Below are 110,580 nucleotides of genomic sequence, written 5' to 3' on the forward strand. Positions count from 1 at the left end.
CCCGCTGGCGCAGTACGCCGAGAAGCCGCCGAGCTCGGCCTCGCGGATCTGGCGCTCCGAGCACCAGTGGGGCGACGACGCCTGGATCGAGAAGCGTCGGACGAGCCAGCCGGTCGACGAGGCGATGTCGACCTACGAGGTGCACCTCGCGTCCTGGCGCAAGCACTACTCGGGCGAGCTCTACTCGTGGGACGAGATCGCCGACGCGCTGGTGCCGTACATCTCCGACCTCGGCTTCACGCACGTCGAGTTCATGCCCGTGATGCAGCACCCGTTCGGCGGCTCGTGGGGCTACCACGTGACGTCGTACTTCGCCCCCGACTCCCGCTTCGGCGACCCCGACGGCCTCAAGCGGCTGATCGACCGGCTGCACCAGGCCGGCGTCGGCGTCATCCTCGACTGGGTCCCCGGCCACTTCGCGACCGACGAGTGGGCACTGGCCAACTTCGACGGCACACCGCTCTACGAGGACCCCAACCCGCAGCGTGGGTGGCACAAGGAGTGGGGCTCCCACATCTTCAACTTCGGGCGCAACGAGGTGCGCAACTTCCTCTACGCCAACGCGGTCTACTGGCTCGAGGAGTACCACGCCGACGGCCTGCGGGTCGACGGGGTCGCGTCGATGCTCTACCTCGACTACGCCCGCGAGCACGGTGAGTGGTCGCCCAACAAGCACGGCGGCCGCGAGAACCTCGAGGCCGTGCAGTTCCTCCAGGAGATGAACGCCACCGTCTACAAGCGCGTCCCCGGCATCGTCACCATCGCCGAGGAGTCGACCGCGTGGCCGGGCGTCACCGGCCCCACCAGCGACGGCGGGCTCGGCTTCGGCTTCAAGTGGAACATGGGCTGGATGCACGACTCGCTCAACTACGTGGCCAAGGACCCGCTCTACCGCAGCCACCACCACGGGCAGATGACGTTCTCGCTCGTCTACGCCTTCGCGGAGAACTACGTCCTGCCGATCAGTCACGACGAGGTCGTCCACGGCAAGGGGTCGCTGCTGCGCAAGATGCCGGGCGACCGCTGGAAGCAGCTTGCCAACCTCCGCGCCTACCTGGCCTACATGTGGGCCCACCCCGGCAAGCAGCTGCTCTTCATGGGCTGCGAGTTCGGACAGGAGTCCGAGTGGGCCGAGAGTCGCGAGCTCGACTGGTGGCTGCTCGAGCACCCGGAGCACTCCGGGGTGCACGCGATGGTCCGCGACATGAACGCGACCTACAAGGAGTCGGGGGCCCTGTGGGGCCGGGACAACGACCCGTCCGGCTTCCAGTGGATCGACGCCAACGATGCCGGCCGCAACACGTTCTCGTTCATCCGCCGGGCGCCCGGCGAGCCTGACGTGGTGTGCGTGTCGAACTTCGCCGGGAACCCGCACGAGGGCTACCGGCTCGGCCTCCCGTCCGAGGGGACCTGGACCGAGGTGCTCAACACCGACGCCGGGTCCTACCACGGCTCCGGCGTCGGCAACCTCGGCAGCATCACGGCCACCAGGGGCGACCACCACGGGCAGCCGGCCTACGCCGACATCGTGGTGCCGCCCCTGGCGACGGTGTGGTTCCGCAAGGAGTCGTGACAGGAGTCCCGACCTGGGCCTGCGGCGTCAGGTCAGGTGGATCATCTCCAGCATGCCCATGAACGCGTGCGGCATGCCGCCCATGGTCGGGTCGGGGAAGAAGCACATGACCACGTACTGCCCGGGCGGCAGGTCGTAGTTCACGGTGACGCTCTTGCCGGGGCTGATCGACCCCGTCTCCAGGCCGGCGGGCAGGCCCCACGAGGGCTGGCCCTGGTCGCCGCTCTGGAAGTACTCGAGCACCTGGTCGGTCGTGGTGCCCTCCTGGACCTGCTGCATGGCGATGAAGTGCGGGACGCCCGTGTTGCCCCTGTTCTTGAACAGCAGGCGACCCTTCGCCGGCAGCGTCGACGAGCCGCCCCACGAGAGTCCGGCCTTGGCGATGATCCGGCCGTCGGTGCTGGGCGTCGCCGACTTCCGCTTCGCGCCCTTGACCATGATCGGGTCGCCGAGCACGACGCCCTTGTCGCCGAGGGAGAACGGCGTGTAGGACCCGGCCTTCGGCAGGACGAGCGTGCCCGAGCCCCCGCCCTCGAACCCGCCGAGGATGGTGGTGTTGGCGAGGGCGTGCTTGAGCGCCTTGACGTCGTTCTTCGCGCCGAACTTGTTGACGTCGGCGGCGAAGTCCGCGGCGTCGTACCCGCTCCTGAACATCGCGAGCTCGACGACGCCCTTGCCGGACACGCTCATCCGGACGCGACCGGGGCGCAGCTTGCTCGGGCCGCTGACCTTGATGGTCTTGCCCGTGAGGGTGGCGGTGAGCATCGGCGTCGCAGCACGCGACGACACCGAGACGGGCTTGGCGTTGGCCGTGCCCGGTGCGAGCAGGAGCGGCGAGCACACGAGTGCTGCCGCACCCACGAACGCCACCCCCCTGCGCAGTCTGTTGACCATCTGCATGGTGGACCGAACCTTTCTGGACTCGTGCCCGAAGCCCCGGGCAGCAGCCCATTGAAAGCACCATCCGTGGCTGTCGTCATCCGTAGATCTCCCGATGTCCAGACCACCGCGAAAAGGGTGTGGACGGTGGACGGAGGAGGGGCACACTCGTGCGGATGCGGGGAGAGATGCGCGCGCCGGCGCGCGCCAGGGGGCCGGCGCGGATCTGGGTCGGAGCCGCAGCCGTGGTGCTCGCGACGTCGGCGTTCGTGGCGTACGACGTCGGTGGCGCGCCCGATGCGCCGCGGAGCGCGGCCTTCGCCGAACCGGTGCGCAACGCCACCGTGGTGATCGAGCAGGGCGGCGCCCGCAAGGGCTTCGCGACCAAGGCCGTCACCGTCTCCGGCGGCGGCACCGTCACGGTGGTCAACCTCGACTCGATGGACCACACCTTCACCTCGGTCGCCAAGGGGGCCGACGGCCTGCCGCTGTTCGACGTCCGCGTCACCGCCGGCACGACCGCCACGGTGCCCGGCATCGAGGCGCTCGCGGCCGGCGACTTCGCGTTCTACTGCAAGTTCCACCCGGGCATGCGCGGCGTGCTCACCGTTGCCGGAGCCGGCGGCGGCGTCGAGCCCGAGCGCCCGACCTTCGACCAGCCGCTCGTGGTGCCGCCGACGGAGCGAGGCGCCGACGTACGGCTCGAGATGAGGCGGGCGCTCGTGCGCACCATGCCGGACGGCCCACGGACGTCGATGTGGACCTTCGACGGCACCTACCCCGGCCCCACCATCCGGCGCCGCGGCGGCCAGGGCACCCACGTCACCGTCGTCAACCACCTGCCCAAGGGCGCGGGCGCGACGTCCACGCACCTGCACGGCGACCACCACGCGGCGAAGGACGACGGGCAGCCCACCACGCAGCTCGTCCACCGGGGCCAGAGTCGGACCTACGACTACCCGCTGACCGTCGACGGCAAGGCGACCCCGGGCTCGTTCTTCTGGTACCACGACCACCGGATGGACCGCACCGCGCGCAACAACTGGCGCGGCCTGCAGGGCATGTTCATCGTGACCGACCCGCCGATGAAGGGCGTGCGGCTGCCGAGCGGCGCGCGCGACGTCCCGCTGATGATCTCCGAGCGCTCGTTCACCGCCGGCAACCAGCTCACGAACCCCTTCGCCGACGGACCGGAGATGGTGCACGGCTCGGGGCACGACGAGATGTCGTGGACCGGCGACCTCGCCCCGCCCAACGACGCCACCGTGGGGGACACGGTGCTCGTCAACGGTCGCGCGGCGCCTTACCTCGACGTGTCCGCCACCCGCTACCGGCTCCGCCTGCTGAACTCCTCGCCGTTCTCGAGCTACAACCTCACGCTCTCCGACGGCCGACCGATCCTGCAGATCGGGACGGGGAGCGGCCTGCTCCCCCGCGCGGTCGTCCGCTCCTCGGTGCTCCTCGGCCCGGCCCAGCGCGCCGACGTGATCGTCGACTTCAGCGGCGCGACCGGCAAGGACATCGTCCTCGAGTCGGTTCCTGCCGCGATCGGCAGCACGGGCGACGACGCCCGCGCGGCCTCCGTGATGGAGTTCCGGGTCGGTGAACGCGCGAGCGACCCCTCACGCCTCCCCTCACGCCTCCCCTCCCCCGCGCTGGTCTCGCCGGTCCCGAAGAAGGTCGCCAAGACCTGGACGTTCGGCCTGCACCAAGGGCACCACGGCAGCGCCTGGACCATCAACGGCGAGTCGTTCGACCCGACCCGCGTCGACCACCGCGCGAAGCTCGGCACCGTCGAGCGCTGGCGCTTCCGCAACACCAGCGACGTCACCCACTACGTCCACGTCCACGCCGAGCAGTGGCGCACCGTCCTGCGCGACGGCAAGGCGCCCCCGCCCTGGGAGCAGGGACTCGAGGACACCTGGCGCCTCGAGCCCGGCGAAGTCGTCGAGGTGGCCGCCCGCTTCACCGACTACACCGGCGCCTTCATGATCCACTGCCACATGCTCGACCACGAGGACCACGGGATGATGTCCCGCTTCGACGTCGTCCGCTGACGACATCTGTAGCTCCTTCACCATGGGATGTAGGCGAATGTGCACTTCCCTTCGTCAACTGACATGGGGAAGTGGACGGCGGCCAACATCCCATGGTGAGTGATCGCGAGCGATCCGGCCGGGTTCAGCCACGAGACGTCCACAGCGAGCAACCGGACGCGGTCGTCCACAGGGGCGCCGTACGACGGGTGCGTTGGCGCCTCGGTCGTCCGACGATCGCCGGATGGACGATCCGCTACGCGCCATCGCACTGGAGCTCGGTTTCTTCACCCGCGCCCACGCGCGGAACGCCGGCTATGACGACCGCGCCATCACCCGGGCAGCGCGTGCACGCGCGTGGCACCGGATCCGACGCGGTTACTACACGTTCCCCGACATCTGGTCGGGAGCGACCGACGAGGAACGGCACCTCATGACATGTCGAGCCGTGCTCGACTCGCTTGGTGACGCTGTCGCCCTGAGCCACACGTCGGGCTGCGTCGCCCAGCGGGTCGACGTCTGGGGCCTGCCACTGGACGTCGTACATGTCACGCGGCTCGACGGCGGTGCCGGCCGCATCGAGGCCGGCGTGGTCCATCACGAGGGCCTGGTCCTTGATCACGAGGTGAGCGAGGTCGACGGCATGCGCGTCCTCGCACCACAGCGTTGCACGCTCGAGGCGGGCTCTCTCGGCTCTCCGGAGGCCGCCCTCGTCCTGCTGAACTCGTGCCTCCATCGTCAGCTCTGCACGTCGGACGAGGTGTGCACCCAGTTCGACGTGATGGCTCACTGGCCGCACGTCCGACACCTTCACGTCCCGGTGCGGATGTGCACGGCGAAGGCGGAGTCGGTCGGCGAGAGTCGCGGGCTGTGGCTGTTCTGGACCCAGCACCTGCCGGCGCCGACGCTCCAGCACGAGGTGCACGACAGCGCCGGCCGCCTGGTCGGTCGCACTGACTACGCCTGGCTCAAGCACCGCGGGCTCGGCGAGTTCGACGGCAAGGTCAAGTACGGCCGACTCCTCAAGCCCGGTCAGCATCCGGGTGAGGTCGTCTTCGAGGAGAAGCGACGCGAGGACCTCCTGCGCGAGGCGACGGGATCGTGGATGGTGCGGCTCGTGTGGTCGGATCTCGACCACCCCGCCGAGACCGCGGCTCGCATCCGTCGGTTCCTCGTCCGCGCGAGCTGAGCCCATCGCCGTGTGCCCACGACCACGCGGTGGCCGTCCAGCATGGGATGGAGGCGAACATGCACTTCCCGGCGTCAACTGACATGGGTAGGTGTCCATTGACCGACATCCCATGGTGAACGATCACAGACGCGACCACCTCCGACGCCTCGCTAGGGTGGGAGAGTGCCGAGCCCCATCACCCTGACCTCCGCTGACGGGGTCGCTCGGCTGGAGTGGACGGGCGAGGTCAGCACCGACGAGCTGCGGCGGGTGGTCGCGGAGGCACTCACCGGGCACACCCGGGTCGAGACCCACGTCGCGAGCGACGACCCCGCCGGGCAGCGGGCGGCGACGTGGGCCGGCCTGCACCGCGAGGGCGTACGGCGTGGGGTGGGGGCGGACGGTGAGCCGCAGGACCGCATCGTCTACGCGCGCCTGGTGACGGACGCGCCGGTCAACGAGCCGGGCGGCTTCCGCGCGCTGCTCAACTCCTTCCTCCCCCGCAAGCGGGCGATCTCGCAGATGCTCATCCGCGACGCGGACGGCCGGGTCCTGCTGTGCCAGCTGACCTACAAGCGCGACTGGGACCTGCCCGGCGGCATCGTCGAGGTCGGCGAGTCACCGCGCACCGCCGTCCAGCGCGAGGTCGAGGAGGAGCTCGGGCTCGAGGTCGAGCCCGGCGGGCTGCTCCTCACCGACTGGCTGCCCCCGTGGGGTGGTTGGGACGACGCCGTCTGCCTCGTCTTCGACGGCGGCACCCTTGCTCCCGGGACCCTCGACGAGGTGGTCAAGCAGGAGCGGGAGATCCGTGACGTGCGCTTCTGCACCCTCGAAGAGGTGGACGAGCTGGCAGCCGACTTCACCGCCCGCCGCGTGCGGGCCGCAGTGGGCGGCGCGCAGCCGTATACGGAGTCCGGTCGCTGAGGCAGGATGCCTGCATGGCGTGGGTCTACGAATTCTCCGAAGGCAACAAGGACCAGAAGGACCTCCTCGGCGGCAAGGGTGCGAACCTCGCCGAGATGACGACGCTGGGCCTCCCCGTGCCGCCGGGGTTCACCATCTCGACCGAGACCTGCCGGGCCTACCTGGCGCTGAAGGAGTCCGGCGAGGGCGGTGAGCCGGAGGGGCTCGCCGAGGAGGTCACCGACCACCTCGGCCGGCTCGAGGCGGCGATGGACAAGCGGCTCGGTGACGCCGACGACCCGCTGCTGGTCTCGGTGCGCTCCGGCGCCAAGTTCTCGATGCCCGGGATGATGGAGACGGTCCTCAACGTCGGGCTCAACGACACCTCGGTCGGCGGCCTCGCGGCCCGCAGCGAGGACGAGCGCTTCGCGCAGGACTCCTACCGCCGGCTGCTCCAGATGTTCGGCGGCACCGTGCTGCACGTCGACTCCGAGCTGTTCTCCGACGCGCTCGACGAGGCGAAGAAGGCCAAGGGCACCGAGTCCGACCTCGACCTCGACGCCGACGACCTGCGCGGCCTGGTCGAGACCTTCAAGCAGATCATCAAGTCCGAGACCGGCCGCGACTTCCCCCAGGACCCGCGCGAGCAGATGGACCTCGCCATCCGTGCCGTCTTCGACTCGTGGAACACCGACCGTGCGCGGCTCTACCGCCGCCAGGAGCGCATCCCGGAGGACCTCGGCACGGCCGTCAACGTGCAGGCGATGGTCTTCGGCAACTTCGGCATGGACTCCGGCTCGGGCGTCGCGTTCACCCGCGACCCCGCCAGCGGCGCCCAGGGCGAGTACGGCGACTACCTGCAGAACGCGCAGGGCGAGGACGTCGTCGCCGGCATCCGCAACACCGTCTCGCTGGCCGACATGGCCGAGATCGACCGCCGGTCCCACGACGACCTGATGACGATCATGTCGCGGCTCGAGCGGCACTACCGCGACATGTGCGACATCGAGTTCACCGTCGAGCGTGGCAAGCTCTGGATGCTTCAGACCCGCGTCGGCAAGCGCACGCCCGAGGCGGCGTTTCGGATCGCGGTCCACATGGTCGACGAGGGCCTGATCCAGATGGACGAGGCGGTGCTGCGGGTCACCGGCGACCAGCTCGCGCAGCTGATGTTCCCCCGCTTCGACGAGAAGGCCGAGCGCACGCTGCTCGCGAAGGGCATGAACGCCTCACCCGGCGCGGCCGTCGGCAAGGCCGTCTTCGACTCCGACACCGCCGTCGAGTGGGCCGAGCGCGGCGAGGACGTGATCCTGGTGCGCAAGGAGACCAACCCCGACGACCTGCGCGGCATGGTCGCCGCCCGCGGCATCCTCACCAGCCGCGGCGGCAAGACCTCCCACGCGGCCGTGGTGGCCCGCGGCATGGGCCGGACCTGCGTCTGCGGCGCCGAGTCGCTCGACGTGGACACCAAGGCCAAGCAGTTCCGCGTGCGCGACGGAGAGACGATCGCCGAGGGGGACGTGATCTCGATCGACGGCACCACCGGCGAGGTCTTCCAGGGTGCCGTGCCGGTCGCGGACTCCGTCGTCGTACGCCACTTCGAGGGCGAGAAGCTCGACGACGACCTCGCCCACGCCGTCGCGCGGATCATGGCGCACGCCGACGGTGCGCGCCGGCTCCGCGTGCGGACCAATGCGGACACCCCCGAGGACGCCGCGCGCGCCCGCCGCTTCGGCGCGCAGGGCATCGGCCTGTGCCGCACGGAGCACATGTTCCTCGGCGAGCGGCGCGAGCTGGTCGAGAAGCTGATCGTCGCCGAGGACGAGTCCGGCGTCGAGGCGGCCCTCGCCGAGCTGCTCCCGCTCCAGCGCCAGGACTTCACCGAGATCCTCGAGGCGATGGACGGCCTGCCGGTCACCATCCGCCTGCTCGACCCGCCGCTCCACGAGTTCCTCCCCGACCTCACCGAGCTCAGCGTCGAGGTCGCGCTCGCCGAGGAGCGCGGCCAGGTCGACGAGCGCGCGGCGTCGCTGCTGACCCACGTACGACGTCTGCACGAGCAGAACCCGATGCTCGGCCTGCGCGGCGTGCGCCTCGGCATCCAGATCCCCGGCCTGTTCACCATGCAGGCGCGGGCGATCGCGGAGGCGGCCGCGGACCGGATGGAGGCCCACGGGACGCCGCTCCCGGAGATCATGGTCCCGCTGGTCGCGAGCGTGCGCGAGCTGGAGATCGTCCGGCACGTGCTCGAGGAGCAGGTCGCCGAGGTCGAGGAGCAGCGCGGCGTCAAGCTCGACATCGCGATCGGCACCATGATCGAGCTCCCGCGCGCAGCGTTCCTCGCCGACCGCATCGCCAAGGAGGCCGACTTCTTCTCCTTCGGCACCAACGACCTGACCCAGATGGGCTGGGGCTTCTCGCGCGACGACGTCGAGTCGTCGTTCTTCAGCCGCTACTTCGAGCACGGCATCTTCGACGTGTCGCCGTTCGAGTCGCTCGACCAGCTCGGCGTCGGCGGCATGGTCGAGATGGGCACCAAGAAGGGTCGCAAGACCAAGCCCGAGCTCAAGGTCGGCGTGTGCGGGGAGCACGGCGGCGACCCGAGGTCGGTCCACTTCTTCGACGACATCGGCCTGAACTACGTGTCGTGCTCGCCCTTCCGCGTGCCGGTCGCCCGCCTCGAGGCCGGACGCTCCGTCCTCGACAAGCGCTGACCGGGACGCGTCAGAACAGCGCGGACGCCAGGTTGCGACGACCCGCCAGCACGCGCGGGTCGTCGTTGCCGACGGCGGCGAACAGGCCGAGCAGGTGGTCGCGCGCCTTCGTGCGGTCGGCGTCAGACGTCCGGGCGACGAGGTTGACCAGGCGGGTGAACGCGTCCTCGACGTGACCGCCTAGCATGTCGAGGTCGGCGACCAGCGTCTGCGCGTCGACGTCGTCGGGACGCTCGGCCGCCGCGGCCCGCGCCTCGTTGAGGTCGACGCCCTGCGTGCGCTGCATGACCTTGGCCATCGCCAGGCCGCCGGCGGCCTCGACGTCGGCCGGGTTGGCGTCGAGGAGCTTCTGGTACTCCCGCACCGCCCCGTCGATGTCACCGGCGACGAGCGCGTCCTGGGCGGGGGCGTAGCGCGGGTCGATCGGCTGCTCCTCGCCCTCGGCGGGCGCGCCGGCGCTCGAGCGCGGCTGGTGACGCCCGGCGATCCCCTGGGCCGTGAGCTGCTGGCCGACCTGGTGGAGCGCGGTGCGCAGCTCGTCGATCGGCAGGGCGTCCTGCATGAGCGGCATCGGGCGACCGTCGACGACGGCGACGACCAGCGGGATCGACGGGATCTGCATGGCCTGCGCGATCTGCGGCACCGCGTCGATGTCGACGAGGCCGAGCAGGTAGCGGCCCTCGTGCTCGTCCACGACCGTCACGAGGTCGTCGGCGAGCTGGCCGCTCTCGGGCATGCGGGTGCGCGAGTAGAACGCCAGCAGCACCGGGGCCGTCATCGACTGCTCGAGGAGACCCTGGAAGTTGGCCTCGTCCACCCGGACGGCGTACGACGACCCCGTGCCGGCCGGCGTGCCGCCCGAGCCTCCGACGGGAGGACCGGCCGGCGCCCCCGCCTGCGGTGCGGGTCGGCCCAGCCCGGAGAGGTCGATGGCACCGGGGCGGCTGAAGGGCTGCTGCGTCATGGGGACAATCCTAGGGAGAGCGCCCACGCGCGGGCGTCGGGGTGGGTAGCCTCACTGCATGGCATCGCGGGGCAGCGCCCTCTTCGTGCGCCACCGGCGGAACCTCGGCCTGCTGGCGCGCTTCGGCGTGGTGGGAGGATCCGGCGTCATCGTCAACCTCGTGACGCTGGTCGTGCTGCGGCGCCTCGGCCCGCACTTCGAGGACGCGGTCGTCGGCCTCGGGAGCTCGGGGTTCAACCTCCGCTGGTACCACGTCTTCTCCACCATCGCCTTCCTCGTGGCGAACCTCTGGAACTTCCAGCTCAACCGCAGCTGGACCTTCCACAGCAGCAGGGCCGCCGGCTGGTGGCGCGAGTACTGGCCCTTCCTGGTGGTCGGGTTCGGCGGCCAGGTGGTGGGCCTCGCGCTGCTCACGCTCCTCATGCACCCGCACTCCCCCGTGAGCCTGCCCACGAGCGTCTTCGACGACTCCAGCGGGCTCCGCAACCGCCTCTACTGGTCCCAGCTGATCGTCATCGCGCTCGTGATGCCGGTGTCCTTCGTGTTCAACAAGCTGTGGACCTTCGCGGCGGTCCGGACGGGTCGACCCGACCTCGCCGACCCCCTCTTCGAGGAGGAAGTGCTCGAAGTGGGACCTCACCCCTAGGCGTGGTAGAACACCGGATCGAAGGGCGACGTCGACGGGAGGCGCACCCATGACTTCGGGGTCATACGACTTCGCCGGCTACCAGGTGCTGGTGGTGGGCGGCACGCGGGGCGAGGGCCACACCATCGCCACCTCCTTCGCGGAGGCCGGGGCCTCGGTGGCGGTCACCGGCACGATGACGCTGCGGGCCCTGTACGACACCGACCTGACGCCGTTCGACTACGAGTCGGTCAACCTGGCCCGGCAGGACTCGATCGACCACCTCGTGGGCATGGTCGACCACCTCGACGTGCTCGTCCTCGCGGCTTCGGCGAACCTCCCCCACGGCCTCCCGCCCGACGAGCAGGCGTTCATCGCCCAGGCGGTGCGCTCCGGGCTCCTCGGGCCGACGTTCCTCACCACCCGGCTGCGCCTCAAGCTCAGCCAGAGTCCCGCCCTCGGCGGCGGCTGCGTCGTCAACACCGGCGCCGTACGCACGTGGCTGGAGCTCTCCTCGAGCGCCGACGAGGCGCAGGCACAGGTCATCGAGTCGACCGCGCGGGCCGGCGAGAACTGGGCCGGGCTGGGTGTCCGGGTCAACTCCGTGCTGCACGAGACGCGCCCGGTGCTCCCCCGCCAGTACGTCCCCCGCGCCGGCAGCAGGGTCGCCGGCACCACCCTGGTTCGCGGTCAGGGGCAGGGCACCCGCGCCGGCGAGGCGGTGGCCGACTCGGTGCTGTTCCTCGCGAGCAGCGCCGCCTCCCGCATCACCGGGCAGACCCTCCGCCTCGGCTGAGGGAGACGGGCTAGTACGACCGGGTGGTTCTGCTGCCGCCGCGTCCGTGTTGCCGGTGAACGGATCGCGCGACGGCTACGGTTCGTCCACAAAGGCAACGAAGCTGACACATCGCGAGGGCGTGGGGCCCCGGTCGGTTGCCGTGACGCAGGGGAAGGACGTTCCGATGGTGGCACCGCGTGGAGGGGCAGTCCGCTGGCAGGGCCGGGCCTCGGACTTCAGGCGTGACCAGGTCCGCGCACGGGGGCAGTGGCCGGCCGAGGTCGACGTCCGCCGCGACCCGGGGAGCACGGCCCGGACCCGGGAGCCGGCCTCGGAGGAGATGGTGTCGATGGAGGCGCTGTGGAGGTCGTTCGTCGACGTCCTGGACGCCGTCGAGGCGCCCACGTACGCCCTGCTGTCCACCGAGTCGGGCTTCCCGCTCCGGGCGCACGGGTACGGCGCGCGCGACCTCGTGGCGGCGGTGCGCGCGGCCGGCAGCACCTTCGACAGGCGGCGGGCCGACGCCACCGTGGAGGGCGACGTCGCCACGCTCGAGGTCGTGTCGGGCGTGACCCAGACCGTCATCGCCACGATCAGCTCGCCGCGCGGCCGGCACCTGCTCGCGGTCACCGCCGACGAGGTGAGCATGCCCGTGCTCCGCGCCTGGACCCACCACACGGCCACGCGGTTCGCCTCGATCCTCGCCCGCGCGGACGCACCGAGGTAAAAACCTTCCCGTCCGTCGCCACCCGCGGCGGATGCCGGATACAATCTCCACAACGCGGTAACAAAACACCCACAGCGGGTGGTGCCGCCCGAATGATGACGCTGGTTCCCCCACCCGCCATCGCCCACGAGCCGAAACCCCACAGCATCAGGCGGCTCGTGGGCGGGGCGGGGCCTCCGCCGGGGACCTCGCGACGACGGGGCACCCGCGTCAGGTCCGCGCGACGACCTCGTCCGCGGCTGCGTAGGGGTCGACCTCACCGCCGGCCACGCGCGCGGCCAGGTCGTCGAGGTCGGCGCTGCCGGAGCGCTCCCACCGCTGGCGCACCGCGGCGAGGGCGATCGCCTCGACCTCGCTCCGCGCCCGCGCCGTACGACGACGGGCGAGCTCACCGGAGTCGTCGAGCCACGCCGCATGGCGGTCGACCTCGGCCAGCAGCCCGTCGATCCCCAGCCCCGTGCTGGCCACGGTCTGCACCACCGGGGGCCGCCAGGCACCCTCTGGCCGCTCGGCCATCGACAGCATCGTGCGCAGCTCGCGGCGGGTGCGGTCGGCGCCCTCCCGATCCGCCTTGTTGACGGCGTACACGTCACCGATCTCGAGGATCCCGGCCTTGGCCGCCTGGATGCCGTCGCCCATCCCGGGCGCGAGGAGCACGAGGGTGGTGTCGGCGAGGCCGGCCACCTCCACCTCGCTCTGGCCGACGCCCACCGTCTCCACGACCACCACGTCGCAGCCGGCGGCGTCGAGGACCCGCACCGCCTGCGGGGTGGCGCGGGCCAGGCCGCCGAGGTGCCCGCGGGCACCCATGGAGCGGATGAAGACGTCGGGGTCGAGCGCGTGGTCGCCCATCCGGACGCGGTCACCGAGCAGGGCGCCACCGGAGAACGGCGAGGACGGGTCGATGGCCAGCACGCCCACGCGGCGGCCGTCGGCCCGCAGGGCACCGACGAGCGCACTGGTCGAGGTGGACTTCCCGACGCCAGGCGCCCCGGTGATGCCCAGGACGTGGGCTTTCCCGGTGTGCGCCCGGAGCTCAGCCATCACCTCGCGCAGGACCGGGGAGTCGGTCTCGACAAGCGTGATCAGGCGGGCTACCGCGGCCGGCTCGCCCCCGCGCGCCCGGGCGACGAGGTCGGGGACCGACGGGGTGCCCCGTGGCGGCACGGCAGCCTCAGGAGGCGGGCACGCGGAGGATCAGGGCGTCGCCCTGGCCGCCGCCGCCGCAGAGCGCGGCCGCACCGGTCCCGCCGCCGCGACGCTGGAGCTCGAGGGCCAGGTGGAGCACGATGCGGGCCCCGGACATGCCGACCGGGTGGCCGAGCGCGATCGCGCCGCCGTTGACGTTGACCTTGTCCTGGTCGACGCCGAGCTGGCGGGCGGACTCGATGCCGACCGCGGCGAAGGCCTCGTTGAGCTCGAACAGGTCGATGTCGGACACCGCGATGCCCTCCTTCTCAGCGGCCTTCGCGATCGCGTTGGCCGGCTGGAGCTGGAGGGAGGAGTCGGGGCCGGCCACCTGGCCGGACGCGCCGATCTCGGCGAGCCAGGTCAGGCCGAGCTCCTCGGCCTTCGCCTTGCTCATCACGACGACGGCGCAGGCGCCGTCGGAGATCTGGGAGGCGGATCCGGCCGTGATCGTGCCGTCCTTGGCGACGGGGCGCAGCCCGGCGAGGGACTCCACGGTCGTGTCGCCGCGGATGCCCTCGTCCTCGCTGACGGTGATGTCGCCCTTGCGGCTCGGGATCGTGACCGGGACGACCTCGTCGTCGAAGACGCCGTTCTTCCACGCGAGCGCCGCGCGCTGGTGCGACTGGGCCGAGAAGGCGTCCTGCTCCTCGCGGGTCAGGTTGGCGCCGGCGGCGTTGCAGCCGTCGGTCAGGCTGATCATCGCCTGGTGGGTGAACTGGTCGTAGAGCGCGTCGTAGGCCATCGAGTCGACCAGCGCGGTGTCGCCGTACTTGAAGCCCTCGCGGCTCTTGGGGAGCAGGTGCGGCGCCTGGGTCATCGACTCCATGCCGCCGGCCACGACGATCTCTTGCTCGCCGGCGCGGATCAGCTGGTCGGCCATCGCGATCGCGTTGAGGCCGGACAGGCAGACCTTGTTGATGGTGATCGAGGGGACGTTCATCGGGATGCCTCCCTTGACCGCCGCCTGGCGGGCGGTGATCTGGCCGGCACCGGCCTGGATGACCTGGCCCATGATCACGTAGTCGACCTGCTCGCCGGTGACGCCGGCCTTCTCGAGCGCGCCCTTGATGGCGACGCCACCGAGGTCGGCGGCCGACTGGTCCTTGAGGCCACCCAGCAGGCGGCCGATGGGGGTACGCGCTCCAGCGACGATCACAGAACTGGTCATGCGCCCGACGATACCCACCGTCGTGGGCGCCGCGGCAGTGGCTGTGAGGCACCCGGCGTGAGGCACACGTCACACCCCCTCGCGCCCCTGCTCACCTGCGTGCACGATGTGGCCCATGACCGACCAGGCAGCCGCGAACCAGCTCCCCGACGACGTCCAGCACCTCTTCACCGCCATCGACCACGTGGGGATCGCCGTGGCGGACCTCGACGAGGCGATGGCCTTCTACCGCGACACCTACGGCATGCGGGTCCTCCACGAGGAGGTCAACGAGGAGCAGGGCGTGCGCGAGGCGATGGTCGGCGTCGGCCCCGGCTCGTCCAACCCGTCGGGCTCGTGCATCCAGCTGCTCGCGCCGCTGACGCCGGAGTCCACCATCGCGAAGTTCCTCGACCGCAACGGACCGGGCATCCAGCAGCTCGCGTTCCGTGTCGACGACGTCGAGCACGTCGCCGGCGTGCTGCGCGAGCGCGGCCTCCGGCTGCTGTACGACGCCCCGCGCCGTGGCACCTCCGACAGCCGCGTCAACTTCATCCACCCCAAGGACGCCGGCGGGGTGCTCGTCGAGCTGGTGGAGCCCGCCCGCGCCCCGCACTGAGCGACGTACCTCACACACTGCCCCACTCGAGGTTACTCGCCGGTACCTTGACCCGATCCCACCGATCCCTCACCGCCCCTGACGCAGGAGACAGCCGTGCAGAAGATCCTCGACGCCATCCAGTCCGACAGCGCCACCCCGGACGACTTCGCCTCCCTGGAGCTCCCCGAGTCCTACCGCGCCGCCTTCGTGAAGAAGGACGAGGTCGACATGTTCGAGGGCCTCACCGCCAAGGAGAAGGACCCGCGCGAGTCCCTCCACGTCGAGGACGTCCCGCTGCCCGAGCTCGGACCCGGCGAGGCCTTCGTCGCGGTGATGGCGAGCGCGATCAACTACAACACCGTGTGGACCTCGATCTTCGAGCCGGTCTCCACCTTCGGCTTCCTCGAGCGCTACGGCCGCAGCTCCGAGCTCACCAAGCGCCACGACCTGCCCTACCACGTCGTCGGCTCCGACCTCGCCGGCGTCGTGCTCAAGACCGGCCCCGGCGTCACCCGTTGGAAGCCGGGCGACCGCGTCGTCGCCCACTGCCTGTCGGTCGAGCTCGAGGGCCCCGACGGCCACAACGACACGATGCTCGACACCGAGCAGCGGATCTGGGGCTTCGAGACCAACTTCGGCGGCCTCGCCGACGTCGCGATGGTCAAGGCCAACCAGCTGATGCCGAAGCCCGAGCACCTCACGTGGGAGGAGGCGGCCTCCCCCGGCCTCGTGAACTGCACGGCGTACCGCCAGCTCGTCTCCACCAACGGCGGCAACATGAAGCAGGGCGACAACGTCCTCATCTGGGGCGCCTCCGGAGGCCTCGGCGGCTTCGCGACGCAGTACGCCCTCAACGGCGGCGCGACGCCGGTGTGCGTGGTCTCCAACGAGGAGAAGGCGAAGATCGCGCGGAGCATGGGCGCCGAGCTGATCATCAACCGCTCGGAGGAGGGCTACAAGTTCTGGAACGACGAGGGGACCGAGCAGGACCCGCGCGAGTGGAAGCGCTTCGGCGCCCGCATCCGTGAGCTCACCGGCGGCGAGGACATCGACATCGTCTTCGAGCACCCCGGCCGCGAGACCTTCGGCGCGTCCGTCTACGTCACCCGCAAGGGCGGCACGATCACCACGTGCGCGTCGACGTCGGGCTACATGCACGAGTACGACAACCGCTACCTCTGGATGAACCTCAAGCGGATCATCTCCAGCCACTTCGCCAACTACCGCGAGTCGTGGGAGGCCAACCGCCTCATCGCCAAGGGCAAGATCCACCCGACGCTCTCGAAGACCTACACCCTCGACGAGGTCGGCCAGGCCTCGCTCGACGTCCACCAGAACGCCCACCAGGGCAAGGTCGGTGTCCTCTGCCTGGCGCCCGAGGAGGGTCTCGGCGTGCGCGACCACGAGATGCGCGCGCAGCACGAGACGGCCATCAACCGCTTCCGCGGCGTCTGACCCTGCGAGATCAGAGCGTGATCGGAGGGTGACCTCACCCCTCCGGAGGCACGTCTGAGATTCGTCACACCCCGGCTCACCCCCCTCGGGCGAGCCGGGGTGTCCTCATGTCCGGGCATCGGCAAGACTGAGGGCGACAGTGAACGTGCAGTCCGTACGACGTGAGAGTGGGTGTCGCAGCATGAGCTCCGACCAGGGCCTGTCCATCTTCGACGACGAGCCGGAGACCGGTGACGACGCGGGTGAGGAGACCCAGGTCATGCCGGTGACGAAGCCCGCCACCAGCACGGAGCAACCGGCCGAGGCGACCACGAGGACTTCGGTCGTCAAGCCCGGGCCGGCAGCGCCGGCCGTCGACGAGGCGCCCACCGTCCGGGCGCCGGTCATCCCGCCCCGCGCGGCTCCCGCCCAGCCTCCGGCCCAGTCCCCGGCGGCCGCCCGACCTCCCGTGGTTCCGCCGGCGGCCGCCCCACTGCCCGTCGTACGGCGTGGTGGCTACGACCGCACCGCGGTCGACCAGCGGGTCGGACAGCTCCAGAGCGAGAAGTCCGGGCTCGCCACCAGCCTGGCCAGCAGCGAGCAGCGCGTCATCGAGCTCGAGGCCGAGCTGGAGCGGGTCCGCACGGAGCTCGAGGAGAACTCGAACCCGACCTACGCCGGCCTCGGGGGCCGGGCCACCTCCATGCTCAAGCTTGCTGAGGAGGAGGCCGCCGACGTCCGCACCGCCGCTCGTCGCGACGCCGACGAGATCCGCGCGCAGGCCGAGCGCGACGCCCACAGCATCCGCGCTGACGCCGCTCGTGAGGCCGACGACATGCGGCTGGTCCAGCTCAAGGAGCTCGACGAGATGCGCGCGCGGATCACCGCCGACGCCGAGACCGAGCGCAACCTGGCCAAGGCCGAGGCCGAGGACGTCCTGGCCGCCGCCCGCCGCGAGTCCGACCAGCTGCGGCTCGCTGCCCAGCAGGAGACCAACGAGCTCCGGGTGACCGCAACCCGGGAGGCCGAGCAGGCGCGCGCGGCTGCGGACCGGGAGGTCCAGGAGGCCCGCCGCACCCTGGCGGTGGAGAAGGAGCGGCTCGCCCGCGAGGCCGCCGAGCACCACTCCAACGCCACCGCCGAGACCCAGCGGCTCGTGGCCGAGGCCGAGGAGCGGGCGTCCGCCGCCGAGCAGCGCGCCCGCGAGGCGACGGCCCAGGCCAACGCGCACCGTCAGCAGGCACAGAGCGAGGCCGAGGGCCTGCTCGCCCGCGCCCGCCGCGAGGCGGAGCAGGTGGTGGCCTCCGCGCGCACCCAGGCCGACTCGATCGGCGCGACCCGCGCCGCGGAGGCCGAGCGCGAGCTCGCCAACATCCAGGCGGAGGTCGAGCGGATCACCAAGCGCCGCGACGCGATCACGGCCCAGCTCGGTGCCCTGCGCGACGTGGTCGCGGGCTTCGCCGAGGACAAGTCCTGAGCTGGCGCGACCGGCTCCGCGAGGCCACGACCTCGCGCGACGCCGACCCCAGCGACGACCCCAGCGACGACGGCACGGACGCCGAGCTGCCGCCGGAGCTCGAGGAGGTCGTCGAGCAGGTCAGTGAGGACGCCGACCGTGCGGAGGCCGCGGCCGACGCTGCCGAGGAGTCGGCGAAGTCGGCGGCAGCGATCGCCGAGCAGATCGACGACTCCGTCGACCTCGTCGTCGACGACGAGCACCCGCTCCCCTACGTGCCCGCCCCGGCCGAGCCGGCCCCGACGCCGCTGCTGCTGCGCCACTCCCCGTTCAAGATCGGGTTCTTCGGCGCCCTGGGCGCAGTCGTCGCCGTCTTCCTGACCAACCAGCTGCTCAGCATCTCCTCGGTGCTGATCCTGCTCGTGATGTCGATGTTCCTGGCCGTCGGGCTCAACCCGGTCGTCGAGTTCTTCATGCGTCGCGGCGTGCGCCGCGGCCTGTCCGTGCTGCTGGTGCTCGTCGTCGTGATCGGTGTGCTGGCGATGTTCGTCGTCGCCGTCGCACCCGTCATCAGCGACCAGATCGCGCAGATCACCCGCAACGCTCCGGGCTGGCTCGACGACCTCCAGGCCAACAGCCAGGTGCAGAAGCTGGACGACCAGTTCGACATCATCGCCAAGGTCCAGGAGTACATCCAGAACGGCGAGTTCGGCCAGAAGGTGTTCGGGGGTGCGCTCGGCGTCGGCCTCCGCGTGCTCTCCGCGCTCACCAACAGCCTGATCGTGATCGTGCTGATGATCTACTTCCTGGCCTCGCTGCCCAGCATCAAGCACGCCGGCTACTCGCTGGCGCCGGCGTCGAGGCGTCCCCGGGTCAGCGAGCTCGGTGACCGGATCATCCGCTCGACCGGTGCCTACGTGGCCGGGGCGTTCCTCGTCTCGGTCTGCGCCGGCATCAGCACGCTGATCTTCTCGTTCGTGGTGGGCCTCGGCGACTACGCCTTCGCGCTGGCCTTCGTGGTCGGGCTCTTCTCGCTGATCCCGGTGGTGGGCGCCGTCGTCTCCGGCGTGGTCATGACGCTGCTCGGCCTGACGGTCTCACCCACGATCGCACTGGTGGCGCTCGTCTACTACCTCGCCTACCAGCAGTTCGAGTCCTACGTGATCTACCCGCGGATCATGAAGAAGTCGGTCGACCTGCCGGGCTCGGTCACGGTCGTGGCCGCGCTCGTCGGTGGCTCACTGATGGGCGTCGTGGGCGCGCTGCTCGCCGTACCCGTCGCCGCGGCTCTCCTGCTCCTGCACCGCGAGGTGTTCCTCAAGCGGCAGGACGCTCGCTGACCTCGAGCTCGTCGTCGGGCAGCGGCTCGGCGACCAGCGGCGTCCGGCCCTCCCCCAGCTTGACCACGACGACACCGACCAGCACCAGCACACCGCCGGCGAGCTGGACGCCGCGCGGCAGCTCGTCGAGCAGCAGCCACGCCCAGATCACCGCGGCCAGGACCTCGCCGAGCGCCACGAACGACGCCAGGCGGCTGCCGAGGCGGCGGCCGGCCGCGATGCCGGTGACGTAGGAGAACGCCGCGGTCACCAGGCCCAGCGCCACGACCGGGATCCACCACGCCACGGCGCGGCCGTCGTACACCGCGTCCGCCGTGGAGGCACGGAAGGGCAGCAGGCCCGAGAGGCCGGCCGCGAGGAGGACGACCCCGCCGACCAGGAGGCCGCCGGCGGCCAGCGTGATGCCGGGCAGGCCGTTGTCCTCGTCGGCGGAGATGATGAAGTACGTCGCCGCGCCGACCATCGCGCCGAGTGCCCACAGCACGCCCACGGCGCTCAGCTCCGCCCCGGAGACGACGTCGAGCACCAGCACGAGACCCGCCGCGGCGATCCCCGCGCCGAGCAGCGTGACGGCCGACGGCCGGTGCCCGTGGCGCAGCCACAGCCAGACGACGACGGCAACTGGAGCGGTGTACTCCAGCAGCAGCGCGACGCTGACCTGCATGTAGGAGACGGCGTAGAAGTAGCACAGCTGTGCCCCGGCGACGGCGGCGACGCCGTAGACACCGATCACGCCGGCGTTGGTGCGGACCAGGTGCCACCGACCCCGCAGGGCGAGCACGCCCGGGACCACGAGCACCGCGGCGGCGATGGCGATGCGCAGGGCGACCGTCGCCCCGGCGCTCCACCCCGTGTCGAGCAGCCCGCGGGCCAGCACGCCGGACAGGCCGAACGAGGCCGCGGACGCGACCGCCAGCGCGAGGCCGGTGGTCGTCCGGGAGGTGTCATGCGTCAAAGCCGTCACGGTCATGACACTATGGCGGCGTCCTGTAATGTGTCAACGTGCTGTTCACGGATGACACCGACGCGTCCCTGCGGGCCGCGGTCGCGCTGGCCAACTCCACCGACGAGCCCGGCGAGCCCCTCGGCTCGGTCGAGGACCTGTCCGCCTTCCTGGCCTCCTGGCCCTACACCGGCCGGCTCGACGCGACGGAGGCCGAGCTCGACGCCGTACGCCGTCTCCGGCCGGCGCTCCGGGCCCTCCTGCTCGCCGAGCGCGACGAGGCGGTCGAGATCGTCAACGGCATGCTCGCCGAGGCGAAGGCGGTCCCCCAGCTCCAACGCCACGACCACTGGGACTGGCACATCCACGCGGTCGACCCCGACCGTCCGCTCGAGGAGCGCGTGATAGTCGAGACCGCGATGGCGATGGTGGACGTGATCCGCGCGGACGAGATGTCGCGGCTCGACCGCTGCGCCGCCGACGACTGCGACGACGTCGTGCTCGACCTCTCCCGCAACCGCTCGCGCCGCTACTGCTCTACCACGTGCGGCAACCGCGAAGCCGTCGCCGCCTACCGGGCCCGCCAGAGGTCCTAGTCGGTCGGGTCCGCCGACGGGAGGAAGCGCCGGAGCACCTCGAGGAAGACCGCGGGCTGCTCCGAGTGGACCCAGTGACCCGCACCCTTCACGAGGACCCGCCGGTTGCGCGGGAACCGACGGTCCATCTCCGGAGCGTGCGCGTCGTCGATGTAGTCGGAGTCGGCGCCACCGACCCACAGCACCGGGCCGTCGTACGACGCCTCCCCCAGCCGGTCGGCCGGCCACCCGGTCAGGCCGTCCATCGACGCGCCGAGCAGGTCGAGGTTGACCTGCCAGTGCCAGCCGGCCCCGTCCTGGCCCTCGGTGCGGCGGAGGTTCTGCAGCAGGAAGCTCCGCACGACCGGGTTGGGAACGGGCTCGCGCAGCGCCTCGTCGGCCTGGCCGCGGCTCTCGAGCGTCGACAGGTCGAGCCCGCGCATGGTCTCGATGTAGCCGACGAACTCCCGGCCGCTCGGGTAGGCGACCGGAGCCACGTCGACGACGACCAGCCGCTCGACCAGCTCCGGGTGCCGGAGCGCCAGGCACATGGCGATCTTGCCGCCCATCGAGTGCCCGACCAGGGCAACGGGCTCCTCGCCCGACCACTGGCCGAGGTCGGCCGCGACGAGGTCCGCCAGGTCGACGTAGTCGAAGCGCTCCGTCCAGGGCGACCGGCCGTGGTTGGGCATGTCGAGCAGCAGCACCCGGTGGTCGGTGCTCAGGGCCTTGGCGGCCTGCGTCCAGTTCTTGCCCTGCCCGAAGAGGCCGTGGCAGAAGACGACGCGTGACCCGGACGTGCCGAGCTCGGTGCGGTGCAGGCTCACCGGAGCATCCTCCCGCACGGGCGGGAGCCTCCGTGCGTCAGGTCGCGACGACCTTGCCGTCGTCGGTGGTGTGGACCAGGCCGTCGCTGGCGGCTAGCGCGAGCGCGCGGTCGAACCGGTTCTCCTCCCACCAGCGCCCGCCGACGATCTCGCGGAGCTGGTCGGGCTCGGTGGGGCCGTGTGCCTCCAGCGCACGGACGATCTGGCCCATCTCGTGGAAGACCTGCCGGTCGCGAGGCCCCTCGGTGGACGGCTTGGGTGGCGGCATCGGGCTCATGCGTTGCTCCTCTCGCGCTGCTCTCCCCCGGACGACGGTTGGTCCTCGGCGGTGAGCGGCTGGGCGATGTCCTCGAGCGACTGCCCCTCGGCCTTGACGCCGAGGAAGATCTCGACGATGCCACCGGCGATCATCAGGGCCGCGCCGAGGTAGTAGCCCGGGGCGATGCCGGTGATGGCGTCCGCCCCGTCGATGAGCTTGCCGAAGAGCAGCGGGCCGGTGATGCCGCCCGCCGCGGTGCCGATGGCGTAGAAGAACGCGATGCACAGCGCCCGGGTCTCCATCGGGAAGATCTCCGAGGCGGTGAGGTAGGCCGCGCTCGCGCCGGCCGAGGCGAAGAAGAAGATGATGACGCCGAAGAGCGTCAGCGTGACCGCGCTCAGGCTGCTCAGCATCGTGCCCGCGACGGCGAGCAGCACGCCGGACAGGATGTAGGTGCCGGCGATCATCTTCACGCGCCCGAGGCTGTCGAACAGCGGGCTCAGCAGCAGCGCCCCGAGGAAGTTGCTGACCGCGAAGATGGCGAGGTACCACCCGGTCTGCTTGACGTCGAGGAACGTGGTGAGGGTGTCGCCGTAGGTGAAGAAGAACGCGTTGTAGAGGAACGCCTGGCCGACGAAGAGCGAGAAGCACAGGATCGTGCGACGCGGGTAGAGCGTGAAGACGGTCTTGGCGATGAGCGGCAGGCTGATCGTCTTGCGCTGGCGGATCGTGATCGTCTGGTCGACGCCGTGCAGGCTCTTGCCCGTCTCCTCCTCGACCGTGTGCTCGATGTCCTTGACGATGCGCTCGGCCTCGTCCTCACGCTCGTGGATGAAGAGCCAGCGCGGGCTCTCCGGCACGTGGCGTCGTACGACGAGGATGCCGACCGCGAGCACGGCACCGAGCCCGAACGCGGCGCGCCAGCCCCAGGCGGGGTCGACGATGTTGGGGTCGAGCAGCGGGATGGTCAGCAGCGAGCCGAGGGCTGCGCCGACCCAGAAGGAGCCGTTGATCGCGACGTCCACCCGGCCGCGGTACTTGGCCGGGATCAGCTCGTCGATCGCGGAGTTGATGGCGGCGTACTCACCGCCGATGCCCATTCCGGTGAGGAACCGGCAGCCGAAGTACCACATCGGGTTCATCGAGAACGCCGTCAGCACGGTGGCGACGGTGTAGACGCCGAGCGTCAGGATGAAGAGCTTCTTCCGGCCGAACCGGTCCGTCAGCTGTCCGAACAGGAGCGCGCCGATGCACGCCCCGGCGACGTACATCGCACCGGCGAGGCCGACGTCGGAGCTGGAGAGGCCGAGCCCGGTGTCGTCGGGCTTGAGCGCCTCCGACATGGAGCCGACGATGGTGACCTCGAGGCCGTCCAGGATCCAGACGGTGCCGAGGCCGATGACCACGAGCCAGTGCCACCTGGCCCACGGCAGTCGGTCCATCCGGGCGGGGATGTCAGTGGTGATCGTGCCTGTCTCGACTCCGGCCATGTCTCGCGACGCTAGACCTGCGGAATCAGGAGTGCGCACACCCTTGCGGGGGAGGGACCTCCCTGGGGGTGAACGCAGAGTTGAGGGGACGGTGAGCGGCCTCAGAAGTCGAAGCCGTCGAACCCGTCGAACATCCCGCCGATGCCGTCACCGATGCCGCCGAACATGTCGCCGAGACCCTCGCCGATCGCGCCGATCCCGTCGCCGATCCCGTCGAAACCACCGCCGAAGAGCATCCCCATGAACATCCAGTCCATCGGGCCGAAGGTGCCGAAGTAGCCCTGCGCGTAGGGCTGGTAGGCGCGGCCGCCCTGCCAGTAGGGCACGCGGCGCGAGCCGACCATGACCTTGCGGATGTCGGGCTCCGCGCCCGCCCGCACGCGCTCGACGTCGAGGGCGCAGGCGGGCACGTCGCGCTGGGCACCGCCCGGTGGCGTCCACGGCACGTCGGCCACCGACAGGCCGTGGCGCGGGTCGAAGAAGCACGGTGGGCGTCGCTGCGGCAGGGGCTCGCCGGCCACACGGGCGCGGACGCACGCCATGGCGTAGCGACCGTCCTCGAGGATCTCGGTCACGTGCCGTACGTCCTCGGCCCGGGTGAGCGCGGCGGCCGCGGTCTTCGCGGACTCGTACGCGTCGAGCGCACGCTGGTAGTCGGCGTTGGCGCCCGGGTCAAGCTCCTGGCCGGCCAGGTCGATGTCGAGGTCCTGGAGCTCGACGCCGAGGGCCGTGACGTCCTCCTCGGCGAGCCGCTTCACGGGTGCGATCTCGGCCTCCGCGCGCTCGAGCTCGCGCCGCTTGTTCGTCCTCCCCGCGGCCACGGCGACCGCCGTCAGCCCGCCGAGGACGACCAGCACGAGCACGAGTTCCATGGCGCCAGCCTACGCAGCGGGCCAACACGGACAGGCCGCGCATCGACCCCCGACGATGCCCGGCCTGCCCGGAGAAACGGCCGGCGGTCGCGAGACCCTCCCCTGTGCGGTCCCGCCACCCCTCGGCGCGGGTCAACCCTCCCCCGAACGGGTGGGCGCGGGCATCCGTAGTCCTACGTAACTCATTCCCGGGCACACCGTCCGATCGGCGATAGATTCGTCCCGTGCTCTCTCCGTGCCTGGGTCGCGACGACGTCCGGCGTGCGTTGGGCCAGGCGCTCGAGGAGTCCCGCTGGGTGACGGTGGTGGGCCCTCCCGGCAGCGGCAAGACCTTGATCGTGCGTCACGTCGCGGCCGAGCGACAGACGTCGTGGGTCGACGCACGGAGCCTGCGGACGATCGACGAGCTGCTCGCCGCGGCGTTGGAGAGCCTCGACTCGGAGACCGCTCCCGGCGACTCGCTCGCCGGTGCGCTCGGGCGGGCCGTCGACGGCCGCGACTGCCTGCTGGTGCTCGACGGGCTCGACCTCGACGCGACGGGGGCGGGCCCCGTCCTCCAGACGATCGTCGACGGCACGACCGACGCCCGGGTCGTCGTGACCGCGCTCGCCACGGCCGACCAGCCCCACGAGTCCGTCGTACGGGTGGGGCCGCTGCCGGTCCCCTCGACCCGCGCGCCCCTGGAGGGTCCCGCGGTCGAGCTCTTCCTGCGCCGCATCCGGGCAGCTGGCGGACCGTCGGTCGACCTCGAGCAGCAGGAGCGGGAGGTACGCCGACTGCTGCGCGCCACTGGTGGGCTGCCGCTCCTCATCGAGCAGGTCGCCGTCCAGTCCGCGCTGGTCGGGCTGAGCAACGCGATGTCGACGGTCAGCCTCGAGGACGCCGTCGACTCCGCGCACGACCTCCTCGACGACGACAGCGCCACCGCGCTGCGCCGGATCGGGCTCCTGGACTTCCCGGTCGGGCTCGGGGTGCTGGCCCGCGTCCTCGACCGGTCCCCGCAGCGCTCCGCCGAGCTGGCCGGCAACCTCGTGCGACGCAGCCTCGTCGAGGTCGTGCACGGCAAGTTCGACATGCTCTCCCCCATCCGCGGCCGCGCCCGCGCGCTCGCCCGGCCCGAGGACGTCGCGGCGGTCGAGTCGGGCCTGCTGGCCTGGGCCGACGACAACGCCCCCGCCGACGACAACTACGGCGCGGCCGACGCCGACTGGCTCCACGACCTGCCCGCGATGCGCCACGCCGTGCTCACCGCGTGCGCGAAGCCGGAGACCCGCGCCCACGGATACTCGGTGGCCAACCGGATCTTCTCGTCCCTCTACACCTCGATGCGCGCGCGTGACGCCGTCGAGATCCTCGAGGCCGCCGTCGCGAGCGGCGACGGTCCACCGGCCATCGGCGCGCAGATCGCCCGGCGTGCCGGGATCGCGGCCTCCGAGGTGCGCGGGACCTACGAGGGGCTGTGGCTGCTCGACCGCGCCGACGAGCACGCCTGGGCCGCCGAGCGACCGGAGGAGCAGCTCGCCAAGACCGCGTCGATCCGGGCCGAGATGCACCTCGACGCCGGTGAGATGGAGCTCGCCGAGCGCGAGGCGCGCCGCGCGCTCGAGCTCGACCCGGAGGGCTCGATCCGACGGCAGGCGACCCGCACGCTGGCCGACGTGTTCACCTCGCAGGGTCGCTTCGCCGAGGCCGCGCAGGCGGCCGGCGACGCGCTGCCGGCGCGGATGAGTCGTGACGAGCGGTGGATCAGCCTCTCCGCGCGCACCCTGCTGGCGCGCATCGCGCTCGAGCAGGGCCGCATCGCGGAGGCGGTCGCCGGCACCCGTGCCGTGGTCATCGAGGCACGCGAGCTCGCCGAGGACCGGGTCGGGCTGCTGGCCGAGACCCTCCTGCGCGGGCTCGACCCCACGTGGGAGGCCACGGACGTCGACCGGCAGAGCCTGCCGTGGGCCGTACGGCTCCCCGTGCTCGCCCAGGACGGGCGCGACCTGCTCAACCGCGGGGAGCTCCGCAAGGCCGCCGGGCTCGCGGCCGACGTGGTCGCGCTCGCCGACTCCGCCCGGCTCGGGCGCGACAGCGTCGAGGCCCGGCTCCTGCTGGGTCGGGCCCTGGTCGGCCTCGGGGACGTCGAGCAGGCCACGACCACCTACCTCACCGCCCTCGAGCACTGCCGCACGATGCGGCTGCCGCTGCGTGCCGCCGACGTCCTCGACGGCCTGGCCGGCGTCGCCCGCGAGCGCGACCTCCCCGAGGCCCGCGGGCTGGCGGCCGCCGCGTTCGCGCTGCGCACCCCCCGGATGGCGGTCCGCTGGGGCTACTCCGCCGACTACGACGTCGTGCCCGCCGGCAGGCCTCCGGCCGGGCTGGTCGACGGCGAGGACCTGTCGGACGACGCCGTCACGCTCGTCACCGCGGTCTTCAACCGACCCGCGTCCTCCGCGCCGTCGGTGCTCGACCAGCTGACCGCCGCGGAGCGCCAGGTGGCCGAGCGGGTCGCCCACGGACTGACCAGCCGGGCGATCGCGGAGGAGCTGTTCGTGTCACCCCGCACGGTCGACGCGCACCTGACCCACATCTACCGCAAGCTCGACATCAACACCCGCGCGCGCCTTGCCGGGATCGTCACCGAGCACTCGCGCAGCCACGCCTGACCCGTCACGACGCTCGCGGCGCGGGTGTCGGTGGGCCGCGGCAGGATGTCGTGCATGAGCCGGACGATCCAGGTGACCTTCGACGCCCACGACCCCGAGACGCTGTCCCGCTTCTGGGCGGCCGCGCTGGGCTACGTCAACCCGCCCCCGCCCGGCCGCGAGGTCGCGCCCGGCCAGGACGTCTTCGCGGCGTGGCACGAGTTCCTCCGCGACGTCGGCGTGCCGGAGTCCCAGTGGAACTCCTCCTCCGCCGCGCAGGACCCCGACGGCGACGGGCCGCGGCTGTTCTTCCAGCAGGTGCCCGAGGGCAAGACCGCGAAGAACCGGGTCCACCTCGACGTGCGCGCCGCACCCGGACTCGAGGGCGAGGAGCGGATGGCCGCGCTGGAGGCGGAGTGCGAGCGTCTCGTCGCCCTCGGCGCCACCCGCGTCGAGCGGCACGAGCCCGCGCTGCCGCTCACGGCCGGTCACATCGTGATGACCGACCCCGAGGGCAACGAGTTCTGCCTGGACTGAGCCCTGGACTGAGCCTTGGACTGAGCCCCGGACTGAGCCCTGGCCGACTCAGCGGGCGCTGTAGTCGCGGAAGCCGCGCCCGGCCTTGCGACCGAGGTAGCCGGCCGTGACCAGGTGCTCCAGCAGCGGCGCCGGCGCGAAGCCCGGCTCGCGGAACTCGAGGTAGAGCTCGCGCTGGATCGCCAGGGACACGTCGTTGCCGACGACGTCGAGCAGCTCGAACGGTCCCATCGGCAGCGCACACCCGAGCTTCATGGCCGTGTCGATGTCGTCGGCGGTCGCGTAGTGCGCCTCGAGCATCTTCACCGCGTCGTTGAGGTAGGGGAACAGCAGCGCGTTGACGATGAAGCCCGAGCGGTCGCCGCAGCGCACCGCGACCTTGCCGACCCTCTCGCACAGGGCCAGGACGGTCTCGGTCACCGACTCGTCGGTCGCGACCGTCGAGACGACCTCGACGAGCTTCATGATCGCGGCCGGGTTGAAGAAGTGCATGCCGATGACGTCCTGCGGACGCTTGGTCACCTTGGCCATCGCGATGATCGGCAGCGAGGACGTGGTCGTCGCGAGGATCGCGCCGGGCTTGCAGATCTCGTCGAGGTTCTCGAAGAGCGTGGTCTTGATCGCCAGGTCCTCCGCGATCGCCTCGACGACGAGGTCGACGTCGCGCAGGTCGTCGAGCGCCGTGGTGCCCCGCACCCGGCCGAGCACCTCCGCCTTCTGCTCCTCGGTCGCGCGGCCGCGCTGGATCTGCTTGTCGAAGTTCCTGGTGATGGTCGCGACGACGCCGTCGACCTTGTCCTGGCCACGGCCGGTGAAGAGCACGTCGTAGCCGGCCTTGGCGAAGACCTCGACGATGCCGGCGGCCATCGTGCCGGTGCCGACGACGCCGACCTGCCGGATGTCGTGGTGCAGCGTCGGCTTGTCGTCCTCGCTCGGCGTCTGGGCGTCGGCGACGACGACCGGGCTGTCGGGTGCCTCGTAGGTGTAGAAGCCGCGGCCCGACTTGCGACCCAGCAGCCCCGCGGTGACGTACTGCTTGAGGATCGGAGCGGGTGCGTGCAGGCGGTCACGCCCCTGCTTGTACATCGTGTCGAGGATCTCGTAGGCGGTGTCGAGGCCGATCAGGTCGAGCAGGGCGAGCGGACCCATCGGGTAGCCGCAGCCGAACCGCATCGCTGCGTCGATGTCCTCGCGCGAGGCGTACTTGCCCTCGTACATCGACACGGCGTGGTTGAGGTAGCCGAAGAGCAGGGTGTTGGCGATGAAGCCGGCCTTGTCCCCGCAGACGACGGGGTCCTTGCCGAGGTCGCGGAGCAGGCGCTGGACGTCGTCGAGGACGCTGGGCTCGGTGACCACGGTCTTGATGATCTCGACCAGGTTCTGCACCGGCGCGGGGTTGAAGAAGTGCACGCCGATCACGCGGCCCGGCTTGGAGTTGGCCGTCGAGATCTCGGTGACGCTGAGCGAGGAGGTGTTGGTGGCCAGGACCGCGTCGTCGCGCACGATGCCGTCGAGCGTGGCGAAGATCGACTTCTTGATCGCGAGCGACTCGACCACGGCCTCGACGACGAGGTCCGCTGCGGACAGCGCAGCCATGTCGGTCGTCAGGGTGATCCGGCCGAGCAGCTCGTCCTGCTGCTCCACGGTCATCTTCTCGCGCTTCACCGCGCGCCCGGTGGAGTGCTCGAGATGCTGGCGACCGCGCTCCACGGCGCCGTCGTTGACCTCGACCCCGATGACCTCGTAGCCGTTGCGGGCGAACACCTCCGCGATGCCGGCCCCCATGGTGCCGAGGCCGATCACGCCGACGGTGGAGAACTCGCGAGCAGCAGTGTCAGTCATGCCACGCATGCTCCCACGCCTGTTGCGGGCAGCGGGTGTGGGAACCGTCACTCCGGAGCAGGCACGGGAGGCCGTACGACGACCACCTCGTCGCCCGGCCGTACCGGTCCGGGGCGCACCACCTTCGCGCACAGCCCGCGCAGCCGACGCGGCTTGCCCTCGGGACTGTTGACGAAGGCCATCGCGTCCTTGCCGAACCGCGCGATGAACTTCCCGCACCCGTTGTGCGGCGTCTCGGTGACGACGATGACCGCGCCGTCCGGTCCACCGATGTGCAGCTCGCTCCACGCCGGGAGGTTGTCGTGGGACAGGTCGAGGTCGACGTACATCTGGTCGCCGGCGAGGACCTCCCGCTCGGGATCCTGGGCGAGGAACTGCACGAGCCCGTGGTGCATGAGGTTCAGCTGCATCTCCGGGTCCGGTGCGCCATCGGGCGCGTGCCGGTTGTGGCGCGTCGCCCAGCTGTCGCCGACGAGCCCCTCGACGAGGTCGAGCTGCCCCACCTCGAGCACCTCGCGCTGCCCGATCGCCGGCCGGCGGATCAGGGTCTTCAACGTGCCGATGTCACGAGGCGCGTCGAGCGTCGCCAGCCACGCGTCGAGCTCGGCGCCGGTCCGGTGGGCGCGCAGCACCCGGCGGACCAGCACCCGACCCGGCTGGTCCGCGACGCCCAGCAGCGGTCCCGGGAGCGGCTCGTCCGCCGGGACGGCCGTGAATCCGAGGTCGGCGTACGACGCCGCCTCGGCCCCGGCGTACGGCGACGCGGTGAGCTGGCCGTAGCCCTTGGCCGAGAGCCGCTCGCAGACCGCCTCGACCAGCGCCCGGGTGTTTCCCCCGCCGATGTCGGCGCCGACGACGATCGAGTCGAGGTGCGCGTGCCCGTCGAGGAGGTCGACGCGGATGTGCCCGACGGGCGGGTCGCCGATGACCATCACCATGCCGGGGCGGGTGGCCTCGTGGACCAGGTCGAGCTGGGCGAGGTCGCGGCGGAGCGCGGGGCGCACCTCGTGGTCGGTCACGGGACCACTGTAGATTCGCCCGTCGTGAGGATCGTCGTGGCGCGCTGCCAGGTGGACTATGCCGGGCGGTTGACCGCCCACCTCCCCCTCGCGACGCGCGTGCTGATGCTCAAGTCCGACGGCTCGGTGCTGATCCACTCCGACGGCGGCTCCTACAAGCCGCTCAACTGGATGTCGCCGCCCTGCACCGTCAAGGAGGGTGTCGCCGAGGACGGCCGGCCCGAGTGGGTCGTGACCGCCGGCAAGACCGACGACACCTTGCGGATCCTCATCGACGAGGTGCTCCACGACAGCTCGCACGACCTCGGCGTCGACCCGGGCCTGCAGAAGGACGGTGTGGAGAAGCACCTCCAGGAGCTGCTCGCCGAGCACCCAGCCACCCTGGCCGACGGGCTCACGCTGGTGCGCCGCGAGTACATGACCGCCATCGGCCCCGTCGACCTGATGTGCCGCGACGCCGACGGCCTCTCGGTCGCTGTGGAGATCAAGCGCCGCGGCGAGATCGACGGCGTCGAGCAGCTCACCCGCTACCTCGAGCTCCTCAACCGCGACCCGATCCTCAGCGCCAAGGGGCCGGTCCGCGGCATCTTCGCCGCCCAGGAGATCAAGCCCCAGGCCCGCGTCCTCGCCACCGATCGGGGCATCGCCTGCGCCCTCGTCGACTACGACGCCCTCCGCGGCATGGACGACGGCGCCGAGCACCGGCTGTTCTAGCCGCGATCGCGCGCCCGCCGCATCACCTCGACGAGCAGGTTCGCGTAGCCGCGGGCGTCGTCGATGGCGCGGTGGGTGTGGGGGACGTCGCCGAACCAGGCCTTCGGCAGGTCGTGGACCGAGAAGGTCGCCCAGTCACCGCCGGTGACACCGCAGGCGAGGCTCTTGAGGCAGAGCCCCGGGCCGTGGAACAGCGGGTCGTCGTCGTGGAGCGCCGGGCACACGGAGGTCGACGTGAACCGGCGCAGGTAGTAGTCGACGTACGGTCCGTCGAAGCCGAGCGGCGAGGCGACGAGCTCACGGTCGGGACCCAGGCTCCGCACCCACGCCACGAAGTCGGCCATCACCTGCGGTGCCGGCCGTGGGTCGGTCGTCGCGGCGGCGAGCACCTCGGGCGGCTGCGACTGCCACCAGGCCCACGTCTCGGGGTGCGGCTGCGCGCCGGGCAGCGGCTCCAGCACCGCCTCGAACTCCCCGACCTGGTCTCCGGACGCGGTGACGGCGACCGAGCCGAAGGACAACATGGAGTTCGGGCCCGGGGTGAAGCCGTCGACCTCGATGTCGGTGACGACGTAGACGCGCTCGGCGCTGGATGGGTGAGGCATGTCGCTACCCTCACACGGTGACCGACCGGGTGCCCGACCGCATCTTCCACGTCGCCACCGCGGCCGACTGGCGCCGGACCCTCGAGACCGGGACCTACACCACCTCGACGGTCGGCCGCACGCTCGCCGAGGAGGGCTACATCCACGCGAGCCGGCGCGACCAGGTGCAAGGCGTCTTCGACCGCTACTACGCCGGTCTCGGCGAGGACCTCGTGCTCCTGAGCATCGACCCGGCGCGGCTGACAGAGGCCGAGGTGCGTGTCGAGCCGGTGGGCGACGACACCTACCCCCACGTGTACGGCCCGATCAACCGCCTGGCGGTCGTCGACGTCACGCCGTTGAACCGTCGCGGCGGCCGCGAGACGCTGATGTCGCTGTGGCTCAAGGGGATGGCCCTGCGGATGGGCATCGCGATCGCCGTGATGCTGGTGATCGCGCTGGCGGTCCTCCTCGTGCGGCGGCCCTGACTCAGCCGACCGGGACGCCCGCCCAGCTCCGGCACACCCAGCCGTCACCGTCGGCCTCGAGCGCCACGACGCCGCAGTTGGGCATCGGCCGCTGGTGACCGTGGGTGCCGGGCAGGTTCCGCGCCAGCACGGAGAGGGCCATGCTCATCACTCCTCCGTGGCTGACCACCAGCACCGACTCTCCCCGGTGCTCGTCGGCGATCTCGTCGAGCACCGTGGTCAGCCGCTCCAGGACCTCCGCGCCGCTCTCCCCGCCGGGGATGCGCGCGAGGTGGTCGCCCTCCACCCACGCGGCGAACGTCTCGGCGAACGGGTCGGGGTCGCCGGTGGTCCCGGCGGCGTCCCCGACACCGAACTCGCGCAGACCCTTCCGCACGACCACGTCCACGTCGAGGACGCCCGCGACGATCTCGGCGGTCTGCACGGCACGCGCCATGTCGCTCGCCCAGACACGGCTGATCCGCTCCGGCGCCAGCGTCGCCGCGAGGTCCTTGGCCTGCTGCCGGCCCAGCGGGCTCAGCCAGCCCCCGGCATCGCTCAGCAGCTCGCTCTCGTAGAGCGCCTCGCCGTGCCGGGCGACGAAGACCCGGGCCGCGCACTGGAGGTCAGTCATCGGCCAGCCCCACCACGTCGTCGGCGCAGCCCCACGAGAGGGTGACCCCCGCACCGCCGTGGCCGTAGCAGTGGATGACCTCGCCGACCCGCTCGAGGCGCACCTCGGGCCGCGCCGGTCGCAGCCCCACCTTGTGCCGTACGACACGCGCACCCTCGAGCTCGGGCACGAGCGCGCGGGCACGGTGCAGCACCTGCTCGGCGACCTCGGGATCGGGAGTGCGGCTCCACTCGCCCTCGACGTCGGTCCCCCCGAGCACGATCTCGGCGGTCCGCGGGACGACGTAGGTCAGCCCGGCGCCGTCGAGCGTCCACCGGTCCAGCCCCACCTGCTCGACGACCACGACCTGGCCGCGCACGGGGGTCACCGACGGGTCCGCGCCGAAGTGGCGCGCACCGAGGCCGGTCGCGTTGACGACGAGGCTGCCGTCGTCGGGAAGCGCCGAGAGGTTCATCCGCGTGAGCGTGCCGCCGAGCTCCTCGACCCGCGCGACCAGCCAGCGCAGGTGCACCGGCATGTCGATGACGGGGGCGACGAAGGTCCAGCCGTCGGCGTAGCCGGGCGGCAAGGACGTCTCGCGGTCGAGCGACGGGATCGCCGTGCGCCACCAGGGGTCGGGCTGCGGCGAGCGGAGCACCTCGGTGCCGGTGAGCATCCGCACGCCGCTCCGCTCGTCTGCCGCGAGCCCCGCCAGGACGCCGTACGTCGTGGCGGACCAGGCGGTCACGCGGTCCTGCGGCAGCGCGCGGTACGGGTACCAGAGCGCCGCTGCCACCGCGGAGGTCGTCTCCAGCGGGAGGTCGCGAGCGACGACGTCCACCCGGTGCCCGGCCTCGAGCAGCCGCACGGCGCAGGTCAGCCCCACCACACCGGCCCCGACCACGATCACCCGTCGCATGACGGGGAGTCTGCCAGTCAGGGTCGACGCGCCGGCTCAGTCGAGGTCGTTGGCCTTGCGGATCACGTCGACGAACCCGCCCATGATCTCGGTGAGTCCGAAGTCCTTGGGCGTGTACACCGCGGCGACACCCCGCTCGACGAGTGCCCTGGCGTCCGAGGACGGGATGATCCCGCCGACGATCACCGGGACGTCCCCGAGCCCGGCCGCCTCGAGGCCGTCGAGGACGTCGGGCACGAGCTCCATGTGGGAGCCGGAGAGGATCGAGAGACCGACGAGGTGCACGTCCTCGGCGACGGCGGCCGCGACGATCTGGTCGGGCGTGAGCCGGATGCCCTGGTAGATCACCTCGAAGCCCGCGTCGCGGGCACGGACGGCGACCTGCTCGGCACCGTTGGAGTGTCCGTCGAGACCGGGCTTGCCGACGAGGACGCGCAGCCGCCCGCCGAGCTCCTCACCGGTGGCCCTGACGCGCTCCCGTACGGCGCTCAGCTCGGCGCCGGCCTCGGCCACACCGACGGCGCCCGTGACGCCCGTGGGAGCGCGGAACTCGCCGAACACCTCACGCAGCGCACCGGCCCACTCCCCCGTGGTCGCGCCGGCGCGTGCCGCGACGAGGGTCGGCCCGACCAGGTTGGCGTCGGTCTTGGCGGCCTCCTGCAGCGCGGCGAGGGCCTCCGCGACCTCGGCCTCGTCGCGCTGGGCCTTCCAGGCCGCGAGCGAGTCGAGCGCGGACTGCTCGGCAGCCGGGTCGGCGGCCATGATCGCGGAGTCGAGGTCCGCGGTCAGCGGCGACGGCTCGGTGGTCTCGTACCGGTTGACCCCGACGATGACCTCCTCGCCCGACTCGATCCGCGCGCGACGGGCGGCGTGGGCGGAGACCAGCGCCTCCTTCATGTAGCCGGACTCGACGGCGGCGATCGCGCCGCCCATGGCCTGCACGCGGTCGATCTCGGCCTTCGCACCGGCGACCAGCTCGGCGACCTTGGCCTCGATCACGTGGCTGCCGGCGAAGATGTCGTCGTACTCCAGCAGGTCCGACTCGAACGCCAGCACCTGCTGCAGGCGCAGCGACCACTGCTGGTCCCACGGCCGCGGCAGGCCGAGCGCCTCGTTCCAGGCGGGCAGCTGCACCGCGCGCGCCCGGGCGTCCTTCGACAGCGTCACGCCGAGCATCTCGAGCACGATCCGCTGGACGTTGTTCTCCGGCTGGGCCTCGGTGAGGCCGAGCGAGTTGACCTGGACGCCGTAGCGGAAGCGCCGCATCTTCTCGTCCTGCACGCCGTAGCGCTCGCGGGTGATCTCGTCCCACAGCTGCACGAAGGCCCGCATCTTGCAGGTCTCCTCGATGAAGCGGACGCCCGCGTTGACGAAGAACGAGATCCGGCCGACGACCTTCTCGAAGTCTTCCTCGGACACCTGGCCGCTGTTCCTCACCTCGTCGAGGACTGCGATGGCGGTGCACAGCGCGTAGGCGAGCTCCTGCACCGGCGTCGCGCCGGCCTCCTGCAGGTGGTAGCTGCAGATGTTGATCGGGTTCCACTTCGGGATCTCGTGGACCGTGTAGGCGATCATGTCGCTGATCAGGCGGAGCGAGTGCTGCGGGCCGAAGACGTAGGTCCCCCGCGACAGGTACTCCTTGATGATGTCGTTCTGCGTGGTCCCGGCGAGCAGGTGCGCGACCTCGCTCGGCTCGAGGTCGGGGTTCTGCTCCTCGGCGACGACCTGGTACATCGCGAGCAGCCACATCGCGGTCGCGTTGATCGTCATCGAGGTGTTCATCTCGGTGAGCGGGATGTCGGCGAAGAGCTTGCGCATCTCGCCGAGGTGCGGGACGGGTACGCCGACCTTGCCCACCTCGCCGCGGCTGAGCGGGCTGTCGGGGTCGTAGCCGGTCTGCGTGGGTAGGTCGAAGGCGACGCTGAGGCCGGTCTGCCCCTTGGCCAGGTTGGTCCGGTAGAGCGCGTTGGACGCCTCGGCCGTGGAGTGCCCGGCGTAGGTGCGCATCACCCAGGGACGGTCCTTCGCGGGCCGCTCGGTGCTCGTGGCGCCGTCAGAGTCGCTCATGGCGACAGGGTAGGGCGGTGGTTACCCGCCAGTCAGCGGCGTGTGACAAGTGCCTCAGAGCGCTGGTCAGGCGGTCGCGGCGGCCCGCTCGACCTCGATGGCGTGGGCGAGCCGGGCGAGGTGGGCCATCCGGCGCACGGCGGGGCCGGGGTTGCGGATCGTCAGGTGGTGCCCGTGCAGCCACGCATGACGGGTGGCGACCGCCAGCAGGCGTAGCGCGGTGACGTCGATCGTGGTCACGTGGGTCATGTCGACGACGACCTCGTCGTCGGGCCCGTCGAGGACCGCGTAGATCGCCGTACGTACTTCCCACGTGCTGCGGACGTCGAAGGCGCCGTGCAGGACCAGCGTGGGTCCGTCCGAGATGATGTCCATCGGGTGCTCCTCCCGACGTCCCCCGACGTCGCTTCGTGACCTGTGTCACTCCTACGACGCTGTTGTACCCGCCCGGGTTGCATCCATGCCGGAACTCGTCGGCGAGTTGCGGGGATTCGTCACACCAGCCCCACCCGTCACGCCGCGCGCGGACTAGGCTCCGCTCCATGGTCAACCTGACGCGCATCTACACCCGCACCGGCGACGCCGGGCGCACCCGGCTCGGCGACATGAGCGAGACCTCGAAGACCGATCTGCGCCTCGAGGCCTACGCGACCGTCGACGAGGCCAACGCTCACCTCGGAGTCGCCCTCGCGCAGGGCGACCTGGCCGACGACGTGGTCTCGGTGCTGACCCGCGTGCAGAACGACCTCTTCGACGTCGGTGCCGACTTCTGCACCCCGGTGGTGCCGGACCCGGAGTACCCGCCGCTCCGCATCGAGCAGGCCTACGTCGACCGCCTCGAGGCGTGGTGCGACCAGTACAACGAGGAGCTGCCGGCGCTGCGGTCGTTCATCCTCAACGGCGGTACCCCGGGCGCCGCCCACCTCCACGTCGCCCGCACCGTCGTACGACGTGCGGAGCGGGCCGGCTGGGCCGCCTGGGCCGAGCACGAGGAGTCGATGAACCTCCTCGCGATCACCTACCTGAACCGCCTCTCCGACCTCCTCTTCATCCTGGCCCGCCACGCGAACCGCGAGAACGGCGACGTGCTCTGGGTGCCGGGCGGCGAGCGCTAGCAGCTGCGTCGCCGCACCTGTGGACGAGCGCCCCGCGATGTCGGGGCCGGGTGCCACGATGGGCGGCGACATGGACGGCATCCGGGACGCCCTCACCGACGACTACCTCGCCGAGTTCTTCGACGACGGTGCGCTCGTCCGCGGCCGGGCGTGCGTGGACTCCGTCCACGCGCTCGAGGTGGTCCACGAGACCGACAGCAGTCTCACCGCCACGGCACTGGTGGAAGGGACGGCGCAGCAGCCCTACCGGGTGCAGCTCCACGCCGAGGTCGAGGATAGCGGCGACTGGGTGTTCAGCGCCTGCACCTGCCCGGTCGCGCGGATGTGCAAGCACGGCGCAGCCGTCGCGCTGAGCCTGCGGGCCCCGGCAGTCCCGTCCGCACCCCGTCCGGAGGACGTCGCCGCCTGGCGGCACCAGCTCGGCCGGCTCGTCGGTGACGTCGAGGCGCGGGCCCGCTCCACCCTCGCCGGTCAGCAGCTCGGCCTGGAGGTCTCGCGCAAGGCCGCGTCGCGGTGGTCGCGCAGCACGGCCGGCGACCTGTCGATGCGACCCGTGCGCCCCGGGGCGCGGCGCGGCTGGGCCCGCAGCGGCGCCGACTGGAGCGACCTCGTCGGACCCGTCGCGCGATCCCGGTTCGTCCCGGCCCAGGTCGAGGCACTGCAGGCGTTGCACCGCGGCCTCGTCTCGCGGCACACCTACTTCGTGGCCGGGGCCGCCTCCCAGCTGGAGGACTACGGCGACCGGCTCGTCCCCGCAGTCCGCGCGGCCGTCGCCGCGGGCGTCACCCTCGTCCCGGGCGCGGGCGTCGCGTCCGTCGCGGTGGCCGACGATCCCGCCGAGGTCGTCGCCGACCTGGCCGAGGTGGAGGGACGGCCGACACTCACGGTCGAGGTCCGGGCCGCGGGACGCGCCTGGCGCGGAGGCGAGGTGGTCCCGGTGGGGCGGCCCGCGACGTCGGTCGCCCTGGTCGACGGCGAGGACGTGCTCCTCGCCGAGCTCGACCGACCGTGCCCCGACCCCGTGGTCGACCTGCTCCTGGCGCCGCCGGTGACGGCGCCGTCCGAGGACCGCGAGGCCTTCCTCGACGCGCTCGCCCGCGCTGGCCGCCAGCTCCGGATCGAGTCGTCCGACGAGTCGCTGGCACTTCCCCCGCCCGCCCGTCCTCGGCTCGTCCTCGACGTCACCTGGCAGTCCTCCACCCGGGCCGACCTCGACTGGCAGTGGGCCTACGGCGACCACCGCGTCCAGGTGGGCGGGGGCGACCCGCTCGGCGGCCTCCGCGACCCCGAGGTCGAGGGCTCCATCCTCGCGACGGTGCCGAACGGGCTGCTCGGCGACACGACGCTCACCGACGGCGACGCCCTCGCGCTCGCCCTCCACGACCTGCCCCACCTGCGCACGTTGGCCGACGTCGACGTGGTGGAGCACGCTCCGCCCGACTTCCGGGAGTCCGTGGGAGATCCCGAGGTGTCGTTCGTGCTGGCCGACGCCCCGCCCGGCCAGACCGACTGGCTCGACCTCGAGGTGCTGGTGACCATCGACGGCGAGCAGGTCCCGCTACCCGTCGTGCTGGCGGCGCTCACGCGTGAGGAGGAGTTCCTCGTGCTGCCGAGCGGCACCTACGTCTCCCTCGCCCGGCCCGAGCTGGACCGGCTGCGAGAGGTCGTGGCGCTGGCCGCCGACCTGCGCGAGTCCCGTGACGGCCGGCTGCGTGTCGGCACCGGCGACCTGGGCGTCTGGGCCGAGCTCGCGGACATCGGGGTCGTCGACTCCCGGGCATCGGAGTGGGTGGAGCGCGCCGTCGCGCTGCGCGACCTCGACGAGCTGCCGCGCCCGCCCGTCCCGGACGGGGTGCTGACGACCCTGCGGCCCTACCAGCTCGAGGGGTACTGGTGGTTGGCGTTCCTCCAGCAGCACGGCCTCGGCGGGGTGCTCGCCGACGACATGGGCCTCGGCAAGACCCTGCAGGTGCTGTCCCTCGTCCAGCGCGCCGTCGACACCGGTGGCACGGACCCGTTCCTCGTCGTGGCGCCCACTAGCGTCGTGACCGCGTGGCGCCAGCAGGCGGTCACCCACACGCCGGGCCTACGTGTGGGCGTCGTACGGCGTCGCACCGACGACGTGGCGGCGATCGCCGCGACCCACGACGTCGTGGTCACCACCTACGCGATGTTGCGGCTCGAGAGCGCCCAGTTCTCCTCGCGGCACTGGGGCGGACTCGTCCTCGACGAGGCGCAGCAGGTCAAGAACCACCAGGGCAAGACCTACGCCGCTGCTCGTGCGATCGACGCCGACTTCCGGCTGGCCGTCACCGGCACGCCGTTCGAGAACCGGCTGATGGAGCTGTGGGCGCTGCTCTCCCTGGTCGCGCCCGGCCTCTACCCGACGCCGCGCCGCTTCCGCGAGCTCGTCGTCGGACCGGTCGAGAAGGAGGGTGACGAGGCGGCGCTGCGCCGCTTCACCGCTCGCGTCCGGCCGTTCATGCTGCGGCGCACCAAGGAGCTGGTGGCCGCCGAGCTGCCGCCCAAGCAGGAGCAGGTGCTCGACGTCGAGCTCGACCCGCGGCACCGGCGGATCTACGACACCCACCTTGCCCGCGAGCGGCAGAAGATCCTCGGCCTGGTCGAGGACTTCGACCGCAACCGCGTCGCGATCTTCTCCGCCCTCACGCGGCTGCGGCAGCTCGCGCTCGACCCGGCACTGGTCGACGAGGAGCACGACCGCGTGGCCTCGGCCAAGACCGAGGTGCTCGCCGAGCACCTCGCAGAGATCACGGCCGAGGGTCACCGCTCCCTCGTGTTCAGCACCTTCACGTCGTTCCTCCGCCGGGTCCGCGACCGCCTCACGGACGACGGCATCGCGACGGTCTACCTCGACGGGACGACCCGGGACCGCGAGACCGTGATCGAGGCGTTCCGCGGCGGTGCCGCCCCGGTGTTCCTCATCAGCCTGAAGGCCGGCGGGACCGGCCTGACCCTCACCGAGGCCGACTACGTCTTCCTCCTCGACCCCTGGTGGAACCCCGCGGCCGAGGCCCAGGCCGTCGACCGCGCGCACCGCATCGGACAGGACAAGCGCGTGCACGTCTACCGGCTCGTCGCGACCGACACCATCGAGGAGAAGGTGATGGCGCTCAAGGCCCGCAAGGCGGAGCTGTTCGCCAAGGTCGTCGACGGCGGCGGCACCACGGCGACCGGGATCACGGCGGACGACATCCGCGGTCTCTTCGACTGACCTGACGACCGGCGTTCAGCGCGACGCGACGGGCTCTCGCTGCTCACGCGCCGACGGCACGACAAGCGCGGCCGGCATCAGCAGCACGGCGACCACGAGGAGCGCCTTGAGGGTGCCGACCTGGTCGCCGACGAAGCCGAGGAACGGCGGACCGGCGAGGAAGGCGGCGTAGCCGATCGTCGACACGACGCTCACGCGTGACGCCGCGCGCAGCGGGTCGTCGGCCGCCGCGCTCATCCCGACCGGGAAGCCCAGCGAGGCTCCGACGCCCCAGAGCACGATGCCCAGCACGACCAGCGCGGGGGCCTCGGCGAAGACGATCAGCAGCACCCCGAGCCCGGCGAGGGCCATGGTCCCCCACAGCACGACCACCCGACCGAAGCGGTCGATGAGTCCCGTCCCGGCGATCCGACCCGCGGTCATGGAGGCGACGAAGACCGCGAAGCCGGCGACTCCCGTCGCGTGCGACACGTCGTGGCCGTCGACGAGCGCGACGGCGAGCCAGTCGTTGGCCGTGCCCTCGGTCATCGCCAGCGCGAGCACCATGACCCCGATGAGCAGCGTGCGCGGCTCCAGCCACGCCCGCGCGGCCGACGTGCGCTCCTCGTCCTCGTGGCGCTCGGGCACCGGGAGGAACGACGGCGACGAGCGGTGGACGAGCACGATCGACAGCACGACGATGCCGACGAGGTGCGCCAGCGCCGGCACGCCGAGCTCGATCAGGACCACCCCGAGCAGCGCTCCGACGACCGTCCCGAGGCTGAAGCCGGCGTGGAAGCGCGGCATGATCGTCCGGTTCAGGCCCCGCTCCACCTCGGCGGCCTCGACGTTCATCGCGACGTCCCACACCCCGATGCCGAGGCCGTAGAGGAAGAGCCCGGCCACCGTGACCGCGAGGACGTGACCGAGCCCGAGCGCGGCGGCGAGCATGCCCACCGTCGCCACGGCGGCACCGAGGCGCACGATCCGCACCGTGCCCAGGGCGTCGATCGCCGCACCGCTGGTCGGCAGCGCCAGCACGGAGCCCACCGCGATCGCGAGCAGGACGAGGCCGAGCTGGCCGTTGGAGAGGTCGAAGCTCGAGCGCACCTCGGGGATCCGCGAGACCCAGCTGGAGAAGACCAGGCCGTTGAGGAAGAACGTCAGGCCGACGGCGTTGCGAGCGGCGGTGAGGGTGGGCACGGCACTCCTGTGACGGGCTTCGCCACCAGGTGGCGAAACGTTTCGATCGAATCGTTTCGATGGTAGCCTCTCCTCCGTGCCCGGTCCAGTCGAGACGTCCCCCGCCCCGTCGGACCGAGCCCCGACGATGGCCGACGTCGCCGCCCGGGCGGGGGTCTCCCTCTCGACGGCCTCGCTCGCCTTCTCCGGCAACAAGCCCGTCTCCCCCGCGACCCGCGAGCGCGTGCTCGCCGCGGCGGCCTCGCTGGGCTACGCCGGCCCCAACCCGCTCGCCAGCAACCTGCGCCGCGGGCGCAGCGGGGTGGTCGGCATCGCCGTGGGCCGGCTGAGCACCGCCTTCCGCGACCCGGCAGCACTGCCGATGGTCGACGCGGTGTCCGACGTCCTCGACGCGGCCGGCTTCGGGCTGCTGCTGATGGGCGACGACGCCGAGCACGCCCGCCTCCCCCTCGACGCCGTCATCTACGACATCTGCGGACGCGAGACCTGGACGTCGTACGACGACCTGGTGGCCCGCGACGTGCCGATGGTCGTCGTCGAGGGTCCCGCGTGGCCCGGCACGACCCTCATCGACATCGACCACCGCGGCGGGGCGCGGGCGCTCGCCCGGCACCTCCACGACCTGGGACATCGCCGCGTCGCGACCCTGATGCTCGAGCCGTCGCACCCGCAGCGCGAACGGGAGGCCGGCCTGCGCGAGGTCTTCCCGGACGCGGAGGTCGTGGGCTCGTGCGCGAGCGACCACGACGCGGCCCAGGCCATCGTCTCCGACTACCTGGCGGCCGAGCCGGACGTGACCGCGATCGTGTGCCAGAGCGACGTGCAGGCCGCGGCTGTCGTCGTGGAGGCGCGCCGCCGGGGGCTCGACGTGCCGGGCGACCTCAGCGTCGGCGGCTTCGACGGCATCACCACGCCGTGGCTCGACCTCGAGCTCACCACGGTCGAGCAGCCGCTGGCCGACAAGGGCCGCGCCACCGCGGAGGCGGTGCTGGCCCGGATCGCGGGAGAGCCGGCCCACGACGTCGTGCTCCCCGTGGTCCTCCGCGTGGGCGGCTCGACCGGACCGGCGTGATCGGGGTCTAGCGCCGGTTCCAGTCGGTGCCGGGCGGACCCGACTCCAGCCACGACTGGAAACCCGTGAGCGAGGCCTCGCTCATCGCGAGCTCCAACGGCTCTCCGTCGTAGTGGCACGACGCCACCACGTGGCCGTCGTACAGCGACATCTCCTCGGTCCCAGCCGGCGCGCGTCGACCCGAGTACTCGAGCAGCTCACGCGCCCACACCCGCTTGGGCCGCGGCGACAGCGAGAAGATCCGGAACCACTCGAGGGACTGGCCCGAGTAGCGCCCGACACCGAGCAGCCAGCCGCGACCGGGGTGCGCGGCCCGCACGCGGTAGCTCAGCTCGAAGGTGCCGCCGTGGCGGGCCAGCACGCGTCGACGGACGATGAGGGAGATGCCGTAGAGCAGCGCGAGCAGGAGCAAGAGCCCGACGATGTCGAGCGCCCATTCCCAGGCCGGCATCCATTCTCCTCACGAGGCCCCACGAAACAGATGAGCGCACGAACCCGGAGGTTCGTGCGCTCACCCTAGCGGTCGTGCGGACGGCGTCCTCAGGAAGCCCGCTCCGCGGCCCGGACCCGGGCCTCGGCGCGGCGGACCTTCTCCTGTGCCTCGTCGTCGTTCTCGCCGGCCTGCTTGCACCGCTCGAGCTCGGCCCGGGCCTGCTCGAGGTCGATCTCGTGCGACATCTCGGCCCGCTCGGACAGGATCGAGACGCGGTTGTCGGCCACCGACAGGAAGCCGGCGTCGACGGCCGCGATCCAGGTCTCGCCCTCCACCGTCTGGACGTCCACGACGCCCTCGATGATCGAGGACAGCAGCGGAGCGTGGTTCGGCAGGATGCCGACGTCGCCCTCGGTCGTGCGGGCGATGACCATGGTGGCCTGGCCCGACCAGACGAGCCGGTCGGCGGCGACCAGCTCGACCTGGAGGACCGCGTCGGTGGTCTCGGCCATCAGAGGCTCTTCTGGATCTCGGCCCACTTCTGCTCGACGTCGTCCAGACCGCCGCACATGAAGAAGGCCTGCTCGGCCACGTGGTCGTACTCGCCGTCGGCGATCTTGTTGAACGCCTCGATGGTGTCGGCCACCGGGACGGTCGAACCCTCGATGCCGGTGAACTGCTTGGCGACGTAGGTGTTCTGCGACAGGAAGCGCTGGATGCGGCGCGCCCGCGAGACGATGATGCGGTCCTCCTCGGACAGCTCGTCGACACCGAGGATCGCGATGATGTCCTGGAGCTCCTTGTTGCGCTGGAGGATCTGCTTGACCCGCACTGCGCAGCGGTAGTGCTCGTCCCCGATGTACTGCGGGTCGAGGATGCGGGAGGTCGACGTCAGCGGGTCCACGGCCGGGTAGATGCCGAGCGAGGCGATCTCGCGGGACAGCTCGGTCGTGGCGTCCAGGTGGGCGAACGTCGTGGCCGGGGCCGGGTCGGTGTAGTCGTCGGCGGGCACGTAGATCGCCTGGAGCGACGTGATCGAGTGACCACGCGTCGAGGTGATGCGCTCCTGCAGCTGACCCATCTCGTCGGCCAGGTTGGGCTGGTAGCCCACCGCGGACGGCATGCGGCCGAGCAGCGTGGAGACCTCCGAGCCGGCCTGGGTGAAGCGGAAGATGTTGTCGATGAAGAGCAGCACGTCCTGCTTCTGCACGTCGCGGAAGTACTCCGCCATCGTCAGGGCCGACAGGGCGACGCGCAGGCGCGTGCCCGGCGGCTCGTCCATCTGGCCGAAGACGAGGGCGGTCTGCCCGAGGACGCCGGCCTCCTCCATCTCGACGATGAGGTCGTTGCCCTCGCGGGTGCGCTCGCCGACACCGGCGAACACCGACACGCCGCCGTGGTCCTTGGCGACTCGCGCGATCATCTCCTGGATCAGCACGGTCTTGCCGACGCCGGCACCACCGAACAGGCCGATCTTGCCGCCCTGCACGTAGGGGGTGAGCAGGTCGATGACCTTGATGCCGGTCTCGAACATCTGGGTCTTGGACTCCAGCTGGTCGAAGGCCGGCGCCTTGCGGTGGATGCCCCAGCGCTCGGCGGGCTCGAAGGTCTCGCCCTCCTGGAGGTTGAGCACGTCGCCGGTGGTGTTGAACACCTTGCCGAGCGTCGCGTCGCCGACCGGCACGGTGATGGACTCACCGGTGTCGGTCACCTGGCCGCCGCGGACCAGGCCGTCGGTCGGCTTCATCGAGATCGCACGGACCATGCCGTCACCGATGTGCTGGGCGACCTCGAGGATGATGGTGCGGCTCTCACCGCTGAGCGTGAACTCGGCGGTCAGCGCGTTGTAGATCGGCGGCATCGCGTCGGTCGGGAACTCGATGTCCACGACCGGGCCGATGACGCGGGCGATGCGGCCCACGCCGCCGGACGAGGTGGTCTCGGCGGTCTCGTTGATGGTGGCAGTCATGTCTCATTCACTCCCGGCTTGTGCGTCGGCCAGCGCGTTGACGCCACCGACGATCTCGCTGATTTCCTGTGTGATGCCAGCCTGGCGAGCCTGGTTGGCGATGCGCTTGTACTTCTTGATGAGCTCGTCCGCGTTGTCGGTCGCCGACTTCATGGCCTTCTGTCGGGCGGCCAGCTCGGAGGCCGCCGCCTGCAGGAGCGCGAAGAAGATCCGGCTCTGGACGTAGCGCGGCAGCAGGGAGTCGAGGACGTCGCTCGGCGACGGCTCGAACTCGTAGAGCGGCAGCAGGTCGCCCTCCGCGGGCGCCTCGGTGCCCTCGACGACCTCCAGCGGGAGGAGGCGTACGGCGGTGGGCTCCTGGCTGAGCATCGAGCGGAAACGCGTGTAGACCACGTGCACCTCGTCCGCGCCCTCCTCGTCGAGGAAGGTCCGGATCAGCGTGGCGCCGATCTCGGCCGCGACATCGTAGGTCGGCTGGTCGGAGAAGCCCGTCCATGCCTCCACCACGGCGCGCTGGCGGAACTTGAAGTAGGCCTCGCCCTTGCGCCCGGAGACGTAGAGGTCGACCTCCTTGCCCTCGCCCTTGAGCTTCTCGATGAGCCGCTCGGCCTCCTTGAGCACGCTCGAGGAGTAGGCGCCGGCCAGACCGCGGTCGGAGGTGACGATCAGGACCGCCGCCCTCTTCGGGTCCTCCGGCTCCAGCGTCAGCGCGTGGTCGACGTTGGAGAACGTCGCCACGGCCGACACCGCGCGGGTGAGCTCACGGGCGTACGGCGCTGCGGCCTGCGCCCGCTGCTGCGCCTTGATGATGCGGGACGCGGCGATGAGCTCCATCGCGCGCGTGATCTTCTTCATCGACTCCGTCGACCTGATCCGCGCGCGGTACTCGCGTACCGAGACGGCCATGGCTCAACCCCGCTTCTGCTTGACGATCTGCTCCTGCTCGACGTCCTCGTCCTCCAGAGCGACGTGCTCCTCCTTGCCGGCCTTGATGCTCTGGCCGTCGGAGGTCTCGAACTGGTCGAGGAAGGAGTCGTAGGCGGCAGCGAGCTCCTCCTCCGTCGAGTCCTCGAACTTCAAGGTCTCGCGGATGCCGGCGAGGATGCCCTCGTGGCTGCGGCGCAGGTAGTCGAGGAACTCGTTCTCGAAGCGCAGGACGTCCTCGGTCGGGACCTTGTCGAGACGGCCCGACGTGCCGGTCCACAGGGAGACGGTCATCTCCTCGACCGGGTACGGCGAGTACTGCGGCTGCTTGAGCAGGGCCATCAGGCGCTGGCCGCGGTCGAGCTGCTGGCGCGAGGCGGCATCGAGGTCCGAGGCGAACATCGCGAAGGCCTCCATGGCGCGGAACTGCGCCAGGTCGACCTTGAGCGAGCCGGTGACGGCCTTCATGGCCTTCGTCATCGCCGAGCCACCCACGCGCGACACCGAGACACCCACGTCGATGGCGGGGCGCTGGTTGGCCGCGAACAGGTCAGACTGCAGGAAGATCTGGCCGTCGGTGATCGAGATGACGTTGGTCGGGATGAAGGCCGAGACGTCGTTGGCCTTGGTCTCGATGATCGGAAGGCCGGTCATCGAGCCCTTGCCCATCTCGTCGGACAGCTTCGCGCAGCGCTCGAGGAGCCGGCTGTGCAGGTAGAAGACGTCACCCGGGTAGGCCTCGCGACCCGGCGGGCGACGCAGCAGCAGCGACACGGCGCGGTAGGCCTCGGCCTGCTTGGTGAGGTCGTCGAACACGATGAGGACGTGCTTGCCGGCGTACATCCAGTGCTGGCCGATGGCCGAGCCGGTGTAGGGCGCGAGGTACTTGAAGCCCGCGGAGTCGGACGCCGGCGACGCGACGATCGTCGTGTACTCCAGCGCGCCGGCCTCCTCGAGGGCGCCGCGCACCGAGGCGATGGTCGAGCCCTTCTGGCCGATCGCGACGTAGATGCAGCGCACCTGCTTGTCCGGGTCCCCGGACTCCCAGTTCTGCTTCTGGTTGATGATCGTGTCGATGGCGATGGTGCTCTTGCCAGTGGCACGGTCACCGATGATCAGCTGGCGCTGACCGCGCCCGACGGGCGTCAGGGCGTCGATCGCCTTGATTCCGGTGGCGAGCGGCTCGTGCACCGACTTGCGTGCCATCACGCCGGGGGCCTGGAGCTCGAGCGCGCGACGCTCCTCGGACTCGATCTCGCCGAGGCCGTCGATCGGCTGGCCCAGCGGGTCGACCACGCGGCCGAGGTAGCCCTCGCCGACGGGCACCGAGAGGATCTCGCCCGTGCGACGCACGGTCTGGCCCTCCTCGATCTTGTCGAAGTCACCGAGGACCACGACACCGACCTCGCGGGTGTCGAGGTTGAGCGCGAGGCCGAGCGTGCCGTCCTCGAACTCGAGCAGCTCGTTGGCCATGACCGAGGGCAGGCCGGTGACGCGCGCGATGCCGTCGGCGGCCTCGGCGACCGTGCCGACCTCCTCCTTCGTCGCGGAGTCGGGCTTGTAGTCCGACACGAAGCGCTGAAGCGCGTCCCGGATCTCGTCCGGACGGATGGACAGCTCCGTCATTTCATCTCACCTGTTCTCTGGTCTGGCTCTGAGGAGTTCTTGGATGTGTCTCGGGCCGTCAGCCGGCCAGCTTGCGCCCGGCGTCGTCGAGGCGGCTCGCGACCGTCCCGTCGATGACGTCGTCACCGATCTCGACGCGGATGCCACCGATGACGTCCGGGTCGACGATGACGTTGAGGTGCACGGTGCGGCCGTAGGAGCGCGAGAGCGCCGCTGCGAGCCGGTCGCGGTCGGTGTCGGCCAGCGGGCGGGCGACGCGAACGGTCGCAACTCCCTCTCCGCGGACCTCGGCCGCGATCTTCTGGTACGACGCCAGCGCGACGGCCACCGTGCGGTGGCTCCCGGACAGCGACTGGCGCACGAGCGCCACCGTGGCCGGCAGCGTCCTGCCGCCGAGCAGCCCCTCGACCAGCGCCGACTTGTCGGCGCGGCTGCGAGCGGGGTCGGACAGCGCGTCACGCAGCCCGGGGTTGGCCTGGACGAGCTGGCCCACCGCGAACACCTCGTCCTCGAGGCGTCCGGCGTCGTCACCGGTGGAGCGGACCATCGCGACCACGCCGAGCTGCTCGAGGGCGTCGGCCAGGTCGCGCCCGGCCGTCCAGCGCTGCGCGACAGCGGTGGCGACGACCTCGAGGGCCTCCGGGGAGACCTTCTGGTCGAGCACGCTGCGGAGCAGGTCGGCCTTGGCCTCGCCGGGGACGGACACGTCGGTCGCGACGCGGCGCAGGCCGGGCTCGGCGCGGAGCAGGTCCGCGGTCCCGAAAAGGTCCTGGCCCACCCGGCCCAGGCCGCCGGAGCCCGGGAGGACAGCGGCGGCCGCGGCGTAGGCCTCTGCGGACGCACCTCGCATCATCAGTTGACGCTCCCCGACGAGTTGGTCGTGGCGGAGTCCGCCTCGATCTCGGCGAGGAACCGCTCGACCACGCGGCTCTGGCGAGCCTCGTCCTCGAGGCTCTCGCCCACGATGCGGCCGGCCAGGCCGGTCGCGAGCGTGCCCACCTCGGCACGGAGCGAGGTGACGGCCTGCTGACGCTCGGCCTCGATCTGCGCCTTGCCGTGCTCGACGATGCGGGCGGACTCGGCCTGGGCCGTCTCCCGCATCTCGGCGACGATCGCAGCACCCTGCTCACGCGCCTCCTCGCGGATGCGCGCCGCTTCGTGCCGGGCGTCGGCGAGCTGCTTCTCCAGCTCGGCGAGCCTGGCGTCGGCCTCGGCCTGCTTGGACTCGGCCGCGGCGATGCCACCCTCGATCGCCTGGGTGCGCTCGGCGAAGGTCTGCTCGAAGCGCGGAGCGACGAACTTCCAGATGAGGAAGAGGAGCAGGCCGAAGACGACGAGCGACAGGGCGGCCTCGACGGGCACGAAGCCCAGCGGGTTCTCCGGGGCGTGGCCGCCCTCGGCGGGCTCCCCGTCCGCGAGGAAGATCAGATTCTGCATGGCAGTCCTTCGTCAGTCGTGCAAGCGGGTCGTGTCAGAGGACGAACGCGAGCGCGATACCGATGATGGCGAGCGCCTCGGCGAGGGCGAAGCCCAGGATGGCGATCGACTGGAGGCGGCTCTGGGCCTCGGGCTGACGGGCGACGCCGGAGATGTAGGCGGCGAAGATCAGGCCGATACCGACGCCGGGGCCGATCGCAGCGAGACCGTAACCGACCATGTTGAGGGAGCCTTCCACGGCTTTGTCCTTTCGGTTGTTACTACTGGGTTGAACACTTGGGGGGTGAAACAGAGGGGGTCGAGCTTCTCGGGGCTCAGTGCTCGTCTGCGAGCGCGCCCGAGATGTACATGGCGTTGAGCAGGGTGAAGACGTAGGCCTGGAGGAACTGCACCAGGAGCTCGAGGAACGAGATCGCGATGGCGAGCACCCAGGCGAGCGGGCCGGCGACGTAGCCGATGCCGCCGTACTCCAGCAGGAAGAGACCGCCGGTGGAGAACAGGATCAGCAGCAGGTGGCCCGCGAACATGTTGGCGAACAGACGCAGTGCCAGCGTGACCGGGCGGACCAGGATGTTGGAGAAGAACTCCAGCGGCACCAGCAGCGGGTACATCGCCGGGCTGACGCCGGACGGGACGCTCTGCAGCTTGAGGTAGCCGAGGAAGCCGTGCTTCTTGATGCCGACCGCGTTGTAGATGATCCAGCTGAGCGCGGCGAGCGCGTAGGCCATCGAGGCGCGCGAGAAGGTCGGGAACTGGATGAACGGGATGGTGGCGAACGCGTTGTTGATGAGGATGAAGAAGAAGACCGTCACCAGGTAGGGCACGAACTTGATGAAGTCGTGGCTGCCGATGATGTCGCGCCCGATCGAGTTGCGGACCATGCCGTAGGCGCTCTCGCCGGCGAACTGGATGCGGCTCGGGACCAGCGTCGCGCGGCGGGCCGCGGCGTAGAAGAAGACGAACACGATCACCGCGCCCAGCAGCAGCTGCACCATCGGCTTGGTGACCGCGAGGCCGCCGATGTGGAACAGCGGGACCTCGGAGAAGTCGAAGCTGTTGGGACCGGGGGCGACGAACTCGCCGCCGGACTCAGCCATGGTGATGCCGAACATCTGCGTCAGTCTCCTCGGTGCTTGTCAGAGCTGGGCGTGTCTGCGTGAGCACTCGCCTTGTTGAACCGTGCGTACGTCATGTAGATCCCGAAGCCGGCACCGATGAGGATGCCGATCGCCACGAGGAAGGTCGTGCCGAGCCATCGATCGAGGGCCCAGCCGGCCAACCCGTAGACAGCAACACCCGAGACGATGTAGCCGAAGGCGTGCCAGGGGTCGCCCTTGGGGGAATCGTCGGATGGGGCCGTCGGGGGAAGCTGTCGAGCCATCGCGCCCCGCACACTAGCAGCGGATTCGCTCATCGCTCACCCCCGGGGTGACGGGCCGGCTCGGCTGCGACCGGCGCGTCCGAGGGCCGGTCGGCCGCGGTCTCGTAGAGCGGGATCCGCTGGCGCGTGGCGGCGACGAGCTGCCCGACGAGCCAGGTCAGGGTGACGACGATGACGGCCGTCGCGAACCACCCGCGGGACAGCGTCTCCGCGCCGGCGTCGGCGCGGTCGATGGCGGTCACCACGACAGCCAGGACCAGCAGCTGGAGCGCGTAGGTCATCAGCGCGACCAGCATCGACGCGCCCGGCAGCACGCGGGCGACGAGGCCGACGGCGGCCAGGCCGAGGGCGAACACGACGAGCGTCACCACTCCCCCGACGGCGGCGCCCACCACACCCGGGCGGCCGTCGGCGAGCCCGCCGACGAGGACCAGCACGACGACCGCGACGGTCCCGGCAGCCAGTGCACCGAGGACCGGCGACAACCCCCGTCGGGGGCCTGTCTTCGACTCGGTCGTCATGGCGGCGGCCTGTCTCTCAGAGGTGCTGGGTGACTGCTCGTGAAAACTATCACAAAGTCCGCCCGAGCCTCCAACCGGGGTCCGGGCTAGTCGTCCATCGGCTCCAGGGCGGGGTCGACCGGATCCTCGAGGCGGCCCTCGACCTCGGCGTTCTCGGGCAGCCCGGTGTCCCCCAGCCCGGTCTTGCGCGGGCGCTGCACCCGCGGCAGCACGAAGGTCATCGCGATCGTCAGCGCCAGCATCGAGCCCAGGCTCCACCACACCCACGGACTGTCGTAGAGGCTCACGATCACCGCACCGGCGGCGAGCGTGAAGGCCCACATCCACATGATCAGGACCGCGCGCCGCTGGGAGTGGCCGATCTCGAGCAGGCGGTGGTGCAGGTGCTGCTTGTCGGCGCTCATCGGCGAGCGCCCCGCGCGCGTACGACGCACGATGGCGAGCACCATGTCGACGATCGGGACGAGCAGGAGCGAGATCGGCAGCAGCACCGGCAGCACGGTGACGAAGAGGCTGTTGCCCGCCGAGGTGGGCATCCCGAAGAACTGGCCGGTGAGGGTGAGCGCGCTCGCCGAGAGGACCAGGCCGATCAGCATCGAGCCGGAGTCGCCCATGAACAGGCGTGCCGGGTGGAAGTTGTGCGGCAGGAACCCCGCGCAGGCACCGGCGAGGGCGGCGCTGAGCAGGGCGCCCGTGGTGGCCAGCGTCAGGTTGTTGGTGTCGGAGAGCTGGTAGCAGTAGAGGAAGAACGCCGCGGCACCGATGCCCACCACCCCGGCCGCCAGGCCGTCGAGGCCGTCGACGAAGTTGACCGCGTTCATCGTGCCGATGACCACGACGAGCGTGATGATCGCGCCCTGGGCGTCGCCGAGGGCGATCTGGGTGCCGTCGGGGCTGGGGAAGTAGTAGAACCGCACCCCGAAGGCGACCAGGAGGGCCGCGGCCAGCACCTGTCCCCCGAGCTTGGTCAACGCGTCGAGGTCGAAGATGTCGTCGAGCACCCCGACCGCGCAGACGAGGGCACCGGCCACCAGCACGACGCCGGCGTCGCGGAAGACGAAGTTGTCGCTGGTGGAGAGGAACGGCAGCTCGCGGGCGACGCCGTACGCCGCCACGAGACCACCGAGCATCGCCAGGCCGCCGAGGTAGGGGATCGGGACGGCGTGCACGTCGCGGTCGCGCACCGCGGCGACGGCACCGGTGCGCAGCGCGATCTCGCGCGCGATGACCGTGAGGAGGTAGGTCACCGACAGGGAGACCAGGAAGACGAGGAGGTACTCCCGCACCCCTCAGCCCTCGTCCGCCAGCACGATCCCGTGGTCCTCGATCGCAGCGTTGAGCTGGTCGAGCGAGAGCGCGCCGAGGCGCAGGACCCGGCCTTCAGGGACCGTGACGTCGACGATCGTGGAGGCCTCGCCGCCCGGCGAGGTACCGCCGTCGACGATCACCGCGACGGCGTCGCCGAGCATCTCCTCCGCCGCGTCGGCGTCGGTGGCGGCGGGGCGACCGGTGAGGTTGGCCGAGGAGACCGCGAGCGGGCCGGTGCGCTCGAGGACCGCCAGGGCGACCTCGTCGTCGGGCATCCGCACCGCGACGGTCCCCCGGGTCTCCCCGAGGTCCCAGACCAGCGAGGACTGCTGGCGGCACACGATCGTGAGCGGGCCCGGCCAGAACGCCTCGACCAGCGCGCGGGCCCACGGGGGGACGCCCTCGGCCAGCGCGTCGAGCGTGGTCGGAGCCGACACCAGCACCGGGGGCGGCATGTCGCGGCCACGACCCTTGGCGTCGAGCAGGCGCTGGACGGCGTGCCGGGAGAAGGCGTCGGCGGCGATCCCGTAGACGGTGTCGGTGGGGATGACGACCAGGTCGCCGCTGCGTACGGCGCCGGCAGCGGCGGTCACCGCCGCCTCGCGCTCCTCGTCGGTCGACGTGCTGAACCTGTCCACGCTGCTCATCGTGCCAGTCGTGCGGTCAGGTAGCGCGGGCGACCCGCGAGGTCCCGGTGGTCGGACACGTCGCTCCAGCGGCCGCTGGCAGCGAAGACCGCGGGCGCGGACTCCCCCTGCACGTCCGCGTGCTCGGCCCCGACCACTCCCCCGGGCCGCAGCAGCCCGGCGGCGCGGCGCTCCAGCACGCGGATCGCGTCGAGGCCGTCCTGGCCCGAGAACAGCGCGACGTGCGGGTCGTGGTCGCGCGCCTCGGCGGCGACCGACTCCCACGCCTCGAGCGGGATGTAGGGCGGGTTGCAGACCACGACGTCGACGGTCCCGAGCAGGTCGTCGAAGGCCGTGGCGAGGTCGCCCTGGCGCAGGTCGACGCCGGTGCCGGCGAGGTTGCGCTCGGCCCACGCCAGGGCGCCCTCGTCGAGCTCGACGGCGTGCACCTCGGCTCCCGGCACCTCGTCCGCGACCGCCTTGGCGATGGCGCCGGACCCCGTGCAGAGGTCGACGACCACGGGCGGTCGACCCACGAGCAGAGCCTGGTCGATCGCCCAGCCGGCCAGCAGCTCGGTCTCCGGGCGGGGCACGAAGACGCCCGGGCCGACGGCGAGCTCGACGTGGCGGAAGGCGGCGCTGCCGGTCAGGTGCTGCAGCGGCTCGCGGGCCACCCGGCGCGCCACGAGGGCGTCGTACTCCTCGCGCTGCCCGGTGCTGAGGCCGTCGACGAGCGGCAGGCGACCGAGCGCGACGTCGAGGACGTGCGCCAGCAGCAGGTCGGCGTCGCGCTCGGGTGAGGCGACTCCGGCGTCGCGCAGACGGGCCGCCGCGTCACGCCGGGCCGTGCTGGCCCGCACTCAGGACTCCAGCTCGGCGAGCCGGGCGGCCATGTCGGCCTCGACGCACGAGTCGAGCACCGGCTGGAGGTCACCGTCCAGCACCTGGTCGAGGTTGTAGGCCTTGTAGCCGGTGCGGTGGTCGGAGATCCGGTTCTCCGGGTAGTTGTAGGTCCGGATCCGCTCGGAGCGGTCGACCGTGCGGACCTGCGAGCGACGCGCCTCGCTGGCCTCGGCGTCGGCAGCCTCCTGGGCGACCTGGAGCAGCCGCGCGCGCAGGATGCGCATCGCGGACTCCTTGTTCTGCAGCTGGCTCTTCTCGTTCTGGCAGCTCGCGACGATGCCGGTCGGCAGGTGGGTGATCCGCACCGCGGAGTCGGTCGTGTTGACGCTCTGGCCACCGGGACCGCTGGAGCGGTAGACGTCGATGCGGAGGTCGTTGTCGTTGATCTCGACGTCGACCTGCTCGGCCTCGGGCATCACCAGGACGCCGGCGGCGGAGGTGTGCACGCGGCCCTGCGACTCCGTGACGGGCACCCGCTGCACGCGGTGCACACCGCCCTCGAACTTGAGCAGGGCGTACGGCGCCTGGCCGGGCTCGACCGTCCCCCTGGCCTTCACCGCGGCGGTGACGGACTTGAAGCCGCCGAGGTCGGACTCGGTGGCGTCGAGCAGCTCCACGCTCCAGCCGCGTGCCTCGGCGTAGCGGGAGTACATCCGCAGCAGGTCGCCGGCGAACAGGGCCGACTCCTCGCCGCCCTCGCCGGACTTGATCTCGAGCAGCGCGTCCTTGCCGTCCGAGGGGTCGCGGGGCACGAGGAGGCGGCGCAGCCGCTCCTCGGCCGCGACGCGGCGGGCGGCCAGCACGTCGGCCTCCGCCGCGAAGGCAGGGTCGTCGGAGGCCAGCTCGCGCGCGGCCTCGACGTCGTCACCGAGCTGGAGCCAGTCCTGCCACGTGGTCACCACGGCGGTGAGCTCGGCATACCTCTGGTTGAGCTGCTTGGCGAGGCGCTGGTCGGCGTGCGTCTCGGGCAGCGCGAGGCGTCCCTCGAGCTCGGCGTGCTCCTGGCGCATGCCTTCGACGGCCTCGAACACGGCTCTTCTCCTGCGGCTGGACGGATGGCGGGGTGGCTGGGCAGACGACAAGGCGCCGGCCACCCGCAATGAGCGGGCGACCGGCGCCTGACGTGGGCTACTTGCTCTCGGCCTTCTCGGAGGCAGCAGCCTTCTTGCCGTAGCGGGACTCGAACCGGGCGACGCGGCCGCCGGTGTCGAGGATCTTCTGCTTGCCGGTGTAGAACGGGTGGCACTGCGAGCAGACATCGGCGTGGATCGTGCCGGAGGTCGCGGTGCTGCGGGTGGTGAACGACGCGCCGCAGGTGCAGGTGACCTTGGTCTCGACGTAGTCGGGGTGGGTGTCCTTCTTCATGGTGTCCTCTCAGTTGCTCCGGGTCGTCCGCGTGGATCGCTGCGACGTGAACCGGAACCGACGCACAAGTGTGCCACCGCTCTCAACAGCGGCGCCAATCCGGTCATTCCCGCTCGGTGGGCCCGCCTCAGCGGTGCCCGATGACCTTCGCGACCGCCGCCTGGGTCTCGGCGGCAGCGAGCTGCTTGCGCAGGTCGCCGACGACGGCGCCCTCGGCCGGCGCGAGGAGCTTCTCCTCGTGCCGGGTGCCCGACGCGGCGACGTCCACGGCCGGGACGATGCCCTTGGCCGCGCGGTCCGCGCTGAGCACCAGCTCGAGGTTGGCGGTGCCGGCGAGCTCCTCGAGGAAGAACTCGTCGGTGGCCGAACCGGTGCCGACGCTGACCGAGGCGAGGATCGTCAGCGAGCCACCGTCCTCGATCTTGCGGGCGGCACCGAAGAACTCCTTGGTCGGGTGGACCGCGGAGGCGTCGACCAGGCCACCGAGCACGCGACCGTTGGCCGGCGCCGCGAGGTTGTAGGCCCGGCCCAGGCGCGTGAGCGAGTCGAGCAGCACGACGACGTCGTGGCCCAGCTCGACGAGCCGCTTGGCCCGCTCGATCGCCAGCTCGGCGACGAGGGTGTGGTCGGCAGGCTGCCGGTCGAAGGTCGACGCGACGACCTCGCCCTTGACGGCGCGCTGGTAGTCGGTGACCTCCTCCGGGCGCGTGTCGACGAGCACCACCATCACGTGGCACTCGGGGTTGTTGGTCGTCACCGACTGCGCGATCGAGCGCAGCAGGGTCGTGGTGCCCGTACGCGGCGGGGTGAGCACGAGCCCACGCTGGCCCTTGCCGATGGGCGCGGCGATGTCGACGACCTTGCCGATCACGTTGGCGTCGTCGGTGGCCAGGCGCAGCCGCTGGTGCGGGTGCACCGGGACCGAGTCGGCGAACTCGGGACGCTCCTTGGCGCCCTCGGCCTCGGTGCCGTTGATGCTGTCGATGCGGACCATCGGGTTGAACTTCTCGCGACGCTCGCCCTCGCGCGGCTGCCGTACCTGGCCGACGACGGCGTCGCCGCGCCGCAGGTGGTACTTCCGCACCATCGACAGCGACAGGTAGACGTCCTCCGGACCGGGGAGGTAGCCGGAGGTGCGCACGAACGCGCAGTTGTCGAGAACGTCGAGGATGCCGGCGGCCGGCACCAGCACGTCGTCCTCGAGGATCGTGGTGTCGGGCTCGTTGCGCCCGCCCTGGCGCGCCGCGGTGCGGTCGCGGCCGCGGCGGCGACGGTTGCGGCGGCTCCCGCCCTCGCCGTCCTCGTCGTCGTCGTCCTGGTGCTGCTGGTTCTGGCCCTGCTGGCCCTGCTGGCCCTGCTGGCCCTGTGGGTTCTGGCCCGGCTGGTTCTGCTGCTGCTTGGGCTGGTTCTGCTGCTGCTTGTCGTTCTGCTGCTTGTCGTCCTGCTTCTGGTCCTGCTTCTGGTCCTGCTTCTGCTTCTGCTTGCCGCCCTGCTCCTGCTGACGGTCCTGACGGTCCTGCTGGGCGGGTCGGTCCTGCTGGGCGGATCGGTCCTGCTGGGCGGGTCGGTCCTGCTGCGCGGCGGCCGCCTCGGGCTGGTCGGCACCCTTCTCCGCCTGCCGGTCTGCCTGGCGCTGCTTGCGGGTGCGGGTGCGCACGGTCGTCTGCGCGGCGGGCTCAGCAGCGTCCGTCGACGGTTCGGCCGCCGGTGCCGGTTCCGCGGGCTGCTCGGCCTTCGCCCGGCCGGCGCCGGACTGCGCGGCCTTGATCGCGTCGACCAGCTGGGCCTTCTTCATCGAGCCGGCACCGGCGACGCCGAGGCCGGACGCCATCGACTTCAGGTCGGCGAGCAGCATCGAGCTGAGGCCGCCACCCTTCTTCGCCGGCTTCTTCGCGGCAGGGGTCTCGGCGGTCTCGACAGAGGGAGTCTCGGTCACGTGGATCCTTCGCACGTCGCGTCGCCGCTGCCGGAACCGATCGAGCGGTGCCGTGCTGCGGCGGATGGTGGTCGCCCGTGCACGCGGTCAGAGGGACCGGGTGGGGCGGGTACGCCGAACGGCGCGCGCTCAGGCTAGCAGCACGGCCCCGTCGGCGGAGACGGTCAGGGCGTGACACTCCCAGCCGTCCGGGCAGCTCGCCACCAGCGCGGACGTGTCGGCGGACCCGAAGGCCAGCACGGTGGGGCCGGCGCCGGACACCACGGCCGGTACGCCGTCCGCGCGGAGGCGGTGCACCAGCGCCAGGGTCTCGGGCATGGCCGGCTCGCGCTGCTCCTGGTGCAGCCAGTCGCGGGTGGCGGCGAGCAGGTGCTCCGGCTGGCCGCCGAGCGCGGCGACGAGGAGGGCGGCGCGACCCGAGTTGGCGGCCGCGTCGGCGTGCGGGACGGTCCCCGGCAGCAGCCCGCGGGCGACCCTGGTCTCGACGCCGGTCGGCGGCACGAACGCGACCGCGGTGATCCGCGGGTCGACGCCGGCGCGGACGGCGTACCACCGGTCGTCCTCGCGCCCGGAGATGACGAAACCGCCGTGGAACGCGGGTGCCACGTTGTCGGGGTGGCCCTCCAGGTCGGCGGCGAGGTCGAGGAGCGCCTCGTCGGACGCGAGCAGCTGACCGCCCGCGACGAGTGCCCGGGCGAGCACGACGCCCGCGACGATCGCCGCCGACGACGACCCGAGGCCACGCGCGTGCGGGATGACGTTGCGGCACGACAGCCGCAGGCCGGGAGGCTGCTCCCCCATCAGGTCGAAGGCCGCCCGCATCGCGCGGACGACCAGGTGGGACTCGTCGCGGGGTACGCCGTCCGCGCCCGCGCCGTCGACCCGGACGACCAGCCCCTCCGGCAGCACCTCCGCCTCGAGCTCGTCGCGCAGGGAGAGCGCAAGGCCGAGGGAGTCGAAGCCGGGGCCGAGGTTGGCCGAGGTCGCCGGGACGGTGACCCGCACCGGCCCGTCGACGAACGTCGCCATCAGGTGAGCCCGGCCGCGGCCGCCGCGGTGTGCACGTCGGCGTCGACGACCGTGTCGACGATGTCGCCGCACGACTCGAGCGCGGTCGCGGTGTCCTTGAGCCCGTGGCCGGTGACGGTGACCGCGACGGTGGCGCCGGCGAAGGACTGGCCCGCGGCGAGGGCGGCGAGGATGCCGGCGACCCCCGCGGCGGAGGCGGGCTCGACGAAGACGCCGTCGTGGCGGGCGAGCTCGAGCTGCGCGGCGAGGATCTGCTCGTCCGAGACCGCGGCGAACCCGCCCTCGGACTCCTTGGCGGCCTGCTCGGCGAGGTGCCACGACGCGGGGTTGCCGATGCGGATCGCGGTGGCCTTGGTCTCCGGGTCGGGGAACGGTTCGCCGGTCACGAGCGGCGCCGCACCCTCGGCCTGGAAGCCGAGCATCCGAGGCCGCCTGCTCGCCCGGCCCAGCTCGGCGTACTGGCTGTAGCCGAGCCAGTAGGCCGAGATGTTGCCGGCGTTGCCGACCGGGAGCACGTGGACGTCCGGGGCGTCACCGAGGAAGTCGACGATCTCGAACGCCGCGGTCTTCTGGCCCTGGAGCCGCACCGGGTTGACCGAGTTCACCAGTGCGACCGGGTAGTCCTTCGACAGGCCGATCGCCATCGACAGGCAGTCGTCGAAGTTGCCGCGGACCATGATCACCTGCGCGCCGTGGACGACCGCCTGGGCGAGCTTGCCCGCGGCGATCTTGCCCTCGGGGACGAGGACGAGCGGCTTCAGCCCGGCCTTGGCGGCGTAGGCGGCCATCGAGGCCGAGGTGTTGCCCGTGGACGCGCAGACGACCGCCTCGGCGCCGAGGTGCCGGGCGTGCGAGATGGCCGCGGTCATCCCGCGGTCCTTGAAGGAGCCGGTCGGGTTGTCGCCCTCGACCTTCAGCCACACGTCGGCCCCGGTCAGCCCGGACAGCCACTCGGAGTGGACCAGCGGCGTGCCGCCCTCGCGGAGCGTCACCGCCGGCAACCCCTCGGGGATGTCGAGCAGGTCGCGGTACTCCTCGATGACGCCCCGCCACTGGTGGGTCATGCCGCTCACTCGTCGCCGCCCTCGACGCGCATGACCGAGGTGACGTCACGCACGATGTCCATGTTGCGCAGCTGCTCGACCGTCGCGGCGAGCGCGGCGTCGGGGGCGGCGTGCGAGACGACGACGAGCTGGGCATCGGCGCCGCGGCCCTCCTGCCGCACGGTCTGGATCGACACGTCGTGGTCGGCGAAGGCGTTGGCCACTGCCGCCAGCACGCCCGCCCGGTCGTCGACGTCGATCGCGACGTGGTAGCGCGTGCGGGTCTCCCCCATCGGCTGCACCGCGCGGTCGGCGTAGGCCGACTCCCCCGCCCCGCGGGTGCCGGCGAGGCGGTTGCGGGCGACGGTGACGAGGTCGCCGAGGACGGCGCTCGCGGTCGGCGCACCGCCGGCACCGGGGCCGTAGAACATCAGCTGGCCCGCGGCCTCGGACTCGACGAAGACCGCGTTGTAGGCCTCGCGCACGCTGGCGAGCGGGTGCGAGCGCGGGATCATCGCCGGGTGGACGCGCGCGGCGACCTGGTCGCCCCGCAGCTCGCAGATCGCGAGCAGCTTGACCACCGAGCCCATGTCGCGAGCGCTGGCCACGTCGGCGGCGGTGACGTCGGAGATGCCCTCGCGGTGGACGTCGGCCGCGGTCACGCGCGAGTGGAAGGCGAGGCTGGCGAGGATCGCGGCCTTGGCCGCGGCGTCGAACCCCTCGACGTCGGCGGTGGGGTCGGCCTCGGCGTAGCCGAGCTCCTGGGCCTCCTCGAGCGCCTCGGAGAACCCGGCCCCGGAGCTGTCCATCTTGTCGAGGATGAAGTTGGTGGTTCCGTTGACGATGCCGAGCACGCGGGTCACCTTGTCCCCGGCGAGGGACTCGCGCAGCGGACGCAGGATCGGGATGGCGCCGGCGACGGCCGCCTCGTAGTAGAGGTCGCGCTCGGCCTTCTCGGCCGCCTCGAACAGGGTCGGGCCGTCCTCCGCGAGGAGTGCCTTGTTGGCCGTCACGACGCTCGCGCCGTTGTCGAGCGCGGAGAGGATGAGCGACCGGGCCGGCTCGATGCCGCCGATCACCTCGACCACCAGGTCGACGTCGTCGCGGGCGACCAGGCCGGCGACGTCGTCGGTGAGCAGGCCGTCCGGCACCTCGACGTCGCGCGGCGCGTCGAGACGTCGTACGCCGACCCCGACCAGCTCGACGGGCGCGCCCACGCGAGCGGCGAGGTCGTCGCTCTGCTCGGTCAGCAGCCGGACCACCTGGGAACCGACCGCGCCGCAGCCGAGCACCGCCACCCTCAAGGCCTCACTCATGAAACACCCACATCGGTCGCCAACAGGTCGGCCTCAGTCTCTCGTCGGAGCACGGTGAAAGTCTTCCCGTCCCGAACTCCGATCACCGGAGGACGCAGGGCGTGGTTGTAGTTGGACGCCATGGATCTGCAGTAGGCGCCGGTGCCGGGCACGGCGACGAGGTCACCGGGCCGCACGTCGCCGGGCAGGAACTCGTCCTTGACCACGATGTCGCCGGCCTCGCAGTGCTTGCCGACCACGCGGGCCAGCGCCGCCGGCGCCCCGGACGCGCGCGAGGCGAGGGTGGCGGAGTAGTCGGCGTCGTAGAGGGCGGTGCGGATGTTGTCGCTCATCCCGCCGTCGACCGAGACGTAGGAGCGGCGGGCACCGCCGTCGAGGGCGACCTCCTTCACCGTGCCGACCTGGTAGACGGTGCACATCGACGGCCCGACGATCGCGCGACCGGGCTCGATGGAGAGCCGGGGACGCTCGATCCCCAGCGCGCGGCACTCGTGCTCGACGATCTCCGACATCCCGCGGGCGAGGGTCTCGGGCGTGGAGGGGTCGTCCTGCGTGGTGTAGGCGATGCCGAAGCCGCCGCCGAGGTCCATCTCGGGCATCACGACGCCGAGCTCGGTCGCCACCCGCGCGTGCAGGCCGAGGACCCGGCGGGCCGCCACCTCGAAGCCGGAGGTGTCGAAGATCTGGCTGCCGATGTGGGAGTGCAGGCCGAGGAGCCGGAGGCCGGGCGCGGCGAGCACGCGTCGTACGGCATCGAGGGCGTCGCCGCCGGCGATCGAGAAGCCGAACTTCTGGTCCTCGTGGGCGGTGGCGATGTACTCGTGGGTGTGCGCCTCGACGCCCGCGGTGACGCGGACGAGCACGCCGGTCGTGCGGCCGAGCTCGGTCGTCACCCTCGCCAGCCGCTCGATCTCGTCGAAGGAGTCCACGATGACCCGGCCCACGCCGAGCTCGACGGCCCGCTCGAGCTCACCCAGGGTCTTGTTGTTGCCGTGGAAGCCGATCCGCTCCATCGGGAAGCCGGCACGCTCGGCGACCGCGAGCTCGCCGCCCGAGCAGACGTCGAGGGAGAGGCCGTCCTCGGCCAGCCAGCGCGCGACCGTCGTGCAGAGGAACGCCTTGCCGGCGTAGAAGACCTCGTAGCCCTCGAACGCGTCGCGGAAGGCGCGCGCCCGGGCCCGGAAGTCGTCCTCGTCGAGGACGTAGGCGGGCGAGCCGTGCTCGCGCACCAGCTCCGTCAGCGGTACGCCGCCCACGGACAGCACGCCGTCGGCCTTGGTGGCCGTGCGGGACCACAGGTGGTCGACGAGCGCGTTGGGGTCGGCCGGCTCACGGAGCCAGTGGGGGCCGCCGGGACGGTTGGAGCGCAGCGCGCCGTCCGCGTGCGCCCAGCCGGACGGGTGTGCGGTGGGCACGACCGCCTCACATCCGCTCGGGAGCGGACACGCCGAGCAGGTCGAGCCCGTTGGCGAGCACGACCCGCGTGGCGTCGACGAGCATCAGCCGCGCCCGGTGCAGGTCACCGGTCTCCTCGTCGCCGCGCGGCAGCACCCGGCAGGCGTCGTAGAAGCGGTGGTAGGTGCCGGCGAGCTCCTCGAGGTAGCGGGCCACCCGGTGCGGCTCGCGCAGCTCGGCGGCGGCCTTGACCACCCGCGGGAACTCGGCGAGGGCGCGCAGCAGCTCGCCCTCCTTCTCGTGGGTCAGCAGCTCGGGGTGCGACTCGGCGACCACGCCGAGGTCGGCAGCGTTGCGCATCAGGCTCGCGACCCGCGCGTGGGCGTACTGCACGGTGAAGACCGGGTTGTCGTTCGTCGCCTTCGCCCACAGGTCGAGGTCGATGTCGATCGGGCTGTCGGAGTGGTAGCGCGCGAGGGCGTAGCGGCTCGCGTCGACTCCGATCGCGTCGACCAGGTCGTCGATCGACACGATCGTGCCGTTGCGCTTCGACATGCGCATCGGCTCGCCGTCCCTCAGCAGGTTGACCATCTGACCGATGAGGATCTCGAGGTTCTTGCCGGGCTCGTCCCCGAAGGCGGCGCACATCGCGTTCATCCGGCCGACGTAGCCGTGGTGGTCGGCGCCGAGCATGATGAAGCAGCGGTCGAAGCCGCGCTCGCGCTTGTCGAGGTAGTAGCCGAGGTCACCCGAGATGTAGGCCGGCGTGCCGTTGGACCGGATGATCACGCGGTCCTTGTCGTCGCCGTACTTCTCGGTGCGCAGCCACAGCGCGCCGTCGGCCTCGTAGGTGTTGCCCATCTCGGTGAGCCGCTCGATGGCCCGCTCGACGGCGCCGGAGTCGTGCAGCGACTTCTCGTGGAAGTAGACGTCGAAGTCGACCCCGAAGTCGTGCAGGGACTTCTTGATCTCGGCGAACATCATCTCGACGCCGACCTCGCGGAAGACCTCCTGCGCGGCCTCGTCGTCCATGTCCTTGACGTCGGGGCGCTGCTCGATCACGGCCGCGGCGATGTCGTGGATGTACTGCCCGCCGTAGCCGTCCTCGGGCGCGGGGCGCCCCTGGGCGCTGGCCAGCAGCGAGGAGCTGTAGCGGTCGATCTGCGCCCCGTGGTCGTTGAAGTAGTACTCGCGCGTGACGTCCGCACCGGTCTTCTGGAAGATCCGGCCGAGGGCGTCACCGACCGCCGCCCAGCGGACGCCGCCGAGGTGCAGCGGGCCGGTGGGGTTGGCGGAGACGAACTCGAGGTTGATCTTCTCGCCCGCGAAGGCGTCCGAGGAGCCGTACGACGACCCTGCCGCGACGATGTCGGCCGCGACCTGGCCCTGGGCACCGGCCTCGACCGTGATGTTGAGGAAGCCCGGTCCGGCGACCTCGACCTCGGAGATGCCGTCGGACGCGCGCAGCCGGTCGGCGACCAGGTCGGCGAAGGCGCGCGGGTTCGTCCCGGCCTTCTTGGCGAGCTGGAGGGCGACGTTGGTGGCGTAGTCGCCGTGACCCTTCTGCCGGGGTCGCTCCACCGTGACCTGGGTCGGCACGCCGTCGGGCAGCGTGATCGCACCGTCGGCCACGAGGGCCGCCAGCGCATCGACGATGGTCTCGGAGAGCTGCTCTGGGTTCACCCACCAAGCCTATCGGCGGGCCACCCGAGGGACCGAACCGATATCACTGCCCGACCACTAGGGTGCTGCGCTGTGACGACGCACCCCACCTACGACCAGCTGATCGACCTCCCGGCCTACGTGGAGCAGCCGGTGCCGATGCCCTTCGAGGACATCAACGGCCACCTCAACGTCCGCCACTACATCGGTATCGCCAGCGAGGGGCTGGACGAGTCGCTCGTCGAGGTCGGCATCCCGCAGATGTGGCCGCTGACCGACAACCAGGCGTGCTTCTCCGCCGAGCACCACGTGACCTACCTCAACGAGCTGCGCACCGGGAGCGAGATGTCGGCGCGGGTGCGGCTGCTGGGCCGCTCCGAGCGGGCCGGCCACGCCCTGGTCTACCTGCTCGACCACACCCACCGGCAGGTGGCGTGCGTCGTGGAGGAGATCTTCCTCCACATCGACCTCGAGACGCGGCGTACGGCGCCGTGGCCGGCCGAGATCGCCGCGGCGATGGACGCCCGGGTCGCCGAGCACGCCGCGCTCCCCTTCGAGTCCCCCACGTCGGGATCGCTCGCCCTGCGCTGAGGCACCGGTTTCCTGCCCGCGTCGAGCGGCCGGTAGTGTTCGGCGCGCACCGTCCTCGGGCCCGGCCCGAGCGGTGCATGCCTCCGTAGCTCAGGGGATAGAGCACTGGTTTCCGGTACCAGGTGCCGCAGGTTCGAATCCTGCCGGAGGCGCTTCCTCACCATCGGACCCACCGGGTCCGTCCGATCAGCAGTGCTCCAGCGCTGCATCGGCCCGGGCCTCGTGGCCGAGCCGCCGGGCCTGCGCCACGTCGGGGAACACGACGCTCGCGGCACCGACGAAGCCGATCCGGCCCTGGACCACGCAGGTCGTGATCCGGCGCGGGTCGACCTGGGCGACGGCCTGGGCCAGCTCGTAGAGCTCGGCCGGCGAGGCGTTGGTGGCCATGTGCTCCATCACGGTCATCACGCCGCGCTCGATGAAGCCTGGCTTCGAGGCCTGCGACCGGATCCGGGCGTGGATGCCGCGCAGGGTGCGCTGCTGGTTGGCCGAGCGGTCGAAGTCGCCGCCCGGCAGGGCCTTGCGGATGCGGGAGAAGGCCATCGCGTTGTAGCCGTCGAGGTGGATCCGGCCCTGCTTGAAGCCCTCCTTCTTCAGGTAGGGGTCGTAGAACCGGCGCGGGTTCGTCACCGTGATGCCGCCGATGTCGTCGACCATGTCCTCGAAGAACGGGAAGCGCGTGACCATCACGTAGTCGGGCTCAATCCCGACGAGGTTGCGCATCGCGCCCGCCATGCCCTGCGGTCCGGCGAAGTAGAGGGCGGAGTTGATCTTCTCCCGGCCGTGGCCCGGGATGCTGACCCACGAGTCGCGGGGCACGCCGATGGCCGTGGCGGAGCCCGTGCGGGTGTTGATGCCCACCAGCTGGAGGGCATCACCGCGGGCGTGCCTCATGTCCTGGCCCGGTCGGGCGTCCGAGCCGACGGCGAGGATCCACACGACGTCCGCTCCCCCGACCGCCACGCCCTGGGCGTGGCGGATCCTGACGAGGCTGACATCGGTCGGCTTCACCGTCGACTGGGGTACGACGACCGCGGTGACGGCGAGGACCGCCGCGAGGACGACCACCTTGGTGGCGCGGCGGACCAGGTGGAGGCTCGTCATCTCGACCCCTTCGCGACGTCGTAGCCGAAGATGCGCCATGCGCCCCGTCGGTGCGTGAGGAACAGGCGACCGCGGACCGTCGTGGTCCCGGCCTTGTCGCCGGTGCTCTCGAACCGCAGGACGACGTGCGCGGTGACGGCGCGCGCCCGGCGGTCGGTGGCGAGGATGTCGAGCGCCACGCTGCGGTGCGTCGCTGTCACGGAGTCGACGTGCGGTCCGCGGGTCTGGTTGGTGAGCAGCGCCTTGTCGGACCTCGCGCGCCTCTCGGCACCGGCGGTGAACCCGGGGAACGCCGAGGGAAAGGTGCTGCGCGGGTACGTACCGCCGAGGTAGGCCGCCTCCCACCAGCGGTCGACGACCCTGCCCACCTGGTGGCGCACGGCCTTGCGGCGGGCGTCCGGGAGCCGACCGTGGACGCGGTGGATCTTCGTGGTGGTCGGCAACGGGGGGTGCGAGGCGAGGCTCGCCTGCGCGTCATCACGGCTGAGCCGCTCCGGCGAGGCCGACGGGTCCGAGCCGGACGAGCAGGCAGTGCCGGTGAGGGCGAGGACGAGCGCGAGCACGAGGCCCGCGCGACGGCGTGGGAGACGGCTTGGGAGACGGCGTGGCATGGGAACTCCGGGGGCCAAATACGACAATGACTACTGATTGACTAGTGGTGTGGTCGACACCATGCCCCACCGGGCGGCCCCGCCCCTGCATTTGCGTGCGTGTGCGACTAGCCTTGTGAGACGAGTTGACCCACCCTCGCGCGAAGAGAATCGGAAGAGGCGAACAAAGCGTGGCGCAGTCCCCGAACGGGCAGTCCGGCAACCACACCTCGGTTGCACCGTCATCTGACCTGGGAGCCAACGAGTGGCTCGTGGAGGAGATGAAGGAGCAGTACGAGAAGGACCCCGCGAGCGTGGGTCCGGAGTGGGCGGAGTTCTTCGGGAACGGGAGTGCTCCGGCCACCGAGAAGACGCCGGCCGCCGCGCAGGCCACCGCCACGAAGACCGCCACCGCCACCACGACCGCCGAGAAGCCGGCGGCGAAGGCCCCCGAGAAGCCGGCGGCGAAGGCCCCCGAGAAGCCGGCCGCGAAGCCCGCCGAGGAGCCGGCCGCGCCCAAGTCGACCGCCAAGTCGACCGCCAAGTCGACCGCCACGTCGACCCCGAGGCCCGCCGCCGCAGCCGACGAGCCCGCGAAGGGCACCAGCACCCCGGTCGCCAAGGACCCGACGCCCGCCGCGCCGTCGCCGTCGAGCGACGCCCCGACCTACACCGTCCTGCGCGGGGCGCCCGCCCGGACGGCGGCCAACATGGACGCCTCGCTGTCGGTGCCGACCGCGACCTCGGTGCGCTCGGTGCCGGTCAAGCTGCTGTGGGACAACCGCACGGTCATCAACAACCACCTCGCCCGCGCCCGCGGCGGGAAGGTCTCGTTCACCCACATCATCGGCTACGCCCTGGTCAAGGCGCTGCGCTCGATGCCGGAGATGAACGTCGGCTACGAGGTCGTGGACGGCAAGCCCAACCTGATCACGCCTGCCCACATCAACCTGGGCCTGGCCATCGACATGCAGAAGCCCGACGGCAGCCGCCAGCTGCTCGTGCCCAACATCAAGGGCGCCGAGGCGATGGACTTCGCGGCGTTCTGGACGGCCTACGAGGACATGGTGCGCAAGGCGCGCGACGGCAAGCTGGCCGTCGCCGACTTCCAGGGCACTACGATGTCGCTGACCAACCCCGGCGGCATCGGCACGGTCCACTCCGTGCCGCGCCTGATGGCGGGGCAGGGCGCCATCATCGGTGTCGGCGCGATGGAGTACCCGCCGGAGTGGCAGGGCGCCTCCGACGAGGCGATCAACCGCAACGCCATCAGCAAGGCGATGACGCTGACCTCGACCTACGACCACCGTGTCATCCAGGGTGCGCAGTCGGGTGAGTTCCTCAAGCGCGTGCACGGCCTGCTGCTCGGCGAGAACGACTTCTACGACGAGATCTTCCGATCGCTGCGCATCCCCTACGAGCCGATCCGCTGGTCGCGCGACGTGGTCGCGAGCCACGACGACGACATCGTCAAGCAGGCGCGCATCCTCGAGCTGATCCACGCGTACCGGGTCCGCGGTCACCTGATGGCCGACACCGACCCGCTGGAGTACCGGCAGCGCAGCCACCCCGACCTCGAGGTGGAGTCGCACGGCCTGACGCTGTGGGACCTCGACCGCGAGTTCGCGACCGGGTCGTTCGGCGGCGAGGGCCGGCGCTTCATGAAGCTGCGCAACATCCTGGGCATCCTGCGTGACTCCTACTGCCGCACGACCGGCATCGAGTACATGCACATCATGGATCCCGAGCAGCGCAAGTGGATCCAGGAGCGCGTCGAGCAGCCGCACGTGAAGCCGCCCCGCGAGGAGCAGCTGCGCATCCTGCTCAAGCTCAACCAGGCCGAGGCGTTCGAGACGTTCCTGCAGACGAAGTTCGTCGGGCAGAAGCGGTTCAGCCTCGAGGGTGGCGAGACCACGATCCCGCTCATCGACGAGATCTGCGAGGCCGCGGCCGAGGAGGGCCTCGACGAGGTCACGATCGGCATGGCCCACCGCGGCCGGCTCAACGTGCTGGCCAACATCGTCGGCAAGAAGTACAGCCAGATCTTCCGCGAGTTCGAGGGCAACATCGACCCGCGCACCGTCCAGGGCTCGGGCGACGTGAAGTACCACCTCGGCGCCGAGGGCGAGTTCGTCGCGGGCTCGGGTGCCCAGATCAAGGTGTCGGTCGCCGCGAACCCCTCGCACCTCGAGGCGGTCAACCCGGTGCTCGAGGGCATCGCCCGCGCCAAGCAGGACATCCTCAACAAGGGCGCGGACTACCCCGTCCTGCCGCTGCTCGTCCACGGTGACGCGGCCTTTGCCGGCCAGGGTGTGGTGGCGGAGACGCTCAACCTCTCGCAGCTGCGCGGCTACCGCACCGGCGGCACCGTGCACGTCGTGATCAACAACCAGGTCGGGTTCACCACCTCTCCCGGCTCGTCGCGCTCGTCGCTCTACTGCACCGACGTGGCACGGATGGTGCAGGCGCCGATCTTCCACGTGAACGGCGACGACCCCGAGGCCTGCATCCGGGTCGCGCGGCTCGCGTTCGACTACCGGCAGAGGTTCAACAAGGACGTCGTCATCGATCTCGTCTGCTACCGCCGCCGCGGTCACAACGAGGGCGACGACCCGTCCTACACCCAGCCGCTCATGTACGACCTCATCGAGCAGAAGCGCTCGGTGCGCAAGCTCTACACCGAGTCGCTGATCGGCCGTGGTGACATCACGATCGAGGAGGCCGAGCAGGTCCTCAAGGACTACCAGCAGCAGCTCGAGCGCGTGTTCACCGAGGTCCGCGAGGCCAGTTCCGAGGCCCCGACCGACTGGACGACGGTCCCGGACTACCCGGACAAGCCCGCCGGCGACTTCTCGACCGCGGTCACCCCGGAGGTGCTCAAGCGGATCGCCGACAGCTACGTCACTCCTCCGGAGGACTTCACCGTCCACCCGAAGGTGATGCCGCAGCTCCAGCGTCGCTCGGCCGCCATCACCGACGGCCCGATCGACTGGGGCACCGGCGAGATCCTCGCCTTCGGCTCGCTGCTGATGGAGGGCCGTCCCGTCCGCCTCGCCGGCCAGGACTCGCGCCGCGGCACGTTCGTGTCCCGCTTCGCGACGATCATCGACCGCACCAACGCCGACGAGTGGACCCCGCTGACCAACCTCACCGAGGACCAGGCGAAGTTCCACGTCTACGACTCGCTGCTCTCGGAGTACGCCGCCCTCGGGTTCGAGTACGGCTACTCCGTCGCGCGACCCGAGGCGCTCGTCCTCTGGGAGGCGCAGTTCGGTGACTTCGTCAACGGCGCGCAGACCGTCATCGACGAGTTCATCTCCGCGGGAGAGACCAAGTGGCGCCAGCAGTCCGGCGTCGTCCTGCTCCTCCCCCACGGCTACGAGGGCCAGGGCCCGGACCACAGCTCGGCGCGCATCGAGCGGTTCCTGACGATGTCGGCCGAGGAGGCGATGGTCGTCGCGCAGCCCTCGACGCCCGCGTCGTACTTCCACCTGCTGCGCCGCCACTCGCTCGGCGAGGAGCACCGCCCGCTCATCGTCTTCACGCCGAAGTCGATGCTCAAGCGCAAGGAGGCGGCCTCCCAGCCGTCCGACTTCGTCGGGGACACTACGTTCCGCCCGTTCATCGGCGACGCGGACGCCGACCCCTCGCAGGTCGAGACGCTCCTGCTGTGCTCGGGCCGCGTGACCTGGGACCTGATGACCGAGCGGGCCAAGCGCGACAACGGTTCGTCCTTCGCCATCGGTCGCGTCGAGCGGCTCTACCCGAACCCGGTCGAGGAGATCCGGGCCGAGGTCGCGAAGTACCCCCACCTGAAGACGGTCCGCTGGGTGCAGGACGAGCCGCGCAACATGGGCCCGTGGCCGCACTTCGCGCTCAACGTGTGGCCGCAGCTCGACGTCGAGGTCGAGCCGGTCACCCGCCCGGCGTCCGCGGCGCCGTCGGTCGGCACCGTCAAGCGCCACGTCGAGGAGCAGAAGTCGCTCCTCGACGCGGCGTTCGAGTCGCCGCGCGGCGGCGGCCACGACTACTGATCGGTCCGAGGTCAGGAACGGCGATGTACTTCACCGATCGCGGCATCGAGGAGCTCGAGCGACGCCGGGGTGACGAGGAGGTCACCCTGGCGTGGCTCGCCGAGCAGCTCCAGGCCTTCGTCGACGCGCACCCCGACTTCGAGGTGCCCGTCGAGCGACTGGCGACGTGGCTGGCGCGCCTCGACGACCCCGAGGACTAGCGCCGGACGGGGCCTCAGCCCAGCTTGAACGGGTCCCGGGTGCCGCCGGTGAGCTCGACGAAGACCGACTTGTTCTCGAGGTACTCCTCGACCGCGGCGGCGCCGTTCTCCCGACCGATGCCGGAGAGCCCGAACCCACCGAAGGGCATGTTCGGGGCGACGACCCGGTAGGCGTTGATCCACACGGTGCCGGCCCTGATGGCGGCAGCCACGCGGTGGGCACGGTGGACGTCCTTGGTCCACACCGCCCCTGCGAGGCCGTACACCGTGTCGTTGGCGAGCCGCACCGCCTCGTCCTCGTCGCGGAAGGTGTACGCGGTCAGCACCGGGCCGAAGACCTCCTCCCGCGCGATGGTGGCGTCGGGCTCGGCGAGCACGACGGTCGGACGGATGAAGAGCCCGCCCAGGTCGGCGTTGGGCACCCCACCGGTGGCGATGTCCCACCCCTCGTCCCGCGCGCCCTGGAGATAACCGAGCACCTTCTCGTACTGGGGCTGGTTGGCCACCGGGCCCATCTCGGTGTCCGCCTCGGTGGGATCGCCCTGCACGATGGCCTCCGCCCGGGCCACGACCCGGGCCACCAGCTCGTCGCGCACGTCCTCGTGGATGATCAGCCGCGACCCCGCCATGCAGGTCTGGCCCGTGGCCGCGAAGACTCCCGCGACGAGGCCGTTGGCGGCCGCGTCCAGGTCGGCGTCGGGGAAGACCACCTGGGGCGACTTGCCGCCCAGCTCCAGGGTGACCTTGTTGATGTTGGCCACGGCCGCCTGGGCGACCTTCGCGCCCGTCGCCGTGCTGCCGGTGAAGGCCACCTTGTCGACGCCGCGGTGGGAGGCCAGGGCCTCGCCGGTCGACCGGTCCCACCCGGTGACGACGTTGAGCACCCCTGCCGGGAGTCCCGCACCGTGGAGGACCTCGGCGAAGGCCACGGTGGAGGCGGGCGCGTGCTCCGAGGGCTTCACGACACAGGTGCAGCCCGCCGCGAGGAGCGGCGCGAGCTTGAACGTCAGGAGCAGCAGGGGGCTGTTCCACGGCGTGATCGCACCGACGACACCGGCCGGCTCACGCAGGGTGTATCCGAAGTACGCCGACGGGTTGAGGGCCGGGACCGTGCGGCCCTCCAGCTTGTCGGCGAGCCCGGAGAAGTAGGAGTACCACGTGCCGAGCCCCTGGAGCTGCCCGCGCATCTCACGCATCAGCTTGCCGGAGTCCCGCACCTCGAGCAGGGCCAGCCGCTCGGCGTTGTCGGTGATCGCCTCGGCGACCTTCCGCAGGATGGCCGCGCGCTCGAACCCCGACATCGGTCGCCACGTGTCCTCGAAGGCCGTCCGGCTCGAGGCGACGGCGCGATCGACGTCCTCAGGGGCGCCGTCGGCGAGGACCGCCCACGACCGACCGGTGTAGGGATTGGTCGACTCGAAGGTCTTCCCGGATGCTGCCGGCACCTGCTCGCCGTCGATGAAGAGCCCGAACGTCTCGAGGCCGTCGGTGTCGCGGTTGGGGCTCTCGGTGGCAATGTCGGACACGGGCTGCTCCTCGCTCGAGTGGTCTGCCCCGACGGTACGAGCGGGTCCGGGCGCACGACTATCCGCTTGCTGCTCGCCGAGGACCGCTGGGCGCAGCGTGGAGGGTCTGCTCGCTCAGCTCTGGAGGGTGACGCTGGGCAGCTCGTTGAACTGCTCGCGGTACTGCTGGGCGAAGCGCGACTGGTGGAAGAAGCCCCACCGGAGGGCCACGTCGGTGACCCGGGTGCGCTGGGGGTCGGCTCGCAGGAGGTCGGTCCGCACCTTGCCCAGTCGGATCCGGCGGACGTAGGCCATCGGCGACTCACCCAGCTGCTCTTGGAACGCCGCGTGCAGCGTACGCACGCTCACACACGCGACCCGGGCGAGCAGCTCCGGGGTGAGCTCGGCGTCCGCGTGCTCGTCGATGTAGCGCACCACGGGTGCGAGGCGCCCCAGCCGGGCGGAGTCCTCGCGGCCTGACAGCGCGTCGGAGTACTGGTGGCGACCGGCGTGCAGGAGGTTCGTGAGGACGTAGGCCTCGAGCTGGGACCGGGCGAGAGGCATGTCGCGCACCCCGCCGGGCTTCTCCAGCTCGGTCGCCAGGAACTCCACCGAGCGGAGCAGGGACTGTCCGGACGACGTCGACAGGTCCAGGCCGAAGTCGAAGTCGACGATCTCGGTGACGGGGCGCCCGATGAGGTCGGACAGGTGGGACTCGAGGCTGCTGCGGGACACCTTGAGGATGAGCTGCTCCGCGTCCGCCGACCAGCGCACGGTGTTGGCCTGCTCGGGGTTGAGGATGAGGCCCCGGTGCTGGGCCGGAGTGTGCTCCCGCTCCCCGCCGCTGCGCGAGGCCCACGTGCTCCCGGTCAGCTGCAGGTTGATGTGGTACCACTGCTCCGCCGCCGGCATCCGCAGCTCGGTCTCCGCCTGGTAGGTGAGGTAGCCCACGGTGAGGTAGCGGTCGCTCGTGGCGTTGAGCCGCATGTCCATCGCGTCCTGCGGGCCCAGCAGGTCGTGCGGCAGGTAGACCCGGGTGACGGCTTCGCGTGCTTCCTCGAGGCTGCGCGTCGACATGACCACGTCCCCCGCCAGGTACTCCCTCATGCTCGCCTCCCACGCTCGACAGTGACGTGGGTCACCCTACGACCCGACCGGGAGCGCGAGGCCTCACCTTCCCAGCAGGTCGAGCGCCGCCTCCACGACGGAGGCAGCGTCGATGCCGTGGATCGCGTAGGCGTCCGACAGGTCGCTCGACTGGCCGAAGTCGCTCACGCCGAGGCAGCGGATGCGGTCGCCGCGGGCGCCGGCGAGGAAGGCGAGGGTGTGCGGGTGCCCGTCGAGCACGGTGACGAGCGGGCGGGGATGGGATGGCGGCAGCAGGAGGTCGAGGACGCCGGAGCCCGTCGACGTCGCACGGCTCCCCCGCTGCTGGAACGAGCGGAACACCAGGTCCGGACTGGTGAGGCACACGACGCCCGCCACCACGCCTCGCTCCTCCAGCGTCCGTGCCGCGTCGAGCACCTCTGTCATCACCGCGCCGGTCCCCACCAGCGTGACCTGCTCGTCCGCCGGCGGGTGCTCGGTGATCCGGTAGCCCCCGCTGACGACCTGGCGCCGGCGCCGCTCACGCAGCACGTCGTCGTCGGGGACGCGCGCCAGAGCCGGGTCGACGGGTCGCGTGGACAGCCGGAAGTAGGCGGACGTGCCGTCCGGCACCCCGACCTGTCGCATCGCGTGCAGGAAGCTCCACTCGAGGTCCTGGGCGAAGGCAGGCTCCCACGCGACGCACGCCGGCTGCTCCAGACCGATCGACGGCGTGGAGACCGACTGGTGGGCGCCACCCTCCGGCGCCAGGGTGACGCCGCTCGGGGTGCCGACCAGGATGGACTGACCGCCGGCGTAGAGGCCGAACGACCAGGGCTCGAGCGCCCGGCTGAGGAACGGGTCGTACAACGTGGCGATCGGGATCAGCCGCTCCCCCCAGCGCGACCAGGTCGCACCGAGCTCCCCGAGCAGCCCGACGAGGTTGACCTCGGCGATGCCCAGCTCGATGTGCTGCCCGCTCTGCGACTCCGACCAGCGCAGCAACCGCTGGGCGTCGTCGGCGAACCAGTCGTGCCGCTCCGCCACCGACCAGACGCCGGTCTTGTTGATCCAGCCGCCGAGGTTGGTGGAGGACGCCACGTCGGGGCTGGTGGTGACCACCCGGGCCGCCAGCTGAGGGGCGTCGCGCACGATGTCGGCCAGCAGTCGCCCGAGGGCCGCCTGCGTGGAGATCTCCTTGCGGTGGGGCCGGCCGAACGAGGCCGGGACCTCCAACGCGCCGGTGTGGGCGACGGGCGGCCGCGACAGCTCTATACGCCTGCGCGCAGCGAGGGCAGCGGCCGGCGAGTCCTGCGGGAGCGGGGCCCAGGGGTCGTCGAGGTCGGCGCCGGTGGCGTCGGCCAGAGCGCCCATCTGGGACTGGGTCAGGAGCACGGAGTGGTTGTTGGGGTGACCCTCGGTGGGCAGTCCACGACCCTTGACGGTGTAGGCGAACACCACGGTGGGCCTGTGGTCGTCGACGGAGGCGAAGGTGTCGACCAGCAGGCCGAGGTCGTGGCCGCCGAGGTCGCGCACCGCCGCGGCGAGCTGCTGTGCGGACACCGACGTCAGCACGTCGGCGAGCCCGGGTGCCGGATCGGCGCCGAGGATCCGCGCGGCCACCTCGCCCGGGTCCACCCGCAGCATCCGCTGGTACTCCTCGTTAGGCATCGTCTCGAGGCGGGCCCGGAGGGCGTGACCCCCGGGACGGTCGAAGAGCTCGGAGATGAGCCGCCCCCACTTGAGCGTGACGACCTGCCAGCCGGCGGCCTCGAACATCGCCTGCAGCCGTTGGATCTGGATGTCGGGGACGACCCGGTCGAGGGACTGCCGGTTCAGGTCGACGACCCACAGCAGCTCGCCGAGGCTCGCCACCTGCGGATCGGCGACCGCCTCCCAGATCGCGCCCTCGTCGAGCTCGGCGTCGCCGAGCAGGCTGATGAACCGCCCCGCCGGCGGGGCGTCGGGGAACTGGCTGCGCACGTAGCGGTGGGCGATCGCCGCCCACAGGGTCGCGGTGGCCCCGATGCCCACCGAGCCGGTGGAGAAGTCGACAGGGTCGGGGTCCTTCTGCCGCGACGGGTAGCTCTGCAGTCCACCCTTCTGCCGCAGCGTGGGCAGGTAGCGGGCCTCGAGGTTGCCGAGGAGGTGGTTCACCGCATGCAGGACGGGCGACGCGTGGGGCTTGACCGAGACCCGGTCCAGCGAGGTGAGCTCGTGGAACCACAGTGCCACCGCGATGTCGACCATCGAGGCCGACGACGCCTGGTGGCCACCCACCTTGACGCCGCTCGGGTTGGGCCGTCCACGATTGGCTGCGTCGACGATGGCGCTCGAGAGCCACAGCACGCGCCGCGAGACGGCACGCAGCACCTCGACGTCCGCCTCCTCCACCCGTGGGGTCTCGCTCACGTCAGGACTCCTCCTCCAGGCGCTCACGCAGCCAGTCGTTGTCGGCACCCAGGTCGGGCCCCAGGCGGGCGACCGGCAGCGACGTGTCGCCCAGCAGCGGCACCACACCGGGGAACGCCACGGCGCGCAACCGCCCGTCCATCTCCACCGGCAGCTCCTGGACCATCTTGCGTGCACGGTACTGCTCGTCCTCGACGATGTCGGCGGCGCGGTAGATCGGCCCGGCCGGCACCGAGGCCTCGTCCAGGCGTCGCAACACCTCGTCGCGCGGGTGTCGGCGTGTCCAGTCCTCGATCGCCTCGTCGAGCTCGTCGCGACGTGCCCACCGCCCGGCGTTGCCGGCCAGGTCCGCGTCGTCGGCGAGGTCGTCGCGCCCGATGGTGCGCATCAGCCGGACGAAGATCGAGTCGCCGTTGCCGGCGATGACCACCGACGCGTCGTCGGAGCACTCGTAGGCGTTCGAGGGGGCGATCCCCTCCATCCGGCCGCCGGTGCGCCGTCGGAGCACCTGGAACGCCGAGTAGTCGGGGATGAGGGACTCCATCATCGAGAAGACCGCCTCGTGCAGCGCGACGTCCACGTGGCGCTGCACCGGAGTGACCGGGGCGACCGCCGCGTCACGCCGGCGATCTCGGTCCAGCAGTCCCATCACGACACCGAAGGCGGCGTAGAGGCCGGCGATCGAGTCTCCTATCGAGACACCGACCCGCGCCGGGGGCCGGTCGGGGTCCCCCACGAGGTCGCGCATGCCGCCGAAGCCCTCGGCGACGGCCGCGAACCCGGGGCGCCCGGCCATCGGCCCCGTCTGGCCGAAGGCGGACACCCGAGCCACGACGAGCTCGGGATTGGCCTCGGCGAGCACCTCGGCGCCCAGCCCCCACCGGTCCAGGGTCCCCGGACGGAAGTTCTCGATCAGCGCGTCGGAGGTACGCAGCAACGCCAGGACCGTGGCGCGGCCCTCCTCCGTGCGGAGGTCGATCTCGACCGAGCGCTTGTTGCGGTTGATGGTGCGGTAGAGCAGCGAGGTGTCGCCGCCGTAGAGCCGCCACGTGCGAAGCTCGTCGCCCGTGAGCGGGCGTTCCACCTTGATCACCTCCGCGCCGAAGTCGGCGAGCAACCGCCCGGCCGTGGGGGCGGCGATGTAGTTGCCCAGCTCGACGACGCGCAGGCCGGTCAGGGGCCGCAGGGGGTCGAGCGGCCCCGGGTCGCGCGCGGGGCCGCTGCTCATGATCGCTCCCCGGACGGGAAGTCCCCAGCCCTGCCGAGCAGCGCCTGCACCGGGCTGGCGAGCCGCTCGGAGAGCCAGGACGCCACGTCCACCAGCGGGCCGAGGTCGTGCGGGGCGGCGTCGGCCACAGCGACGCCGCCGCGCCGCAGCAGGTGGAGGAGGTCCTCCGTGGCGATGTTGCCCGTCGCCGCCGGCGCGAAGGGGCAGCCGCCGAAGCCGCCGACGGAAGCGTCCAGCGCCACGCGGCCGCCGTACCGGCTGAGGTCGAGGCGGGTGGCGGCCCACGCGTTGGCGTACCCGGTGTTGCGGGTGTTGTGGAAGTGGAAGCGCAGCCGGGGCGGCGTGATGGCGTCGGGGATCAAGGCCGCCAGCGCGTCGACCTGGGGTGGCACGCCCACGCCGACCGTGTCGGCGAACGCCAGCTCGTCGACGTCCAGCGCCAGCACAGCCTCCACCACCGGAGCCAGCTGGTCGGCCTTCACAGGTCCCTCGAACGGGCAGCCGAACGCGACGGCGAGCGTCACGGACACCCGCTGCCCCGCCGCCCGGGCCACGTCGACCACCTCCGCTGCCTGCTCGAGCAGGACCGCGGTCGGCGCTCCCTGATTGCGCTCCGCGAACGTGTCGGTCACCGGCACGACCATGTTGAGCTCCGTGCACCGGGTGCGGGCAGCGCGCTCGGCGCCCCGTCGATTGAGGACGAGGCCGATCAGGTCGACCCCTGGCAGCGACGGCAGCGCGTCGAGCACCTCCTCTGCGTGCGCCATCTGCGGCACGCGGTCGGGCCGCACGAAGCTCACCGCCTCGATCCGCCGGGCGCCCGCTCGAGCGAGCCGGTCGATGAGCGCGACCCGCGTCTCGACGTCGAGCGTTCGGGACTCGTTCTGGAGCCCGTCACGCGGACCCACCTCCACCACGTCCACCGTCACGGGAACTCTTGCCGGAACCATCCGCCTGGCCTCCTCTGCCGGTTGCCAGAAGCGTTCCCGACTGCCGGGATCAGGGGGTATCCGACGGCTGCACGGTGTTGTCCGCTCGCTGCAGACTCTCGGCACGGCTCTGGTGCCGACCTTTGCGAGAGGTGCACGATCCCGCGCATGGACTACGCAGAAGCACGGGCTGCCTTCTTCGGCAGCCGCGACGGTGACGTACGCACGCTCGACTGGTCGAGCCCCGCGCGTCGGCTCAGGGACGCCATCGAGCCGCTCGCGACCATCTGCTTCTGGAGCGAGCCAGCCTACGACGCCTACGCGGCGCTGGGCCTGGACTTCCTCCAGGGGTACGTCTTCGGCCGCGGGTGCGTGCTCGGTGACGCGGAGCCGGCCGTGGCTGCCGCGGCGTTCGGGGTCTTCGAGCCCGGCCTCGTCGCCGACCTCTTCGGCTCCGGTCGAGGCGTCTGCAGCATCGACGAGGTCCGCGCGGCCAAGGAACGGGGCACGATCGCCGCCCTGGAGGAGTGCCTCGGCCGGCCAGACGACCTCGGGGAGGTGGTCGCGGTGCTGCGCCGCGCGGCCGAGGCCGCGGACCCGACCGGACGCGCGCTGCACGCCGGCCTCACGGCGCTGCCGTGGCCCGAGGACCTCCTTGGTCAGCTCTGGCACGCGTGCTCGATCCTGCGCGAGCATCGCGGCGACGGCCACCTCGCCGTGCTCGTCGCAGCCGGGGTCGACGGGGTGCAGGCCAACCAGCTGACCGAGCTCTGGGTCGGGTGGGACCCGTTGGCCTACACCGGGTCACGAGCGTGGAGCCCGGAAGCCATGAGCGCCGCGACCGGCGTCCTCGAGCAGCGTGGCTGGGTCGCGGACGGGCGACTGACCGAGGCGGGCACGCAGGTGCGCCGTGACCTCGAGTCCGCGACCGACCGGTCGGTCCAGGGTGCGGTGGACGCCATCGGCACCGACCTCGACCGTGTCGTCGAGCGCCTCGATGCCTGGTCGCAGCAGGTCGTCGAGCGCGGGTGGTTCCCTCCGGACCCCTACAAGCGCGCAGCGGGTTGACACCGCACTCGCAGCCGCAGGCGTGCCCCGCGCCGGGACAGGCCTGCGGCTGCGATCGGGAGACTGCGATCAGGGGGTGACGACGACCTTGATCGCCCCGTCGGACTTGGAGGCGGCGACCGCGAACGCCTCCCCGATGTCGTCGAGGGAGAAGCGGTGAGTGACCATCGGATCGAGGTCGAGCCGCCCGGTGCGTACCAGCTCGAGCGCCCGCTCGTACTGACCGCGCCCCCCGTTGCCGCCGACGCCGAAGACGGTGAGGGTCTTGGCCATGATCGGGATGACCGGCAGCGGCGGCAGGTCGTTGGCCCAGCCGATGTGGGCGACCTTGCCCTCCTTGCGGACCAGGTCGAGCACCATCGCCGATGACGACGGGAAGCCGGAGGTCTCGACGACGATGTCGGCACCGAGGCCGCCGGTGAGCTCGAGCACGCGTTCCTTCGCGTCGACCTGGGTGACGTCGAGGCAGTCGCTGGCCCCGTAGGCGCGGGAGACCTCGAACGGCGCCTCGCGGGCGTCGGTGACGATCAGCTGCCCCGCACCCGAGAGCGCGCACAACCTGGTGAGCGCCAGCCCGATGGGGCCCTGGCCGAGCACGACGACGGTCTCACCGAGCAGGATCCGCAGTCGGTCGACCGTGTTGAGCCCCACCGCGATCGGCTCGAGCAGGGAGGCCTGCCAGGCCTCGACGTCGTCGGGGCGCGGGATCAGGTTGACCACCGGGACCGCGATCTTCTCCGTCAGGCAGCCGTCGGACCACAGTCCGATGAGCTTCTTCTTCTTGCAGTCGAAGGGCTTGTCCTGGGCGCACTCCAGGCACTCACCGCACGGCAGCGACGGCTTGACGGCTACGGCGCGACCCACCCAGGTGGGGTCGACGTCGTCGCCGATGCTCTCGACGCGGCCGGCGAAGTCGTGGCCGGGCACACGTGGGAAGGGCGTGTCGATGCGACCGTCGTACTGATGGGCGTCGGTGCCGCAGAGCGACGCGGACTCCACCTTCACCACGACCCATCCCGGGCCGGCCTCGGGCTCGGGACGCTCCTGGAGCTCCACCTGCTCGAGACCGACGAGAACTGCAGCCTTCATCAGATCCCCTCGGGCGCGAACTCGCGGTCGCGCATGATCTCGAAGGCCTGCTCGGCGTGACCCGAGGCGTGGCCGATGATCAGCGGGGACCACTCCTCCACGGTCATCGTGCCGAGGTCGGGGATCGTGACGCTGCGCGCCAGCACCTCCGCCGACACGGCGGGGCCGGCCGTGGCCAGCGTACGGCGCGTGCTGGCCAGCTGCTTGCGGGCGAGCTCGATGGTCGGCGGCGGGTATCCCGTCAGGTCGTGCCCCACCTCTTCTCGGAACACGAAGTCGAGGTCGGGGTCGTTCTCGAGGCGCTTGATGTCGCCGAGCCACAGGATCGCGCACATGTTGATGTGCGAGACGACCTGGGCCACGGTCCAGCCACCGTCGCGGTGCGCCCGGTGGAGATCGCCGTCCGAGAGCTGACCCAGAGCGTGTTCCAGCCGGGCAAGGGCCGCGTCCGCGTCCTCGAGGGCCTGTGAGATGGGTGCCGGCACCTGCTGATCGCTCATGGGCGTACTCCTCTTCACCGGCCCCTCGGGACGGAGCCGCCAGGCTCCGAGCCTCACCCATGAGCGCTCCGCTCGATATCCCGCCGCTGCGCCGCGTTGTCCCCTGAGCGCAGCGGCGGCCGCGCGGTTACGCGGCCAGCGGGCGTACGGCGTCGGGCTCGGGGGACGTCCTCGCCGCGCGGTCGGGCAGGGCGAGGCGGCAGATCTTCTTCGCCACGCTGAAGAGCTGCGTGCGCAGCGGGCCGGTGGTGTAGGCGATGCCGTAGCGCTCGCAGATCTCACGCACCTCGCCCGCGATCTCCGGGTAGCGCTTGGCCGGGAGGTCGGGGAAGAGGTGGTGCTCGATCTGGTGGCTCAGGTTGCCCGACATGATGTGGAACAGCGGGCCTCCGGAGATGTTGGCCGAGCCCAGCACCTGACGGTAGTACCAGTGACCGCGCGACTCCCGGCCGTCCGGACCGTCCGCGCACTCGGCCTCGGTGAAGGTCTCGGCGCCGGCGGGGAAATGGCCGCAGAAGATGATGTTGAACGCCCAGACGTTGCGCACGAGGTTGGCCGCGGCGTTGCCCGCGAAGGTGAGCGGGAACAGCGGCCCGGTGAGTGCCGGGAACAGGACGTAGTCCTTGAGCGCCTGGCGGCGGACCTTGCGCATGATGCCGGCGTGGAGCGCCTTGTTCTCCGCGAGCCTGCGGGTGCCCTTGACGATGTTCTCGACCTCGAGGTCGTGCATCGCCACGCCCCACTCGAAGAAGACCATCAGCAGGAAGGCGTACAGCGGGTTGCCGAGGTAGTAGGGGTGCCACTTCTGGTCCTCGTCCATGCGGAGGATGCCGTAGCCGATGTCTCGGTCCTTGCCGAGGATGTTGGTGAACGTGTGGTGGATGTAGTTGTGGGAGTACTTCCACTGCTCGCCAGGGCACACGTTGTCCCAGTCGTAGATGCGCGAGTTGAGGTGCGGGTCGCCCATCCAGTCGTACTGGCCGTGCATGACGTTGTGGCCGATCTCCATGTTCTCGAGGATCTTGGAGGCGGACAGCGCGGCCACGGCGAGCGGCCAGGCAGGCGGCAGGTAGAACAGCGCGCGGCCGAGCACCTCGAGCTGCTGCTGGCGCCTGACGATGCCGCGGATGTAGTCGGCGTCCTTCTCGCCGAGGTCGGCGAGGACGCGTTGGCGCAGGGCGTCCATCTCCTCGCCGAAGGCCTCGAGCTGCTCAGGAGTGAGCTCGCGGTGGTGGGTCTTCTTGCTGGCGGTCTTCATCGGGTGGTCCTTCCTCACAGGTCGACGACACAGTCGCCGACGGGGGCGGAGACGCAGATCTGGATGTCCTCGTCAGGGAGCGAGGACTCCGCGCCGGAGAGCACGTTGCGGACGGTGCCTTCGGTCTTGCGGGCGGTGCAGGAGAAGCAGATGCCCATCCGACAGCCGAAGACCGGGCTGAGGCCCGCCTCCTCGGCCTGCTCGAGGATGGGGGCGCCGGAGTTGGCGACCTGCTGGTCGCTGGTGGCGAAGGTCAGCGCACCCTCGGCGCTGTCGGTCCGGACCGCCGGGGGCTTGAACAGCTCGAGGCGCAGCCGCGGGTTGTCGGCGTACGCCGCCCGCACGAGCTCGATCATCCCGGCCGGCCCGCACGCCCAGGTGTCGGTGTCGCGGTAGCGCGGGACGAGGCGGCGCAGCTCGAGCTCGTTGAACACCGCGTCGCCGTACCGGAGGTGGACGGTGACGTCGTTGTCGTCGGAGGCGATCCGCTCGAGCTCCCCGGCGAAGATCTGGTCCTCGGCCGAGCGCGCGTAGTGGAGGAACGTGACGGGACGCCCGGCGCGGCCGTCGTACCCGTCCCGGAGGAGCGTGCGCACCATCGACATGGCGGGCGTGATGCCCGAGCCGCCGGTGATGAACAGGAGCGGGTCGATGCCGGGCGTGGCCGGGCTGACCGGGAGGGTGAAGCTGCCCTGCGCCTGCGACAGGTGCAGCAGCTGGCCGGGCTCGGCGTCGACGAGGAACCTGCTGACCTGGCCCTCGGCGTGCGAGCGGATCGTCAGGGTGAACGCCTCCCCCGCTCCCGAGGCGGCGGACGAGATCGAGAAGCAGCGGGTCATCCGGCGGGCCGAGCCCGGCAGGTCGAGGCCGACCTGGACGTACTGGCCGGCGCGGTGGCCGCGCCAGGTCGCAGTGGGCTGGACCGTCAGGGTGGCGACGGGGGCGCCGGGGGTCTCGGTCTCGCGGTGCACGCTGACGACGCGCCCGCGCACCTCGTGCGCCGCCCACATCGGGTTCACCCGCGAGAGGTAGTGGTCGACACCGTGGGGCGAGGTGAGCGCCGCGACGGTGCGTGAGCGGGCGATCGTCGAGAGGACGGTCATGCCAACTCCTTTCAGTGAACGTCTGTTCACTCAATACTGCCGACGCTCTTCCCGGTGGTCAACGGGACCTGGCCGTGATCCCGCCCACGCGGCGCACGCGTCCCCCGTTCCCTCTACGATCACGCCATGGCACAGGGAGAGGCCGGGACCGCGCAGGAGACGGCGGACCCGGGGGACGCCACCGCGTCGCGCGCCGAGCGCAAGGAGCGGACCCGTCGCGCCATCCTCGACGCCGCCCTCGCGCTGGCCGCGGACTCCAACCTCGCCGCCATCTCGCTGCGGCAGGTGGCCAAGCAGGTCGGGGTCGTGCCGACTGCGTTCTACCGCCACTTCGGCTCGCTCGAGCTGCTCGGCCTGGCGCTGGTCGACGAGAGCTTCCGGTCGCTGCGCTCGATGCTGCTCGACGTGTGGCGCCACGCCCCGGAGTACCGCGACTTCATCGACGGCTCGCTCCCGATCGTGGCCCAGCACGTGCGCGAGAACCGCTCGCACTACGCGTTCATCGCCCGTGAGCGCACCGCGGGGCCGCCCCGCGTGCGCGAGGCCATCAACCACGAGATCGCCCTCATCACGCGCGAGCTCTCCACCGACATCGCCCGCACCGGCGCCGCCGAGCAGTACTCCCCCGAGGACATCGCGCTGCTCGCCGACCTGATCGTGTCCTTCGTCGTGACGATGGCCGAGCGGCTCGTCGAGGACCCCGACTCCGAGGAGCGCACGCTCGCCGAGGCTCGCACCCAGCTGCGGATGCTGCTCGTCGGTGCGCTCAACTGGCGCTCGCGCTGACGAGCCCTAGCGACCCGGGGCCGGTCGGATCCTGACGTCGGGGATGGTCGCGTCGGTCGGCAGGTCGACGAGGTGGAGGATCGTGCCCGCGACGGTCTCCGGCCTCGCCCAGCGCGAGGCGTCGTACTCCTTGCCCTCCTGGCCGTGCAGCTTCTCCTGCATCGGGGTCGCCGTACGGCCGGGGTAGACGGTGCTGACCCGGACGCCGTGCTCGGCCTCCTCCTCGCGCAGCGCGTCGGCCAGTGCCTTCAGGCCGTGCTTGGAGGCGGCGTACGCCGACCACGCGGCGTTGGCGACCAGGCCGGCCGAGGAGTTCACGAAGACGACCGTCCCGCGGGCCTGACGCAGGTGAGGGAGGAGCTCGCGGGTGAGCACGGCGGGCGCGGTGAGGTTGACGGCGAGCTGCTCGTCCCAGTCGGCGAGGCGGAGCCGGTCGACCCGGCCGAGCTCGAGCGCGCCCGCCACGTGGACCAGCGAGTCGACCGGGCCGTCGACCTGCCGGCCGATCCCGTTGAGCGTGCCCGGGTCGGCGAGGTCGGCGACCAGCACCTGGGCACCTGCGAACGCGTCCGCGAGCTCGGCCGCACGGGTGTCGCTGCGCGCGAGCAGCACGAGGTCGTCGCCCCGGTCGGCGAGGCGACGAGCCAGGGCCAGGCCGATGCCCGAGCCGGCGCCGGTCAGGACGTGCTTCACCGCGCCCCCACCCGGACCCTCATCGGGTGAAGACGATCTTGCCGAACACGTCGCCCTCGGCCATGGCGGCGAAGCCCTCGCGCGCCTGGTCCATCGGCACGGTGCGGTCGATCAGCGGCCGGACGCCCGTGGCGTCGAGGAGCTTCACGAGCGCGTCGAGCTCGCCGCGCGTGCCCATCGTCGAGCCGATGATCGAGAGCTGCTTGAAGAACACGTGGGTCAGGCCGGCGTCGGAGACGTCCGGACCCGACGTCGTACCGCTGATGACGATGCGGCCGCCGGGCCGCAGCGAGCGGATCGAGTGGGTCCAGGTCGCCTTGCCGACGGTCTCCATCACGGCGTCGACGCGGACGGGGAGCCGGGCGCCGGACTCGAAGACGTCGTGGGCGCCGAGCTCGCGCGCGCGATCGCGCTTGGCCTCGTCGCGGCTGGTGGCGAGCACCGTCAGGCCGGCGGCGCGGCCGAGCATGATCAGCGCGGTGGCGACGCCACCGCCCGCGCCCTGCACCAGCACGGTCTCGCCGGGCTTGCATGCGCCCTGCACGAACAGCATCCGGTAGGCGGTGAGCCACGCGGTCGGCAGGCAGGCCGCCTCCTCGAAGGACAGCGACGCGGGCTTCGGCACGAGGTTGCGGTGCGGGACGATCACCTTCTCGGCGAAGGTCCCCTGGTGGCGCTCGGAGAGGAGCGAGCGACCGGGGTCGTCGGCCTCGTCGCCGGTCCAGCGCGGGTCGCCGACGACGCCGTGCACGACGACCTCGTTGCCGTCCTCGTCCAGGCCGGCGGCGTCACAGCCGAGGATCATCGGCAGCGACTCCTCGCGAAGGCCCACGCCACGCAGCGACCAGAGGTCGTGGTGATTGAGGCTGGCCGCCTTCACGGTCACCGTCGCCCACCCGTCAGGGGCCTCAGGGTCGGGCCGCTCACCCACCACCAGGCCGCTCAGCGGGTCGTCGAAGGAGAAGGTCTCGGCGTAGACGGCGAACATGGTGCGACCATAGCGAGGCGTGCGGCTTATCCGGTTGCGAGGCCTCACGGCGGACGGTTGGGTGGCCCGATGAGCATCGACGTACGACCCTCGGAGGACGCTGGCACGTTCCTCGCCACCGACCAGCTCGTCTGGTTCGGCGAGGTCACCGACGCCGACGCACGCCACCTCCGGCTCGGCCTGCCCGAGGACCAGCGGTTCGTGGTCGACCTGCCCGAGGGCCCGGAAGACCTCCACTCCGGGATCTACGGCGTGCGCCCGATGGAGATGTCGCTGCCCGGCGGCACGATCGTCCCGATCGCGGGCCTGACCTGGGTGGGCGTCCACCCGGACGCCCGCCGGCGGGGTGTGCTCACGGCGATGATGGGCGACCACCTCGAGCGCACCCGTGCTGCCGGTACGGCGACCTCGGCGTTGCACGCCAGCGAGGCCGCGATCTACGGCCGCTACGGCTACGGGCTCGCGGTCCTCACCCACCAGATAACGCTCGGCCGCGGGACGACCTTCACCGCCCCGCACCTCGAGGACGAGGTCGCGGGCGTCACGACCCACCTCGTCACGATGTCCGACCCGGGCGTGGCCGAGCGGATGCGCGCGTGCCAGCTCGGCAACGCCCCGGACTTCCCCGGCACGATCGTCGGCACCCCCGACTTCTTCACCCTGATGGCGACCGAGAGCGCCGAGGAGCTGCGGGACAAGGAGCGCCGTCGGATCCTCTTCGCACGCCGCGACGGTCAGGACATCGGCTTCATCGGACTGCGTCGCGAGCACAAGTGGGAGAAGGCCCGACCGTCCGGGACGGTGACGGCCGGGACCTTCTGCGGCGGGCCGGCCGCCCGCCTGGCGCTCGCCCGCCGCATCGTCGACCTCGACCTGATGGGCACGACCAAGCTGGAGAACGTCGGGGTCGACGACCCGCTCCTCGACTGGGTCGGCGGACCCCGCGGCACCGGCTCGCTCGAGACGTGGGACAGCACGTGGGTCCGCCTGGTCGACCTCGAGGCGGCCTGGCCGCTCCGGACGTACGACGGCGACTGCGACGTGGTCGTCGAGGTCGAGGACCGCTCCGCGCCGTGGAACGCCGGTCGATGGCAGCTGACACCGTCGTCCGCGAGGCGCACGGAGGCCGAGGCCGAGGTGACCCTCGACGTCGCCGTCCTGGGAGCGGGCTACCTCGGGCGCTCCATCGGGGGCCTGCTGCGCGCGGGCCTCGTCCGCGAGCACCGCCCGGGGGCGTACGCCGAGCTGGCTCGGGCCATGCGCACGGTCGTCGAGCCCGAGCCCTCGATCGGGTTCTGACCGGTCGTTGACGGCGTACGCCGCGCTGGACAGGCTGGCCCCCATGACCTGGACCAACTGGGTGGGCAACCAGAGCTTCACGCCCGCCACCACCGCCACGCCGCGCGACGAGGACGAGGTCGTCGCCCTCGTCAGGGAGGCGGCCGGGCGCGGTCGGCGCGTGCGCGTCGCGGGCGCCGGGCACTCGTTCACGCCGGTCGTCCGGACCGATGGCCTGCTGCTCGACCTGTCCGCGATGCGCGGCGTGGTCCGCACCGACGCCGGGGCGAAGCGGGCGACCGCACTGCCCGGGACGCTCATCCGCGACTTCTACGAGCCGCTCTGGGACGCCGGCCTGGCGCTGAGGAACCAGGGCGACATCGACACCCAGCAGATCGCCGGGGCGGTGGCGACGGGCACGCACGGGTCCGGCACGTGCTACACGAGCCTGTCCGGGGTCGTGCGTGGGCTGCGCGTCGTCACGGGCACCGGTGAGGTGCGCGAGATCGGCGAGGACGAGCCCGACCTGCTCCACGCGGCCCAGGTCTCCGTCGGGATGCTCGGGGTCGTGACGCAGCTCGAGCTCGACGTCACCGACGCCTACCGGCTCCGCGAGCACGTCAGCCTGCGGACCTGGGACGACGTGCTGGGCGACTGGGACCGCCTCGTGGCCGAGCACCGGCACTTCGGGATGTTCTGGCTGCCCACCGAGGAGTCAGGCGCGCTCTACAACCTCGACGGGCACGGCGAGCGGCTCGAGGACCAGTGCTACGTCAAGGTGTACGACGAGGTGGGCCCAGAGGTCGCGGACGACGACACCGTCGGCCGGCGGGTCGACCGCTGCTACCGGATCTTCCCGATGGTCTACGACCCCAACTTCCACGAGCTCGAGTACTTCGTCGCGCTCGACCGGGCGCCGGAGGCCCTAACCGCGATGCGCGAGCTCATGCTCCGCAGCCTCCCGGACTCGATCTACCCCCTCGAGGTGCGCACGGTTGGTCCGGACGAGGCCTTCCTCTCCTCCCAGTACCAGACCGCGACCGTCGTCATCTCGGTCTCGGGCACGCCCGGCACCGACTACTGGGCCTACCTCCGCTCGGTCGACGACCTGCTCGCCGGCTTCGACGCCCGCGTCCACTGGGGCAAGCTGCACTTCCTCACCCCCGAGCGCTTGCACGCCCGCTATCCGCGGGCCGACGACTTCATCGCGATCCGCCGCGAGCTCGACCCGCACGGCATCTTCCTCAACGACCACCTGCGCCCGCTGTTCGAGTAGGCGCATACTCGGACCATGCTGAGGGCGAGAGCAGCACTGGTCGCGGGACTTCTCGTCGTGCTCGCCACCTTCGCCTACGGCGTCGAGAACCAGCTCTCCGCCGTGGTCCAGCGGGCCCGGACAGGTGTGCTGTCCACGATGGCCGCCGGCGCACTCCTGGCCCTGGTCGGGTGGACCGCGATGGGCGAGCCCCGTCCCTCCCGGCGCGTCGGGCGGCCGCACGCGACCGTATGACCCAGATCAGCGCCGGACGCGCGCGACCGAGAACTTCCGCGCAGGGAGCCCGACCATCACACCCGCCTGCACGAAAGTTCTCGCGCACGGAAGATCAGCGGCGGGCGACCCCGTCGGCCCGAGCGGCTGCCGCGACGGCCTCGCGGACCGCACCCGGCACGCGGGGGTCGAACGGCGACGGGATGACCAGGTCCTCGCGCAGGTCGTCACCGACGAGCTCCGCGAGCGCGGTGGCGGCGGCGACCTTCATCCCCTCGGTGATCGCGGTGGCGTGCACGTCGAACGCACCGCGGAAGATGCCGGGGAAGGCCAGCACGTTGTTGATCTGGTTGGGGTAGTCCGAGCGCCCCGTCGCGACCACGCGCGCGTACTTGTGGGCGAGGTCGGGGTGCACCTCGGGCGTCGGGTTCGCCAGGCCGAAGATGATCGCGTCGGGGGCCATCGACGCGACGATCTCCTCGGGCACCTGACCGCCGGAGACGCCGATGTAGACGTCGGCACCGGCCATCACGTCGGCCAGCGTGCCGGTGCGGCCGAAGACGTCTGCGGTGTCGCGCGCCAGCGCGGCCTTCACCTCGGTGAGGTCCGAGCGGCCGGAGTTGAGCACGCCCTGCCGGTCGAGCACGGCGATGTCGCGCACCCCGGCCTCGAGCAGGATCCGCGCCACCGCGACACCGGCGGCGCCGGCGCCCTGCACCACGACCCGTACGGTCGCGGCGTCGCGGCCGGTCAGTCGCAGCGCGTTGGTGAGCGCCGCGAGGGCGACGACCGCGGTGCCGTGCTGGTCGTCGTGGAAGACGGGGATGTCGAGGCGCTCCTTGAGCCGCGCCTCGATCTCGAAGCACCGCGGCGCCGAGATGTCCTCGAGGTTGATCCCGCCGAAGCTCGGCGCGAGCCGGACGACGGTCTCGATGATCTCCTCGACGTCTGTGGTGTCGAGGCAGAGCGGTACGGCGTCGACGCCGCCGAACTGCTTGAACAGGACCGACTTGCCCTCCATCACGGGCATCGCGGCGGCGGGGCCGATGTCGCCGAGGCCGAGCACGGCGGTGCCGTCGGTGACGATCGCGACCGTGTTGGGCACCCACGTGTAGTGCTGGGTCATCGACGGGTCGGCCGCGATGGCCTCGCACACCCGAGCGACGCCCGGGGTGTAGGCCAGCGACAGCTCGTCGGGACCGGTTAGCGCGACCGTCGACACCGTCTCCATCTTGCCGCCCACGTGCAGGTCGAAGACGGGGTCGCCGGCGTGCGGGTGCGCTGTTCCCTGGCCCTGGGTCATGGCCGCGATACTGGCACAGCTCAGGGGCGCCGGAGCCGCCGTCCCAGACGTGGGGAAGGCCACACCCGCAGCCGTACGACGCCCACGATCTCGTCGGCTGCGACCGGACCGCGGTGCCGCGAGTCCACCCCCTCCTCCGGGTTGTCGCTCAGCAGCCACCAGGCCGGCTCACCGGTGCGCGTACGACGTTCCTCGACCGCGCGCTTCACCGTCAGCGTGCCGTCCGCGAACCGCGCCACCACGAGGTCGCCTGGCCGGACGCGGGTGCCGTGCCGGACCAGCAGGAGGTCCCCCTCCCGGAGCGTCGGGAGCATCGAGCGGCCCCGGACGACGGCCGTCCCGAAGGGGGGTGCAGGGCGGCTGGTCACGCGGAGTAGTGTCCCAGCAGATGCACATCTTCCCTATCGAGAGGAACCCGATGCTTCGCCACCTGCTTGCCCCGACCGTCGAGGTCTCCGCCCACTGCGACCTTCCCTGCGGCGTCTACGACCCCGCCCAGGCGCGCATCGAGGCCGAGTCCATCAAGGCGATCATCGCCAAGGTCGCCGACAACGACGACCCCGACTTCCGCACCCGCGCGATCCTGATCAAGGAGCAGCGCTCGGAGCTCGTCAAGCACCACCTGTGGGTGCTGTGGACCGACTACTTCAAGCCGCCGCACTTCGAGAAGTACCCCCAGCTCCACACCCTCGTCAACGAGGCCACCAAGCTGGCCGGTGCCTCCGGCACCAAGGGCGAGCTCGACGCCGGCAAGGCCGACGAGCTCCTCGCCAAGATCGACGAGATCGCCGAGATCTTCTGGGAGACCAAGAAGGCCTGAGCAGGCTCAGCCCTTCTTCTCCACCCCTCACCGAGCCCGGTCGCCACATAGTGGCGGCCGGGCTTGGTTACTGTGTGCCCACCACATCGGCCGAGGAGGGGACGCAGCGCAGATGTCAGACACCAACGGGGAGCATCGCGCCGACGTCGAGCTCCGCCTGCCCGCCGAGGGCGCCTACGCGACCGTCGTACGCACCACGGCGGCGGGCCTGGCCGCGCGCCTCGACTTCACGATCGACGACATCGAGGACCTGCGGATCGCGATCGGCGAGGCGACCGCGCTGGCGATCCCGGCCGCCGACCCCGGCACCGACCTGAGGGCGTGCTTCTTCTTCGGCCGCGGCTCGATGACCGTGAGCCTCGAGGTGGAGGCGATGGACGACCCACCGCTCGACACCGAGAGCTTCGCGTGGCAGGTGCTCGACACGATGGCGCAGGACGCGTCGGCCGGGCCGGCGGACGGCCACTTCGCGGTCAGGTTCACGGTGTCCTCGCAGGTCGCGGAAGGAACGGGTGCCGGGCGCTGACATGAGCGCACACACGGGGGAAGAGGCGGCGGGGGCCGCCGACGACAGCAGCGTGTCCGACGAGGTCGTGACGAGCGGGCTCGAGCACCTGCGCTCGCGCAGTGCCGAGCTGTTCGCGGTCCTGCGCGACGACGACGCCGGCGCGGCCGAGCGCGCGGTCGCCCGCGACGACCTGGTGCACCTGCACCTCTCGCTCGTCGAGCACTGCGCGCGCCGGTTCCGCAACCGCGGCGAGCCGTTCGAGGACCTCGTCCAGGTGGGCACGATCGGCCTCATCAAGGCCGTCGACCGCTTCGAGACCGACCGCGGGGTGGAGTTCTCCACCTACGCCACACCCACCGTGATCGGCGAGATCAAGCGCCACTTCCGCGACAAGGGCTGGGCGATCCGGGTGCCGCGGCGACTGCAGGAGCTGCGAATGCAGATCGGCAGCGCCACCGGCGAGCTGACGCAGAAGCTGGGCCGCTCCCCCACGCCCCGCGAGCTCGCCGAGGCCATCGGCTGCACCGTGGAGGAGGTCATGGAGGGCATCGAGTCCTCCCACGCCTACGCGACGCTGTCGCTGGACGCCTCCGACGACAACGACGACGGCCCGCCCGCGATGCTGGCCACGCTCGGCATCGAGGACTCCAACATCGAGCACGTCGAGATCCGCGAGTCGATCAAGCCCCTGCTCGAGGGCCTCGGCGAGCGCGAGAAGCGCATCCTGCTGCTCCGCTTCTTCAAGAACATGACGCAGTCGCAGATCGCCGAGGAGATCGGCGTCTCCCAGATGCACGTCTCGCGACTGCTCACCCGCACGCTCGCCCAGCTGCGGACGTCGCTCGAGGCCGACTAGCAGGCTCCGCGCTAGACCGGGTCGGACTCCAGCGCGCGCGTGCTCGCCGGGTGCACGAGGCCGGCGATGACGACGAGCCCCACGACGGCGAGGCCGGCCGACACGGGCTTGGTGGAGCCGGCCCACAGGTTCCAGGCCAGGCCGAGCAGGATCAGCTGGGCCATCACGACCGGGCCCCGCGCCCAGCGTCGTACGCCCCGCAGGGCCCAGGCGCACCACGCGAGCGCCGCGGCGGCAGCGAGGAAGAAGGCGGCGGTCGTGACGCCCATCGTGAGCCGGACGGAGTGGAGGTTGGCGAGCTCCAGCACGCCCAGCGCGGCGAGCACGAAGGCCTCGACCGCCGTCAGCCCGGCGGCCACCACGAGCGGCGCGGGCGCCGATCGGTCCGGACCGTCGGGCATGTCTTGCGGGGTAACGGGCACTGGTCAACAGTAGTTGTGACGGACACGACCTGCGTGGGGGGTTGTGTGAACGTTCAAGTCTTGCGAGTCTTGTCGCTGCTCGCCCCGTAGTGTGGCGCGCCCGGGCCCTGCTGATCGTCCGACAACAGCACCCTGCCTGTGAAAGAAAGAGGGATCTTCCCACTCATGGATTGGCGCAGCCGCTCTGCATGCCTCGACGAGGACCCGGAGCTGTTCTTCCCGATCGGCAACACCGGTCCGGCCATCCTCCAGATCGAGGAGGCCAAGCAGGTGTGCCGACGCTGCGAGGTGCGCGAGCAGTGCCTTGCCTGGGCCCTGGAGGCCGGGCAGGACCACGGAGTGTGGGGCGGCCTCAGCGAGGACGAGCGTCGCGCGCTGAAGCGCCGCAACGCCCGGGCCCGGATCCGGACCGCCTGACCGGCTAGTCGACCGGCAGGTCCGCCTGGACCCGCGTGCCTCGCGTGCCGGGACCGATCTCGAGGACGCCCCCCAGCTCGGACTCCACGAGCGTGCGCACGATCGACAGGCCCAGCTGGGTCGAGGAGTCGAGGTCGAAGTCCTCGGGCAGCCCGCGTCCGTCGTCCTCCACGACGACGTGCAGGCGCCCGACGATCCGGCGCGCAGTGAGCACCACGCGGCCGCTGGTTCCGTCGGGCAGCCCCGCGTAGCCGTGCTCGACGGCGTTCTGGAGGACCTCGGTCAGCACCATCGCGAGCGGTGTGGCCGCCTCGGACGGCAGCTTGCCGAAGGAACCCTCGCGCACCACGCGGACCGGCACCTCGACGCCGCTCACGTCGACGACCATCGCGCCGAGGCGGTCGGCGATGTCGTCGAAGTCCACGGTCTCCTCGACCGCGTGGCTCAGCGTCTCGTGCACGATCGCGATCGAGCCCACCCGGCGCACCGCCTCCTCGAGCGCCGACTTGGCGTCCTCGGCGTCCGTACGGCGTGCCTGCAGGCGCAGCAGCGCGGCCACCGTCTGCAGGTTGTTCTTCACGCGGTGGTGGATCTCGCGGATCGTGACGTCCTTCGTCACCAGCTCGCGGTCGCGGCTGCGGAGCTCGGTGACGTCGCGCACGAGCAGCAGCGCACCACTGCGGTCGCCCTGCGGGCGGAGCGGGATGCTGCGCACGATCAGCGTCACGTCGTCGGTGCCGACCTCGGTGGCGCGGCCGTCGCGTCCGCCGAGCACGGCGCTGAGGGTCTCCTCGTCGGGGCGCCGCCGGGCGGGCACCAGCTCACGGGTGAGCTCGGTCAGCACGAGCCCCGCGAGGTCGCCGTGGAGGCCCAGCCGCCGGTAGGCCGAGAGCCCGTTGGGGCTGGCGTAGACGACCCGGCCGGCCGGGTCGAGCCGCACGAACCCGTCCCCCACCCGCGGTGAGTCCGCGTGGTCGCTGCGCTGCCCCGGCAGCGGGAAGTGGCCCGAGGCGATCATCTGGGTCAGCTCGGCGGCCGTCTGGAGATAGCTGAGCTCGAGCCGGCTGGGAGTGCGTACGCCGAGCAGGTTGGTGTTGCGGGCGATGGTGGCGATCACGCGACCCGCGCGCCGCACCGGGATGACCTCGACCCGCACCGGCACGTCGTCCCGCCACTCGGGGTCGCCCTCCCGCACCAGCCGGCCGGTTCCGAAGGCCTCGTCCAGCATCCGCCGGCGACCCGCCGGGATGAACGTGCCCAGGACGTCGTCGACGAGCGCGGTCGGGCCGGTCGTGGGCCGCATCTGGCCGCCGGCCCAGTAGCCCTTCCCCTCCCGGTCGGGCAGCCACAGCACGAGGTCCGCGAAGGACAGGTCGGCCAGGATCTGCCAGTCCGCCATCAGCAGCTGGAGCCACGCGACGTCGTCCTCGACGAGGTCGGTGTGGGCTCGCACGAGCTCGTGGAGGGACGGCACCGGGCCAGCCTAGGTCGGTTGGGCGGTGGTTCGGACCGGTGGCAGGATGGCGGGCATGTCGACGGGGTACTGGGACCAGGTGCAGGCCGCCGACTTCGAGGTCCCGGCCGACCGCCCGCTCGACGACCTGACCGCCGAGCTCACCACGATGCTGGGCTCGACCCAGCCGGAGGTGCGCGACGGCACTGCCTACCCCGCGCTGGCGACCTGGATCGACCGTGGCGTCTACGACGACCTGCTCGCCGGGCTCGGCGACGGCATGGTCGCCGGCCTGTCGGTGGGGCTGGGCGAGGCGGGCACCGACACCGTGTTCCGGCGCAGCTTCAGCGCACTGATCGTCGGTGAGTGCCTCGAGCGGGACAACGCGCACCACCTGCTGCCCGTCGACAAGATCCTCGACTGGGGCGACCGCCTGGCGGTCTGGTTCCTCACCGAGAAGGACACCCGCGGCTTCGTCCCCGACAAGGGCTGGGCGCACGCGATCGCCCACGGCGCCGACGCGATCGGTGCGCTCGGCGATTCGCCGCACCTCGGCGCGGCCGAGCACCAGGCGCTCCTCGACGTGCTCGCCGAGCGCCTGGTCCAGCAGCCCGTCGACGAGCCCCTCGCTGCTGGTGAGCCGGACCGGATGGCGCACGCCGCGATGCGCGTCCTGCGCCGCGGCACGCTCGGCGTGGACGTCCTCGAGCCGTGGGTGCACCGCCTCGGCGCGGCCGCCGACCCGTTCGGCGGCCCGGTGGACCACGACCCGTTCGCAGCGACCGCGGCACCGCAGGCCTTCCTGCGCGCGCTCTTCCTCCAGCTCTCGCTCGCCGCCGAGCCGCCCGAGGTCCGCTCCGACCTGCTGCTCGTCGTGATCGAGGCGCTGCGGCTGACCAACGCCCCCTTCCTCCGGGCGCGTACCAGCGAGTAGCCGCCCGCTAGCCTCTGCTCATGAGCGAGCAGAGCGAGACCAGCGAGATCTCGGGCCACAGCGGCGAGCTGGCCGTGCACGTCGCCCGCGCCCACGGCGTGGAGACCATGTTCACGCTCTCCGGTGCCCACGTGTTCCCGATGTACGACGGCGCGGTCAAGGCGCAGCAGGCCGGGGTCGAGCCGCCGATGCGGCTGCTCGACGTGCGCCACGAGCAGACCGCCGCGTTCGCCGCCGAGGCCACGGGCAAGCTCACCCGCGTGCCCGGCCTCGCGGTGCTCACGGCAGGCCCGGGCGTCACCAACGGCATCAGCGCGATCGCGCAGGCGCAGTTCGCCGGCTCGCCGATGGTCGTCGTCGGTGGCCGCGCCCCGCAGAACCGGTGGGGCACCGGCTCGCTGCAGGAGCTCGACCAGCCGCCGATCATCGCGCCGGTCGCCAAGGCGGCGAGGACGCTGATGACCGCCGGCGACGTGGCCGCCGGCATGGACGAGGCCTTCACGCTCGCCCGTTCCAGCCACCGCGGCCCGGTCTTCGTCGACGTGCCGATGGACGCCTTCTTCGACTCCTCGACCGGCGTCGTCGGCTCCGGGGACGGCACCCGTGTCGAGCCCGACGCCGACGCGATCGGTGCGATCGCCCGCCTGCTCGCCGAGGCGAAGCGCCCCGTGCTGATCCTCGGGACCGACGTCTGGGCCGACCACGCTGAGGCCGCCGCGCTCCGTCTCGTCGAGGACCTCGGCATCCCGACGCTCACCAACGGCATGGGCCGTGGCGTCATCCCCGGCGGGCACCCCTCGCTCGTGACCAAGGCCCGCGGGGCCGCACTGTCGGGTGCCGACCTGGTGGTCGTGGTCGGCACGCCGCTCGACTTCCGGCTGGGCTACGGCCAGTTCGGCGGGCCGGACAAGAACCCGGACGGCGCCTACGCCCGGGTCGTCCACATCGCCGACTCCCCCGGCCAGGTCTCGGGCCACGCCGAGCTGGCGGCCTCGGTCGCGGGCGACCTGACCACGGTGCTCGACGGGCTCCAGGCCGCGATCGAGCGGGGGGACAAGCCCGACTGGACCGACTGGGCCGGCGACCTGCGCGACCAGGTCAGGGCCGCCGCCGAGCGCGACGCGCAGCTGCTCACGGCCGAGGCCGACCCGATCCACCCGGCCCGGATCTACGGCGAGCTGGTCCCGCGTCTGGCCGACGACTCGGTCGTGATCGGCGACGGCGGCGACTTCGTGTCGTTCGCCGGCAAGTACGTCGAGCCGAAGCGTCCGGGTGGCTGGCTCGACCCCGGCCCCTACGGCTGCCTCGGCGCCGGTCTCGGTGCCGCAATCGCGGCCCGCATCGCCCGACCCGACGCGCAGGTCACGCTGCTGCTCGGCGACGGCGCGGCCGGCTTCTCGCTGATGGACGTCGACACCCTCGTGCGCCACGACCTGCCGGTCGTCATGGTGATGGGCAACAACTCCGCGTGGGGCCTCGAGAAGGGTCCGATGCAGATGCTCTACGGCTACGACGTCGTCGCCGACCTCGCCCAGCGCACGCCGTACGACGAGGTGGTCCGGGCGCTCGGGGGCGCCGGCGAGACCGTCACCGACCCGAAGCAGATCGGCCCCGCGCTCGACCGCGCGTACGCCTCGGGCGTGCCCTACCTCGTCAACGTCATCACCGACGTCGAGGCCGCCTACCCGCGCAACACCTTCGGCATCTGAGGCTTGCGGGGTGACCGGGGTGGAGGTCCGCCGGATCCGGCCCGAGGAGCTCGAGCGTGCCGGCGACGTGTGCGTCGCGGCGTACGACCCTCTGCTCACCGGCGCCGAGGACGACTACCGCGACCGGCTGCGCGACGTCGCCACCCGTGACGCCCAGGCCGAGGTGTGGGTGGCGGTGGTCCACGACGAGCTGGTCGGTGTCGTGACCTACTGCCCGCCCGGCTCGCCGTGGCGTGAGATCGGGCGCGACGACGAGGGCGAGTTCCGGATGCTCGCCGTCGACCCGACCGCGCAGGGCAGCGGCGCCGGCACGGCCCTCGCCCGGCTCTGCGAGGAGCGCGCCCGCGAGCACGGCGCCACTGGAATGGCGCTGTCGTCCCTGGCGACGATGACGACCGCGCACCGGATCTACGGCCGGCTCGGCTACGAGCGTGAACCGGGTCGCGACTGGTCGCCTGTTGCCGGGGTCGACCTGCTGGCGTTCAGCAAGAGGCTCTGAGACCTCAGCAGCGGGCGACGCTCGAGGGGTCGGTGACGTCCGCGAAGCACACCCGTCCTGTGGGGAGCGCGGCGATGTCCGTCCCTCCGACCCGGGCCCACTGCCACGAGTCCCACGACCCGTCCTCCGCCTCGACCACCGTCACGACGGCGCCCGCCTTCGTCAGCCACGTGCGGTACGCCCGACCGTCGGAGTCCGAGCCGGTGCCCAGCGGGACGTCACCCACCGGGCGCAGGGCGACCAGACCGGCCAGGTCGGCGGTCTGCGCGACCACCTCGGCGACCGCGGGATCCGCCGCCGAGGCGACGTAGACCGACGCGGCGTCGAAGCCGACCAGGTAGGTGGGGCTGACCGTGCTCACCCGCGGGTCCGGCGCGCTGAGGGCGTAGACCAGTCCGTCGGCTCCGGGGCCGTCGACCACCAGGGTGCCGCCGCTGCCGTCGTCCTCGACCCGGGCGCGGTAGCCGAGGCCGCCGTCGTCCAGCGCGACCTCCCCGCCGATCCCGATGGTGTCCGTCGCGGCGGGCTGCACGGCGGGGAGCGAGTCCGCCTGGTCACCGTCGCAGTCGTGCCTGCCCTCGACCGTGGAGTCCTCGGCGCAGCCCTGGTCGGTGGGCCGGAGCACCCCGTCGTCGCCCAGCTCCCAGCGCCACGTGTCGAGCACGATGCTCTCCGGGCGCAGCAGGGTCATGTTGCCGCGGGCGAACGCGTTCACCGAGCGGCTGGACCAGACCTGGCCGCCCTTGATCCACCAGTCCTGCTCGTGCACCAGGTCGTAAAACTCGGTCTGGCTGCCGGGCACCGCGACGTCACCGGACTGCAGGAGGTCGGGGTCCGCCGCCAGCATCTCGACCAGCAGGCCGTCGCGGAGGTCGAACACCAAGGGGTGCCCGGCACCACCGACGGCCGCGAGGTCCTCCCACGGCAGGACGAGCTCCTCGTCGCCGTCGCCGTCCGCGTCGATCGCGCCCCGCGCGGTCACGCCGATGGTGCTGGTCAGCTCGGCGATGCCCCACGACTCCTCGCCGGTCGAGCTCAGGGTGGTCTGGAGGCGGACCCGACCGGCGTAGTCGTCGGTCTTCTCCGAGAGGAACTGCACCTTCTCCCGCACGCCGTCTCCGTCGAGGTCGACACGCGCGGGCCTCGACAGGTCGTCGGCCTTCCAGTCCCGCCCGACATCCGCGGGCATCTCCAGCGTCGGGCCGTCGGGCTGCGGCGCGATCCGGTCCGAGCGCTCGCGGCCGCCGACGCCCTGGACGACGATCCCCAGCACGAGGAGGACCGCAGCCGCGGTGGCGAGCAGCACCCACGGCGACTGCCAGCGTGGGCGGAGCGGCACGACCGTGGCCAGCGGGGTCAGGTCCTCGTGGCGGACGAGGTCGGCACGCGCGGCCAGTGCGTCGCGTAGGCGTGCCTCGATGTCGGTGCTCATCGCTGCTCCTTCCCCGAGGTCGTCGTCATGATCTTCTCCAGGGCCGCCAGCGCGCGGCTCGCCGTGGACTTCACGGTCCCCTGGCTGATCCCCAGGGCGGCGGCGATCTCCGCCTCGCTGAGGTTCGACCAGTAGCGCAGCACCAGCACCTCGCGCTGCCGCGGCGCGAGGGCGTGCAGCGCTACGAAGACCTCGCGGTGCTCCTCGGCCAGCACCGCGGTGTCCTCCGGGGTGGGTGGCGGCAGGGCGTGGGGTGGCGAGTACGCCCTCGCCGTACGGCGTCGGCGCAGGGCCGAGCGCGACGCGTTGACCACCGACACGCGCAGGTAGGCCAGCGCCTTCGACGGGTCCTTGATCGCCCCGGGCCGGCGCGCGAGCGCGGCGAAGGCGTCCTGGACGACGTCCTCCGCCGAGGCGATGTCGTCGACGAGCAGGACGGCCAGCCGGACGAGCGAGAGCCGGTGCGCGGCATAGAGCTCGGTGATGTCCACTGCCGGCTGCATGCCCGCGCTCGCCTCCCGCCCGATCGACCTCGTCCCCGTGTCCACGTCTGGTAGACGCCTGCCCGTCGCTCAGGTTGCCTGATCGACCGGACCAGTTGCGGGACGCGAGCAGGGCGGGCGACGGACGGCCGTCACACGCCGTGCCAGGCGCCCAGCCACGACGCGAGGGTGACCTCCTCGGTCCACGGACGCAGCGTCGTGTCGAGCGGTCCGCCGGAGGGGGCGAGGTCGGGTCGGTCCCACCGGGCCGCGCGGCGCAGCAGCCGCAGGTCCTCGAGCACGGCCCGGCCCCCCGCGGCCTCGCGGCTGCCGACCTCCCCGTCGAGGCCCTCGACCAGCTCGGTCCACGCGATGCGGTCGCCGTACAAGCCGCTCCGCACGTCCAGGTGGACACGCACGGTCGCGGGCAGCGGGTCGTCGGCCTTCACGACGCGTGGGTCCTCGCCGGCGAGGAGGCGGTGCTCCTCGCCGAGCCGGACGACGGCGCGCGGCAGCGCCGCCAGGAGCGAGTCGAGGGTCACCACGGCCTCGGCCGGCGCGAGGGAGGACGCGAGCGTGACGGCCAGGTCGGCCGGGCCGCGGAGCAGCCCGCGCCACGTCGTGCCGGCCGCGGAGGTCGTGTCCGCGACGGCCATCGTCTCGTGCAGCTTGGCGGACGGGTCCGGGGCGCGCAGCCCGGCGTCCGGGCCGTCGTGCCACGCGACGGCGTCCGCCCGATGGGCGAGCAACCCGCCGGCCGTCCAGGACCGGTGCGCGAGCTCCCAGTCCTCGCCACCATAGGCGCGGAAGGACTCGTCGAACCCGCCGATCTCGTCGTACCACCACCGCGTGCAGGCAAGCACGGCGCTGATGACGAACCGGTGACCGGTCGCGTCGGCGTCCAGCAGGTCGCGGGTCTCGGCGTACGCCCTCCTCAACCACTCCGGCTCCGGCAGCTCCTCCCCCGTCCCGGAGAGGTCGGCGTGGCGCCGACGCCCGACGACGAGCGTCTCGGGCAGCGACTCGGGCAGCGCGACCATCCGCTCGACGAAGTCCGGCTCCGGCGTCGTGTCGGCGTCGAGGAGCACGAGCACGTCGCCGGTGCTGGCGGCCACGCCGAGGTTGCGCACCGCGGCCGCCCGGAAGCCGTCGTCCTCCTGGCGCACGAGACGGACGCCGTCCGGCACGCGCGGGGGCTTCCGCGACCCGTCGTCGGCGACGACGACCTCGTCGGGCGGCCGGGTCTGTCGCTGCAGTGCTGCGAGGGTCCGGTCGAGCTGCTCCTGCTGCTCGTAGTGGGCGACGACGACCGAGACCGTGCGGCGTGGTGCGTCCGAGGGCGCGAGGTCCCACCGGTTGCTGCGGACGCTCGTGCCGAAGGGCGGCGCCGTCATCCGGCCACCGACGCCCACCACGAGCGGTAGGCCGCGGCGGTGTCCTCGAGCCGCGGTCCGAGGTCGGTCCCCGGCTCGATCCAGGTCGACCCGGGTGAGCGGAGCGCCTCCTCGAGCCGCGGCACCAGTGTCGAGTCGTCGAAGAGGGTGAGCGTGCCGGGGCGCAGCGCCGCCATCTCCCGGGCGTACGCCCCGTCCCGCACCAGCGGCCTGCGGCCGGCCGCGATCCACGAGTTCACGCTCCCCGACGCCGACACGTTGCGGTGTGCGGCCACCGGTACGCCGACCCGGCGCAGCGCGTCGCCCACCTCGTCCTCCGGAACACGGCCGGCCACCTCGACCGGCACGCCGCGCTCCCGGCTGGTCCGCAGGAGCTCGTCGATCTCGTCGTCGTGGTTCTTCGCGGCGTCGCCGAGCACGCGCACCGAGACCGGGTGGCCGGCGCGGCGCAGTGCCGCGGCCGCGCGGGCGACCTGGCGGTGGCCCTTGCCGGGGTAGATGAAGCCGAAGACGCCGAGGACGTGGGGATCCGTGTCCGCGCGCACCCCGGTCGTGCCCTGGATCGGCAGCGGGATCACCGTCCCGTGGGCGTCCGCGATGCTCCAGCGGTTGATCAGCGCGTGCTCGTGCCACGAGTTGGTGGCCCACGCGTGGCTGGCCCGCACGATGCGCGCATATGCCGCCGTACGCGCGTGGAAGCGGGGGCCGTCCGTCGGCTGCGGCACATCGTGCAAGGTCACCGTCAGCCGCACCCGCCTCGCGAGCTCCTCCACGAGGTCGGCCGCAGCCGTGGGATCAGGCGAGATCAGCCGGTCGGTCACGTGCAGGTGCGTGTGATCGCCCTCGTCGAGCCGCCTGGCGTCACGGACGACGAGCGCGCCCGCGGCTCCCGCCACCTCCCCGGCGTAGCGCGTGACGCCGTGCGTGTCGGGCCCGATCAGCAGGTGGTGCGGCACCTGCGTCGTCGTACGCGGTCGGGGGGAGGTCGTCACCTCAGCATCTTGACCGTCCAACCTTTGGCGAGGCCTCATCCGAAGGTGGGCAGTACGTCCTGTGGAAGGCTGCCGGCATGGACCGCCCAGAGCCCGCCACCCTCACCTTCGAGGTCACCGACGACGACACCGCTCTCGCCGTGGGCAGCGGCTCGCTGCCCGTGCTCGGCACGCCCCGGCTGCTCGCCTGGCTCGAGGCTGCGACCTGCGCCGCGCTCGAGTCGCTGCTGCCCGAGGGCTCGAGCAGCGTCGGCACCCGGGTCCAGCTCGAGCACCTCGCCGCCAGTCCGGTGGGCGCCTCTGTGGAGGTCTCGGCGTCCAGCGCGTACGTCGACGGGCGGCTTCACCGCTTCACGGTGAGCGCACGGGATGTCGGGTCGGGGAAGGTGCTCGCTGCCGGGGAGATCACGCGCGTGGTGGTCGACGCGGAGCGTTTCCTGTCGCGGGTCTGACAGCCCGGCGCCGCCACCTGCCTCATGCCCGGGCGAGCTGCCGGACCGGGATCCGGACAGTGAGGTCGTCGGCGCCCATCCGGATCCGTCCACGCAGGCCGCTGCTGAGGACGAGCGGGAGCACGGCCGGGTTGTCCGCCGCGGTCCGTACGACGATCTCGTCGGCACCGGCGCCCCTGGCCGCTCTCGCAGTCTCGAGCAGCAGTCGCGAGCCGATGCCCCGGCGACGCCAGGCCGGCTCCACGCCCAGGTCAACGTGCCAGGCACCGTCGTCCTCGACGACCCACGTCGCCGAGCCGATGGCCACACCGCCCACGGTTGCCCGCACGACCGAGTCGGCCACGTCGTACACCGGGTCGTCGCCGAGGGCATCCGGCTCGGGGGCACGCTGGGCGGCGGCGAGCACGTCGGTCACCAGCTCGGCGAGCGCGGTCCCGCGGGCGTGCTCTGCTGCGGTGAACGGCGCCGTCCGTCGCAGCTGCACGAGCACGTGCCCGATGTCGAGGTCCATCCCGTCCATGACGTCACCCAGGTCGGAGGGGTCGGTCTCGGCGTCGAACAGCTGGGCCACCACGTCGGGGAACCTGGCCGGCTGCGCCAGGATGCTCCGCGCGGCCAGGACGTACCGGGTGGGCTGGTCGGTCAGGGACGCCTCCGTGCAGGGCAGCACGCTGACCCTGGTGCCGCCCGAGCCCTCCACCAGCTCCGCGAGGTCGGAGAGCCCCCAGTCATCGGGGGTCCGCAGCACCAGCTCGTCAGTCACCCGGTCGATGCCCGGGTGGACGTGCAGCCCCAGAATGTTGACGCCCGCCGCACCGCAGCTCGCTGCGAGCTCCGCGAGGGCGCCCGGCCTGTCGGCCAACGTCGTCCGCACTCTCCACAACATGCCGCCGACGATGCCGCATCGATGTTTCCGGAGGTTGCGCACGACGTTTCGCGCCGGTCACGAGTTGTGCCGCGCCGCGAGCACTGTTGTGCGACGGGCGGGTCAGCGAGCCGTCCATCCTTGCCGCTATCAGTGCGCGGATCGGCCGGCGTGGCGGATCTTGGGCTGAAAAGTCAGCTCCTGTCCGCGGTGGGTTCCGTCCACCCGGCGCGGCTGAGTTCGTACCCAACCTCGCCGTCCTTCCAACCAACGACCTGCCGCCGATCTGGAACGGCATCCCACGACGCGTACTGCTTCAACCCCACCTTCTCCAGCACCCGGCGTGACCCGGTGTTCGCTGCCATCGTGGAGGCGACGACCCGGTCGATGTCTCCGCATGAGAATGCCTGGCGAATCATCGCCTCGGCGCCCTCCGTCGCAAGTCCGCGGCCCCACCCCGTGACGGGCAACCGGTAGCCGATGCCCGAAATCTCGGGTTGCCCTTTGAATGATGAGGCCGACCACCACCCCACGAAGGTGCCAGCCTCGAATCCGGCCCAGTACCCGAGTCCGCGCGCCACGTCGCTCTGGTGGTCGAGGCGCTGCCGCCACTCTGCGGCGGTTTCGGCAGGCCCTGCAGGGCGCCCCTGGATGTAGGTCATGACTTCTGGGTCGGCGTTCAGGTCGACCATCAGGTCCAGATCGGCGACGCGGACAGGTCGAAGCATGAGACGAGCTGTCGATAGCGATGGGAGTGCTCTCGCGCGAGATCCAGGTTCCGCCACTCGGGCGACCATAGCGGTCGAACAACGTCACGAGCCTTGAGAACGTCCCACATGCCGCGATCAAGCCACCCTCATCTGGAGTTGTGCGGGACGTATCTGCGAGTCTCGGCGAGACTCGGTGGCATGGACTTCGATCACGAGTCGGCTCTGCGGCTAGGTGGTTGGGACCCTCGCTACGCGGTGGTGTTGGCGGCGTCCGCTTGCGACGGAGCCGCTGCGGCTCTCATCGATACCAACGGCGACGGTGCTGATGTGGATCTCGATCAGTACCAGCAGGCGCCGGACGGGCGCTGGGTTGAAGTGGCTAGTGGGAACTGCGACGACTCCGGCGCGTTCGCGACCGGGTTCATGGCCGTCGCATGGGGGCGGGCACTCCCACGAGCCCTGGTCACCCTCCAGTTCCAGGCTGCCATGCACGACGTCGAATGCACGGATCAGGGCTGGTGGATGTTCGTGATGGCAAGCCGCTCAGGCGACACACCGACGGTCGCCGCAATCGCGGAAGCAAGCCACTGAGCCAAACGTCCGGATCTGCCGATGAGGGTGTGGCTTGGACTCCGGGGCTCGAATGAGGCGGTTTCGGGCTCACACCGCAGGACCCGGGATGCAACCGGGCTTTCCGGACGACGACCACCGGGCGCTGTCCCTGCGTTGACAGCAGCGTACGTCCGGATCTGCCGCGATGCGTGCGTCGTCCCCCGCCATTGCCTCGGGCGCGCGTACTACGCGACGTACAGGTCAACACCCATGGGCGCGTCGATGATCATCCTCGCCTTCTCCGGGTGGATCGGATGGGTGCCGGTGTGGTCGACGATGAAGGCGAGGCCGTGCGGGGTGAGCCAGACGTAGCGACCGTCGCCGCACTGGCGTGAGGCGTAGCCCGCATGGGTCTTCCAGCGGTGGTGTCGGCGGCCGAGGGGGCCGGAGTTGTGCGAGCCGGTCTGTCCCGGCGGCGGTTCTCGTCCTGTCTCGGGGTTGCCGTGGTCGTAGGGCACGGGGTGGTCGAGGTCGACGCGTCGGCTGGTGGACGTCGCCCAGGGCCAGTAGTCGCCGCCGGTGACGAGGTGGACCTGGTCACGGAGCGACTCGGGGTGCTCGTAGGCGGTGTAGCGGACCCGGTCGGAGAGGTCCTTGACCGGCTGGACCTTCACCACACAGCCGCGAAGCATCTCGTCGAGGCGGGCGAGGCTGACGGGACCCAGACCCTCGACACGAGCCACGCCGTCGGCGCCGTGGAGGGCGGCTTCGTGCAGGTGGACGTGCAGCACGACCTTCGGAGCGAGCGGAGTGAGGTCGATGCCACGCAGGGCGTCGAGAAGATCCGCGGGGAAGGCCAGGGCGCGAACCAGTCCTGCCCCAGTGTCCTCGGGCTCTTGCTCTGCGCCGGGCGCATCGAGATCGAGGTCGAGCTCGGACTCGTCGCCAGCACCGGTGTGCTCGAGCAGGAGCGTCAGCAGCTCGACCGGCCGCGCCAGCCACCCGAACGCCAGGGCGCGGAGCTCGTCGGGGCTAGCGTCAGCGTTCAACGGCTCGAGGATCTCGGCGACGCGGTGCACTATCGCGTCCACCGCGACGGCGTCGCCTGCCTCGACGCGGGCAATGAGGGTGCGCAGGCCGTGCTCGTCGGTGCGACCGAGGCCGATGTAGCGGCGGCGGCGTTCGGCCTCGCACCGCGTCTCGTGCAGGTCGGGGTCGGCCTCGATGACCTTGGCCTCGGCGACCTCGAGGAGCCGCCCGATTCCCTCAGAGGCGATCAACCGGGACACGGCGGTGTCGACGACGTGGACCTTGTCGGCGGGGAGGTGGCGCGACATCTTCGCGACCTTCCGGGCGACCCACACCTCGCACTCGCCGCGGCGGGCGACCTGCCAGGTCAGCGGGAGCCGGTGCTCGAGGTCGAGGACGTCGGCGAGCATGTTCTGCGTGGCGGTGACGCCGGCGCCGCGTGCCAGGGCGATCTCGCCGAGGCAGAAGTCCTGAACGCCGGGGGTGCCCTCCCCGCCGACCTGGCGCAGCACGTTGCCGACGCGGCGCGCGAGGTGGCCGTCCGGTCCTTCCGTGGGATCGGCGGAGTGCAGGGCTGCCCAGGCGGAGAGGAGCTCGAGCTTGGCGACCTCGGCCAGCCGGGACGCTCGCTCGGCCTCGGTGACGGCGGCCAGCAGGGCCTTGCCGTCGAGGTCGAGGAGGTCGCTGTCCATGTCCTCACGCTAGCCGCCACCACCGACAACGAATGCCCCGATTCGCGCTCGGATCCATCCAGTGGACGGCTGTTTTCGACGATGTGAGCGATAGTGCTGCGAAGTTCTTTCGAGGCTCGTCGCTGGGGCTCCTCACCCCTCAACCACCGCGGGTCCAGGGCTTGTGTGCTGGTCGACCACCGAAGAAGAGCGCTACACGCGCCGCGTCTCGTACGCCCACATCGCCACCTCGACGCGGTTCCGGGCGCCGAGCTTGGCCATCAGTGCGCCGATGTGGGTCTTCACGGTGCTCAGGCTGATGTGCAGCTCGGCGGCGATCTCGTGGTTCGTGCGACCGCGCGCGAGGAGGACGAGCACGTCCTCCTCACGGTCCGTGAGGGGCGACAGCGGCTGGGCGGGCGCGACGGGGCGCTCGAGCGAGGCCAGCGTGCCGAGCAGGCGGCGGGTGATGTCGGGGGCGATGAGCGCGTCGCCGTGGGCGGCCGCCTCGATGGCCTGCACCAGCAACGCGGGCCCCGCGTCCTTGAGCAGGAACCCCCGGGCGCCGGCGCGGAGGGCGCCGAGGACGTACTCGTCGAGGTCGAAGGTCGTGATGACGACGACGGCCATCGGGTCCGCGACCCCCGGCCCGGCCAGCTGCCGCGTCGCCTCGACGCCGTCGAGGGCGGGCATCCGGATGTCGAAGAGGCAGACGTCGGGTCGCAGCTCGCGAGCCATCGTCACGGCCTCGTAGCCGTCCCGCGCCTGACCGACGACCTCGATCCCCGGTTGCGCGTCGAGGATCATGGTCAGCCCGGTCCGCACGAGGTCCTGGTCGTCGGCGACCACCACGCGGATGCTCATCGGGCCACCTCGCGCGGGAAGGTCGCTGCGACCGTCCAGCCGCCGGAGGCGTCCGGCCCCGCGGAGAACGTGCCGCCCAGCAGCGTGGCCCGTTCGGCCATGCCCAGCAGGCCGTAGCCGCCGCTCGCAGCCGGGTGAGCCTGTCCGTCGTCGTGCACGCGCAACCGTACGACGTCCGCGTCCCCGACGACCTCCACCGAGACGGCGGTCGCCCCCACCGCGTGCCGGATCGCGTTGGTCACCGACTCCTGGCAGATCCGGTGCACCGCGACCTCGAGCGGTTGCGGCAGCCCGTCCAGCGGTCCGGAGCGACGTACGGACACCAGCGGGCTCATCCGGGCCAGGTCGTCGAGCTCGGCGATGCCTCGCTGCGGGGCGAAGTCGGCAGCGCCCTCGCGCAGCACCCGCACCACCGCGCGCATCTCGGCCAGCGTCCGCGAGGCCTCCGCCTCGATGACGGCGAGCACGTCCACAGCCGCCGACGGGTCCGCGGCCGCGACCGCGCGACCCGCCTGGGCCTGGATCGCGATCGCCGAGACGTGGTGCGCGACGGTGTCGTGCAGCTCGCGGGCGAGCTCTCCACGCTCCTCGTAGCGCACCTGCTGCACCTCCCGCCGCTGCGCGAGCGCGCGGTAACGCATCGCGGCGCCCAGGGCGAAGGACGCGAGCACCACCGTGGCGCCCCCCAGCACGTCGCCGAGGTCGCCGCTGGCCGCAAGGCCGAGCACGACCGGCACGGCCACTGTCGCCGTACCGACCAGGGCGTCGCGCCCGGAGGCCCAGCGAAAGAGCGCGTAGGGCAGCAGCAGGACCACGACCATCGAGTCGAGCCCCACCTCGGGACGGTCCGCGAGCAGGGACGGCAGCTGCAGCACGAGCGCCCCGCCGAAGCCGATGGCGGTCACGAGCAGCGGGTGCGTACGGCGCCAGGGCAGCGCGACCACCACCACGAGCGCGACCACGACGGCGAGGGCGCGCATCGGCAGCTCCGGGCGCAGGACCGCCTCGACCGTCACCGCGGCCAGCATCCCGGCGAGCAGCGGCCAGTCCCACCAGACGCGGACCGGCGGGTCCGGGGCGCGGGGCTCGCCGAGGATCGAGCGGACGGTGGCGGCGAGCACGGGGTCAGCCTAGGGAGCCGCGACGCCGGCCGACGACGAACGCGGCCACGACCACGCCCACCGCAGCACGAACACCAGCAGCGCCACCTCGACGACCACGCCGAGGCCGTAGAACGCCAGCCAGGACTCCCCCGCCAGGTTGAACACCGAGACCGGGACGTAGAGCGTCGCGACCGCGAGGTTGAGCATCCGGTTCGCCCGGGCGGGCAGGGCCGCGGACAGCGCGACCATCAGCGCCGGGATCCCGACGAGGGCGAGCGACGTGGTGGCGAAGGTCTGGTTGGCCTCGAACTCGAAGACCCGCCCGGCGAGGATCTCCTCCAGCGCGCCGGGCCGGTAGAGGTGGAGGTAGTCGACGTAGACGTAGAAGAACATGAAGCTCGCCCAGGCCGCGGCGAGCCTGGCCTGCACCGGCAGCGGGCGGTCGTCGAGGGCTGAGGCCGCGGGGGCGAGAGCGGTGTCGGTCATGGACGGACCTTTCGTCGTGGGTTGGTGCGTCCACGATCGAGGACCGGCGACCCCGTTCCATCGGACCAGGGGCCGGAGTCCGCCGGCCTGAAGTACGAGAGAGGGAAAAGCAAAAGTCCCCGCCGTGGGCGGGGACTCTCACGATGACGTGTCAGAAAGACGCGTCAGGCGTTGGGGCGCTTGCCGTGGTTCGCGCCCTTCTTCTTGCGAGCGCGGCGCTTGCGTCCGGTCTTGCCCATGTCGTCCTCCTGGAATCGGTGCTCCGGCCAGTCTCTCAAAGGAGACCGCAAGGAGCCAATCGGCTCAGCCCTCGGTGATCTGGACCTTCACCTGGCGCAGCTGGAGCCGTACGCGCTCGCGCAGCGACTCCGGCGCCGACTCCGAGCAGGAGCGCTGGACGAGCTGCTTGACCGCCTTCTGGAGGTCGTGGCGCTCGAGGCACGGCCCGCACTCACGCAGGTGCATCTCGACCACCGCGCAGTCGGCCTGGTCGAGCTCGTTGTCGATGAAGTAGACGATGCGCTCGATGTAGTCGACGCAGTCGTCACGACCGTGCTCGTGCTCGCTCATGACCCGCTCCCGTCCGCCGCGGGGACGCTGGCCGCCGGCAGCAGGTCGTTGGCCCGGACGTAGTCGGCGAGCATGTCGCGCAGCTGGCGACGACCACGGTGCAGGCGCGACATCACGGTGCCGATCGGCGTGTCCATGATCTCCGCGATCTCCTTGTAGGGGAATCCCTCGACGTCGGCGAGGTAGACCGCGAGCCGGAACTCCTCGGGCAGCCGCTGCAGGGCGTCCTTCACCTCGGAGTCGGGCAGGTGCTCCAGCGCCTCCATCTCCGCCGACCGCAGGCCGGTGGAGGAGTGCGACTCCGCGCGGGCGAGCTGCCAGTCCTCGACGTCCTCGGACATCGACTGCTGCGGCTGGCGCTGCTTCTTGCGGTAGGAGTTGATGTAGGTGTTGGTGAGGATCCGGTAGAGCCAGGCCTTGAGGTTCGTCCCCGGCTTGAACTGGTGGAAGGCGCTGTAGGCCTTGGCGAAGGTCTCCTGCACGAGGTCCTCGGCGTCGGCGGGGTTGCGGGTCATCCGCATCGCCGCGCCGTAGAGCTGGTCGAGGAACGGCAGCGCGTCGCGCTCGAAGCGCGCGGACCGCTGCTCGTCGGTCTCGTCCTCGAGGGAGATCTCGGCGGAGCCCGGAAGGGACTTCTCGTCCTGGAGCGATTCAGTCATCGCCTCCCACAGTACCGCCGGGGTCGGCGGCACCGTAGTGGGGCGTTCGAGGGTCAGTGACGGCACACCAGCATCAACACCTCACGCCACCCGGGGATTCCCGACCACCTCACGGACCAGCCACTCGAGCGTCGACTCGACGACGATGCCCATCGCCTCGTCCTGGCTCACCTCGCCGCGGGCGGGGACCTTGAGGCCGTGGTCGGCGCCCGGGACGACGACCAGGTCGAGGCCGGCGACGTCGGCGGGGAACTCCTCCGGCCGGCCCATCGGGTCCCGCTCCCCCTGCACGACGAGCGTCGGCAACCCGACCCCGCGCAGCTCGGGGAGCCGGGTGGGCTCGGTCCGACCGGGCTGGTGGAGCGGGAAGGAGAGGGCCAGGCATCCGGTGGCGCCCAGCGCCTTCGCCGTACGGGCTGCGGAGCGGGCGCCGGCTGAGCGACCGCCCACCACGAGGGGTGTCCGCACCCGCATCACGTCGGCGGCGCGGGTCAGTGCGACGTCGAGGGTCGGCGGGGCGGTGGCGACCTTGCGGCCGGCCACCCGCCACGGCTGCTCGAACAGCACGACGGACACGTCCTGCGCGGGCAGGGCGTCGGCCAGCGCCCACAGGTCGCGGGACTCGACACCGCCGCCGGCGCCGTGGCTGAGCAGGAGCGTCGCGATCGGCCGGGTCGCGCGGCGGGTGTGCAGGCGGCCCTCCCCGTGGGGCGTGTCGACCGTGCGGACGGACGCCTTCTTCACGAGGTCGCCTCGAGAGGTACGACGAGCTCGGGCCCGTTGTTGCGCACGTTGCTCACCAGCGTCGGGACGGCGTAGGCCTCCAGCAGGCCGGGCGAGGCGGGGACGAGGAGCGAGGTGTCGCCGGGGTGGGTCGGGTCGAGCCACTCGTGCCAGCGGTCCTTCTCGACCATCAGCGGCATCCGGTCGTGGATGTGCCCGAGCTGGTCCTCGGCCTGCGTCGTGATGACCGTGCAGGTCCACCGGAACCGGTCGGGGTCGTCCTCGGCCTTCGTCGGGTCGCGCCAGATCTCGTAGAGCCCCGCCATGGCCAGCACTCCCCCGTCCTTGGGACGGATGAAGAACGGCTGCTTGACCGGCTTGCCCTTCGCGTTGGTCTGCGAGGTGGGGTACCACTCGAAGTAGCCGTCGGCAGGCAGCAGCGCGCGCCGCGACGCGAACGCCTTGCGGTAGGCCGGCTTCTCCGCGACGGTCTCCATCCGCGCGTTGATCATCCGGTTGCCGATGGACGGGTCCTTGGCCCACGACGGGACCAGGCCCCAGGTGAGCACGCGGAGCTGCCGCTGGGGAGGCGCGTCGGAGTCCCGCGACGGCGGCCGCTCCACGACGGCGTAGACCTCCTTGGTCGGCGCCACGTTGTAGTCGGGGGCCAACGGTCCGGCGATCCGGCTCTCGACGACCTCGAACTCCTCGATCAGGTCGTCGGAGTCACGGGACGAGGCGTAGCGGCCGCACATGCTGCGACCCTAACGTCAGCGACCGACGCCCGGCAGAGGCCGGGACTCAGGCGCGCGCGAGCTCGTCGAGCAGCGACCCCGCGAAGTGGTCGGTGCCGGGCAGGCCCTCGATCCAGAGCCGCACCGGGCCGTCGTCCGGTGTCGCGTCGGGCGTGGCGTCGAGCAGCGTGGCGAGCACGCGGACCCGGCGGCCGAGGAGGTCGTCGCGGCGGCACAGGATCCCCACCCGGTGCGTGCCGAGCCGCGCGATGGTCTCGTCGCGGGCGAAGACGGTGCGCGCCAGCTCGCCGGCGCGGGCGAGCCGCATGGCGCGGGTGAAGTGGTCACCGGCCTCGTCCGACGGGTCGCCGGGCGGCAGCGCGACGACGACGAGCGCATGACCCGGTGCGGCGCCGTCCTCGGAGAGCCGGTAGAGCTCGGACAACCGGCTGCGCAGGTGGGCCTGGCTCGCCAGGCCCGTCAGCGGGTCGTCGCACGAGAGCTGGTGGAGGTAGCCCAGCGTCGTCTCGGTCCACGCGGTCACGAGCGCCCCCACGGCGTCGTACGACGGATCGCCGGCAGCCACCTGCCGCCAGGTGTCGCGCATCCCCTCGAGCGCCTCCTGCATCGAGGCG

The 110,580-nt window shown here is 71.7% G+C and carries 109 protein-coding genes and 1 tRNA gene (1 of these 110 cut by a window edge); 38 read left to right on the plus strand and 72 right to left on the minus strand.

Annotated elements, in window-relative coordinates; translation table 11 throughout:
• On the plus strand, positions 1–1,573 hold the 3' portion of the coding sequence (gene glgB, locus L2K70_RS18840; protein WP_236404835.1) for a 1,4-alpha-glucan branching protein GlgB. It extends 320 nt beyond the left edge of the window; 1,573 of the gene's 1,893 nt are visible here — the last part of the coding sequence; the start codon falls outside the window, past its left edge; its stop codon occupies positions 1,571–1,573.
• Positions 1,574–1,600: 27 nt separating this feature from the next.
• Here glgB and L2K70_RS18845 read toward each other — a convergent pair whose 3' ends face one another.
• The gene (locus L2K70_RS18845; protein ID WP_236404836.1) at positions 1,601–2,434 is read right to left on the minus strand and encodes a hypothetical protein; all 834 of its coding nucleotides are present in this window, start codon (positions 2,432–2,434) and stop codon (positions 1,601–1,603) included.
• Between the two features lie 194 nt (positions 2,435–2,628).
• On the opposite strand from L2K70_RS18845, the gene L2K70_RS18850 reads away from it, so the two are divergent.
• From L2K70_RS18850 to ppdK, 4 genes are all read left to right on the plus strand, one after another.
• A complete protein-coding gene (locus tag L2K70_RS18850; protein ID WP_236404837.1) occupies positions 2,629–4,509 on the plus strand; it encodes a multicopper oxidase domain-containing protein in 1,881 nt (626 codons plus the stop codon).
• Between the two features lie 223 nt (positions 4,510–4,732).
• Positions 4,733–5,677, plus strand: a complete 945-nt coding sequence (locus L2K70_RS18855) for a type IV toxin-antitoxin system AbiEi family antitoxin domain-containing protein (protein ID WP_236404838.1) — start codon at positions 4,733–4,735, stop codon at positions 5,675–5,677.
• Positions 5,678–5,842: 165 nt separating this feature from the next.
• Positions 5,843–6,583: an NUDIX hydrolase gene (locus tag L2K70_RS18860; RefSeq protein ID WP_236404839.1), complete on the plus strand. Its 741-nt coding sequence runs from the start codon at positions 5,843–5,845 to the stop codon at positions 6,581–6,583.
• Between the two features lie 14 nt (positions 6,584–6,597).
• Positions 6,598–9,276, plus strand: coding sequence for a pyruvate, phosphate dikinase (gene ppdK, locus L2K70_RS18865; protein ID WP_236404841.1), 2,679 nt, complete (start codon positions 6,598–6,600; stop codon positions 9,274–9,276).
• Between the two features lie 10 nt (positions 9,277–9,286).
• Here the strand turns inward: ppdK and L2K70_RS18870 are convergent, their stop codons facing one another.
• Entirely contained in the window at positions 9,287–10,240 is a 954-nt protein-coding gene (locus tag L2K70_RS18870) for a co-chaperone YbbN (protein WP_236404843.1), read from the minus strand.
• Positions 10,241–10,298: 58 nt separating this feature from the next.
• Between L2K70_RS18870 and L2K70_RS18875 the strand changes: the two genes are divergently transcribed.
• The 3 genes from L2K70_RS18875 to L2K70_RS18885 all read left to right on the plus strand — a co-directional run bounded on the left by L2K70_RS18875 (position 10,299) and on the right by L2K70_RS18885 (position 12,370).
• The gene (locus L2K70_RS18875) at positions 10,299–10,886 is read left to right on the plus strand and encodes a GtrA family protein (RefSeq protein WP_236404846.1); all 588 of its coding nucleotides are present in this window, start codon (positions 10,299–10,301) and stop codon (positions 10,884–10,886) included.
• A 49-nt stretch (positions 10,887–10,935) separates the two neighbouring features.
• On the plus strand, positions 10,936–11,661 hold the full coding sequence (locus L2K70_RS18880) for an SDR family oxidoreductase (RefSeq protein ID WP_236404847.1): 726 nt from the start codon (positions 10,936–10,938) through the stop codon (positions 11,659–11,661).
• 166 nt (positions 11,662–11,827) lie between these two features.
• On the plus strand, positions 11,828–12,370 hold the full coding sequence (locus tag L2K70_RS18885) for a hypothetical protein (RefSeq protein ID WP_236404848.1): 543 nt from the start codon (positions 11,828–11,830) through the stop codon (positions 12,368–12,370).
• Between the two features lie 210 nt (positions 12,371–12,580).
• On the opposite strand, the gene meaB is transcribed toward L2K70_RS18885, so the two are convergent.
• Complete coding sequence (gene meaB / locus L2K70_RS18890; protein WP_236404849.1) at positions 12,581–13,537, minus strand: methylmalonyl Co-A mutase-associated GTPase MeaB; 957 nt, start codon at positions 13,535–13,537, stop codon at positions 12,581–12,583.
• Positions 13,538–13,544: 7 nt separating this feature from the next.
• Complete coding sequence (locus L2K70_RS18895) at positions 13,545–14,729, minus strand: acetyl-CoA C-acetyltransferase (RefSeq protein ID WP_236404850.1); 1,185 nt, start codon at positions 14,727–14,729, stop codon at positions 13,545–13,547.
• A 115-nt stretch (positions 14,730–14,844) separates the two neighbouring features.
• On the opposite strand from L2K70_RS18895, the gene mce reads away from it, so the two are divergent.
• From mce to L2K70_RS18915, 4 genes are all read left to right on the plus strand, one after another.
• Positions 14,845–15,327 carry a methylmalonyl-CoA epimerase gene (gene mce / locus L2K70_RS18900; RefSeq protein WP_236404851.1) on the plus strand — a complete coding sequence of 161 codons (483 nt, stop codon included), beginning with the start codon at positions 14,845–14,847 and terminating at the stop codon, positions 15,325–15,327.
• Positions 15,328–15,423: 96 nt separating this feature from the next.
• Positions 15,424–16,764, plus strand: coding sequence for a crotonyl-CoA carboxylase/reductase (gene ccrA, locus L2K70_RS18905; protein WP_236404852.1), 1,341 nt, complete (start codon positions 15,424–15,426; stop codon positions 16,762–16,764).
• A 181-nt stretch (positions 16,765–16,945) separates the two neighbouring features.
• Positions 16,946–18,220 carry a coiled-coil domain-containing protein gene (locus L2K70_RS18910; RefSeq protein WP_236404853.1) on the plus strand — a complete coding sequence of 425 codons (1,275 nt, stop codon included), beginning with the start codon at positions 16,946–16,948 and terminating at the stop codon, positions 18,218–18,220.
• A 254-nt stretch (positions 18,221–18,474) separates the two neighbouring features.
• A complete protein-coding gene (locus L2K70_RS18915) occupies positions 18,475–19,539 on the plus strand; it encodes an AI-2E family transporter (protein WP_236404855.1) in 1,065 nt (354 codons plus the stop codon).
• Here the strand turns inward: L2K70_RS18915 and L2K70_RS18920 are convergent.
• Positions 19,517–20,503: an EamA family transporter gene (locus L2K70_RS18920; protein ID WP_236404857.1), complete on the minus strand. Its 987-nt coding sequence runs from the start codon at positions 20,501–20,503 to the stop codon at positions 19,517–19,519. The genes L2K70_RS18915 and L2K70_RS18920 overlap by 23 nt on opposite strands.
• A gap of 38 nt (positions 20,504–20,541) precedes the next feature.
• On the opposite strand from L2K70_RS18920, the gene L2K70_RS18925 reads away from it, so the two are divergent.
• Complete coding sequence (locus tag L2K70_RS18925) at positions 20,542–21,078, plus strand: CGNR zinc finger domain-containing protein (protein ID WP_236404859.1); 537 nt, start codon at positions 20,542–20,544, stop codon at positions 21,076–21,078.
• Here the strand turns inward: L2K70_RS18925 and L2K70_RS18930 are convergent.
• From L2K70_RS18930 to L2K70_RS18945, 4 genes are all read right to left on the minus strand, one after another.
• A complete protein-coding gene (locus L2K70_RS18930; protein ID WP_236404860.1) occupies positions 21,075–21,884 on the minus strand; it encodes an alpha/beta fold hydrolase in 810 nt (269 codons plus the stop codon). The genes L2K70_RS18925 and L2K70_RS18930 overlap by 4 nt on opposite strands.
• A gap of 37 nt (positions 21,885–21,921) precedes the next feature.
• Positions 21,922–22,161: a hypothetical protein gene (locus L2K70_RS18935; protein WP_236404863.1), complete on the minus strand. Its 240-nt coding sequence runs from the start codon at positions 22,159–22,161 to the stop codon at positions 21,922–21,924.
• Positions 22,158–23,633, minus strand: coding sequence for an MFS transporter (locus tag L2K70_RS18940; protein ID WP_236404865.1), 1,476 nt, complete (start codon positions 23,631–23,633; stop codon positions 22,158–22,160). Before L2K70_RS18940 ends, L2K70_RS18935 begins: the two co-directional genes overlap by 4 nt.
• A 101-nt stretch (positions 23,634–23,734) precedes the next feature.
• A complete protein-coding gene (locus L2K70_RS18945) occupies positions 23,735–24,505 on the minus strand; it encodes a hypothetical protein (RefSeq protein WP_236404866.1) in 771 nt (256 codons plus the stop codon).
• A 224-nt stretch (positions 24,506–24,729) separates the two neighbouring features.
• Between L2K70_RS18945 and L2K70_RS21820 the strand changes: the two genes are divergently transcribed.
• Both L2K70_RS21820 and L2K70_RS18955 read left to right on the plus strand, forming a co-directional pair.
• Positions 24,730–27,156, plus strand: a complete 2,427-nt coding sequence (locus L2K70_RS21820) for a LuxR C-terminal-related transcriptional regulator (RefSeq protein WP_236404867.1) — start codon at positions 24,730–24,732, stop codon at positions 27,154–27,156.
• A 54-nt stretch (positions 27,157–27,210) separates the two neighbouring features.
• Positions 27,211–27,672, plus strand: coding sequence for a VOC family protein (locus L2K70_RS18955; RefSeq protein WP_236404868.1), 462 nt, complete (start codon positions 27,211–27,213; stop codon positions 27,670–27,672).
• A gap of 48 nt (positions 27,673–27,720) precedes the next feature.
• Here L2K70_RS18955 and L2K70_RS18960 read toward each other — a convergent pair whose 3' ends face one another.
• Both L2K70_RS18960 and L2K70_RS18965 read right to left on the minus strand, forming a co-directional pair.
• Positions 27,721–29,514 carry a 3-hydroxyacyl-CoA dehydrogenase family protein gene (locus tag L2K70_RS18960; RefSeq protein WP_236404869.1) on the minus strand — a complete coding sequence of 598 codons (1,794 nt, stop codon included), beginning with the start codon at positions 29,512–29,514 and terminating at the stop codon, positions 27,721–27,723.
• 47 nt (positions 29,515–29,561) lie between these two features.
• The gene (locus L2K70_RS18965; RefSeq protein WP_236404870.1) at positions 29,562–30,533 is read right to left on the minus strand and encodes a hypothetical protein; all 972 of its coding nucleotides are present in this window, start codon (positions 30,531–30,533) and stop codon (positions 29,562–29,564) included.
• On the opposite strand from L2K70_RS18965, the gene nucS reads away from it, so the two are divergent.
• Complete coding sequence (gene nucS, locus L2K70_RS18970) at positions 30,522–31,247, plus strand: endonuclease NucS (RefSeq protein ID WP_443689450.1); 726 nt, start codon at positions 30,522–30,524, stop codon at positions 31,245–31,247. The two genes, L2K70_RS18965 and nucS, sit on opposite strands and share 12 nt — an antisense overlap.
• Here nucS and L2K70_RS18975 read toward each other — a convergent pair.
• Entirely contained in the window at positions 31,244–31,852 is a 609-nt protein-coding gene (locus L2K70_RS18975) for a 3'-5' exoribonuclease domain-containing protein (protein WP_236404872.1), read from the minus strand. The two genes, nucS and L2K70_RS18975, sit on opposite strands and share 4 nt — an antisense overlap.
• A 17-nt stretch (positions 31,853–31,869) precedes the next feature.
• Between L2K70_RS18975 and L2K70_RS18980 the strand changes: the two genes are divergently transcribed.
• Positions 31,870–32,319, plus strand: coding sequence for a DUF952 domain-containing protein (locus tag L2K70_RS18980; RefSeq protein WP_236404873.1), 450 nt, complete (start codon positions 31,870–31,872; stop codon positions 32,317–32,319).
• Between the two features lies 1 nt (position 32,320).
• On the opposite strand, the gene L2K70_RS18985 is transcribed toward L2K70_RS18980, so the two are convergent.
• The 4 genes from L2K70_RS18985 to L2K70_RS19000 all read right to left on the minus strand — a co-directional run bounded on the left by L2K70_RS18985 (position 32,321) and on the right by L2K70_RS19000 (position 36,272).
• Positions 32,321–32,932, minus strand: a complete 612-nt coding sequence (locus tag L2K70_RS18985) for a histidine phosphatase family protein (RefSeq protein WP_236404874.1) — start codon at positions 32,930–32,932, stop codon at positions 32,321–32,323.
• The gene (locus L2K70_RS18990) at positions 32,925–33,830 is read right to left on the minus strand and encodes an FAD-dependent oxidoreductase (protein ID WP_236404876.1); all 906 of its coding nucleotides are present in this window, start codon (positions 33,828–33,830) and stop codon (positions 32,925–32,927) included. Before L2K70_RS18990 ends, L2K70_RS18985 begins: the two co-directional genes overlap by 8 nt.
• A 36-nt stretch (positions 33,831–33,866) precedes the next feature.
• The gene (locus L2K70_RS18995; protein ID WP_236404877.1) at positions 33,867–35,897 is read right to left on the minus strand and encodes an ethylmalonyl-CoA mutase; all 2,031 of its coding nucleotides are present in this window, start codon (positions 35,895–35,897) and stop codon (positions 33,867–33,869) included.
• A gap of 66 nt (positions 35,898–35,963) precedes the next feature.
• Positions 35,964–36,272, minus strand: a complete 309-nt coding sequence (locus L2K70_RS19000) for an STAS domain-containing protein (protein WP_236404878.1) — start codon at positions 36,270–36,272, stop codon at positions 35,964–35,966.
• A gap of 167 nt (positions 36,273–36,439) precedes the next feature.
• Between L2K70_RS19000 and L2K70_RS19005 the strand changes: the two genes are divergently transcribed.
• Both L2K70_RS19005 and L2K70_RS19010 read left to right on the plus strand, forming a co-directional pair.
• Positions 36,440–37,012, plus strand: a complete 573-nt coding sequence (locus L2K70_RS19005; RefSeq protein WP_236404879.1) for a cob(I)yrinic acid a,c-diamide adenosyltransferase — start codon at positions 36,440–36,442, stop codon at positions 37,010–37,012.
• Between the two features lie 70 nt (positions 37,013–37,082).
• Positions 37,083–40,247 (plus strand): SNF2-related protein, encoded by a 3,165-nt coding sequence (locus L2K70_RS19010; RefSeq protein ID WP_236404880.1) that lies wholly within the window; start codon positions 37,083–37,085, stop codon positions 40,245–40,247.
• Between the two features lie 15 nt (positions 40,248–40,262).
• Here L2K70_RS19010 and L2K70_RS19015 read toward each other — a convergent pair whose 3' ends face one another.
• On the minus strand, positions 40,263–41,429 hold the full coding sequence (locus tag L2K70_RS19015; RefSeq protein WP_236404881.1) for an MFS transporter: 1,167 nt from the start codon (positions 41,427–41,429) through the stop codon (positions 40,263–40,265).
• 76 nt (positions 41,430–41,505) lie between these two features.
• Here L2K70_RS19015 and L2K70_RS19020 point away from each other — a divergent pair, with 76 nt between their 5' ends.
• On the plus strand, positions 41,506–42,501 hold the full coding sequence (locus tag L2K70_RS19020; RefSeq protein WP_236404882.1) for a LacI family DNA-binding transcriptional regulator: 996 nt from the start codon (positions 41,506–41,508) through the stop codon (positions 42,499–42,501).
• Positions 42,502–42,508: 7 nt separating this feature from the next.
• On the opposite strand, the gene L2K70_RS19025 is transcribed toward L2K70_RS19020, so the two are convergent.
• From L2K70_RS19025 to argS, 22 genes are all read right to left on the minus strand, one after another.
• Positions 42,509–42,952 carry a DUF2550 domain-containing protein gene (locus L2K70_RS19025; protein ID WP_236404883.1) on the minus strand — a complete coding sequence of 148 codons (444 nt, stop codon included), beginning with the start codon at positions 42,950–42,952 and terminating at the stop codon, positions 42,509–42,511.
• 89 nt (positions 42,953–43,041) lie between these two features.
• Positions 43,042–43,446, minus strand: coding sequence for a F0F1 ATP synthase subunit epsilon (locus tag L2K70_RS19030; protein WP_236404885.1), 405 nt, complete (start codon positions 43,444–43,446; stop codon positions 43,042–43,044).
• The gene (gene atpD / locus L2K70_RS19035; protein WP_236404887.1) at positions 43,446–44,903 is read right to left on the minus strand and encodes a F0F1 ATP synthase subunit beta; all 1,458 of its coding nucleotides are present in this window, start codon (positions 44,901–44,903) and stop codon (positions 43,446–43,448) included. Before atpD ends, L2K70_RS19030 begins: the two co-directional genes overlap by 1 nt.
• Positions 44,904–44,906: 3 nt before the next feature.
• The gene (locus L2K70_RS19040; protein ID WP_236404889.1) at positions 44,907–45,809 is read right to left on the minus strand and encodes a F0F1 ATP synthase subunit gamma; all 903 of its coding nucleotides are present in this window, start codon (positions 45,807–45,809) and stop codon (positions 44,907–44,909) included.
• Between the two features lie 3 nt (positions 45,810–45,812).
• Positions 45,813–47,453, minus strand: a complete 1,641-nt coding sequence (atpA, locus tag L2K70_RS19045; protein WP_236404890.1) for a F0F1 ATP synthase subunit alpha — start codon at positions 47,451–47,453, stop codon at positions 45,813–45,815.
• Positions 47,454–47,511: 58 nt separating this feature from the next.
• Positions 47,512–48,306, minus strand: a complete 795-nt coding sequence (locus L2K70_RS19050; protein WP_236404891.1) for a F0F1 ATP synthase subunit delta — start codon at positions 48,304–48,306, stop codon at positions 47,512–47,514.
• Complete coding sequence (locus tag L2K70_RS19055; RefSeq protein WP_236404892.1) at positions 48,306–48,890, minus strand: F0F1 ATP synthase subunit B; 585 nt, start codon at positions 48,888–48,890, stop codon at positions 48,306–48,308. The genes L2K70_RS19050 and L2K70_RS19055 overlap by 1 nt, the downstream gene beginning before the upstream one ends.
• A gap of 34 nt (positions 48,891–48,924) precedes the next feature.
• Positions 48,925–49,110: an ATP synthase F0 subunit C gene (gene atpE / locus L2K70_RS19060; RefSeq protein WP_236404967.1), complete on the minus strand. Its 186-nt coding sequence runs from the start codon at positions 49,108–49,110 to the stop codon at positions 48,925–48,927.
• A 94-nt stretch (positions 49,111–49,204) separates the two neighbouring features.
• The gene (atpB, locus tag L2K70_RS19065) at positions 49,205–50,002 is read right to left on the minus strand and encodes a F0F1 ATP synthase subunit A (protein WP_236404893.1); all 798 of its coding nucleotides are present in this window, start codon (positions 50,000–50,002) and stop codon (positions 49,205–49,207) included.
• A gap of 5 nt (positions 50,003–50,007) precedes the next feature.
• Complete coding sequence (locus tag L2K70_RS19070; RefSeq protein ID WP_236404894.1) at positions 50,008–50,271, minus strand: AtpZ/AtpI family protein; 264 nt, start codon at positions 50,269–50,271, stop codon at positions 50,008–50,010.
• A 29-nt stretch (positions 50,272–50,300) separates the two neighbouring features.
• Positions 50,301–50,792 carry a Cg1360 family ATP-synthase-associated protein gene (locus tag L2K70_RS19075; protein WP_236404895.1) on the minus strand — a complete coding sequence of 164 codons (492 nt, stop codon included), beginning with the start codon at positions 50,790–50,792 and terminating at the stop codon, positions 50,301–50,303.
• A gap of 86 nt (positions 50,793–50,878) precedes the next feature.
• Positions 50,879–52,078 (minus strand): MraY family glycosyltransferase, encoded by a 1,200-nt coding sequence (locus L2K70_RS19080; RefSeq protein ID WP_236404896.1) that lies wholly within the window; start codon positions 52,076–52,078, stop codon positions 50,879–50,881.
• A 3-nt stretch (positions 52,079–52,081) separates the two neighbouring features.
• Positions 52,082–52,747: an L-threonylcarbamoyladenylate synthase gene (locus L2K70_RS19085; protein ID WP_236404897.1), complete on the minus strand. Its 666-nt coding sequence runs from the start codon at positions 52,745–52,747 to the stop codon at positions 52,082–52,084.
• Positions 52,744–53,586, minus strand: coding sequence for a peptide chain release factor N(5)-glutamine methyltransferase (gene prmC / locus L2K70_RS19090; protein ID WP_236404898.1), 843 nt, complete (start codon positions 53,584–53,586; stop codon positions 52,744–52,746). Before prmC ends, L2K70_RS19085 begins: the two co-directional genes overlap by 4 nt.
• Positions 53,587–54,660, minus strand: a complete 1,074-nt coding sequence (gene prfA / locus L2K70_RS19095) for a peptide chain release factor 1 (protein WP_236404899.1) — start codon at positions 54,658–54,660, stop codon at positions 53,587–53,589.
• Between the two features lie 97 nt (positions 54,661–54,757).
• Positions 54,758–54,994 carry a 50S ribosomal protein L31 gene (gene rpmE / locus L2K70_RS19100; RefSeq protein ID WP_236404900.1) on the minus strand — a complete coding sequence of 79 codons (237 nt, stop codon included), beginning with the start codon at positions 54,992–54,994 and terminating at the stop codon, positions 54,758–54,760.
• A 127-nt stretch (positions 54,995–55,121) separates the two neighbouring features.
• Positions 55,122–56,930 (minus strand): transcription termination factor Rho, encoded by a 1,809-nt coding sequence (rho, locus tag L2K70_RS19105; protein WP_236404901.1) that lies wholly within the window; start codon positions 56,928–56,930, stop codon positions 55,122–55,124.
• Positions 56,931–57,059: 129 nt separating this feature from the next.
• Positions 57,060–57,959, minus strand: coding sequence for a homoserine kinase (gene thrB / locus L2K70_RS19110; RefSeq protein ID WP_236404902.1), 900 nt, complete (start codon positions 57,957–57,959; stop codon positions 57,060–57,062).
• Positions 57,959–59,023, minus strand: a complete 1,065-nt coding sequence (gene thrC, locus L2K70_RS19115) for a threonine synthase (RefSeq protein WP_236404904.1) — start codon at positions 59,021–59,023, stop codon at positions 57,959–57,961. Before thrC ends, thrB begins: the two co-directional genes overlap by 1 nt.
• Positions 59,024–59,028: 5 nt before the next feature.
• Positions 59,029–60,318 (minus strand): homoserine dehydrogenase, encoded by a 1,290-nt coding sequence (locus L2K70_RS19120; protein WP_236404906.1) that lies wholly within the window; start codon positions 60,316–60,318, stop codon positions 59,029–59,031.
• A complete protein-coding gene (lysA, locus tag L2K70_RS19125) occupies positions 60,315–61,733 on the minus strand; it encodes a diaminopimelate decarboxylase (protein ID WP_372477493.1) in 1,419 nt (472 codons plus the stop codon). Before lysA ends, L2K70_RS19120 begins: the two co-directional genes overlap by 4 nt.
• 7 nt (positions 61,734–61,740) lie before the next feature.
• A complete protein-coding gene (argS, locus tag L2K70_RS19130) occupies positions 61,741–63,396 on the minus strand; it encodes an arginine--tRNA ligase (RefSeq protein WP_236404908.1) in 1,656 nt (551 codons plus the stop codon).
• Between the two features lie 72 nt (positions 63,397–63,468).
• Here argS and L2K70_RS19135 point away from each other — a divergent pair, with 72 nt between their 5' ends.
• Both L2K70_RS19135 and L2K70_RS19140 read left to right on the plus strand, forming a co-directional pair.
• Positions 63,469–63,966 (plus strand): thioesterase family protein, encoded by a 498-nt coding sequence (locus L2K70_RS19135; RefSeq protein WP_236404910.1) that lies wholly within the window; start codon positions 63,469–63,471, stop codon positions 63,964–63,966.
• Positions 63,967–64,045: 79 nt separating this feature from the next.
• Positions 64,046–64,118: transfer RNA gene (locus tag L2K70_RS19140), tRNA-Arg, on the plus strand.
• Between the two features lie 34 nt (positions 64,119–64,152).
• On the opposite strand, the gene L2K70_RS19145 is transcribed toward L2K70_RS19140, so the two are convergent.
• Positions 64,153–65,070 carry an LCP family protein gene (locus tag L2K70_RS19145; RefSeq protein WP_236404912.1) on the minus strand — a complete coding sequence of 306 codons (918 nt, stop codon included), beginning with the start codon at positions 65,068–65,070 and terminating at the stop codon, positions 64,153–64,155.
• Entirely contained in the window at positions 65,067–65,633 is a 567-nt protein-coding gene (locus L2K70_RS19150) for a hypothetical protein (RefSeq protein WP_236404914.1), read from the minus strand. Before L2K70_RS19150 ends, L2K70_RS19145 begins: the two co-directional genes overlap by 4 nt.
• Before the next feature lie 308 nt (positions 65,634–65,941).
• Between L2K70_RS19150 and L2K70_RS19155 the strand changes: the two genes are divergently transcribed.
• Together L2K70_RS19155 and L2K70_RS19160 are read left to right on the plus strand one after the other, a co-directional pair.
• Entirely contained in the window at positions 65,942–69,694 is a 3,753-nt protein-coding gene (locus L2K70_RS19155) for a multifunctional oxoglutarate decarboxylase/oxoglutarate dehydrogenase thiamine pyrophosphate-binding subunit/dihydrolipoyllysine-residue succinyltransferase subunit (protein ID WP_236404970.1), read from the plus strand.
• Positions 69,695–69,717: 23 nt separating this feature from the next.
• A complete protein-coding gene (locus tag L2K70_RS19160) occupies positions 69,718–69,894 on the plus strand; it encodes a DUF6104 family protein (RefSeq protein ID WP_191195116.1) in 177 nt (58 codons plus the stop codon).
• 14 nt (positions 69,895–69,908) lie between these two features.
• On the opposite strand, the gene L2K70_RS19165 is transcribed toward L2K70_RS19160, so the two are convergent.
• From L2K70_RS19165 to L2K70_RS19185, 5 genes are all read right to left on the minus strand, one after another.
• Positions 69,909–71,420: an aldehyde dehydrogenase gene (locus L2K70_RS19165; protein WP_236404915.1), complete on the minus strand. Its 1,512-nt coding sequence runs from the start codon at positions 71,418–71,420 to the stop codon at positions 69,909–69,911.
• Between the two features lie 114 nt (positions 71,421–71,534).
• Positions 71,535–72,506 (minus strand): AraC family transcriptional regulator, encoded by a 972-nt coding sequence (locus L2K70_RS19170; protein WP_236404916.1) that lies wholly within the window; start codon positions 72,504–72,506, stop codon positions 71,535–71,537.
• 63 nt (positions 72,507–72,569) lie between these two features.
• Complete coding sequence (locus tag L2K70_RS19175) at positions 72,570–74,897, minus strand: thiamine pyrophosphate-binding protein (protein ID WP_236404917.1); 2,328 nt, start codon at positions 74,895–74,897, stop codon at positions 72,570–72,572.
• Between the two features lies 1 nt (position 74,898).
• Positions 74,899–76,125 carry a CaiB/BaiF CoA transferase family protein gene (locus L2K70_RS19180; protein ID WP_236404918.1) on the minus strand — a complete coding sequence of 409 codons (1,227 nt, stop codon included), beginning with the start codon at positions 76,123–76,125 and terminating at the stop codon, positions 74,899–74,901.
• Entirely contained in the window at positions 76,122–77,054 is a 933-nt protein-coding gene (locus L2K70_RS19185) for a hydroxymethylglutaryl-CoA lyase (protein ID WP_236404919.1), read from the minus strand. Before L2K70_RS19185 ends, L2K70_RS19180 begins: the two co-directional genes overlap by 4 nt.
• A gap of 168 nt (positions 77,055–77,222) precedes the next feature.
• Here L2K70_RS19185 and L2K70_RS19190 point away from each other — a divergent pair, with 168 nt between their 5' ends.
• Positions 77,223–78,122 (plus strand): SCO6745 family protein, encoded by a 900-nt coding sequence (locus L2K70_RS19190; RefSeq protein WP_236404920.1) that lies wholly within the window; start codon positions 77,223–77,225, stop codon positions 78,120–78,122.
• 69 nt (positions 78,123–78,191) lie between these two features.
• On the opposite strand, the gene L2K70_RS19195 is transcribed toward L2K70_RS19190, so the two are convergent.
• From L2K70_RS19195 to L2K70_RS19210, 4 genes are all read right to left on the minus strand, one after another.
• Complete coding sequence (locus tag L2K70_RS19195) at positions 78,192–79,211, minus strand: zinc-dependent alcohol dehydrogenase (RefSeq protein ID WP_236404922.1); 1,020 nt, start codon at positions 79,209–79,211, stop codon at positions 78,192–78,194.
• Positions 79,211–79,711, minus strand: a complete 501-nt coding sequence (locus L2K70_RS19200; protein ID WP_236404924.1) for a DinB family protein — start codon at positions 79,709–79,711, stop codon at positions 79,211–79,213. Before L2K70_RS19200 ends, L2K70_RS19195 begins: the two co-directional genes overlap by 1 nt.
• A gap of 127 nt (positions 79,712–79,838) precedes the next feature.
• A complete protein-coding gene (locus L2K70_RS19205; RefSeq protein ID WP_236404926.1) occupies positions 79,839–80,969 on the minus strand; it encodes a fatty acid desaturase family protein in 1,131 nt (376 codons plus the stop codon).
• Positions 80,970–80,983: 14 nt separating this feature from the next.
• Positions 80,984–82,072: a ferredoxin reductase gene (locus L2K70_RS19210; protein WP_236404928.1), complete on the minus strand. Its 1,089-nt coding sequence runs from the start codon at positions 82,070–82,072 to the stop codon at positions 80,984–80,986.
• A 126-nt stretch (positions 82,073–82,198) separates the two neighbouring features.
• Between L2K70_RS19210 and L2K70_RS19215 the strand changes: the two genes are divergently transcribed.
• Complete coding sequence (locus L2K70_RS19215) at positions 82,199–82,858, plus strand: TetR family transcriptional regulator (protein ID WP_236404930.1); 660 nt, start codon at positions 82,199–82,201, stop codon at positions 82,856–82,858.
• Between the two features lie 6 nt (positions 82,859–82,864).
• On the opposite strand, the gene L2K70_RS19220 is transcribed toward L2K70_RS19215, so the two are convergent.
• Together L2K70_RS19220 and L2K70_RS19225 are read right to left on the minus strand one after the other, a co-directional pair.
• Positions 82,865–83,551, minus strand: coding sequence for an SDR family oxidoreductase (locus tag L2K70_RS19220; RefSeq protein ID WP_236404931.1), 687 nt, complete (start codon positions 83,549–83,551; stop codon positions 82,865–82,867).
• A gap of 19 nt (positions 83,552–83,570) precedes the next feature.
• Positions 83,571–84,539, minus strand: coding sequence for a zinc-binding dehydrogenase (locus tag L2K70_RS19225; protein ID WP_236404932.1), 969 nt, complete (start codon positions 84,537–84,539; stop codon positions 83,571–83,573).
• Positions 84,540–84,608: 69 nt separating this feature from the next.
• On the opposite strand from L2K70_RS19225, the gene L2K70_RS19230 reads away from it, so the two are divergent.
• From L2K70_RS19230 to L2K70_RS19240, 3 genes are read left to right on the plus strand one after another with little or no spacing between them, the layout of a single operon-like run.
• Positions 84,609–85,838: a GNAT family N-acetyltransferase gene (locus L2K70_RS19230; protein ID WP_236404933.1), complete on the plus strand. Its 1,230-nt coding sequence runs from the start codon at positions 84,609–84,611 to the stop codon at positions 85,836–85,838.
• A gap of 43 nt (positions 85,839–85,881) precedes the next feature.
• A complete protein-coding gene (locus L2K70_RS19235) occupies positions 85,882–87,093 on the plus strand; it encodes a D-arabinono-1,4-lactone oxidase (RefSeq protein ID WP_236404934.1) in 1,212 nt (403 codons plus the stop codon).
• Between the two features lie 15 nt (positions 87,094–87,108).
• The gene (locus L2K70_RS19240) at positions 87,109–87,327 is read left to right on the plus strand and encodes a hypothetical protein (RefSeq protein ID WP_236404935.1); all 219 of its coding nucleotides are present in this window, start codon (positions 87,109–87,111) and stop codon (positions 87,325–87,327) included.
• A 94-nt stretch (positions 87,328–87,421) separates the two neighbouring features.
• Here L2K70_RS19240 and L2K70_RS19245 read toward each other — a convergent pair whose 3' ends face one another.
• Both L2K70_RS19245 and L2K70_RS19250 read right to left on the minus strand, forming a co-directional pair.
• Positions 87,422–88,609 (minus strand): NAD(P)-dependent malic enzyme, encoded by a 1,188-nt coding sequence (locus L2K70_RS19245; protein ID WP_236404936.1) that lies wholly within the window; start codon positions 88,607–88,609, stop codon positions 87,422–87,424.
• Between the two features lie 20 nt (positions 88,610–88,629).
• Positions 88,630–88,977 (minus strand): S24/S26 family peptidase, encoded by a 348-nt coding sequence (locus tag L2K70_RS19250; RefSeq protein WP_236404937.1) that lies wholly within the window; start codon positions 88,975–88,977, stop codon positions 88,630–88,632.
• Between the two features lie 20 nt (positions 88,978–88,997).
• Between L2K70_RS19250 and sodN the strand changes: the two genes are divergently transcribed.
• From sodN to L2K70_RS19265, 3 genes are all read left to right on the plus strand, one after another.
• Positions 88,998–89,429, plus strand: a complete 432-nt coding sequence (gene sodN, locus L2K70_RS19255) for a superoxide dismutase, Ni (protein ID WP_268930901.1) — start codon at positions 88,998–89,000, stop codon at positions 89,427–89,429.
• Positions 89,430–89,541: 112 nt separating this feature from the next.
• Positions 89,542–89,955, plus strand: coding sequence for an ATP-binding protein (locus tag L2K70_RS19260; protein WP_236404938.1), 414 nt, complete (start codon positions 89,542–89,544; stop codon positions 89,953–89,955).
• A 1-nt stretch (position 89,956) separates the two neighbouring features.
• The gene (locus L2K70_RS19265; protein ID WP_236404939.1) at positions 89,957–90,793 is read left to right on the plus strand and encodes an RNA polymerase sigma factor SigF; all 837 of its coding nucleotides are present in this window, start codon (positions 89,957–89,959) and stop codon (positions 90,791–90,793) included.
• Between the two features lie 11 nt (positions 90,794–90,804).
• Here L2K70_RS19265 and L2K70_RS19270 read toward each other — a convergent pair whose 3' ends face one another.
• A complete protein-coding gene (locus tag L2K70_RS19270; RefSeq protein WP_236404941.1) occupies positions 90,805–91,194 on the minus strand; it encodes a hypothetical protein in 390 nt (129 codons plus the stop codon).
• Between the two features lie 186 nt (positions 91,195–91,380).
• Here L2K70_RS19270 and L2K70_RS19275 point away from each other — a divergent pair, with 186 nt between their 5' ends.
• On the plus strand, positions 91,381–91,632 hold the full coding sequence (locus tag L2K70_RS19275; RefSeq protein WP_056601527.1) for a WhiB family transcriptional regulator: 252 nt from the start codon (positions 91,381–91,383) through the stop codon (positions 91,630–91,632).
• Positions 91,633–91,636: 4 nt separating this feature from the next.
• Here L2K70_RS19275 and L2K70_RS19280 read toward each other — a convergent pair whose 3' ends face one another.
• Entirely contained in the window at positions 91,637–93,106 is a 1,470-nt protein-coding gene (locus L2K70_RS19280) for a sensor histidine kinase (protein ID WP_236404942.1), read from the minus strand.
• Positions 93,107–93,161: 55 nt separating this feature from the next.
• Between L2K70_RS19280 and L2K70_RS19285 the strand changes: the two genes are divergently transcribed.
• The 3 genes from L2K70_RS19285 to L2K70_RS19295 are packed head-to-tail and all read left to right on the plus strand — an operon-like array spanning position 93,162 to position 96,227.
• Positions 93,162–94,019, plus strand: coding sequence for a DUF2785 domain-containing protein (locus L2K70_RS19285; RefSeq protein WP_236404943.1), 858 nt, complete (start codon positions 93,162–93,164; stop codon positions 94,017–94,019).
• A 20-nt stretch (positions 94,020–94,039) separates the two neighbouring features.
• Positions 94,040–95,728, plus strand: coding sequence for an acetolactate synthase (locus L2K70_RS19290; protein ID WP_236404944.1), 1,689 nt, complete (start codon positions 94,040–94,042; stop codon positions 95,726–95,728).
• A 10-nt stretch (positions 95,729–95,738) separates the two neighbouring features.
• Positions 95,739–96,227, plus strand: coding sequence for a GNAT family N-acetyltransferase (locus L2K70_RS19295; RefSeq protein WP_236404945.1), 489 nt, complete (start codon positions 95,739–95,741; stop codon positions 96,225–96,227).
• Between the two features lie 4 nt (positions 96,228–96,231).
• Here L2K70_RS19295 and L2K70_RS19300 read toward each other — a convergent pair whose 3' ends face one another.
• From L2K70_RS19300 to L2K70_RS19315, 4 genes are all read right to left on the minus strand, one after another.
• On the minus strand, positions 96,232–97,659 hold the full coding sequence (locus L2K70_RS19300; protein WP_236404946.1) for a hypothetical protein: 1,428 nt from the start codon (positions 97,657–97,659) through the stop codon (positions 96,232–96,234).
• On the minus strand, positions 97,656–98,162 hold the full coding sequence (locus L2K70_RS19305) for a SigE family RNA polymerase sigma factor (protein WP_236404947.1): 507 nt from the start codon (positions 98,160–98,162) through the stop codon (positions 97,656–97,658). Before L2K70_RS19305 ends, L2K70_RS19300 begins: the two co-directional genes overlap by 4 nt.
• 131 nt (positions 98,163–98,293) lie before the next feature.
• The gene (locus tag L2K70_RS19310; protein ID WP_236404948.1) at positions 98,294–99,535 is read right to left on the minus strand and encodes a glycosyltransferase; all 1,242 of its coding nucleotides are present in this window, start codon (positions 99,533–99,535) and stop codon (positions 98,294–98,296) included.
• A complete protein-coding gene (locus L2K70_RS19315; RefSeq protein WP_236404950.1) occupies positions 99,532–100,527 on the minus strand; it encodes a glycosyltransferase family protein in 996 nt (331 codons plus the stop codon). The genes L2K70_RS19310 and L2K70_RS19315 overlap by 4 nt, the downstream gene beginning before the upstream one ends.
• A gap of 77 nt (positions 100,528–100,604) precedes the next feature.
• On the opposite strand from L2K70_RS19315, the gene L2K70_RS19320 reads away from it, so the two are divergent.
• Positions 100,605–100,979, plus strand: coding sequence for a thioesterase family protein (locus L2K70_RS19320; RefSeq protein ID WP_236404951.1), 375 nt, complete (start codon positions 100,605–100,607; stop codon positions 100,977–100,979).
• A gap of 22 nt (positions 100,980–101,001) precedes the next feature.
• On the opposite strand, the gene L2K70_RS19325 is transcribed toward L2K70_RS19320, so the two are convergent.
• Together L2K70_RS19325 and L2K70_RS19330 are read right to left on the minus strand one after the other, a co-directional pair.
• A complete protein-coding gene (locus L2K70_RS19325; protein ID WP_236404952.1) occupies positions 101,002–101,865 on the minus strand; it encodes a GNAT family N-acetyltransferase in 864 nt (287 codons plus the stop codon).
• A gap of 173 nt (positions 101,866–102,038) precedes the next feature.
• Positions 102,039–102,572, minus strand: coding sequence for a GNAT family N-acetyltransferase (locus L2K70_RS19330; protein ID WP_236404953.1), 534 nt, complete (start codon positions 102,570–102,572; stop codon positions 102,039–102,041).
• 180 nt (positions 102,573–102,752) lie between these two features.
• Here L2K70_RS19330 and L2K70_RS19335 point away from each other — a divergent pair, with 180 nt between their 5' ends.
• On the plus strand, positions 102,753–103,145 hold the full coding sequence (locus L2K70_RS19335) for a hypothetical protein (RefSeq protein WP_236404954.1): 393 nt from the start codon (positions 102,753–102,755) through the stop codon (positions 103,143–103,145).
• A 206-nt stretch (positions 103,146–103,351) separates the two neighbouring features.
• Here the strand turns inward: L2K70_RS19335 and L2K70_RS19340 are convergent, their stop codons facing one another.
• The 10 genes from L2K70_RS19340 to L2K70_RS19380 all read right to left on the minus strand — a co-directional run.
• Complete coding sequence (locus L2K70_RS19340; protein WP_236404955.1) at positions 103,352–104,827, minus strand: hypothetical protein; 1,476 nt, start codon at positions 104,825–104,827, stop codon at positions 103,352–103,354.
• Between the two features lie 192 nt (positions 104,828–105,019).
• Positions 105,020–105,670, minus strand: coding sequence for a response regulator (locus L2K70_RS19345; protein WP_236404956.1), 651 nt, complete (start codon positions 105,668–105,670; stop codon positions 105,020–105,022).
• Positions 105,667–106,791 carry a sensor histidine kinase gene (locus L2K70_RS19350; RefSeq protein WP_236404957.1) on the minus strand — a complete coding sequence of 375 codons (1,125 nt, stop codon included), beginning with the start codon at positions 106,789–106,791 and terminating at the stop codon, positions 105,667–105,669. Before L2K70_RS19350 ends, L2K70_RS19345 begins: the two co-directional genes overlap by 4 nt.
• A 9-nt stretch (positions 106,792–106,800) precedes the next feature.
• A complete protein-coding gene (locus L2K70_RS19355; RefSeq protein ID WP_236404958.1) occupies positions 106,801–107,259 on the minus strand; it encodes a DUF6326 family protein in 459 nt (152 codons plus the stop codon).
• A 164-nt stretch (positions 107,260–107,423) separates the two neighbouring features.
• Positions 107,424–107,498, minus strand: coding sequence for a 50S ribosomal protein bL37 (locus tag L2K70_RS21875; protein WP_369759046.1), 75 nt, complete (start codon positions 107,496–107,498; stop codon positions 107,424–107,426).
• Positions 107,499–107,562: 64 nt separating this feature from the next.
• On the minus strand, positions 107,563–107,829 hold the full coding sequence (rsrA, locus tag L2K70_RS19360) for a mycothiol system anti-sigma-R factor (protein WP_236404959.1): 267 nt from the start codon (positions 107,827–107,829) through the stop codon (positions 107,563–107,565).
• Positions 107,826–108,488, minus strand: coding sequence for a sigma-70 family RNA polymerase sigma factor (locus tag L2K70_RS19365; RefSeq protein ID WP_236404960.1), 663 nt, complete (start codon positions 108,486–108,488; stop codon positions 107,826–107,828). The genes rsrA and L2K70_RS19365 overlap by 4 nt, the downstream gene beginning before the upstream one ends.
• 81 nt (positions 108,489–108,569) lie before the next feature.
• Positions 108,570–109,232 carry an alpha/beta hydrolase family protein gene (locus L2K70_RS19370; protein ID WP_236404961.1) on the minus strand — a complete coding sequence of 221 codons (663 nt, stop codon included), beginning with the start codon at positions 109,230–109,232 and terminating at the stop codon, positions 108,570–108,572.
• A complete protein-coding gene (locus L2K70_RS19375; protein WP_236404962.1) occupies positions 109,229–109,966 on the minus strand; it encodes an SOS response-associated peptidase in 738 nt (245 codons plus the stop codon). Before L2K70_RS19375 ends, L2K70_RS19370 begins: the two co-directional genes overlap by 4 nt.
• Before the next feature lie 46 nt (positions 109,967–110,012).
• A partial coding sequence (locus tag L2K70_RS19380) for a hypothetical protein (RefSeq protein WP_236404963.1) occupies positions 110,013–110,580 on the minus strand: 568 nt, incomplete at its 5' end.

Origin of the sequence: Nocardioides potassii (assembly GCF_021648885.1) — a bacterium.
GTDB lineage: Bacteria > Actinomycetota > Actinomycetes > Propionibacteriales > Nocardioidaceae > Nocardioides > Nocardioides potassii.

Excerpts from the sequence above, each read along its gene's own strand:
- L2K70_RS18850 (WP_236404837.1), top strand. The coding sequence starts at position 2,629 with ATGCGGGGAGAGATGCGCGCGCCGGCGCGCGCCAGGGGGCCGGCGCGG.
- L2K70_RS18855 (WP_236404838.1), top strand. The coding sequence starts at position 4,733 with ATGGACGATCCGCTACGCGCCATCGCACTGGAGCTCGGTTTCTTCACC.
- ppdK (WP_236404841.1), top strand. The coding sequence starts at position 6,598 with ATGGCGTGGGTCTACGAATTCTCCGAAGGCAACAAGGACCAGAAGGAC.
- L2K70_RS18870 (WP_236404843.1), bottom strand. The coding sequence starts at position 10,240 with ATGACGCAGCAGCCCTTCAGCCGCCCCGGTGCCATCGACCTCTCCGGG.
- L2K70_RS18875 (WP_236404846.1), top strand. The coding sequence starts at position 10,299 with ATGGCATCGCGGGGCAGCGCCCTCTTCGTGCGCCACCGGCGGAACCTC.
- L2K70_RS18880 (WP_236404847.1), top strand. The coding sequence starts at position 10,936 with ATGACTTCGGGGTCATACGACTTCGCCGGCTACCAGGTGCTGGTGGTG.
- L2K70_RS18885 (WP_236404848.1), top strand. The coding sequence starts at position 11,828 with ATGGTGGCACCGCGTGGAGGGGCAGTCCGCTGGCAGGGCCGGGCCTCG.
- L2K70_RS18895 (WP_236404850.1), bottom strand. The coding sequence starts at position 14,729 with ATGACCAGTTCTGTGATCGTCGCTGGAGCGCGTACCCCCATCGGCCGC.
- mce (WP_236404851.1), top strand. The coding sequence starts at position 14,845 with ATGACCGACCAGGCAGCCGCGAACCAGCTCCCCGACGACGTCCAGCAC.
- L2K70_RS18910 (WP_236404853.1), top strand. The coding sequence starts at position 16,946 with ATGAGCTCCGACCAGGGCCTGTCCATCTTCGACGACGAGCCGGAGACC.
- L2K70_RS18935 (WP_236404863.1), bottom strand. The coding sequence starts at position 22,161 with ATGAGCCCGATGCCGCCACCCAAGCCGTCCACCGAGGGGCCTCGCGAC.
- L2K70_RS18940 (WP_236404865.1), bottom strand. The coding sequence starts at position 23,633 with ATGGCCGGAGTCGAGACAGGCACGATCACCACTGACATCCCCGCCCGG.
- L2K70_RS18945 (WP_236404866.1), bottom strand. The coding sequence starts at position 24,505 with ATGGAACTCGTGCTCGTGCTGGTCGTCCTCGGCGGGCTGACGGCGGTC.
- L2K70_RS18955 (WP_236404868.1), top strand. The coding sequence starts at position 27,211 with ATGAGCCGGACGATCCAGGTGACCTTCGACGCCCACGACCCCGAGACG.
- L2K70_RS18960 (WP_236404869.1), bottom strand. The coding sequence starts at position 29,514 with ATGACTGACACTGCTGCTCGCGAGTTCTCCACCGTCGGCGTGATCGGC.
- L2K70_RS18975 (WP_236404872.1), bottom strand. The coding sequence starts at position 31,852 with ATGCCTCACCCATCCAGCGCCGAGCGCGTCTACGTCGTCACCGACATC.
- L2K70_RS18985 (WP_236404874.1), bottom strand. The coding sequence starts at position 32,932 with ATGACTGACCTCCAGTGCGCGGCCCGGGTCTTCGTCGCCCGGCACGGC.
- L2K70_RS18990 (WP_236404876.1), bottom strand. The coding sequence starts at position 33,830 with ATGCGACGGGTGATCGTGGTCGGGGCCGGTGTGGTGGGGCTGACCTGC.
- L2K70_RS18995 (WP_236404877.1), bottom strand. The coding sequence starts at position 35,897 with ATGAGCGACTCTGACGGCGCCACGAGCACCGAGCGGCCCGCGAAGGAC.
- L2K70_RS19000 (WP_236404878.1), bottom strand. The coding sequence starts at position 36,272 with ATGGACATCATCTCGGACGGACCCACGCTGGTCCTGCACGGCGCCTTC.
- L2K70_RS19005 (WP_236404879.1), top strand. The coding sequence starts at position 36,440 with ATGGTCAACCTGACGCGCATCTACACCCGCACCGGCGACGCCGGGCGC.
- L2K70_RS19010 (WP_236404880.1), top strand. The coding sequence starts at position 37,083 with ATGGACGGCATCCGGGACGCCCTCACCGACGACTACCTCGCCGAGTTC.
- L2K70_RS19025 (WP_236404883.1), bottom strand. The coding sequence starts at position 42,952 with ATGCCGGCCTGGGAATGGGCGCTCGACATCGTCGGGCTCTTGCTCCTG.
- L2K70_RS19030 (WP_236404885.1), bottom strand. The coding sequence starts at position 43,446 with ATGGCCGAGACCACCGACGCGGTCCTCCAGGTCGAGCTGGTCGCCGCC.
- atpD (WP_236404887.1), bottom strand. The coding sequence starts at position 44,903 with ATGACTGCCACCATCAACGAGACCGCCGAGACCACCTCGTCCGGCGGC.
- L2K70_RS19040 (WP_236404889.1), bottom strand. The coding sequence starts at position 45,809 with ATGGCCGTCTCGGTACGCGAGTACCGCGCGCGGATCAGGTCGACGGAG.
- atpA (WP_236404890.1), bottom strand. The coding sequence starts at position 47,453 with ATGACGGAGCTGTCCATCCGTCCGGACGAGATCCGGGACGCGCTTCAG.
- L2K70_RS19050 (WP_236404891.1), bottom strand. The coding sequence starts at position 48,306 with ATGATGCGAGGTGCGTCCGCAGAGGCCTACGCCGCGGCCGCCGCTGTC.
- L2K70_RS19055 (WP_236404892.1), bottom strand. The coding sequence starts at position 48,890 with ATGCAGAATCTGATCTTCCTCGCGGACGGGGAGCCCGCCGAGGGCGGC.
- atpE (WP_236404967.1), bottom strand. The coding sequence starts at position 49,110 with ATGGTCGGTTACGGTCTCGCTGCGATCGGCCCCGGCGTCGGTATCGGC.
- atpB (WP_236404893.1), bottom strand. The coding sequence starts at position 50,002 with ATGTTCGGCATCACCATGGCTGAGTCCGGCGGCGAGTTCGTCGCCCCC.
- L2K70_RS19070 (WP_236404894.1), bottom strand. The coding sequence starts at position 50,271 with ATGGCTCGACAGCTTCCCCCGACGGCCCCATCCGACGATTCCCCCAAG.
- L2K70_RS19075 (WP_236404895.1), bottom strand. The coding sequence starts at position 50,792 with ATGACGACCGAGTCGAAGACAGGCCCCCGACGGGGGTTGTCGCCGGTC.
- L2K70_RS19085 (WP_236404897.1), bottom strand. The coding sequence starts at position 52,747 with ATGAGCAGCGTGGACAGGTTCAGCACGTCGACCGACGAGGAGCGCGAG.
- rpmE (WP_236404900.1), bottom strand. The coding sequence starts at position 54,994 with ATGAAGAAGGACACCCACCCCGACTACGTCGAGACCAAGGTCACCTGC.
- thrB (WP_236404902.1), bottom strand. The coding sequence starts at position 57,959 with ATGGCGACGTTCGTCGACGGGCCGGTGCGGGTCACCGTCCCGGCGACC.
- thrC (WP_236404904.1), bottom strand. The coding sequence starts at position 59,023 with ATGACCCACCAGTGGCGGGGCGTCATCGAGGAGTACCGCGACCTGCTC.
- L2K70_RS19120 (WP_236404906.1), bottom strand. The coding sequence starts at position 60,318 with ATGAGTGAGGCCTTGAGGGTGGCGGTGCTCGGCTGCGGCGCGGTCGGT.
- L2K70_RS19145 (WP_236404912.1), bottom strand. The coding sequence starts at position 65,070 with ATGACGAGCCTCCACCTGGTCCGCCGCGCCACCAAGGTGGTCGTCCTC.
- L2K70_RS19155 (WP_236404970.1), top strand. The coding sequence starts at position 65,942 with ATGAAGGAGCAGTACGAGAAGGACCCCGCGAGCGTGGGTCCGGAGTGG.
- L2K70_RS19160 (WP_191195116.1), top strand. The coding sequence starts at position 69,718 with ATGTACTTCACCGATCGCGGCATCGAGGAGCTCGAGCGACGCCGGGGT.
- L2K70_RS19170 (WP_236404916.1), bottom strand. The coding sequence starts at position 72,506 with ATGAGGGAGTACCTGGCGGGGGACGTGGTCATGTCGACGCGCAGCCTC.
- L2K70_RS19180 (WP_236404918.1), bottom strand. The coding sequence starts at position 76,125 with ATGAGCAGCGGCCCCGCGCGCGACCCGGGGCCGCTCGACCCCCTGCGG.
- L2K70_RS19190 (WP_236404920.1), top strand. The coding sequence starts at position 77,223 with ATGGACTACGCAGAAGCACGGGCTGCCTTCTTCGGCAGCCGCGACGGT.
- L2K70_RS19195 (WP_236404922.1), bottom strand. The coding sequence starts at position 79,211 with ATGAAGGCTGCAGTTCTCGTCGGTCTCGAGCAGGTGGAGCTCCAGGAG.
- L2K70_RS19200 (WP_236404924.1), bottom strand. The coding sequence starts at position 79,711 with ATGAGCGATCAGCAGGTGCCGGCACCCATCTCACAGGCCCTCGAGGAC.
- L2K70_RS19205 (WP_236404926.1), bottom strand. The coding sequence starts at position 80,969 with ATGAAGACCGCCAGCAAGAAGACCCACCACCGCGAGCTCACTCCTGAG.
- L2K70_RS19210 (WP_236404928.1), bottom strand. The coding sequence starts at position 82,072 with ATGACCGTCCTCTCGACGATCGCCCGCTCACGCACCGTCGCGGCGCTC.
- L2K70_RS19215 (WP_236404930.1), top strand. The coding sequence starts at position 82,199 with ATGGCACAGGGAGAGGCCGGGACCGCGCAGGAGACGGCGGACCCGGGG.
- L2K70_RS19225 (WP_236404932.1), bottom strand. The coding sequence starts at position 84,539 with ATGTTCGCCGTCTACGCCGAGACCTTCTCCTTCGACGACCCGCTGAGC.
- L2K70_RS19230 (WP_236404933.1), top strand. The coding sequence starts at position 84,609 with ATGAGCATCGACGTACGACCCTCGGAGGACGCTGGCACGTTCCTCGCC.
- L2K70_RS19235 (WP_236404934.1), top strand. The coding sequence starts at position 85,882 with ATGACCTGGACCAACTGGGTGGGCAACCAGAGCTTCACGCCCGCCACC.
- L2K70_RS19240 (WP_236404935.1), top strand. The coding sequence starts at position 87,109 with ATGCTGAGGGCGAGAGCAGCACTGGTCGCGGGACTTCTCGTCGTGCTC.
- L2K70_RS19245 (WP_236404936.1), bottom strand. The coding sequence starts at position 88,609 with ATGACCCAGGGCCAGGGAACAGCGCACCCGCACGCCGGCGACCCCGTC.
- sodN (WP_268930901.1), top strand. The coding sequence starts at position 88,998 with ATGCACATCTTCCCTATCGAGAGGAACCCGATGCTTCGCCACCTGCTT.
- L2K70_RS19260 (WP_236404938.1), top strand. The coding sequence starts at position 89,542 with ATGTCAGACACCAACGGGGAGCATCGCGCCGACGTCGAGCTCCGCCTG.
- L2K70_RS19265 (WP_236404939.1), top strand. The coding sequence starts at position 89,957 with ATGAGCGCACACACGGGGGAAGAGGCGGCGGGGGCCGCCGACGACAGC.
- L2K70_RS19270 (WP_236404941.1), bottom strand. The coding sequence starts at position 91,194 with ATGCCCGACGGTCCGGACCGATCGGCGCCCGCGCCGCTCGTGGTGGCC.
- L2K70_RS19275 (WP_056601527.1), top strand. The coding sequence starts at position 91,381 with ATGGATTGGCGCAGCCGCTCTGCATGCCTCGACGAGGACCCGGAGCTG.
- L2K70_RS19285 (WP_236404943.1), top strand. The coding sequence starts at position 93,162 with ATGTCGACGGGGTACTGGGACCAGGTGCAGGCCGCCGACTTCGAGGTC.
- L2K70_RS19290 (WP_236404944.1), top strand. The coding sequence starts at position 94,040 with ATGAGCGAGCAGAGCGAGACCAGCGAGATCTCGGGCCACAGCGGCGAG.
- L2K70_RS19300 (WP_236404946.1), bottom strand. The coding sequence starts at position 97,659 with ATGAGCACCGACATCGAGGCACGCCTACGCGACGCACTGGCCGCGCGT.
- L2K70_RS19305 (WP_236404947.1), bottom strand. The coding sequence starts at position 98,162 with ATGCAGCCGGCAGTGGACATCACCGAGCTCTATGCCGCGCACCGGCTC.
- L2K70_RS19310 (WP_236404948.1), bottom strand. The coding sequence starts at position 99,535 with ATGACGGCGCCGCCCTTCGGCACGAGCGTCCGCAGCAACCGGTGGGAC.
- L2K70_RS19320 (WP_236404951.1), top strand. The coding sequence starts at position 100,605 with ATGGACCGCCCAGAGCCCGCCACCCTCACCTTCGAGGTCACCGACGAC.
- L2K70_RS19325 (WP_236404952.1), bottom strand. The coding sequence starts at position 101,865 with ATGTTGTGGAGAGTGCGGACGACGTTGGCCGACAGGCCGGGCGCCCTC.
- L2K70_RS19330 (WP_236404953.1), bottom strand. The coding sequence starts at position 102,572 with ATGCTTCGACCTGTCCGCGTCGCCGATCTGGACCTGATGGTCGACCTG.
- L2K70_RS19335 (WP_236404954.1), top strand. The coding sequence starts at position 102,753 with ATGGACTTCGATCACGAGTCGGCTCTGCGGCTAGGTGGTTGGGACCCT.
- L2K70_RS19340 (WP_236404955.1), bottom strand. The coding sequence starts at position 104,827 with ATGGACAGCGACCTCCTCGACCTCGACGGCAAGGCCCTGCTGGCCGCC.
- L2K70_RS19345 (WP_236404956.1), bottom strand. The coding sequence starts at position 105,670 with ATGAGCATCCGCGTGGTGGTCGCCGACGACCAGGACCTCGTGCGGACC.
- L2K70_RS19355 (WP_236404958.1), bottom strand. The coding sequence starts at position 107,259 with ATGACCGACACCGCTCTCGCCCCCGCGGCCTCAGCCCTCGACGACCGC.
- rsrA (WP_236404959.1), bottom strand. The coding sequence starts at position 107,829 with ATGAGCGAGCACGAGCACGGTCGTGACGACTGCGTCGACTACATCGAG.
- L2K70_RS19365 (WP_236404960.1), bottom strand. The coding sequence starts at position 108,488 with ATGACTGAATCGCTCCAGGACGAGAAGTCCCTTCCGGGCTCCGCCGAG.
- L2K70_RS19375 (WP_236404962.1), bottom strand. The coding sequence starts at position 109,966 with ATGTGCGGCCGCTACGCCTCGTCCCGTGACTCCGACGACCTGATCGAG.